At 41.5% G+C, this 115,343-nt stretch carries 118 protein-coding genes, 2 tRNA genes, 1 other RNA gene and 1 riboswitch (1 of these 122 running past the window's edge); of the genes, 73 read left to right on the top strand and 48 right to left on the bottom strand.

Translation table 11 applies throughout. The features are described from left to right. On the bottom strand, positions 1-916 hold the 5' portion of the coding sequence (gene bshA / locus DC487_RS11745; protein ID WP_116776166.1) for an N-acetyl-alpha-D-glucosaminyl L-malate synthase BshA. It extends 224 nt beyond the left edge of the window; 916 of the gene's 1,140 nt are visible here — the first part of the coding sequence; it begins with the start codon at positions 914-916; its stop codon lies beyond the left edge, outside the window. 164 nt (positions 917-1,080) lie between these two features. On the opposite strand from bshA, the gene arfB reads away from it, so the two are divergent. From arfB to DC487_RS11720, 5 genes are all read left to right on the top strand, one after another. Further along, on the top strand, positions 1,081-1,482 hold the full coding sequence (arfB, locus tag DC487_RS11740; protein WP_116776165.1) for an alternative ribosome rescue aminoacyl-tRNA hydrolase ArfB: 402 nt from the start codon (positions 1,081-1,083) through the stop codon (positions 1,480-1,482). Between the two features lie 168 nt (positions 1,483-1,650). Next, complete coding sequence (locus DC487_RS11735; RefSeq protein ID WP_116776164.1) at positions 1,651-2,394, top strand: hypothetical protein; 744 nt, start codon at positions 1,651-1,653, stop codon at positions 2,392-2,394. A gap of 78 nt (positions 2,395-2,472) precedes the next feature. Beyond that, positions 2,473-2,763 carry an antibiotic biosynthesis monooxygenase family protein gene (locus DC487_RS11730; RefSeq protein WP_116776163.1) on the top strand — a complete coding sequence of 97 codons (291 nt, stop codon included), beginning with the start codon at positions 2,473-2,475 and terminating at the stop codon, positions 2,761-2,763. Positions 2,764-2,867: 104 nt separating this feature from the next. Continuing rightward, positions 2,868-3,374, top strand: a complete 507-nt coding sequence (locus DC487_RS11725; RefSeq protein WP_116776162.1) for an S-ribosylhomocysteine lyase — start codon at positions 2,868-2,870, stop codon at positions 3,372-3,374. After that, positions 3,375-4,016, top strand: coding sequence for a 5'-methylthioadenosine/S-adenosylhomocysteine nucleosidase family protein (locus DC487_RS11720; RefSeq protein ID WP_116776161.1), 642 nt, complete (start codon positions 3,375-3,377; stop codon positions 4,014-4,016). Positions 4,017-4,118: 102 nt separating this feature from the next. Here DC487_RS11720 and DC487_RS11715 read toward each other — a convergent pair whose 3' ends face one another. After that, positions 4,119-6,278, bottom strand: a complete 2,160-nt coding sequence (locus DC487_RS11715) for a S9 family peptidase (RefSeq protein ID WP_116776160.1) — start codon at positions 6,276-6,278, stop codon at positions 4,119-4,121. Between the two features lie 214 nt (positions 6,279-6,492). Between DC487_RS11715 and DC487_RS11710 the strand changes: the two genes are divergently transcribed. The 5 genes from DC487_RS11710 (at position 6,493) to DC487_RS11690 (ending at position 12,533) form a co-directional block, all read left to right on the top strand. After that, positions 6,493-8,112, top strand: coding sequence for a S8 family peptidase (locus tag DC487_RS11710; RefSeq protein WP_116776159.1), 1,620 nt, complete (start codon positions 6,493-6,495; stop codon positions 8,110-8,112). Positions 8,113-8,188: 76 nt separating this feature from the next. Continuing rightward, the gene (locus DC487_RS11705) at positions 8,189-8,374 is read left to right on the top strand and encodes a hypothetical protein (protein ID WP_116776158.1); all 186 of its coding nucleotides are present in this window, start codon (positions 8,189-8,191) and stop codon (positions 8,372-8,374) included. Between the two features lie 78 nt (positions 8,375-8,452). Then, positions 8,453-9,100, top strand: a complete 648-nt coding sequence (locus DC487_RS11700) for a peptidylprolyl isomerase (protein ID WP_116776157.1) — start codon at positions 8,453-8,455, stop codon at positions 9,098-9,100. 2 nt (positions 9,101-9,102) lie between these two features. Next, the gene (locus DC487_RS11695; RefSeq protein WP_116776156.1) at positions 9,103-10,149 is read left to right on the top strand and encodes a DUF2157 domain-containing protein; all 1,047 of its coding nucleotides are present in this window, start codon (positions 9,103-9,105) and stop codon (positions 10,147-10,149) included. Between the two features lie 92 nt (positions 10,150-10,241). Then, on the top strand, positions 10,242-12,533 hold the full coding sequence (locus DC487_RS11690; protein ID WP_116776367.1) for a family 20 glycosylhydrolase: 2,292 nt from the start codon (positions 10,242-10,244) through the stop codon (positions 12,531-12,533). A 77-nt stretch (positions 12,534-12,610) separates the two neighbouring features. Here DC487_RS11690 and DC487_RS11685 read toward each other — a convergent pair whose 3' ends face one another. The 12 genes from DC487_RS11685 to nth all read right to left on the bottom strand — a co-directional run bounded on the left by DC487_RS11685 (position 12,611) and on the right by nth (position 23,030). Further along, positions 12,611-14,197, bottom strand: a complete 1,587-nt coding sequence (locus DC487_RS11685) for a M28 family peptidase (protein ID WP_116776155.1) — start codon at positions 14,195-14,197, stop codon at positions 12,611-12,613. A 45-nt stretch (positions 14,198-14,242) separates the two neighbouring features. Further along, the gene (rpiB, locus tag DC487_RS11680; protein WP_116776154.1) at positions 14,243-14,680 is read right to left on the bottom strand and encodes a ribose 5-phosphate isomerase B; all 438 of its coding nucleotides are present in this window, start codon (positions 14,678-14,680) and stop codon (positions 14,243-14,245) included. An 11-nt stretch (positions 14,681-14,691) separates the two neighbouring features. Further along, positions 14,692-15,567: a twin-arginine translocase subunit TatC gene (tatC, locus tag DC487_RS11675; protein WP_116776153.1), complete on the bottom strand. Its 876-nt coding sequence runs from the start codon at positions 15,565-15,567 to the stop codon at positions 14,692-14,694. Between the two features lie 87 nt (positions 15,568-15,654). Then, a complete protein-coding gene (accC, locus tag DC487_RS11670) occupies positions 15,655-17,016 on the bottom strand; it encodes an acetyl-CoA carboxylase biotin carboxylase subunit (RefSeq protein ID WP_116776152.1) in 1,362 nt (453 codons plus the stop codon). A 59-nt stretch (positions 17,017-17,075) separates the two neighbouring features. Then, positions 17,076-17,564 (bottom strand): acetyl-CoA carboxylase biotin carboxyl carrier protein, encoded by a 489-nt coding sequence (gene accB, locus DC487_RS11665; protein ID WP_116776151.1) that lies wholly within the window; start codon positions 17,562-17,564, stop codon positions 17,076-17,078. A 46-nt stretch (positions 17,565-17,610) separates the two neighbouring features. Beyond that, positions 17,611-18,609 (bottom strand): beta-ketoacyl-ACP synthase III, encoded by a 999-nt coding sequence (locus tag DC487_RS11660; RefSeq protein WP_116776150.1) that lies wholly within the window; start codon positions 18,607-18,609, stop codon positions 17,611-17,613. A 6-nt stretch (positions 18,610-18,615) separates the two neighbouring features. Then, the gene (gene plsX / locus DC487_RS11655) at positions 18,616-19,554 is read right to left on the bottom strand and encodes a phosphate acyltransferase PlsX (RefSeq protein ID WP_116776149.1); all 939 of its coding nucleotides are present in this window, start codon (positions 19,552-19,554) and stop codon (positions 18,616-18,618) included. A gap of 97 nt (positions 19,555-19,651) precedes the next feature. Continuing rightward, a complete protein-coding gene (gene rpmF / locus DC487_RS11650) occupies positions 19,652-19,843 on the bottom strand; it encodes a 50S ribosomal protein L32 (protein ID WP_066755120.1) in 192 nt (63 codons plus the stop codon). Between the two features lie 15 nt (positions 19,844-19,858). Further along, a complete protein-coding gene (locus DC487_RS11645; protein WP_116776148.1) occupies positions 19,859-20,395 on the bottom strand; it encodes a YceD family protein in 537 nt (178 codons plus the stop codon). Positions 20,396-20,461: 66 nt separating this feature from the next. Next, positions 20,462-21,124 (bottom strand): epoxyqueuosine reductase QueH, encoded by a 663-nt coding sequence (locus DC487_RS11640; protein ID WP_116776366.1) that lies wholly within the window; start codon positions 21,122-21,124, stop codon positions 20,462-20,464. A 132-nt stretch (positions 21,125-21,256) separates the two neighbouring features. Further along, positions 21,257-22,288 carry a recombinase RecA gene (gene recA, locus DC487_RS11635; protein WP_116776147.1) on the bottom strand — a complete coding sequence of 344 codons (1,032 nt, stop codon included), beginning with the start codon at positions 22,286-22,288 and terminating at the stop codon, positions 21,257-21,259. Between the two features lie 79 nt (positions 22,289-22,367). After that, a complete protein-coding gene (nth, locus tag DC487_RS11630; RefSeq protein WP_116776146.1) occupies positions 22,368-23,030 on the bottom strand; it encodes an endonuclease III in 663 nt (220 codons plus the stop codon). Positions 23,031-23,095: 65 nt separating this feature from the next. Here nth and mutS point away from each other — a divergent pair, with 65 nt between their 5' ends. Then, positions 23,096-25,705, top strand: a complete 2,610-nt coding sequence (mutS, locus tag DC487_RS11625) for a DNA mismatch repair protein MutS (protein WP_116776145.1) — start codon at positions 23,096-23,098, stop codon at positions 25,703-25,705. An 84-nt stretch (positions 25,706-25,789) separates the two neighbouring features. On the opposite strand, the gene DC487_RS11620 is transcribed toward mutS, so the two are convergent. Beyond that, positions 25,790-26,926: a hypothetical protein gene (locus DC487_RS11620; protein WP_133228544.1), complete on the bottom strand. Its 1,137-nt coding sequence runs from the start codon at positions 26,924-26,926 to the stop codon at positions 25,790-25,792. Positions 26,927-27,036: 110 nt separating this feature from the next. On the opposite strand from DC487_RS11620, the gene DC487_RS11615 reads away from it, so the two are divergent. Then, entirely contained in the window at positions 27,037-27,744 is a 708-nt protein-coding gene (locus DC487_RS11615) for a tRNA1(Val) (adenine(37)-N6)-methyltransferase (protein WP_116776143.1), read from the top strand. 58 nt (positions 27,745-27,802) lie between these two features. Beyond that, a complete protein-coding gene (locus tag DC487_RS11610) occupies positions 27,803-28,294 on the top strand; it encodes a metallophosphoesterase family protein (protein WP_116776142.1) in 492 nt (163 codons plus the stop codon). Between the two features lie 12 nt (positions 28,295-28,306). Here the strand turns inward: DC487_RS11610 and DC487_RS11605 are convergent, their stop codons facing one another. The 4 genes from DC487_RS11605 to dprA form a co-directional block, all read right to left on the bottom strand. After that, on the bottom strand, positions 28,307-28,642 hold the full coding sequence (locus DC487_RS11605; protein WP_116776141.1) for a MerR family transcriptional regulator: 336 nt from the start codon (positions 28,640-28,642) through the stop codon (positions 28,307-28,309). A gap of 131 nt (positions 28,643-28,773) precedes the next feature. Continuing rightward, positions 28,774-29,616: an acetyl-CoA carboxylase, carboxyltransferase subunit beta gene (accD, locus tag DC487_RS11600; protein WP_116776140.1), complete on the bottom strand. Its 843-nt coding sequence runs from the start codon at positions 29,614-29,616 to the stop codon at positions 28,774-28,776. A 150-nt stretch (positions 29,617-29,766) separates the two neighbouring features. After that, positions 29,767-29,864: signal recognition particle sRNA small type (gene ffs / locus DC487_RS11595), an RNA gene on the bottom strand. A gap of 102 nt (positions 29,865-29,966) precedes the next feature. After that, positions 29,967-31,070 (bottom strand): DNA-processing protein DprA, encoded by a 1,104-nt coding sequence (gene dprA / locus DC487_RS11590; RefSeq protein ID WP_116776139.1) that lies wholly within the window; start codon positions 31,068-31,070, stop codon positions 29,967-29,969. 140 nt (positions 31,071-31,210) lie between these two features. Between dprA and DC487_RS11585 the strand changes: the two genes are divergently transcribed. Together DC487_RS11585 and DC487_RS11580 are read left to right on the top strand one after the other, a co-directional pair. Next, entirely contained in the window at positions 31,211-31,441 is a 231-nt protein-coding gene (locus DC487_RS11585) for a hypothetical protein (RefSeq protein WP_116776365.1), read from the top strand. A gap of 48 nt (positions 31,442-31,489) precedes the next feature. After that, on the top strand, positions 31,490-32,098 hold the full coding sequence (locus DC487_RS11580; protein ID WP_116776138.1) for a hypothetical protein: 609 nt from the start codon (positions 31,490-31,492) through the stop codon (positions 32,096-32,098). Between the two features lie 27 nt (positions 32,099-32,125). Here DC487_RS11580 and rsmG read toward each other — a convergent pair whose 3' ends face one another. After that, a complete protein-coding gene (gene rsmG, locus DC487_RS11575) occupies positions 32,126-32,761 on the bottom strand; it encodes a 16S rRNA (guanine(527)-N(7))-methyltransferase RsmG (RefSeq protein ID WP_116776363.1) in 636 nt (211 codons plus the stop codon). 1 nt (position 32,762) lies between these two features. Continuing rightward, positions 32,763-33,908 carry a glycosyltransferase gene (locus DC487_RS11570; RefSeq protein ID WP_165799081.1) on the bottom strand — a complete coding sequence of 382 codons (1,146 nt, stop codon included), beginning with the start codon at positions 33,906-33,908 and terminating at the stop codon, positions 32,763-32,765. 151 nt (positions 33,909-34,059) lie between these two features. Here DC487_RS11570 and DC487_RS11565 point away from each other — a divergent pair, with 151 nt between their 5' ends. From DC487_RS11565 to ispF, 8 genes are all read left to right on the top strand, one after another. Further along, on the top strand, positions 34,060-34,671 hold the full coding sequence (locus DC487_RS11565; RefSeq protein WP_116776137.1) for a hypothetical protein: 612 nt from the start codon (positions 34,060-34,062) through the stop codon (positions 34,669-34,671). 117 nt (positions 34,672-34,788) lie between these two features. After that, positions 34,789-35,919 (top strand): tRNA guanosine(34) transglycosylase Tgt, encoded by a 1,131-nt coding sequence (tgt, locus tag DC487_RS11560; protein ID WP_116776136.1) that lies wholly within the window; start codon positions 34,789-34,791, stop codon positions 35,917-35,919. Positions 35,920-35,926: 7 nt separating this feature from the next. Next, positions 35,927-37,009 (top strand): LptF/LptG family permease, encoded by a 1,083-nt coding sequence (locus DC487_RS11555; protein ID WP_116776135.1) that lies wholly within the window; start codon positions 35,927-35,929, stop codon positions 37,007-37,009. Positions 37,010-37,037: 28 nt separating this feature from the next. Continuing rightward, a complete protein-coding gene (locus tag DC487_RS11550; RefSeq protein ID WP_116776134.1) occupies positions 37,038-37,934 on the top strand; it encodes a DMT family transporter in 897 nt (298 codons plus the stop codon). Between the two features lie 109 nt (positions 37,935-38,043). Next, positions 38,044-39,348, top strand: coding sequence for a ribosome biogenesis GTPase Der (gene der / locus DC487_RS11545; protein ID WP_066755156.1), 1,305 nt, complete (start codon positions 38,044-38,046; stop codon positions 39,346-39,348). 19 nt (positions 39,349-39,367) lie between these two features. Next, the gene (gene cysS, locus DC487_RS11540; RefSeq protein ID WP_116776133.1) at positions 39,368-40,840 is read left to right on the top strand and encodes a cysteine--tRNA ligase; all 1,473 of its coding nucleotides are present in this window, start codon (positions 39,368-39,370) and stop codon (positions 40,838-40,840) included. 28 nt (positions 40,841-40,868) lie between these two features. After that, a complete protein-coding gene (locus DC487_RS11535; RefSeq protein WP_116776132.1) occupies positions 40,869-41,729 on the top strand; it encodes a YybH family protein in 861 nt (286 codons plus the stop codon). A gap of 6 nt (positions 41,730-41,735) precedes the next feature. Further along, positions 41,736-42,218: a 2-C-methyl-D-erythritol 2,4-cyclodiphosphate synthase gene (ispF, locus tag DC487_RS11530; protein ID WP_116776131.1), complete on the top strand. Its 483-nt coding sequence runs from the start codon at positions 41,736-41,738 to the stop codon at positions 42,216-42,218. A 14-nt stretch (positions 42,219-42,232) separates the two neighbouring features. Here ispF and DC487_RS11525 read toward each other — a convergent pair whose 3' ends face one another. Then, entirely contained in the window at positions 42,233-43,459 is a 1,227-nt protein-coding gene (locus DC487_RS11525) for a TCR/Tet family MFS transporter (protein WP_116776130.1), read from the bottom strand. A gap of 272 nt (positions 43,460-43,731) precedes the next feature. Here DC487_RS11525 and DC487_RS11520 point away from each other — a divergent pair, with 272 nt between their 5' ends. Continuing rightward, positions 43,732-44,853 (top strand): acyltransferase family protein, encoded by a 1,122-nt coding sequence (locus DC487_RS11520; protein ID WP_116776129.1) that lies wholly within the window; start codon positions 43,732-43,734, stop codon positions 44,851-44,853. Between the two features lie 51 nt (positions 44,854-44,904). Here DC487_RS11520 and DC487_RS11515 read toward each other — a convergent pair whose 3' ends face one another. After that, positions 44,905-45,846 (bottom strand): hypothetical protein, encoded by a 942-nt coding sequence (locus tag DC487_RS11515; protein WP_116776128.1) that lies wholly within the window; start codon positions 45,844-45,846, stop codon positions 44,905-44,907. Between the two features lie 187 nt (positions 45,847-46,033). Between DC487_RS11515 and DC487_RS11510 the strand changes: the two genes are divergently transcribed. Next, the gene (locus DC487_RS11510) at positions 46,034-48,439 is read left to right on the top strand and encodes an alpha/beta hydrolase family protein (RefSeq protein ID WP_116776127.1); all 2,406 of its coding nucleotides are present in this window, start codon (positions 46,034-46,036) and stop codon (positions 48,437-48,439) included. Positions 48,440-48,478: 39 nt separating this feature from the next. Here the strand turns inward: DC487_RS11510 and pth are convergent, their stop codons facing one another. The 4 genes from pth to DC487_RS11490 all read right to left on the bottom strand — a co-directional run bounded on the left by pth (position 48,479) and on the right by DC487_RS11490 (position 51,069). Next, the gene (gene pth / locus DC487_RS11505; RefSeq protein ID WP_116776126.1) at positions 48,479-49,042 is read right to left on the bottom strand and encodes an aminoacyl-tRNA hydrolase; all 564 of its coding nucleotides are present in this window, start codon (positions 49,040-49,042) and stop codon (positions 48,479-48,481) included. 99 nt (positions 49,043-49,141) lie between these two features. Then, positions 49,142-49,738, bottom strand: coding sequence for a 50S ribosomal protein L25/general stress protein Ctc (locus DC487_RS11500; protein ID WP_116776125.1), 597 nt, complete (start codon positions 49,736-49,738; stop codon positions 49,142-49,144). Positions 49,739-49,890: 152 nt separating this feature from the next. Next, the gene (locus DC487_RS11495; RefSeq protein ID WP_116776124.1) at positions 49,891-50,844 is read right to left on the bottom strand and encodes a ribose-phosphate pyrophosphokinase; all 954 of its coding nucleotides are present in this window, start codon (positions 50,842-50,844) and stop codon (positions 49,891-49,893) included. A 154-nt stretch (positions 50,845-50,998) separates the two neighbouring features. Continuing rightward, a tRNA-Gln gene (locus DC487_RS11490) sits at positions 50,999-51,069 on the bottom strand. Positions 51,070-51,329: 260 nt separating this feature from the next. Between DC487_RS11490 and DC487_RS11485 the strand changes: the two genes are divergently transcribed. Next, a complete protein-coding gene (locus DC487_RS11485; RefSeq protein WP_116776123.1) occupies positions 51,330-54,350 on the top strand; it encodes a protein O-mannosyl-transferase family in 3,021 nt (1,006 codons plus the stop codon). A 172-nt stretch (positions 54,351-54,522) separates the two neighbouring features. Further along, positions 54,523-55,659, top strand: coding sequence for a sugar phosphate isomerase/epimerase family protein (locus DC487_RS11480; RefSeq protein ID WP_207774402.1), 1,137 nt, complete (start codon positions 54,523-54,525; stop codon positions 55,657-55,659). Here the strand turns inward: DC487_RS11480 and DC487_RS11475 are convergent, their stop codons facing one another. Beyond that, positions 55,660-56,298 (bottom strand): response regulator transcription factor, encoded by a 639-nt coding sequence (locus DC487_RS11475; protein WP_116776122.1) that lies wholly within the window; start codon positions 56,296-56,298, stop codon positions 55,660-55,662. A 202-nt stretch (positions 56,299-56,500) separates the two neighbouring features. On the opposite strand from DC487_RS11475, the gene mscL reads away from it, so the two are divergent. The 5 genes from mscL (at position 56,501) to tsaB (ending at position 58,641) form a co-directional block, all read left to right on the top strand. Then, on the top strand, positions 56,501-56,911 hold the full coding sequence (mscL, locus tag DC487_RS11470) for a large-conductance mechanosensitive channel protein MscL (RefSeq protein ID WP_116776121.1): 411 nt from the start codon (positions 56,501-56,503) through the stop codon (positions 56,909-56,911). Between the two features lie 149 nt (positions 56,912-57,060). Then, entirely contained in the window at positions 57,061-57,219 is a 159-nt protein-coding gene (gene rpmH / locus DC487_RS11465; RefSeq protein ID WP_082784996.1) for a 50S ribosomal protein L34, read from the top strand. A gap of 65 nt (positions 57,220-57,284) precedes the next feature. After that, entirely contained in the window at positions 57,285-57,689 is a 405-nt protein-coding gene (locus tag DC487_RS11460; RefSeq protein ID WP_239016374.1) for a ribonuclease P protein component, read from the top strand. Continuing rightward, positions 57,652-57,906: a membrane protein insertion efficiency factor YidD gene (yidD, locus tag DC487_RS11455; protein WP_116776119.1), complete on the top strand. Its 255-nt coding sequence runs from the start codon at positions 57,652-57,654 to the stop codon at positions 57,904-57,906. The genes DC487_RS11460 and yidD overlap by 38 nt, the downstream gene beginning before the upstream one ends. Positions 57,907-57,933: 27 nt before the next feature. Beyond that, complete coding sequence (gene tsaB / locus DC487_RS11450) at positions 57,934-58,641, top strand: tRNA (adenosine(37)-N6)-threonylcarbamoyltransferase complex dimerization subunit type 1 TsaB (protein WP_116776118.1); 708 nt, start codon at positions 57,934-57,936, stop codon at positions 58,639-58,641. Between the two features lie 25 nt (positions 58,642-58,666). On the opposite strand, the gene DC487_RS11445 is transcribed toward tsaB, so the two are convergent. Together DC487_RS11445 and DC487_RS11440 are read right to left on the bottom strand one after the other, a co-directional pair. Further along, a complete protein-coding gene (locus DC487_RS11445; protein ID WP_116776117.1) occupies positions 58,667-59,572 on the bottom strand; it encodes a CorA family divalent cation transporter in 906 nt (301 codons plus the stop codon). Between the two features lie 109 nt (positions 59,573-59,681). Beyond that, positions 59,682-60,293: an OmpH family outer membrane protein gene (locus tag DC487_RS11440; protein WP_116776361.1), complete on the bottom strand. Its 612-nt coding sequence runs from the start codon at positions 60,291-60,293 to the stop codon at positions 59,682-59,684. Positions 60,294-60,468: 175 nt separating this feature from the next. Between DC487_RS11440 and gyrB the strand changes: the two genes are divergently transcribed. Further along, positions 60,469-62,427 (top strand): DNA topoisomerase (ATP-hydrolyzing) subunit B, encoded by a 1,959-nt coding sequence (gene gyrB, locus DC487_RS11435; RefSeq protein ID WP_116776116.1) that lies wholly within the window; start codon positions 60,469-60,471, stop codon positions 62,425-62,427. Positions 62,428-62,543: 116 nt separating this feature from the next. After that, positions 62,544-63,632 carry a Gfo/Idh/MocA family protein gene (locus tag DC487_RS11430; protein WP_116776115.1) on the top strand — a complete coding sequence of 363 codons (1,089 nt, stop codon included), beginning with the start codon at positions 62,544-62,546 and terminating at the stop codon, positions 63,630-63,632. Positions 63,633-63,743: 111 nt separating this feature from the next. Here the strand turns inward: DC487_RS11430 and rplS are convergent, their stop codons facing one another. Then, complete coding sequence (gene rplS, locus DC487_RS11425) at positions 63,744-64,091, bottom strand: 50S ribosomal protein L19 (RefSeq protein ID WP_116776114.1); 348 nt, start codon at positions 64,089-64,091, stop codon at positions 63,744-63,746. Between the two features lie 278 nt (positions 64,092-64,369). Between rplS and DC487_RS11420 the strand changes: the two genes are divergently transcribed. From DC487_RS11420 to DC487_RS11360, 15 genes are all read left to right on the top strand, one after another. Then, a tRNA-Pro gene (locus DC487_RS11420) sits at positions 64,370-64,443 on the top strand. 292 nt (positions 64,444-64,735) lie between these two features. Then, on the top strand, positions 64,736-65,959 hold the full coding sequence (locus DC487_RS11415; RefSeq protein WP_116776113.1) for a site-specific integrase: 1,224 nt from the start codon (positions 64,736-64,738) through the stop codon (positions 65,957-65,959). A gap of 226 nt (positions 65,960-66,185) precedes the next feature. Continuing rightward, the gene (locus tag DC487_RS11410) at positions 66,186-66,998 is read left to right on the top strand and encodes a dCTP deaminase domain-containing protein (protein WP_116776112.1); all 813 of its coding nucleotides are present in this window, start codon (positions 66,186-66,188) and stop codon (positions 66,996-66,998) included. Next, positions 66,985-67,575, top strand: a complete 591-nt coding sequence (locus DC487_RS11405; RefSeq protein WP_116776111.1) for a nucleotide pyrophosphohydrolase — start codon at positions 66,985-66,987, stop codon at positions 67,573-67,575. The genes DC487_RS11410 and DC487_RS11405 overlap by 14 nt, the downstream gene beginning before the upstream one ends. Positions 67,576-67,629: 54 nt before the next feature. Continuing rightward, entirely contained in the window at positions 67,630-68,658 is a 1,029-nt protein-coding gene (locus DC487_RS11400; RefSeq protein WP_116776110.1) for a nucleotide kinase domain-containing protein, read from the top strand. Next, positions 68,612-68,923: a nuclear transport factor 2 family protein gene (locus DC487_RS11395; RefSeq protein WP_207774400.1), complete on the top strand. Its 312-nt coding sequence runs from the start codon at positions 68,612-68,614 to the stop codon at positions 68,921-68,923. Before DC487_RS11400 ends, DC487_RS11395 begins: the two co-directional genes overlap by 47 nt. A gap of 381 nt (positions 68,924-69,304) precedes the next feature. Beyond that, entirely contained in the window at positions 69,305-69,964 is a 660-nt protein-coding gene (locus DC487_RS11390; RefSeq protein ID WP_239016373.1) for a carboxymuconolactone decarboxylase family protein, read from the top strand. Between the two features lie 78 nt (positions 69,965-70,042). Further along, positions 70,043-71,074, top strand: a complete 1,032-nt coding sequence (locus DC487_RS11385; RefSeq protein ID WP_239016372.1) for an alpha/beta hydrolase — start codon at positions 70,043-70,045, stop codon at positions 71,072-71,074. A gap of 23 nt (positions 71,075-71,097) precedes the next feature. Continuing rightward, a complete protein-coding gene (locus DC487_RS11380; RefSeq protein ID WP_207774398.1) occupies positions 71,098-71,988 on the top strand; it encodes an alpha/beta hydrolase in 891 nt (296 codons plus the stop codon). Between the two features lie 15 nt (positions 71,989-72,003). Continuing rightward, complete coding sequence (locus DC487_RS17315; RefSeq protein ID WP_207774395.1) at positions 72,004-72,177, top strand: hypothetical protein; 174 nt, start codon at positions 72,004-72,006, stop codon at positions 72,175-72,177. A 66-nt stretch (positions 72,178-72,243) separates the two neighbouring features. After that, a complete protein-coding gene (locus DC487_RS17455) occupies positions 72,244-72,456 on the top strand; it encodes a hypothetical protein (RefSeq protein ID WP_449441375.1) in 213 nt (70 codons plus the stop codon). Between the two features lie 27 nt (positions 72,457-72,483). Next, a complete protein-coding gene (locus DC487_RS11375) occupies positions 72,484-72,987 on the top strand; it encodes a cupin domain-containing protein (RefSeq protein ID WP_116776360.1) in 504 nt (167 codons plus the stop codon). 680 nt (positions 72,988-73,667) lie between these two features. Further along, positions 73,668-73,961 carry a type II toxin-antitoxin system HigB family toxin gene (locus DC487_RS11370; protein WP_116776359.1) on the top strand — a complete coding sequence of 98 codons (294 nt, stop codon included), beginning with the start codon at positions 73,668-73,670 and terminating at the stop codon, positions 73,959-73,961. A 38-nt stretch (positions 73,962-73,999) separates the two neighbouring features. Beyond that, positions 74,000-74,404 carry a helix-turn-helix domain-containing protein gene (locus DC487_RS11365; RefSeq protein ID WP_116776108.1) on the top strand — a complete coding sequence of 135 codons (405 nt, stop codon included), beginning with the start codon at positions 74,000-74,002 and terminating at the stop codon, positions 74,402-74,404. 45 nt (positions 74,405-74,449) lie between these two features. Beyond that, on the top strand, positions 74,450-75,373 hold the full coding sequence (locus tag DC487_RS11360; RefSeq protein ID WP_116776107.1) for an AlbA family DNA-binding domain-containing protein: 924 nt from the start codon (positions 74,450-74,452) through the stop codon (positions 75,371-75,373). 224 nt (positions 75,374-75,597) lie between these two features. Here DC487_RS11360 and DC487_RS11355 read toward each other — a convergent pair whose 3' ends face one another. Further along, the gene (locus DC487_RS11355; protein ID WP_116776106.1) at positions 75,598-75,921 is read right to left on the bottom strand and encodes an MGMT family protein; all 324 of its coding nucleotides are present in this window, start codon (positions 75,919-75,921) and stop codon (positions 75,598-75,600) included. A 129-nt stretch (positions 75,922-76,050) separates the two neighbouring features. On the opposite strand from DC487_RS11355, the gene DC487_RS11350 reads away from it, so the two are divergent. The 19 genes from DC487_RS11350 to DC487_RS11255 all read left to right on the top strand — a co-directional run bounded on the left by DC487_RS11350 (position 76,051) and on the right by DC487_RS11255 (position 93,691). After that, complete coding sequence (locus tag DC487_RS11350; RefSeq protein WP_116776105.1) at positions 76,051-77,943, top strand: SIR2 family protein; 1,893 nt, start codon at positions 76,051-76,053, stop codon at positions 77,941-77,943. Between the two features lie 238 nt (positions 77,944-78,181). Continuing rightward, on the top strand, positions 78,182-79,321 hold the full coding sequence (locus DC487_RS11345) for a DUF4932 domain-containing protein (RefSeq protein WP_116776104.1): 1,140 nt from the start codon (positions 78,182-78,184) through the stop codon (positions 79,319-79,321). 384 nt (positions 79,322-79,705) lie between these two features. Then, positions 79,706-80,329, top strand: a complete 624-nt coding sequence (locus tag DC487_RS11340; protein WP_116776103.1) for a Crp/Fnr family transcriptional regulator — start codon at positions 79,706-79,708, stop codon at positions 80,327-80,329. A gap of 60 nt (positions 80,330-80,389) precedes the next feature. Then, on the top strand, positions 80,390-81,187 hold the full coding sequence (locus tag DC487_RS11335) for a sulfite exporter TauE/SafE family protein (protein WP_116776102.1): 798 nt from the start codon (positions 80,390-80,392) through the stop codon (positions 81,185-81,187). A 92-nt stretch (positions 81,188-81,279) separates the two neighbouring features. Further along, positions 81,280-82,698, top strand: coding sequence for an MBL fold metallo-hydrolase (locus DC487_RS11330; protein ID WP_116776101.1), 1,419 nt, complete (start codon positions 81,280-81,282; stop codon positions 82,696-82,698). Positions 82,699-82,709: 11 nt separating this feature from the next. Further along, complete coding sequence (locus DC487_RS11325; protein ID WP_116776100.1) at positions 82,710-83,039, top strand: rhodanese-like domain-containing protein; 330 nt, start codon at positions 82,710-82,712, stop codon at positions 83,037-83,039. A 202-nt stretch (positions 83,040-83,241) separates the two neighbouring features. Continuing rightward, positions 83,242-83,463 (top strand): hypothetical protein, encoded by a 222-nt coding sequence (locus DC487_RS11315; RefSeq protein WP_239016371.1) that lies wholly within the window; start codon positions 83,242-83,244, stop codon positions 83,461-83,463. Next, a complete protein-coding gene (locus DC487_RS11310) occupies positions 83,460-83,657 on the top strand; it encodes a DUF6132 family protein (protein ID WP_116776099.1) in 198 nt (65 codons plus the stop codon). The genes DC487_RS11315 and DC487_RS11310 overlap by 4 nt, the downstream gene beginning before the upstream one ends. A 1-nt stretch (position 83,658) precedes the next feature. Then, on the top strand, positions 83,659-83,952 hold the full coding sequence (gene trxA / locus DC487_RS11305; RefSeq protein ID WP_116776098.1) for a thioredoxin: 294 nt from the start codon (positions 83,659-83,661) through the stop codon (positions 83,950-83,952). 7 nt (positions 83,953-83,959) lie between these two features. Then, positions 83,960-84,523 carry a YeeE/YedE family protein gene (locus tag DC487_RS11300; RefSeq protein ID WP_116776097.1) on the top strand — a complete coding sequence of 188 codons (564 nt, stop codon included), beginning with the start codon at positions 83,960-83,962 and terminating at the stop codon, positions 84,521-84,523. 12 nt (positions 84,524-84,535) lie between these two features. Next, positions 84,536-85,036, top strand: a complete 501-nt coding sequence (locus DC487_RS11295; protein WP_116776096.1) for a DUF6691 family protein — start codon at positions 84,536-84,538, stop codon at positions 85,034-85,036. A gap of 241 nt (positions 85,037-85,277) precedes the next feature. Continuing rightward, positions 85,278-85,550 carry a hypothetical protein gene (locus tag DC487_RS11290; protein WP_239016370.1) on the top strand — a complete coding sequence of 91 codons (273 nt, stop codon included), beginning with the start codon at positions 85,278-85,280 and terminating at the stop codon, positions 85,548-85,550. Between the two features lie 124 nt (positions 85,551-85,674). Continuing rightward, positions 85,675-87,042 carry a TolC family protein gene (locus DC487_RS11285; RefSeq protein WP_239016369.1) on the top strand — a complete coding sequence of 456 codons (1,368 nt, stop codon included), beginning with the start codon at positions 85,675-85,677 and terminating at the stop codon, positions 87,040-87,042. Positions 87,043-87,052: 10 nt separating this feature from the next. Then, a complete protein-coding gene (locus tag DC487_RS11280) occupies positions 87,053-90,229 on the top strand; it encodes an efflux RND transporter permease subunit (RefSeq protein ID WP_116776093.1) in 3,177 nt (1,058 codons plus the stop codon). A gap of 23 nt (positions 90,230-90,252) precedes the next feature. Next, a complete protein-coding gene (locus DC487_RS11275) occupies positions 90,253-91,389 on the top strand; it encodes an efflux RND transporter periplasmic adaptor subunit (RefSeq protein WP_116776092.1) in 1,137 nt (378 codons plus the stop codon). A 4-nt stretch (positions 91,390-91,393) separates the two neighbouring features. Then, positions 91,394-91,957 (top strand): TlpA family protein disulfide reductase, encoded by a 564-nt coding sequence (locus DC487_RS11270; protein WP_116776091.1) that lies wholly within the window; start codon positions 91,394-91,396, stop codon positions 91,955-91,957. 38 nt (positions 91,958-91,995) lie between these two features. Next, positions 91,996-92,574, top strand: coding sequence for a TlpA family protein disulfide reductase (locus DC487_RS11265; protein WP_116776090.1), 579 nt, complete (start codon positions 91,996-91,998; stop codon positions 92,572-92,574). A 17-nt stretch (positions 92,575-92,591) separates the two neighbouring features. Further along, a complete protein-coding gene (locus DC487_RS11260; protein WP_116776089.1) occupies positions 92,592-93,221 on the top strand; it encodes a TlpA family protein disulfide reductase in 630 nt (209 codons plus the stop codon). Between the two features lie 14 nt (positions 93,222-93,235). After that, positions 93,236-93,691 carry a DsrE family protein gene (locus DC487_RS11255; protein WP_116776088.1) on the top strand — a complete coding sequence of 152 codons (456 nt, stop codon included), beginning with the start codon at positions 93,236-93,238 and terminating at the stop codon, positions 93,689-93,691. 224 nt (positions 93,692-93,915) lie between these two features. Here DC487_RS11255 and DC487_RS11250 read toward each other — a convergent pair whose 3' ends face one another. The 7 genes from DC487_RS11250 to nhaA all read right to left on the bottom strand — a co-directional run bounded on the left by DC487_RS11250 (position 93,916) and on the right by nhaA (position 98,944). Then, complete coding sequence (locus DC487_RS11250) at positions 93,916-94,653, bottom strand: metallophosphoesterase family protein (RefSeq protein ID WP_116776087.1); 738 nt, start codon at positions 94,651-94,653, stop codon at positions 93,916-93,918. Between the two features lie 15 nt (positions 94,654-94,668). Beyond that, positions 94,669-95,760, bottom strand: a complete 1,092-nt coding sequence (gene arsB, locus DC487_RS11245) for an ACR3 family arsenite efflux transporter (protein WP_116776086.1) — start codon at positions 95,758-95,760, stop codon at positions 94,669-94,671. A gap of 29 nt (positions 95,761-95,789) precedes the next feature. Further along, a complete protein-coding gene (locus DC487_RS11240) occupies positions 95,790-96,206 on the bottom strand; it encodes an arsenate reductase ArsC (protein WP_116776085.1) in 417 nt (138 codons plus the stop codon). A 10-nt stretch (positions 96,207-96,216) separates the two neighbouring features. Next, entirely contained in the window at positions 96,217-96,687 is a 471-nt protein-coding gene (locus tag DC487_RS11235; RefSeq protein WP_116776084.1) for a DUF6428 family protein, read from the bottom strand. Positions 96,688-96,735: 48 nt separating this feature from the next. Continuing rightward, positions 96,736-97,065 carry an ArsR/SmtB family transcription factor gene (locus tag DC487_RS11230; RefSeq protein ID WP_116776083.1) on the bottom strand — a complete coding sequence of 110 codons (330 nt, stop codon included), beginning with the start codon at positions 97,063-97,065 and terminating at the stop codon, positions 96,736-96,738. A gap of 229 nt (positions 97,066-97,294) precedes the next feature. Further along, positions 97,295-97,597, bottom strand: a complete 303-nt coding sequence (locus DC487_RS11225) for a hypothetical protein (protein WP_133228541.1) — start codon at positions 97,595-97,597, stop codon at positions 97,295-97,297. 120 nt (positions 97,598-97,717) lie between these two features. Beyond that, positions 97,718-98,944, bottom strand: a complete 1,227-nt coding sequence (gene nhaA / locus DC487_RS11220; protein ID WP_116776081.1) for a Na+/H+ antiporter NhaA — start codon at positions 98,942-98,944, stop codon at positions 97,718-97,720. A 153-nt stretch (positions 98,945-99,097) separates the two neighbouring features. Here nhaA and DC487_RS11215 point away from each other — a divergent pair, with 153 nt between their 5' ends. Beyond that, entirely contained in the window at positions 99,098-100,480 is a 1,383-nt protein-coding gene (locus DC487_RS11215) for a TrkH family potassium uptake protein (protein WP_116776080.1), read from the top strand. 11 nt (positions 100,481-100,491) lie between these two features. Then, entirely contained in the window at positions 100,492-101,169 is a 678-nt protein-coding gene (locus tag DC487_RS11210; protein ID WP_116776079.1) for a potassium channel family protein, read from the top strand. A 1-nt stretch (position 101,170) separates the two neighbouring features. Here the strand turns inward: DC487_RS11210 and DC487_RS11205 are convergent, their stop codons facing one another. Continuing rightward, positions 101,171-101,977, bottom strand: a complete 807-nt coding sequence (locus DC487_RS11205) for an undecaprenyl-diphosphate phosphatase (protein ID WP_116776078.1) — start codon at positions 101,975-101,977, stop codon at positions 101,171-101,173. A gap of 191 nt (positions 101,978-102,168) precedes the next feature. On the opposite strand from DC487_RS11205, the gene DC487_RS11200 reads away from it, so the two are divergent. Continuing rightward, on the top strand, positions 102,169-103,011 hold the full coding sequence (locus DC487_RS11200) for a universal stress protein (RefSeq protein WP_116776077.1): 843 nt from the start codon (positions 102,169-102,171) through the stop codon (positions 103,009-103,011). 1,140 nt (positions 103,012-104,151) lie between these two features. Beyond that, positions 104,152-106,596 (top strand): outer membrane beta-barrel family protein, encoded by a 2,445-nt coding sequence (locus DC487_RS11185; protein WP_116776074.1) that lies wholly within the window; start codon positions 104,152-104,154, stop codon positions 106,594-106,596. On the opposite strand, the gene DC487_RS11180 is transcribed toward DC487_RS11185, so the two are convergent. The 7 genes from DC487_RS11180 to DC487_RS11150 all read right to left on the bottom strand — a co-directional run bounded on the left by DC487_RS11180 (position 106,593) and on the right by DC487_RS11150 (position 111,226). After that, entirely contained in the window at positions 106,593-107,402 is an 810-nt protein-coding gene (locus DC487_RS11180; protein WP_116776073.1) for an AraC family transcriptional regulator, read from the bottom strand. The two genes, DC487_RS11185 and DC487_RS11180, sit on opposite strands and share 4 nt — an antisense overlap. Before the next feature lie 45 nt (positions 107,403-107,447). Beyond that, positions 107,448-107,873 carry a DoxX family protein gene (locus tag DC487_RS11175; RefSeq protein ID WP_239016368.1) on the bottom strand — a complete coding sequence of 142 codons (426 nt, stop codon included), beginning with the start codon at positions 107,871-107,873 and terminating at the stop codon, positions 107,448-107,450. A 204-nt stretch (positions 107,874-108,077) separates the two neighbouring features. Beyond that, positions 108,078-108,815: a metallophosphoesterase family protein gene (locus tag DC487_RS11170; RefSeq protein WP_116776072.1), complete on the bottom strand. Its 738-nt coding sequence runs from the start codon at positions 108,813-108,815 to the stop codon at positions 108,078-108,080. 15 nt (positions 108,816-108,830) lie between these two features. Continuing rightward, complete coding sequence (gene arsB, locus DC487_RS11165) at positions 108,831-109,922, bottom strand: ACR3 family arsenite efflux transporter (protein WP_116776071.1); 1,092 nt, start codon at positions 109,920-109,922, stop codon at positions 108,831-108,833. Positions 109,923-109,951: 29 nt separating this feature from the next. After that, entirely contained in the window at positions 109,952-110,368 is a 417-nt protein-coding gene (locus DC487_RS11160; RefSeq protein WP_116776070.1) for an arsenate reductase ArsC, read from the bottom strand. A 10-nt stretch (positions 110,369-110,378) separates the two neighbouring features. After that, a complete protein-coding gene (locus DC487_RS11155; RefSeq protein WP_116776357.1) occupies positions 110,379-110,849 on the bottom strand; it encodes a DUF6428 family protein in 471 nt (156 codons plus the stop codon). 47 nt (positions 110,850-110,896) lie between these two features. After that, positions 110,897-111,226, bottom strand: coding sequence for an ArsR/SmtB family transcription factor (locus DC487_RS11150; RefSeq protein ID WP_116776069.1), 330 nt, complete (start codon positions 111,224-111,226; stop codon positions 110,897-110,899). Between the two features lie 151 nt (positions 111,227-111,377). Further along, a riboswitch (Fluoride riboswitch) is annotated at positions 111,378-111,445 on the top strand. A 27-nt stretch (positions 111,446-111,472) separates the two neighbouring features. On the opposite strand from DC487_RS11150, the gene DC487_RS11145 reads away from it, so the two are divergent. Beyond that, on the top strand, positions 111,473-112,798 hold the full coding sequence (locus DC487_RS11145; protein ID WP_116776068.1) for a voltage-gated chloride channel family protein: 1,326 nt from the start codon (positions 111,473-111,475) through the stop codon (positions 112,796-112,798). Positions 112,799-114,186: 1,388 nt separating this feature from the next. Here the strand turns inward: DC487_RS11145 and DC487_RS11140 are convergent. After that, positions 114,187-115,292, bottom strand: a protein-coding gene (locus tag DC487_RS11140; protein WP_116776356.1) for an IS3 family transposase whose coding sequence is annotated in 2 segments (ribosomal slippage) — positions 114,187-115,031 and positions 115,031-115,292 — 1,107 coding nt in all. Because the reading frame shifts where the segments join, the coding sequence is not laid out codon by codon here. Positions 115,293-115,343 lie beyond the last annotated feature (51 nt).

Raw genomic sequence — 115,343 nt, 5'->3', positions numbered from 1 at the left:
AACCACCCGTGTTCGACGAAATAACGGGCACTTTGCAAGCCATTGCCTCCAAAGCTGCCAAGCCAAAGCTCTCGGATCCAGATGGCATCAGGAATAAATCGGCAATAGAAAGTATTTCCTCAATGGCGTCTTGTTTTCCTAAGAAGCGTACGTGTTCCCAAACATTGAGTTGGCGCGCCAATTCTTCCGAATTGCGTCTGTCTGGTCCATCACCTACCATGAGTAGTTTGCTTGGAATCTTCTGATTGATTTGTTCAAAAATCCGCACCACATCACCCGTATGCTTTACTTTGCGGAAGTTGGATGTATGAACGATGATGCGCTCATCGTTTGGCGCGATCGCTTTCTTGAAATGTTCGTGGTTCTTACTGTGAAATCTGTTAAGATCGATGAAGTTTGGAATCACTTCGATATGATTGGTCACGTCAAAATAATCCAAAGTCTGTTGCTTCAGATTTTCCGATACCGTGGTTACACCATCCGACTGGTTGATGGAAAAGGTGACTACCGGACTGAAACTTTTGTCTTTGCCGACCAAGGTAATATCTGTGCCATGTAAGGTCGTCACGACAGGAATCTTAATGCCGTAAGTCGCCAAAATTTGCTTCGCCATAAATGCGACAGAAGCATGTGGAATAGCATAATGTACGTGCAATAAATCCAACTTCTCGTAGCGCACCACGTCTACCAGTTTGCTGGCTAACGCGGTCTCATACGGCGCATAATCAAAAAGGGGATATTGCGACATTGCCACCTCGTGATAAAAAAGATTTTCTGAGAAAAAATCTAAACGTGCCGGTTGGCTATATGTGATAAAGTGTATCTCGTGTCCGCTGGAAGCTAAAGCTTTACCCAGTTCGGTAGCTACTACACCACTACCTCCGAAGGTAGGGTAACAAACTATTCCTATTTTCATCTGTTGTTTTCGTCTTCCTAAAATTAAACTTGGTCAGGTAGATGTACCAGTATGATTGTTCTCTTCATAGCTGGTGTATGGGTGCTTGCCTGATGAGGCAAAGATAAGGAGGGTTTTATAATTGTTTTGCAATAATTCTATGGCGGAATGTTATATTTACATCAATGGATAAGGAGGAATTGACAAAGGAAATTTGGTTTAAGACAGCCCGATCGGGTGGAGCTGGCGGCCAAAACGTCAACAAGGTGGAAAGCAAGGTGATGCTCTTTTGGGACGTCAATAATTCCGGTGCTTTCGACGAAATGCAGAAGAATAGGATCTTGTCCGGTTTGTCTAATCGTATTTCGAGTGAAGGCATTCTATTGTTGGAAGCTTCACAAAGCAGAAGTCAGCTAGAGAATAAAGAGGCGGTGATAGCACGCTTCTTTCAATTGCTGGCAGAAGCCCTAAAACCCATCAAAAAACGTGTGCCCACACGTATTCCCAAATCCAAAATACTTCAACGCTTGGATCGTAAAAAGAAACAGTCGGAGAAAAAACAACAACGAAAACGGTGCGATTTGTAAAATATTCTCGATAATGGGACGTTATAGTTTTAGTGTAGCTGATGTAGCTATCTATGAACTAACCTAAATCCTATCTAAATGCGTTTGTCCCTCGTTTTACTTTTGGCTATTCTTCCCGCAATAGTTTTTACTTCTTGCAGAAGTTATGAATTCTCTAAACATGGCTTCATGGTAGAGAATGACCCAAATTACCATAATGTGCGAAGTCATTTGAGTGTTGCTGCAGATGCGGAGAAAATAGATATGGATGAGCTGGATAAAGAAAATGTACAGGCACTGAGATCTTTTGGCATCAAGCCAAAGCAAGTCGAATTGCTTTTTGTCACGCATTTACCTACAGATAGCTTAGTAAAAGTGATTGGATGGCAATCCGAAGACAGTACGCGATCTTTTTCTAATTATTTAGCGCAAACATCGAAAAATCATCGGTATTGGTACAAGAAAAAACGCTCTAAAGGGCAGCATTTGGTGCATGCTGTTTACCAATCACCGAACGGGCCGCAGGTCGGCTTAGTGTTTAGCAGTCCGAATGCGTTAAATGAAGCAGACATTAATCAATTTTTAAATCGGGATGTGCGATTTAGTCGCGAGCTATTTCCAGACCTTACGGCTGTCGATTGTGTGCCGGAAAATCAGATTGGCTGGGGAATTGATATCCCAGCCGAATTGGTGCGCAATGAACATACTTTGCTGAAGATCTATAGAGTAGGAGATCAGGAAGAGCAATTGATCTTATATACCTTACGTAACCCGGGAGAATTCTACTACACGGCCTTTTCTGTGTGCAAAGATGCGACGTACAAAGTGGTTTACAGTGATCTGCAACACGGAGAAATCTGGTCTACACAGATGCACACCGACGACATCATCGAGCAGGATCGATTACTGATGGAAGAGATGGGGTATCAGTAGTATAATTTTTGTTCCGCGTCGTCAGAAACAGTGCAGCAAGTTTAATATCTTTACTAACAACAATAAGCAAATAGAATTATGATTTTAGAAGTAGCAGTACTAGAAATTATCGAGGGACAGCAAGCCAATTTTGAAAGAGATTACAAAACGGCTTGCCAATATATTAGTGCAAGTAAAGGATATATCACGCATTCACTGCGCAAATGTATCGAAAGAGGTAATCAGTACATTCTTTTGGTAGAATGGGAGACATTGGAAGATCATACCATTGGTTTTAAAGAATCTCCATTATTCAAAGAGTGGGAAAAACTATTGCACCATTACTACGATCCATTCCCTACGGTGGAGCATTACGAAGAGTTAAAATAATAGCTTTTTCTTCTTTCTGCGGATAATCTAGTATTTTTGTAGATATTTTAATCGACTTTTAACCGCTGTACGGCGAAAGGCTGTACAGCATTAAACGGCATCATATGTATACAAAAGAAAAAGCAACGGTCAATAGCTTCACGGTAGATCATACCAAATTGAAGCAAGGAATTTATGCGAAAGCTTCTCCTACCGATAGTAGCAAGCTAGAAACTTATACCACATACGACATTCGTATGATCAGACCTAATTCGCCGGAACGCATGTTGTCTCCAGAAGTGATGCACACGTTGGAACATTGCTTCGCGACAGAAATTAGGACGATTTTAGGTGATGAAGTCATCTATGTTGGCCCAATGGGCTGTTGCACCGGTTTTTATGTAGTATTGGCTGGCACAGCGCGCACGCCACAGCAAGTAGCTGAACTGATGCAAGAGGTATTAGAAATCGTATTGGAGGAAGGCTATGAAGTGCCGTTTCAAAATCCGATCAGCTGTGGCAACTATACCTTTATGGACTTCCCAGCATCGAAAGAAGCTGCCGCAAATTTTCTGAATTTGATCAAGGCAGGAGAACTAGAATTTGAGTACCCTTATATTGACGAGAATTAAATGATCCTTCATCAGGATATCGAAACCATTATCTTGGTAGCCAATAAGAGCGAGCTATCATTCACGACAACTGACAAATCCACTTTCATTTATGAAATCGGTGTAGGTAAAGTCAATGCGCTGCTGTCGCTCGCCACCTTGTACGAAGACATCAAGGAGTTGGGCATTGCGCCTTTACTATTAAATGTAGGCACGGTGGGCTCTACCAGACATCCAGTTGGTCATGTGCTTTATCCTGCTTATTATGCGCAAGGTGATGCCTATACGGATGGTTTTTTCTTAGAAAACACGTTGTTTCTGCGTGGACAAGGTCTGATTGAATCTATTCCGATGGATGAGTTCCCATACGAAGAAGCGCTATTGACATCCGATCGATTTATTAATGTCACAACGGCATTTTATCAAGATATTAAACATTTTGATCCTTTGGCATTTGATATGGAAGGCTATGCGCTGGCGAGCTTCTGTTATCAGAAAAATTTACCCTTTCACAGCATCAAGATTGTTTCCGACAATTGTGATGGTACGGTGAAAGATTGGGAAAGCATTCTGAGCGAGATTTCCGGCAGATTAGGCAACATTCTCGATCAGTTTATGCGATCATTGGATCAAGGGAAAATGGCAACATCCAGCGTTTTCTAGCTGCTGTCTGGCATTTATATCATCTTATTTTCAAACACAAAAAAAAAGGTTCATCCGACAGATGAACCTTTTACAATTATATATACCTCCCTTATTGGATGGTTATTCTTGGATACCTTCCAGCTTAAATAAGAAAGCATATTCTAAGGCCAAATCTTTTAGGTAATCGAATCGACCAGAAGCACCTCCGTGCCCATATTCCATATCCGTTTTTAGCAAGACAACATTACTGCCTTTTTTCGTAGCACGCAATTTCGCCACCCATTTTGCTGGTTCGAAGTATTGCACTTGGCTATCATGTAGTCCGGTCGTCACTAACAAGTTCGGGTATTCTTTGGCCTCAATATTCTCATAAGGTGAATACGATTTCATGTATTGATAAGCGGCTTGCTCGTTCGGATTTCCCCATTCATCGTACTCATTCGTGGTTAATGGAATAGTTTCATCCAACATCGTAGTCACCACATCGACAAAAGGCACTGCCGCGATAACGCCATTCCATAAGGTTGGCGCCATGTTGATGATCGCACCCATCAGCAATCCGCCGGCGCTACCACCACTAGCATAGAGATGTTCGGTCGAAGTGAATTTTTGATCGATCAAAAACTTTCCGCAATCGATGAAATCGGTGAAGGTATTTTTCTTCTTCATCATCTTTCCATCTTCATACCATTGGCGCCCCATTTCTTCGCCACCGCGGATATGCGCTATGGCAAAAACAAAACCGCGATTCAATAAGCTTAAGCGTGTAGAGCTAAAGGTAGGATCCATGGATGAACCGTACGAACCATAAGCATACAATAACAATGGCGCTTCACCATTTTGCTTAAATCCTTTTTTGTACACCATAGAGATTGGCACTTTAGTGCCATCCGTGGCGGTCGCAAAAATACGCTTGGTTTCATATTTTTCCGGATCATAGCCGCCCAATACTTCCTGTTGCTTTTTCAAGTCTTTCTCCTTGCTACGCATATTGTAGTCGTAGGTCGAGCTTGGTGTCACCATAGAAGTATATCCATAGCGTAAGATTTCGCTATTGTACTCGGCATTAATGCCCGAATAGACGGTATAAGCCTCTTCGCCAAAATCCAAGTAATGTTGTGTGCCTGCTTTTAAATCGTGCACCGCCAATTGCGTTAATCCGTTCTTTCTCTCAGATACGACCATGAAGTCTTTGAATTCTTCCACGCCTTCCACCAGCACATCTTTACGATGCGGAATGACGACCTTCCAGTTGGCTTTTTCGGTCTTATCTAATGGTGTTTCCATCACCTTGAAGTTTTGTGCATCTTCATTGGTGACTATGATAAATTTATCTTCCAACGGTGTGACACTATACAACACATTTTTCTGGCGCGGTTGGAAAACTTTAAAATTACCTTGCGGTTCGTTGGAAGGTAAGTAACGCATCTCCGAGCTCAAGGTACCGCCCGAGTAGATCATGATGTAAGCGCCGTTCTTCGATTTGGATACCCCAATATAATTGGTTTTGTCTTTCTCTTCGTATACAACCACATCTGCGGCCTCAGCAGTGCCTAAGGCATGTCTTTTAATCTTTTCAGAAAGCAAGGTTTTTGGATTCTGAGCAGTGTAGAAAATTGTCTTGTTGTCGGTTGCCCAAACGATACCGCCCGAGGTGCGATCAATACGATCTGCATAGACCTCACCTGTTTTTAGGTTTTTGATCTGCACGGTATATTCTCTACGAGACACAGTATCTACGGCATAAGCCAATAGGTTATTGTCTGGACTGATCGACGTAGCGCCCACGGCGTAGTAAGCATGGCCTTCGGCCATTTTATCCACATCCAGCAACACTTCTTCTTTGGCATCTAGCGATCCCTTCTTGCGGCACAATTTGTAATATTGCTTGCCTTCGTCCGTGCGACGGTAGTAATAGTAGCCATCTTTCAGGTAAGGCACGCTCTCGTCTGCTTCTTTGATTCGGCCTTTCAGCTCCTTAAACAATGATTCCTGAAACCCTTCCGTGTCTTTCATCATTGCTTGCGTATAGATGTTTTCTGCGTTCAAGTAAGCGACTACCTTGGCCGAATCTGGCCCTTCCTTGAAATAATCGTTCAGCCAGTAGTAATTGTCAATCACCGTGTCGCCGTGGATAGCGCGCGTATAGGGATTGATCTCCGCTACCGGTGCTTGTACATCGTTTGGCCACTGAGGCGCATTTTTCTTTTTGTCTGAGGTTCCGCAGGATCCTGCGATAATAGTAAGTGCAATCAAACTAAATGATGTTTTAAATTTCATGTTTATTTCAATTAGGATAACATTGTCTTGGTATGCCTGATGATTTTTCCACCTTCGGTGAATGAAATACAAATCGGCCACATAAATACCGTGATAGAGCTAACTGCTTGCCCTAAAATTAAGCGAAATATTTCATTTTTAAACTATTTAACAATGCGCGCTACAATATTGCATTATCTTTGTTAACATAGGTAGCATATACTAAAACACACACATGAACAGAATAAACAAAGCATTACTCTATCTTGCATTGGGAATATTTCCCTATGCCAGTATCGCACAGGATAAGGATACGCCACCACCGAATTGGTATAATCTCGATTTTCAGAAAGATGGCATTATGGGAATCAGCACCGAAAAGGCCTATGACTTTTTGAAAAATAAAACGGCTAAACCGGTCGTGGTTGCCGTGCTGGATGGTGGTGTTGATATTCAACACGAAGATCTTAAAGAAGTGCTGTGGAAGAATCCAAAAGAAACGGCTGGTAGCACCAAAGACAATGATGGCAATGGCTATGCGGGCGATGTATACGGTTGGAATTTCTTGGGCAATGCCAATGGAGAAAATGTAAATCAAGATAATCTAGAGGTAACTCGATTGATTCGTAAATACGAGCCCAAGTACATTTCTGTATTGCCTAGTACACGACTTTCAGAGACCGAGCGTCGTGAGTTTGTTGCTTATCAGCAGATGATCGGTGATTACACCTCCAAGATGGATGAAGCACAATTTGGCGCTACGAACTATTCACGGTTAAAAGAAGATATTGACGGCATCGTTGCGAGTACTGGTAAAGAGCCAAAAGACATTACGAAAGCAGACCTCGATAAGATCACGCCGAGCAACGACCGCCAAAAAATGGCCATTCGGATTATCAAAAAAGAATTGGATAAAGATCCGTTTGACAAATTTTACGACAGCCTTACCGAAGGGGTGAAATATTATGAAGAGCAAGTGAACTTTCACTTGAATAAGGACTTCAATCCAAGAAGCATCATTGGCGACAATTATGATGATGCGAGCGAGCGCTATTACGGCAATCCGGATGTAAAAGGTCCAGACGCTGGTCATGGTACACACGTAGCTGGTATTATCGGTGCCAAACGCGGCAATAATATTGGTATTGATGGCGTAGCCAATCATGTCGAGATTATGGCGGTTCGTACCGTGCCAAACGGTGATGAGCACGATAAAGATGTGGCTAATGCTATTCGCTACGCAGTAGACAATGGTGCAAAGATCATCAACATGAGTTTTGGAAAGTCGTACGTATACAATAAGCAAACGGTGGACGATGCGGTCAAATATGCCGAATCTAAAGATGTCTTGTTGGTACATGCTGCTGGAAATGACGGCGCGGATGTAGATGTGACGAAGAATTATCCGATGAAATATTATACGGATAGTTTAGGATCTGTGCAGGGCGAGGCGAAAAACTGGATCACAGTAGGTGCTACGGGTTGGAAGCAAGATGCCGACTTAGTCGCAACGTTCTCGAATTATGGATACCGCAGTGTAGACGTATTTGCGCCAGGTGTACGTATCAATTCTACCATGCCAGAATCGACTTATAAAGAACAGCAAGGTACAAGTATGGCTGCGCCAGTAGTGGCAGGTTTGGCGGCAATATTGCGTTCGTATTATCCAGATTTGACCGCTCCAGAAGTAAAAGACATCATCTTAAAATCGGTGACCAAAGTAGATCAAAAAGTAAAAGTACCGGGCGAAGGTCGTTCTAAAAAAGCATACTTGGATGAGATCAGCGTATCTGGAGGTATTGTAAATGCCTATGAAGCGGTGAAATTGGCCGACGAATTAGCCAGTAAAAGATAATTTCTAAAAAATAATCAGAGCGGATACTATAAATGTCTATCTTGCGTTTAGATAGTATATTTTAATTTAAACGCTTATGGTTAAAGTTTTTACAAAAGATGAATCATTAGCTTATCCCGTAGACCGGCAGCCGAAAAAGCTGACTGATGGTCAATTTGAATTGGGCTTGCAAGCAAGCATCAAAAAACTGACTAAAAGTCCAAGCGAAAAGACTATCGAAGCGATTCTGGATTATTCCAAATCCTTACGCAAGCAACAATGATCTAAAAGCCTCAGAAATTCGTTTCTGAGGCTTTTCTTTTTTATCTCGATCGTGCCAATTTTTTAGTAGATTGGCCGTATGCAAAAAATCATTTCGACCTTATTCATCAGCTTTTGTCTTGCTTTTGGAGTCTTTGGACAAACGACGCATGTCATCTTCGATACGACTCATGGAGCGGTTGAAGTTGAACTATTCGATGATACGCCACAGCACCGTGACCTGTTTTTACAAGCAGTGAAAGACAGCGTATATCATCAGGCGTTGTTTAATCGAGTGATTGCTGGTTTCGTGAATCAGGGCGGCGAACTGGATGAACCTATTCTACAAGAAGAAGCCGAAGGATTGCGCAAACGCGAACGTCTGCCGGCTGAAATCTTGCCACAGCACTACCACTATAAAGGCGCTTTAGGTGCTGGTCGAGATGATAACCCCGAGAAAGCATCGTATCTAGCACAAATCTATTTTGTAATAGGGAAGGTGATTACTAACGCTGAATTGGATGCGTTAGAAAAAGCCAAATCTATTAAAATTCCAGCAAAACATCGAGAAATCTACACCAGCATAGGCGGTATACCACGATTGGATGGCGATTATACGATCTTCGGCAGAATTGTTCGAGGCTTGGATGTGATGGAGCAAATTAATCAGGTGGACACCGACTCATCGGATGTGCCACTCACGCCTGTGGTATTTTCGGTACGTGTTTTGGGAGAAGCTAAGCACTAGCTATGAAAAAATTAGATGTAACGCGCCAAGATCACGATACACTGAGTGAGGCGATCGACTTTTGGGAAACGCGCGGATATTTAGATCCGCAAAAAAGCGCTGAGTTGCGCGACTCGCTTGATGTGAAGAGTTTTGATTGGGGGCGCTTAGCTCGCTATGCGTTCTGGGTAGCGTTAGGTTGCTTAGTGTTCGCGATCTTATCACTTTTTATCGACGAAGCTTTTGTACAATTTGTGCAAAGCCTATCTGATGCGCCAGATGTGATCTACTTCGGTTTCTTTGCCGCGTTGGCGGTGATATTTTACGCGTTGGGTTTTCGCTACAAGCTACGGCATCCTACGAAAACGCTATCCATTGAAACCATGATGCTGGTGGGCGTATTTGCTACGGCTGCATCCATTGGCTTCCTAGGCAAGATATTGGGAAAAGATACTAGTCATTATTCCTTATTCTTCCTATTATCAGTAGTCATTTATGGCGTGCTGGCCGTACGATTCAAGTCACAACTCATCTGGATCTTTATGCTCATCAGTTTGGGGATTTGGTTTGGCACAGAAACCGCGCACCACAGTAATTGGGGGTTCAAGTTTTGGGGAATGAATTATCCGCTGCGGTTCACCCTGTTCGGTCTGGTGATTACGCTGATTGCGATATTTGTCGTGCCACGTGTTAAGGCTTTGTTGGAGTTTCGAAAAACCAGTTACGTAGTTGGCCTCATGTATCTAATGATATCCTTATGGGCATTGTCCATTTTTGGAAATTATAGCGATTGGGATCGTTGGGCATCCATTCGTCAATACGAAATGTTTTATTGGGGATTGATCTCCACCGCTGTTGCTTTAGGTTTGGTGTTATATGGTTTGCGCTTCAAAGATAATACGACGCGAGAAATCGGTTTTGTATTCTTCATCATCAATATCTATACCCGCTACGTCGAATATTTGTGGGATAATATGAATCGTACGCTTTTCTTTTTATTCTTAGCGGTTTCATTTTGGTTAGTAGGTCGATGGGCAGAGAAAATTTGGAATAAGCGTAACCTAGATTAGGCATTCTTTGAGTGTCCACATGGATTTCGAAGAGCTCCAGATAAACAAAATTGTTTATCTTTCCGGTTCAGATAAATTCCATGTATCTAAATATGATTAAAACATCTTTATTATTAAGCTATTTCCTTTTAGCTGTGTTGCAATTCGGCCATGCACAGTCTACCAAAAGAGGACAAAATCTGCCATTAATACCTTACCCGCAGTCGGTCGTGACGCAAGCAGGTTCTTGGTCTCCGAAGACAGAATTACTGCAATACTACAGCGATAATCTCGCCTTTTTTGAGCAAGAGATTGATGTGCTGACGCAGCAGGTATTTGCCGGGAAAACGCTACAACTCGCGCGCAACGCGGGCTCTGCGAATATCCTATTGGTGAAGGATGCTCATATCAAAGCCGAACATTACCAATTAGAAATCAATGCACAGGGCGTTCGCCTTAGCGCTGGCACAGCTTCTGGTATGTTTTATGGCTTACAATCACTAAACCAACTACTCATAACTGGTAAATCAAAACAAGCGCTTGCATTGCCTTTCATGAAGATCGAAGATGGGCCAAGTTTTGGTTGGCGCGGTGCACACTTGGATGTGGCCAGACATTTCTTTTCCAAAAAATACATATTCAGATTCATCGATTTGCTGGCCATGTATAAGTTCAACAAGTTCCATTTTCACCTCACGGATGATCAAGGCTGGCGCTTGGAGATTAAGCAATATCCGAAGCTCGCTGAAATGGGCGGTTGGAGAACGTATAACAATCATGATACGGCATTATTAGAAAAGGCGAAAACTAACCCTGATTTTGACTTGCCAAAAGAACATTTGCGCGAGCGCAATGGCGTGGTGGAGTATGGCGGCTACTACACACAAGATGACATGCGCGAGATCTTGCAGTATGCAGCAGCTAGACATATTGAGGTCATTCCAGAGATTGATATGCCAGGGCATATGTATATGGCGACAAAAGCCTATCCGGAGTTGCTATTAGATGCGGACGAAGCGAGCTGGGGCAAAAACTTCTCTACGCCAATCTGTCCATGCAAGGAAGAAGCCTATACTTTCGTAGAGAATGTGCTTTCGGAAGTGATGGAATTATACCCAAGCAAATACATTCACATCGGCGCCGATGAGGTAGAGAAAGATAGCTGGGAGAAATCGCCATTATGCCAAGCGTTGATGAAAGAGTTAAACATTACCGATTTAGATAAGCTGCAAAGTTATTTTGTGAATCGCGTCAATACCTACATTACTAAAAATGGTAAACAAGCCATCGGCTGGGATGAAGTATTGGATGGAGGAGTAGATAAGTCCATGACCGTGATGTACTGGCGCGGCTGGGAGAAAGATGCGCCGCACAAAGCTGCTTCTCTTGGGCATGAAGTCATCATGACGCCGACAAATCCTTTGTATTTTGATTTTCTTCCAAATAGCAGTTCACTCAATAGTGTCTATCATTTTCGCCCGATCCCATCGGATCTGCCAGCGCAAGATCGTGTGCTTATTATTGGAGCACAGGCAAATACTTGGACAGAAATGATCCCCTCGGTAGCAAGACTAGAGTTTATGATTTTGCCGAGATTGACGGCCTTAGCCGAGCGCGTATGGACGAATCAAGAGTTGTTTGCTTCTTACCAAGATCGTATTGTAGATCATTACCAAGCATGGCAACAATTGGGTTACAGTTTTCGTATGCCCGACTTGCAGGGCTTCGCCGATAAGCAAGTCATTGTAGATGGCAAAGCGGTATTGAAAGTGCATAATCCATTGACATGGGCTCAGGTGTACTACACAACCGACGGCAGTCTGCCATTGCCCACAAGTCCTGTATTTAAAGATGAATTAGTCGTTCGTGAACCAAGCCAAATCCGTTTTGCGTCGATTACGGAAAGTGGTGCAAAAAGTGAATTGTACCAAGTTGATTTTGTAAAAGATACGTGGAAGAAACCGGTCAAAGCATCAGTAAAAGGTCGTAAAAATGGTTTGCAAACCAAGTTCTATGCAGGCAAATTCCCGAAAGTAGCGACTATAAAAGGAACTGTCGTGCGCGAGGAAGTACTAAACAACGTGCATATTGCTGATACGGTGAATATGCCAGCCTTTGCGGCTCAGCTTCGCGGCTACATCCGCGCACCAAAGGATGGCATTTACAGTTTCTACTTTACTTGCGATGATGGCGGTGTATTGCGGATCGCAGAGCAAATGGTTGTCGATAACGATGGCAATCATTCCCCTGTGATGAAGAGCGGACAGATTGCGTTGAAAAAAGGTTTGCACGACTTCGCTATTGACTTTATCGAAGCGGGCGGCGGTTTTACGTTAGAACTCAAATACAGCGTAGATGGGGGAGAAGTACAGCCAATTCCTGATGATTGGTTCTACCAACCTTAAGCGCCTAATAGCGATAAAAAGACGAAAGCCCTTGAAGTGATTCAAGGGCTTTCGTCTTTTATGAATTTTATATTGAATTAGCGGGTGCCGCCATCTTCTGGAATATCGACTACTAATCTATTGTCGCGATTCGCAATGTCCCATATGGTATGGAAGATCAAGTGTTCGCGTTTCACCATCATTGGGAAGTCAATCTTGTCTACCGTATCTTCTGGTGTGTGATAGTGCGGGTGTAAGCCCGAGAAGAAGAACAACGATGGAATACCTTTCTTCGCAAAGTTATAGTGATCTGAGCGATAATACAGGCGCATCGGATCTTTTGGATCATTGTACATGCCGTCTAGTTCCAGACCCGTATATTCTTCGTTTGCTTTCTCTACCAATGGATTCAATTCTGAACTTAGTTTGTTCGTGCCGATCACATGCACGTAGTTGTGGTTGCCTTCCAAGTGCTTATCATCAATCCGTCCGATCATATCGATGTTGATACAAGTAACCGTGTTTGCTAGCGGGAAAATCGGGTTTTCTACATAGAAATTAGATCCTAACAAACCTTTTTCTTCCGCCGCATAAGCGATGAACAAGATGCTGCGACGTGGACCTTTCCCGTCTTTTTTTGCTGCCGCAAAAGCGCGAGCCATATCGATTACCGCTACTGTGCCTGTTCCGTTATCATCAGCACCAGGGAAAATCGTTCCGTCTGGCAAGATGCCATCGTGATCCCAGTGACCACCAATAACCACGATTTCGTCTTTCAGATCAGATCCTTCTAACAAGCCCAAGACATTTGGATCGTCCAAATCTTCTTGGCTGTTACCCATTTCTGCGCTCAATTTTGATTTGATTACAAAAGAATTCGGTTTTTTGGTATCCGATATTTTCTTTTTTACCTGATCTAGATTGGTTTTTTTAGATTCCAAAATGCTGTTGATCATAGCCTCTGTGGTGATCACCATCGGCACACCATTATTTACCTCCGTATTCTCGGATTTCTTCAAAGCAACACGACCAGTAGATAGTCTTCCACTAATACGAGGAAGATTCTGCGCTATTTGAGATGTAGTTCCAATGATCATTTTTGGATTTTTCTTCATCAACTCCTGTAATCGCTTTAGGCGACTGCGCGTCCAGTCCGATTCTTTGTCTGTACCCGTGATCAATGAATTTCCAGCAGCATCTTTGGGCTCGCCTTCGTTCACAAATACAATCACTTTACCCGAAATATCCAAACCGTTGAGGTCATTGTACTTCTCATCTTCAATACCGTAGCCAATGAAGATCAATTCATCTGCGCTGTAGTTTTGCAAGGTGTTTTCGCCTTGTACGTAAAAGTCTTTGCCGTACGTATACGACTTGCCGCCAATGCTAAAGTTCTTCACGGCATACACCGATTTCACCAGACTCACTGGTTGAAAGTAGGAGCCATTGACCGGTTTTTTCAATCCAAAGGATTCGAATTGCTGCGCTACGTATTCTGCCGCTTTGCGACCACCAGCTTGGCCAGTTCCTCGGCCTTCGAACGCTGGGGAAGCTAGTATGGTTAAGTGTTTTTTAGCCAGTTCTTCGGTGATCTCGACAGCGTATTTCTTCTGTGCGGCATCTTGCGCAAATGTGCAGCTCCAAACCGCTGGCACGATAAATAATAAGGAAAGGTACTTTTTCATGTATGTGTTTCAGTTCGTGTGGTTAGTTACTCGTTATACATGTTTTTACATGCAGGCGATCTTATTCACGCGGTTAGCGTGTCTGCCGCCTTCAAAATCCGTCGTTAGGAAAGCTTGAACGATCTTCTTCGCCAATTCAATATCGATAAATCGTGCTGGAATACAAATCACATTCGCATTATTGTGCTGTCGTGCTAGTACCGCAATCTCTTCTAGCCAAGCAATCGCGGCGCGGATGCCTTGGTGCTTATTGGCGGTAATCGCCACACCATTGGCGCTGCCACAAATCAAAATTCCTAATTCGTTTTCCTCCTTTTCCACACTGCTCGATACGGGGTGCGCAAAGTCCGGGTAATCAACCGAATCGCCATTAGAAGGGCCGAAATCGGCTACCGTGTAGCCAGATTCATTCAACATGGTGATCAATAGTTGCTTATATTCAAATCCTGCGTGATCGCTGCCGATGGCTATTTTTTTAGACATATATCTTTAAATTACTTGGTTTTATAGAACTCTTTTTCACGTTGCAATTTACTACGCTTTACACTGGCCGATACGGAGATACTTAATTCATAAAGTATAAACATCGGTGCACTGACGGTAAGTAAGGTAATGACATCCGCCGTAGGCGTAATGATAGCCGCAATGATGAGAATGATCACGATCGCATAACGTCTGCTGGCGCGCATGAATTCTGGTGTCATGATACCCAACTTGGATAAGATGAAGATCAAGATCGGCAATAAAAAGATCACACCACAACCTAAAGTCAAGGTCGCAATGGTGGACAGGTAAGAGTCGATCGTAATCTGGTTGGTAATCTCTTCACTCAACGACACGTTGGCTAGGAAGTTAACCGATAGCGGTACTACGATGTAATAGCCAAATAAAGCTCCGATGATAAATAGAATGGTCGCGTAGAATACAAAGCCTTGTGCGCCTTTGCGCTCTACATCGGTCAGAGCAGGTTTTACAAACAACCAGACCTCAAATAATAGGTACGGGAATCCCAGTGCGACGGCCATCAATAAACAGGAGTTGATCTGCAACATAAATTGACCGGCCAACTCGGTGTTGATGATATTAAACGGGATGCGCTCTACACAAAACCCATCTAAGCTGAGTAAATCCCCAACTTTGCACATCATGCGATAAGTCCAAAAATCTAGATTTTTGGGTCCCATGATGATGTCGTTGAACACAAAATCGTAGAAGGTGAACGCTAGAATGGCAAATACGGCAATGGCAATGACCGAGCGGATAAGATGCCATCTTAGGACCTCTATATGTTCAAAAAAAGACATCTCTGCCTCTATGCTCTTTCCCTTATCTTTTAATGCCTGTAGAAGTTTTAAGTTTTTATTTGACATGTAGTTATGTTATTCAAAGACTAGTATAAACAAAAATACCATTCTTCGGTCGAAGAATGGTATTTTTTTTTGATTGTAACGTAGTCTTTAAGATTGCGATTCGTCTGCGTATTCTGTCAGATCGAATGTCTCCATAAACTTCGTGGTGAAGTTACCTGCACGGAAGTTAGGATCACGCATCAAACGAAGGTGTAATGGGATCGTAGTTTTGATACCTTCGATCACAAATTCACTCAACGCACGTTCCATTGTATTCAACGCTTCTTCACGGGTCTGTGCTGTACAGATCAGTTTGGCGATCATCGAATCGTAGTTCGGTGGAATAGTATATCCAGCATATACATGCGTGTCTACACGTACACCGTGACCACCTGGAGAGTGGAAATTCGTGATTTTACCAGGTGATGGACGGAAGTTATTGAATGGATCTTCCGCATTGATACGGCATTCGATCGCATGCATGTTCGGCTCGTAGTTTTTTCCTGAAATAGGAATACCTGCAGCCACTTTGATCTGCTCTTTGATCAAGTCAAAGCTGACCACCTCCTCTGTAACCGGATGTTCCACCTGAATTCGGGTGTTCATCTCCATAAAATAGAAGTTGCGGTGTTTATCAACCAAAAATTCGATCGTACCAGCTCCTTCATATTTCACCGCCATCGCACCTTTGATAGCTGCCTCGCCCATTTTGGCGCGCAAATCTGGTGTGATAAAAGGAGAAGGTGCTTCTTCTACTAGTTTTTGATGTCTACGTTGTATAGAACAGTCACGCTCAGAAAGGTGACATACTTTGCCATATTGATCTCCGATCACTTGGATTTCGATGTGACGTGGTTCTTCCACATATTTCTCTAGGTACATACCATCATTACCGAATGCAGCGGCAGATTCCTGACGGGCAGAATCCCAGTTAGGTTCAAACTCCTCATCTTTCCAGATGATGCGCATTCCACGACCACCACCACCGGCAGTTGCTTTGATAATAACTGGATAACCAATTTCATTAGCCAACTGAATACCTGTTTTTACATCAGGTAATAATCCTGCCGAACCGGGTACCGTAGGTACACCAGCGGCTTTCATGGTTGCTTTGGCAGATGCTTTGTCGCCCATTTTCTCAATCTGATCAGCCGTAGCACCAATGAACTTGATGCCGTATTCTGCACAGATGGCAGAAAACTTTGCGTTTTCAGATAAGAAGCCGTAGCCTGGATGAATGGCATCCGCATTAGTCAATTCAGCAGCCGAGATAATGTTAGGGATATTTAAATAGGAATCCTTACTGGCCGGCGGGCCGATACATACTGCTTCGTCCGCAAATCGTACATGTAAACTATCTCTATCGGCAGTAGAATATACTGCCACACTTTGAATGCCCATCTCACGACATGTGCGGATAATGCGAAGTGCTATTTCGCCCCGGTTGGCAATCAGTATTTTTTTAAACATAAATTCTTGATAAAGTAAACAATGGAACAGCTTGTTCTCTCTTCTTTTCGAAGAAAAAATTAGCTAGGATCTACCAAGAATAATGGTTGATCATATTCTACTGGTTGAGCATCCTCCACCAAAACTTTCACGATCTTACCTGAAACTTCAGATTCGATTTCGTTGAATAATTTCATAGCTTCTACGATGCAAAGTACTTTACCTGACGTAATCTCATCACCTACATTGGCAAAAGTTGGTTTGCCAGGTCCTGCTGAACGGTAGAATGTACCGATCATCGGAGATTTTATGGTGATATATTTTGAGCTATCATCTGCTGCAGCTGGTTTTGCCGCTGCTTGTGGGGCTACACTAGCTGATTCAGCAACTGGCGCTACACTTGGCGCAGCAGCTGGTGCTGCCTGAGGTACAGTAGCCGTTACATATGTAGGTTCTTGATTCGTTTTGATCGTAATCTTGAAATCCTTTTCTTCAATAGATACTTCGTTTACTCCAGACTTGGAAACGAACTTTATCAAATCTTGTACTTGTTTGATATCCATGCTCATAGTCTATTCTATTTTATAGTCTTGTTTGTAGTAGTTATATACGATATTATTTAGGATCGTATGCCCATTTCAAATAGGTAGCGCCCCAGGTGAATCCACCACCGAAAGCTGCCATAATAATATTGTCCCCTTTTTTTAATTTACTTTCCCATTCCCAAAGGCACATTGGGATCGTAGCGCTGGTTGTATTTCCAAACTTTTGGATGTTGACCATCACTTTTTCTTCTGGTAATCCAGCACGCTCTGCCGTGGCATCAATGATGCGTTTGTTAGCTTGGTGTGGCGCTAACCAACTAATATCTTCCGAAGTTAGTTCGTTTTTCTCCATGATCTCAGCCACTACATCTGCCATATTAGTAACGGCAAATTTGAATACGCTACGTCCTTCTTGGTGTGCAAAGTGCATTTTGGCATCTACCGTGGCATGAGAAGCTGGATGTAAAGAACCACCTCCTTTTAGATTCAAGAATTCGGCTCCTGCACCATCTGTTTTCAGAATAGAATCTTGCAAACCATATCCTTCGGTATCGGGCTCTAATAGTACGCAACCACAACCATCTCCAAATAAGATACAGGTATTGCGATCTTCGTAGTTCACGATAGACGACATTTTGTCGGCACCGACCACTAAAACTTTTGAGTGCTTTCCAGATTCGATGAACTGAGAAGCCGTCGTAAGTCCGAATAAGAAACCCGAGCAAGCCGCTTGCAAATCATATCCCCAAGCATTGGTTGCGCCAATCTTGTTTGCTACAATATTTGCGGTAGCCGGAAACATCATATCAGGCGTACTGGTACACACGATAATCAGCTCGATATCTTTTGCGGTGATACCGCGTTTTTTAAGTAAACCTTCGATGGCTGGTACCGCCAAGTCAGAAGTCGCTTTGCCTTCACCTTTAAGGATGCGTCTTTCTTGGATGCCGGTACGGCTTACAATCCATTCATCATTAGTGTCTACCATGGTCTCCAATTCCCGGTTCGTCAACACATAATCGGGAACGTATCCATTTACAGCTGTTATTGCAGCACGGATTTTTGACATGTTCTATTATTTAATTGCAGACTTGATTCGCTCGATGAATTTCGAGGAGATCATATCTCGTGATTGTAAAACCATATTTTTGATCGCCGTAGGCGTGGAGATACCATGCCCAATAACAACCGGTGCGTTGACACCCAACACTGGGCTACCACCAAATTGCTCGTAGTTGAAGCGATCAAAGAACTCATCTTTAAAACCTTTCTTTAACGTAACTACGTAGAAGGACTCTGCCAACTTCAAAATTACATTTCCAGTATACCCATCACACACGAATACATCGGCATGATCAGAGAATAAATCTCTGCCTTCGGCATTGCCGATAAAATTAATTTTTTCGTTGGCTTTGAGTAAAGGGTAGGTGCTGGTGGTTAATAAGTTTCCTTTCTCTGCTTCTTCCCCAATATTGATCAGACCTACTCTTGGCTTTTCAATACGCAATACGTGTTCTGCGTAGAAGCTACCAAGAATAGCAAAGTGATTCAACATTTCTGGTTTACAATCCGCGTTGGCTCCTACGTCAAGCATAACCGCTGTACCACCTTTCAACTGGGGCACATTAGTGGCAATTGCGGGGCGCAAAATTCCCGGAATAGTTTTAACGCTAAACATGGAACCAACCAGCATAGCACCCGTATTTCCAGCAGAAGCGAAAGAGTCAATCTTTCCGTCTTTTAGAAATTCAAATCCTTTGGATATAGAAGAGTTAGGTTTTTGCGTGATTGCTTTTGTGGGATGTTCGTGCATACCAATTTCTTCGGGAGCATGAACGTAGTCAAAAGCGGAAACATCACCGCCGGCGTTCGAGATCAGTTCTCGGGTTTTTTCTTCATCTCCAAATAGCACCAATCGTTGGTCATTTTGGAGGTTTTGCTGAGCTTCAATAGCTCCTTGTATCGTAGAGTTAGGGGCGTAATCTCCTCCTAGTACGTCTAAACCAATCTTCATTCGTTATTATTTAATGAGTCAATAATACGAAAAAACATCCCAATGTACAGGGAATAAATCGAATTAATCTCTGTCAATGGGATGTTTCGGAAGTTCCTTAGATTGCCGCTGTATTCTCGATAATCAATTTGCCGTTGTAGAACAAGTTACCATCAACGGTGTATGCGCGGTGTGGCAAATGCACTGCACCAGTTTCTTGACATACTGTCAAACTTGGTTTATCCGCTTTATAGTGCGTTCTTCTTTTGTCTCTTCTTGACTTAGACATTTTACGTTTTGGATGTGCCATCTCGTATGTGTATTTTTAGTTATTTTTAATATTCTTTAATGCTTCCCAGCGAGGATCCACCTGATCCTCTTTTAATTCATTCTTAACCGTCTCTTCGTCTGCCAACTGTTGTAGCATCTCTGGATCACAATCGATATTCTCGCCTTGTTCACTACATTTTGGATAGTGTGGTACGCATACATTGATGTATTCGTAAAGCAAGTTAGAAATGTCGAATTCGTAATCATTGTGTGATAATACAATGATCTCGTCCGAATCTTGATCCCACTCATCATGTGTGAACTTGACAATCACGCGCTCCTTCGTGCTCAGTGGAGCTTGAAATTCACGCAGACATACATCGCAGGTAAGTGTGATGTGGCCATTGATATCAAAGTTCGTGATCAGCATGTTCTCCTGCTTCTGTAATTGTACTTGAGCAATGAGTTTACCCTTTTTTACCAGGGAGTGATCAAAACATGCAAAGAACGCGTCATCGACGTCAAATTCGAAATTGTGCTTACCAGCCGAAAGGCCTGAAAATGGTATTTTATATTTTTTTAAATACTTCACAATCCAGTATTTGAGCCTGCAAAGATAATAGTAAAAACTATAGATTGCAACTCTTTTTTAAAACCTTTATTGTTCTTCGTCTCCGTAATATTTCTCGCCGAGCTTGATTTTTTCTCGTCCATTCTCCATGCGCCACTTATTGGTGTCGCGAAGCGAGTAGGCACAACCGCAGTATTCCTGCATATAGAAGCGTTCTCGCTTGCTAATATCTAGCATGCGTGCACCGCCACCTTTTTTGCGCCAGTTGAATGTCCAGTAGTCCATATTCTCGTGGCGAGATGCAGCGCGTACCCCACAATCATTGATCTGATCCATGTTTTTCCAACGCGATATGCCCAATGAGCTGGAAATTACATCGAAGCCATTTGCAGCCGCGTATTCTGCAGTTTTTTCAAAGCGCATATCAAAGCACATGGTGCAGCGAATGCCTTTTTCAGGTTCGTTTTCCATGCCTTTGGCCAACTCAAACCAATGATCTACATCATAATCTGCATCAATGAATGGAATATTGTGCTTTTCCGCAAAGCGAATGTTTTCCTCTTTACGCAAATCATATTCACTCCGTGGATGAATGTTTGGATTGTAGAAGTATATGGTAAAATCAATCTCTGATGAAATCAGCGCTTCCATCACTTCTCCTGAGCACGGTGCGCAACAGGAGTGCAGTAGCAGCTTCTTGCCTTCATTAGGTAGGTTGATTTTTTCCCGAACGAACGGTTTATTTTCCATAGCTCCAAAGTTACCTACTTCCACGCACATTCAAAAATTATCGTGCTGAATTGCGTGAAAGACAAACAGCCTGTAACTTCTTAGCGGTTACAGGCTGTTATCATATAAAATTATGATAGTGAAGTCGGCAGATTATTCTGCTTCGCCCTCTTTCAATGCGCTTTGATCTAGATCTACTCCAGTTACTTCTGCGCGGATCTTCGCTTCCAATTCGTCCATTAGATCCGGATTGTCTATCAAAAGATTTCGTACAGCATCGCGACCTTGACCCAATTTAGTGTCGCCATAGCTAAACCAAGAGCCCGATTTCTTTACAATACCATATTCTACACCCAAGTCGATGATTTCACCAGATTTGGAAATACCTTCACCAAACATGATGTCGAATTCAGCAATGCGGAATGGAGGTGCTACTTTGTTTTTCACGATCTTCACTTTTACGTGGTTACCCGCTACCTCATCGCCATCTTTGATCTGCGAAGTCCGGCGAATATCCAAACGCACGGAAGCGTAAAACTTCAAGGCATTACCACCTGTAGTCGTTTCTGGATTACCGAACATGACGCCGATTTTCTCGCGCAACTGGTTGATGAAAATACAACAACAGTTGGTTTTTGCGATCGTACCGGTCAATTTACGCAATGCTTGTGACATCAAACGTGCTTGCAATCCCATTTTGGAATCACCCATTTCGCCTTCGATTTCACCTTTTGGTACCAATGCCGCTACGGAGTCAATAACGATCACGTCGATCGCGCCGGAGCGAATCAAGTTATCGGCAATTTCCAAAGCTTGTTCCCCATTATCTGGCTGCGAGATCAATAGATTTTCAATATCTACGCCCAGCTTCTGTGCGTAATATTTATCGAATGCGTGCTCCGCATCAATGAAAGCGGCAATACCGCCTTTTTTCTGTGCTTCTGCTACGATATGAGTGGCTAAGGTAGTTTTACCAGAAGATTCCGGGCCATAGATCTCGATCACACGACCTTTTGGTACACCGCCAATACCTAAAGCAATATCCAGCCCCAAAGATCCTGTAGAAATAGATTCAATCGGCTCTACCGCAGAATCGCCTAATTTCATGATGGTTCCTTTACCGTAAGATTTCTCTAGTTTATCTAAGGTAAGCTGTAGTGCTTTTAATTTATCTGAATTACTCATTTTCGTAGTTTTAATAGGTCAAATATACACACAAAACTGATGTGTGCAAATAAAATGCTAAAATAATTAGTTTTATTTTTTAAACATTCAGTGTCGTTTGCTTACTAAAGTTTTTGCTGAAATACTGACAAAAATAGGTGATGGGGCAGATTTCGCATTTGGGCTTGCGTGCTAAACAGATATAGCGACCATGCAAGATCAGCCAATGATGGGCAACTTTGATCGTTTCTTCGGGCAAATGTTTGACCAACTGTTTTTCTACCGCCAATGGTGTAGTCGCTCTTTGTGTCAATCCTAATCTATTCGCTACGCGAAATACATGCGTATCGACGGCCATCGCAGGATTGTCGTACACCACCGAAGAAATGACATTTGCCGTTTTGCGACCAACGCCTGGAAGCTTCACCAAATCTTCGATCTTTTCGGGCACGACGCCGTCAAACTCAGCCAGTAGCTTTTGCGCCATGCCGACCAAATGTTTGGCTTTGTTGTTTGGGTAACTCACCGAACGGATGTAAGAAAACACTTCTTCTACGGAGCTGGCTGCCAGCGATTCCGGCTCTGGATAACGCGCAAACAAAGCTGGCGTGACCTGATTGATCCGCTTGTCGGTACACTGCGCAGACAAGATGACCGCGACCAGCAGTTCGTACGGATTGGAGTAATGTAACTCCGTTTCTGCATCGGGATTATGCGTGGAGAAATAGTCAACGAAGGCTTTATATCGATCTTTTTTCAGCATGAACAAAGATAATTAATAATATCCTTATTACTTTTACTCGGCTTAAAACCGAAAACTGATTACCATTGGCAAAGAAAGAAAAGAAGCAGACTCCCTTAATGCAACAGTATAATACGATCAAGGTCAAGTACCCCGGTGCCTTGCTGTTGTTTCGTGTGGGAGATTTTTATGAGACATTTGGAGAGGACGCGATTAAAGCAGCCGGAATACTCGGCATTGTGCTGACCAAACGTGGGAATGGCACAGAATCGGAAACGGCATTGGCCGGTTTTCCACATCACTCGCTCGAAACCTATTTGCCAAAACTGGTGCGCGCCGGTCAGCGCGTGGCCATTTGCGATCAGCTCGAAGATCCGAAGCAAACAAAAACCATTGTAAAACGTGGCGTAACCGAATTGGTAACGCCCGGTGTATCGTACAGCGACAACATCGTGCAGCAGAAAGCCAACAATTACTTAGCGTCGGTATTTGCAGACAAAAACACCTATGGCATTGCTTTCTTAGATATTTCTACGGGCGAGTTTTCGGTGGCGCAAGGGAATGCTTCCTACATCGATAAGTTGTTGCAAAGTTTTAAGCCGACGGAAGTGATTCTTCCCAAGAAACAGTTCAATGATTTTGTCGCTCAGTTTGGTACGACCTATTATACATATACGCTAGACGAGTGGCCTTATACAGGCGATTATGCTTCGGAAGCTTTATTGAAGCATTTTGAAGTTAATTCCCTCAAAGGATTTGGTATCGAACGGCTCACATCGGGCATTACAGCAGCCGGTGTAGCTTTGCATTACCTCAACGAAACGGAGCACCGCAACCTACAGCATATCTCGCATATTGCGCGCATCGAAGAAGATCGTTATATGTGGCTGGATCGCTTTACCATTCGCAATCTGGAGTTGATTGGCTCGGCCAATGATAATGCCATCACGCTATCGGATGTGCTGGATCATACGGCATCGCCGATGGGAGCACGCTTGCTCAAGCGCTGGATCATCATGCCGCTCAAAGATCAAAAGTCTATTCAAGAACGTTTGGACGTAGTGGATCATTTCGATCAGAACCGAGAATTACGCGATGAGCTGGTCAAAGAAATCAAGCAAGTCGGGGATTTGGAAAGATTGATTTCCAAGATCGGCTTGCAGAAAGCGAATCCACGCGAAGTGATCCAACTGAAAAGAGCGCTGTATGCCGTAGAAAAGTTGAAGGAGAGGACGGATTTGCCAGATTCCAATTCGTTGCGTGTGATCTCGGAACAGCTGAACAACTGTCTGATCATTCGTGACAAGATCGATCGCGAAGTACAACAAGAGCCACCGGTATTATTACAAAAGGGCAATGTGATCGCCGATGGCGTCGACGAAGAATTAGATAAACTCCGTAAGATTGCCTTTGGTGGTAAAGGTTACTTATTGGAAATTCAACGCCGCGAAGCGGAAGCGACAGGTATTCCTTCTCTTAAAATTGCCTTTAATAACGTATTTGGTTATTACCTCGAAGTGACCAATACACATAAGGATAAAGTGCCCGAAGGTTGGATTCGTAAGCAAACGCTGGTCAACGCGGAGCGCTACATCACTGAGGAACTCAAAACCTACGAGGAGCAAATATTAGGAGCAGAGGAAAAGATTCAAGCCATCGAAAATCGGATTTACCAAGCCCTTTTGGCAGATATTGCGGAGTATATTAAACCAATTCAGCTCAATGCGCAATTAATTGCCAAGTTGGATGTCTTGCTGAATTTCGCAGTCGTAGCAGAGAAGAATTTCTACGTAAAACCAAAGGTGAATGAAGGGAAATCTTTAGATATCAAAGGTGGTCGTCATCCAGTGATTGAAAAGAATTTGCCTGTCGGGGAAGATTATATTACCAATGACACTTTTCTAGATCAAGAATCCCAGCAGATCATCATTATCACAGGGCCAAATATGGCCGGTAAATCGGCGCTGTTGCGCCAGACGGGATTGATCGTGTTGATGGCGCAAATTGGATCTTTTGTACCAGCAAAAGAAGCACATATTGGTTTAGTCGATAAGATATTTACCCGCGTGGGCGCTTCGGATAATCTTTCTTCCGGCGAATCGACGTTTATGGTGGAAATGAACGAGACGGCCAGCATTATGAATAACCTGTCGGATCGTAGTTTAATCCTGTTAGACGAGATCGGCCGAGGAACAAGTACCTACGATGGGATTTCGATTGCATGGGCTATCGCCGAATATTTACACCATCATCCAACGGCTAGAGCTAAGACACTATTTGCTACGCATTATCATGAGCTCAACGAGTTGAGTACGTCCATGCCGCGCATCAAAAACTTTAATGTTTCGGTGAAGGAGTTGAATAATAAAATCATCTTTCTCCGGAAACTTGTGCCAGGCGGATCAGAGCATAGTTTTGGTATTCATGTGGCGAAGTTGGCGGGAATGCCGAGCAAACTTTTGACGCGTGCTAACGATATTTTACGAAGATTGGAGCAAGAGCGTACCGGCGGTGAAGACATCAAAGACAGTATGCGCAAAATTCAGAAACAAGCGTATCAGTTGCAGATGTTTGCCATTGATGATCCGATCCTCGAAAAGATCCGCGATATGCTGAACAATCTGGATGTAAATACATTGACTCCGGTGGAGGCGCTGATGAAATTGGATGAGATTCAACGTGTGCTAAAACATTAGGTTCACCACACTCTCGTATATAATAAAATAAGCGGACTACCTCAGGTAGCCCGCTTATTTTGCTTTAAATAGTATATTTTATGTCTAGAACTTAAAGAAAAGCTCGAAACTTACATAATCGGACGCGATAGGCGTAATCAATCGGCTATCAATACTGTAAGGTGAGTAATGATATTGAATTTGTGCACCAACGAAACTTGTACGACCAACATGCTGCATCGCAGAAACTCCTGTCGACAGGTTAAAGGTTTGTGGTCTGGTCACATATACCGGATAGCCATCACCATAGCGCATATTGAGCGATCTGTTGTACGACATTTCGTATGCTAATCCTGCTTTTCCAATCATGAGGAACTTGCCCGCATCCAAAAACTTATATCCAGCCGAACCACCAAACATATATGTAGTTAATGGCTCTACCAGATCAGGCTGATTACTGTTTGGTTCTGTTTGATATTCGAACACTCTGGAATTTCTGGCTGGACGATACTTGAAGAAACCATCGAAAACCCAATCATTGGCCAATGGACTGATAAAAGAGAATCCATAAATCGCCAAATCGTTGTAAACCGGATTAACAGCATTTAATGGACGGTATAGACCGATACTGGCTGCAAAACCCCAACCCATTTTGTACAACTCCACCTCTTGTAGTTGTTCCGTACGAGTTGTAGGCTTTTCTTTCTGCATGCGAATTAAATACGTGCTAATGTGATCGGAGAAAAGGTAAGCAATAGCTTCTTCCATTTCTGTGAGACTGTACAAATCTGATCCGATTAGCGCCGCCGCTTTAACTTGCGTTAGGGAGTCGACCGTATGACGTAAAGGAACAAAGTGATAAGCTGCTTTGTCTTTGTTATAAATGTTTTGATAATTGTTTTCAGAGGCATTATCCCAGCGAATCATCAATTCATTATCTTTTCCTTGTTGGATATAACTTTGAATGGCTGGTTTGGTAGGTTGCTTTCTGATAAGCAGACCAATAATGCGAAGTCTTTGTGTTACTTCATTAGGCCCACAACTGCTTTCGATGGTTTGTAGCACTTGTTCCATTGCGGCGAAATCGTTTTTGTTCAGTAGCTCCACGATTTTTGGAAGGGCGGCTTCCGTTACTCGTTCGCAGGATGGGTCTTGTGTGGCGCTCTGTTGTCCTGAAGCAGGCACAGCCAGTGCTAAAAGGGAAAAACAGAAAACGCTGTAAAGCGTATATAGTCGGTGCATATAATTTGATATTGTTTGTTGATGGAAAACCTTTAGACCTATAAACTTCGAAAAAGTTTAAGCAAATATACAAATGTCTACACTGGGAGTAAAAATGTATTTTTGCAACAATGAGTGTTTTTCGTTTCAAGCGCTTTGCGATAGACCAGACGGGATGTGCTATGCGCATTAATACCGATGGTGTGCTGCTAGGCGCTCTAGCGAATGGTGAAGATGCGCAAACGATTTTAGATATCGGGACAGGTACTGGGGTGATAGCATTAATGCTGGCGCAACGATTTCCAAACGCGGATATTAGTGGTTTGGAAATCGACGCATCTTCTGCGACTGCTGCCGCAAATAATGCTTTGCAATCACCATTTTCTGATCGAGTGCAGGTATCGTATACTGCTTTTCAGGATTTCCAGCCGCCACATCCGGTTGATCTGATGGTGAGTAATCCACCATTTTACGTAAATACGCTGCATAATCCTGATGCGCGGAAGAAGCAAGCGCGGCATACCGATATGACTTTCTTTGATGATCTACTCGGCTACGCAAAGGTGCACCTTTCCACGAGAGGAGCAATGGAACTGATTCTACCGCCTGAATTATCTGATGCCGTTGTTGCTGAGGCGTCTGACTTAGGTTTTGTGCTGGATCGAAAAATAGCGGTTTCTTCTTTTGATGATTCGCCCTGTATCCGTTGTATTATTCGATTGAGTAGGCGGCAAGGTGATGTTCAAACCGAACATTCCAATTTTGTGATTTACGAATCTAAAGGCGTATACAGCGATGCTTACAGAACCTTACTCAAAGATTTTTTTCTCGCTTTTTAAGCGGTAAAAATTGCCGCTTGGCTTGTTATCTTGCCAAGGGCAAACTACCTTTATATTTATGAAAATTGGTTTGCTTTCAGATACCCATAGTTTTTTAGATGATGCCGTTTTTCATCACTTTGATGCTTGTGACGAAGTATGGCATGCGGGTGATTTTGGGAATGGGGAAGTAGCGGAGAAATTAGCTGCCTTTAAACCATTGCGCGGTGTGTATGGCAATATTGATGGACAAGATATTCGTGCAACGTATCCCGAGCATCTGCGCTTCACCTGCGAGGAGATGGATGTCTGGATGACGCACATTGGCGGTTATCCCGGCAGGTATGCAGCAACCATAAAATCCGAGATTCAACGAAATCCGCCCAAATTATTTATTAGCGGACATTCTCATATTCTTAAAGTGCAGTACGATCCTAAGTTGCAATTATTGCATCTGAATCCGGGTGCCGCTGGCAAGCAAGGCTGGCATAAGGTGCGCACGTTGATGCGGTTCGACATCATCGGTGATCGGGCAGAGAATATGGAGGTGATTGAATTAAATGGCCGCTAGCTAAGCGCGAATTTACAAGCTGTCGCGTACTTCGAGCAAAAAGTGCTTCAGTTTTTCGAGCGATTCCACCACCCGTTGGTTTTCTTTGGCTTCATTTTTATTCTGCCGTAAAAACTCTCGAGCACCTTGCAACGTGTAACCCTTATCTTTTACCAGATTGAAGATGATCTTCAAATTTGAAATGTCCTCTTGGGTGAATAACCGATTGCCTTTTTTGTTCTTTTTGGGTTGAATGATATCAAACTCACGCTCATAAAAACGAATCTGGGAAGCGTTGACATCAAACATGCTAGTCACTTCACCCATGGTGTAATACAATTTGTTTATTTCGCGCTCTTTGTATGGCATTGCCGGTGTTTCTATTGATAACAAACTTACTGAAAGTTGTCTATATATTCAAGTGGCAGAATGGCGTGTAGATATTACAGAACAAAGGGCACTCCGTGAAGTGCCCTTTGTTCTGTAATATACATTATACCTTAGTTTACGTGACGTAGAAAAGTAGCCAATTTAGATTTTAGCTGTCTACGATCTACAATGAAATCCAAAAATCCGTGTTCTAATACAAACTCAGAAGTTTGGAATCCTTTTGGCAAATCTTTTTTAATGGTTTCTTTAATCACGCGCGGGCCAGCAAAGCCGATTAATGCTCCTGGTTCTGCGATATTGATATCGCCCAGCATCGCATAAGAAGCAGTAACACCACCTGTCGTGGGATCAGTCAATAAACAGATATAGGGCAATTTAGCTTTGCTTAATAAAGCCAATTTGGCGGACGTCTTTGCCATCTGCATCAGCGAGAAAGCAGCCTCCATCATACGGGCACCACCAGATTTAGAGATCAACATAAATGGAATCTTGTGCTCCAATGCGTAATCAATAGAACGAGCGATCTTTTCACCGACAACAGAACCCATCGATCCACCAATGAAGTTGAAATCCATACATGCAATGACGATGTCTTGTCCTTCCACCTTTCCATGTCCGCAACGAATGGCATCCTTTAAGCCTGTTTTAGCTTGGCTTTCTAGTAATCTTTCTTTGTATGGTTTGCTGTCTACAAAATCCAATGGATCCCCTGCTTGCATATTCGCAAATAACTCTTGGAAATCGTTATTGTCAAAAAGTACTGAGAAATAAGCCGCAGAACCAATCCGAATATGATAATCACAGTAGTGACAAACATAGCTGTTTTCGACCTGCTCGACATTCAAAAGCGCTTTTTTGCAGTTCGGACATTTGTTCCACATGCCATCTGGCGCTTCTTTTTTATTTTCGGTAGCAGTGACGATTCCCACCGTATTTCTTTTAAACCAACTCATAGCAAATTTTTAAACGAACTACAAAGAAACGAAAAATATTGCTTACCGCATGAAGCATCAGCCAAAAAATGGGAATTAAGAAGTGATCAAAAAAAATGTCTGGAAATGGAAGCGTAGCTAGAACGTAACGCTTTAAAAAAGGAAATAAAAAATGGGTAAGCTACCTTTATCGCACCGCTCAACCATTTACCCTTGCTTTGTTCCCAACCTGGGGGAGTCAACAGGAGCTGGTCGTAAAGGACTTACCCACGGCAAAAGTAGGAAAAAAATGATAGCAATGAAATTAAAATTGCGCTTTGTCGCTAGCGCCTTGATTTACAGTTAGAAAATTGTCTACCTTGTTTTGTGCTTTAGCTGATCATGCTCCGATATATCTTTCCGGGCAATGAAAGGATCACTTCATTCATCTCCATTTCTAGTAATACAATAGCCAATTTGCTCTGTGGCCAATCTAAATGCATCGCGATTTCGTCTACAGTAGCTTGTTCAATCTGTTGTATGTACAGGAATACTTTTTGCTCGTCCTTACTGAGTGTAGGCGGTATTAGCGATAGCTGTTTTGCTTCATGTTGTGGACTGAATTTTTCCCAATTCATCAAATATCGAAGATCCTCTGCGTGCCGAATCAGGTGCGCGCGGTGCGTTTTTATAAGATAATTGCAGCCTTCCGAGTAGGTTTTGTCCACGCCGCCCGGAAATGCGCATACATCGCGATTGTAGCTATTGGCCATTTCGGCAGTGATTAAGGCGCCACCTTTTATCCCCGCTTCGATCACAATAGTCACGTCAGCTAATCCTGCAATCAGGCGATTTCTCATTGGGAAATGTGCTCTTTCGGGTTTGGTCTGAGAAGGAAATTCCGTCAACAAACCACCACTTTCTATCATGCTGCTTGCTACTTCGCGATGTACCGCAGGATAGATGCGATCTAGTCCGTGTCCCAGCAATCCGATAGTTGGTAAATCGTTTGCTACTGCAGCACGATGCGCCGTCACATCAATACCATAAGCTAGACCGCTAACGATGAGCGGTTGCAAATCTGCCAACTCTTTGATCAGATCTTCACAAAGTTTTTTTCCATACGCCGTCGCATTGCGAGTGCCTACGATACTAATGATATAGCGGTTGTTGAGATCAGCATTTCCCTTGTAATACAAGAGCGGCGGAGCATCATCACAGGTTTGCAATCGGTGCGGATAGGTGCGATCTTCGATCCACAGCGGTTGGATATCGTGACGTTCGATAAAATCACATTCCAATTCTGCTTGCTGCATGAAATCTCTTTGCAAAATGGTTTTGGCCAATGCGGGACCTATGCCAGCTACTGCCATCAACTCTTGTGCTGACGCGCTAAAGACATCTTCTGCACTTCCGAAATATTGTAGGAGATTTTTAGCCAAGCGAGGGCCAACTCCTGCTATTAGCCCTAAAGCGATTTTGTGTAATAAACCCATTTATTTTCTTTAAAAGATAAATATAGTTTATTTATGGAAATATTGAAGTTTTCGATTGAATAGGTTGATCATTTGAATTGTCTTATCTTTGATAATCTAATAAAAGAATGCCGCGTTAATTAAATACAAATACCATGGAAATGAATACACCAGAACCTTTTGATATTGAGATTAATGGAGTGGATTACTCCGTTTTTCCAGACGAGAAAGACACTTATACCGTTTTTAAAGATGGAAAAGAATATGTTCAAATCATTCGAGATACCGAAACCGCTTGGCTTAAGCTCCATCCTGAAACTGGTTTGCCCTTATTTGGGATGGATGAAGAAGTGTTGTTAATCGGACGCGAAATCACTGCATTAGAAGGGTAATACGTGAAAAAAACCGCCAGCGGATAATAGGCTTAAATATATATTGCTATGTTGCGATCGCTATTCCTGCTGATTTTTCCCGCCGCATTCTGGTTAAATACCAATTCCCCAGCAATCAAAAATACAGATAGCTGGCAGGAAGTGAGGGATACCATTGCGCCGCGTCGCGATACGATTGGTATTGAAGAGGTGCTAATACAACGCGAAGTGCTTAGTCCCGAAGAACAATTTAGGCGTGATAGTAGTGAATATAGAATTATTTACCTGCATGGCGACAACAAAAAGATGATTGAGGCCATCAATATTTTTCCGCCAGTCATTGTCATTAATATCAATAAAATCTACAATCATTTTTCGACTTCAGGTAAACGTGCTCGAAGCATGCAGAAGGTGTTGAAAGATAGATTTGAAAATGATAAGATTAACCAAACTTGGTATCCACTCACCCAACAGCTTGCAAAGTTAGAAGGACAACAACTGGAAGATTTTAGGCGCTATTATCAACCAAATTATGATTGGTGGGTAGTTGCGGAAGAGTATGAGCAACTTGACTACTTGTTTAAACGGTTGCGTAACTACGGTGATTCTGCTAGTTATATTCGCGAATATTTGGCTTTGCCCAACAAAGAAACGCCATCATTTTACGATAGAAAATGATGGCGTTTTATGTGAATAGCCTTGCTGCTACATCGGAATATATAGCACGTATTTCGTATCAAAGAAATCCTCTTTAAAATAATCTGTTAGCGGAATAAGATCCGAAGTTACTTTCGCCTCTTTGATCTCTTCGCGCAGATCACCACCCTTCAAGTATAATATTCCGTTAGGAATACCATTTTTATCTTGCGCTTGGATCTTGTTTCTCACCCAAGGAAGGAAATCCTTGAGACGTGTAACCGCTCTAGACACAACAAAATCATATTTATGATCTAGTTGCTCTGCTCGGATATGATCCGCTTCTACGTTGGTCAAACCAAGCGCTTCAGCCACTTCACGAACCACTTTTATTTTCTTTCCGATGGAATCCACCAAATGAAATTGAACTTCAGGAAACAAAATCGCTAATGGAATCCCCGGAAAACCGCCTCCTGTGCCTACATCCAAAATGCGTGTGCCCGCAGCAAACTGACGTACATAGGCCGCAATACCTAAAGAATGTAGCACATGTTTCAGATAAAGTGAATCCATATCTTTTCTGGAGATCACGTTGATCTGATCATTCCAAAATGGATAGAGCTCCGCTAGTTGGGCGAATTGCTTTTTTTGCGTCTCACTTAATTGCGGGAAATAAGTGAAGATAATGTCTACAGATGGATTCATATTATTTCCAAGAGGTTTGTTTTCTGTTTCTGTTGAATAAGCCATTCAGGCATATGAAAAAGTAAAAGAATAGATCGAGTAGGGGCAACCAAAGTAACAAATCGCGAACAGCCAGCTTCCGGAAGGCATAGCTATATATGCTGTATTGCGCGATCAAGCGCAAGAAATAAATCGTGACAGGAATATACCAAAGCGTGGGTAATAAAGCAATGGAGACTCCCAACGAGATATAAAATAGTATGGCAGATAGTAGCTGTACGGCCAACATCCACTTGTGTCTTGATTTGTACATTACAGAAGCGCCAGCGTGTCTCGCTTTTTGTTTGTAATAAGTTTTCCAAGTAAGCTTCGGTACGGAGTACATATGCGCATCAGGAGCAAGGACGATGGCTGTATTATTTCGATTGCTGTTTTGATTCACAAAAAGATCGTCATCACCCGACTTGATGTGCATGTGCGCATTGAAGCCTTTGCCTTTGTAGAAAAGCGATTTGGTATAGGCCAAATTGCGGCCCACGCCCATATAAGCATCCCCTTTTAATGCATAAGACAGATACGACATAGCGGTATGTGTCGTTTCAAAACGGATCAGTTTATTGAGTAGACCACGGTGTTTGAAATAAGGAGAATAGCCCAATACAATTTCTTTGCCTTCGGCAAACGGTGCGACCATGGCACGTAACCAATGCGGAGTAGCAGGTTCACAGTCGGCATCGGTGAATACCAAATGCTCGTACTTTGCGGCTTTTATCCCGATTGTTAAGGTGAATTTTTTGGTGTGCTTAAGTCGGATGTGCTCGCCAATATCCACCACTTTAAGATGTGTGTACTTCGAAGCCATTTCTCTTAATAACCATTGCGTTTCGTCGTCCGAGCAATCATTCACCACGACGACCTCAAACGTGGGGTAATCTTGCTCGAGAATTAATGGTAAGAATCTCGTGAGGTTATCCTGTTCATTATAAGCACTGATAATGACGGAGACAGGAGGCAGATGTTGATCCGTCGAAGGCTCTACAATACGATGAGCCGCCAGCTTGCCGTATACAAACAAGATATAATATGCCTGAATACAAAAAAATATCCCAAGAGATAGATATGCAGCATAGGGCCAATAGGAATAGATCGCTTCGGTTGAAAAAAACATAAGTTGCAAAGATAATGCTATTTATTGCCGGATGAGCGCTATATACAAGAAAAGTTTGTAGTATAGGCGATGATCAAGGTAAACCAAGTTGCCGAAACCTTGTCTAAACTTAAAATTGCTATATTAGACGGCTTAAAAACACACACCAGTCATGACACAAAAACATACGCCACTACTTTTGGTATTATTAACCATCTCAATCTTAATTTCTGCCTGTGGATCTATAAATCCCGCCAAGCAGGTCGATATGCTCAAAAGTTATAACTATGATGTAGAATCAATCAGCGGATTGACGATTGCTGGCCGCTCGGCGCAAGGCTTATTAGAAGGCAATGGTACCTCATTAAATATGAATGCTTTGCCTGGATTGGCTTTGGGTATTTTGCGCAAAGATCTCCCTTTAGCGGCGGTTGTTAATATGAAAGTGAGCAATCCAACTACGAATGTGACCGGCATTAATGCCTTTAAATACTTAATCGAAATTAAAGGCAAACCATTCTTCGAAGGAACCGTAGATCGTGTGGTGCGCTTGAACCAAGGCGAAAGTGCTGTAGTGCCGCTTTCTTTTAATGCGAACTTGTTTGGCGTGGTCGATGAGAACCGCGGTATTGAAGGCTTGTTGTCTGATCTATTAACGAAAGAAGGGCAGGGAGCAGTCGTATTAAAAATCAAACCTTCTATGGCGCTTGGCGGTACCAATATATTCTATCCGGGTTACATCACGATCGATAATGATTTGCTGAAAAGCCTGACCAAGCGATAGTTCAAAATAGGAGCATCGGGCTTACTTTTCTCGCTGTTAATAATTCTTAAGATTACAGTGGTCATCCGGTTTTCTGCCGAAAATAATCGTACTTTTGCACTCGTTTAGAGGGAATAGATGAAATTTACGCTTCAAGCACAAGACAAACTTTCGAAGGCTCGCGCTGGAGAAATGGAGACCGCACACGGTACGATACAGACACCTATTTTTATGCCTGTGGGCACTGCTGCCACGGTGAAAGCCGTGCACATGCACGAATTGGTGAATGATATACAGGCTCAAATCATTTTAGGAAATACCTATCATTTATACTTACGTCCAGGTTTGGATGTATTACACAAAGCTGGTGGATTGCACAAATTCAATAACTGGAGCGGTCCAATCTTGACCGATTCGGGTGGTTATCAGGTATACTCACTGACTGAAGTGCGCAAAATCAAAGAAGAAGGCGTTACTTTTCGCTCGCATGTCGATGGTTCTAAGCATTTGTTTACGCCAGAAAATGTGATGGATACGCAGCGCATCATCGGTGCGGATATCATCATGGCTTTTGATGAATGTACGCCATATCCATGTGATTATAACTATGCGCGCAGATCGCTAGATATGACGCATCGCTGGTTGAAACGCTGTTGCGACCGCTTTGATTCTACGACACCTCTTTATGGTTATGATCAGACCTTGTTTCCGATTGTGCAAGGATCTGTGTATAAAGATTTGCGTGCCAAATCGGCGGAAGTGATCGCGTCATTCGAAAGAGAAGGAAATGCCATCGGTGGCTTATCTGTCGGGGAGCCGGCGCATGAAATGTACGCGATGACAGAAGTAGTCACGCAAATATTGCCCGAGCACAAACCACGCTATTTGATGGGCGTAGGTACACCGGTTAATATTTTGGAGAATATCGCGCTGGGCATTGATATGTTCGACTGTGTGATGCCAACCCGCAACGCGCGTAATGGTATGCTCTTTACCAAAGAAGGTATTATCAATATCAAGAATAAGAAATGGGCGGACGATTTTAGTCCGATCGAAGCGAATAGCGATTTGCTGGTCGATCAGATTCATAGCAAAGCCTATTTGCGCCACTTGATTCGTTCACAAGAAATCTTGGGTGCACAGATCGCATCCTTGCACAACCTGCATTTCTATCTTTGGTTAGTGACGCAAGCTCGCGAGAAAATTATCGACGGCACGTTCTATGCTTGGAAAGAAAAAATGGTGAAAGTTTTAGATCAACGTTTGTAAGTTCGAGATGAAAATTATTGATCGCTATATCATTGGGAAGTACCTAACCACATTTGTGTTTACGGTATGTATCTTCTGTTTGGTGATTGTTATTTTCGATTTTTCGGAGAAGGTAGACGATTTTAATAAGAACCGGGCTACGATGGCGCAGGTTTTTACGCTTTATTACGCGGTCGGTAGTTTGCCTTTTTTCATTAACATGCTTACGCCGCTGCTCAACTTTATTGCAGTGATTTTCTTTACCTCCAAAATGGCCGATCAGACCGAGATTGTCCCTATTCTAAATGGAGGAATGAGTTTTTATCGCATGCTCCGTCCGTACATGTTTTGCGCAGGCCTTATTTGTGGGATGATATTGCTGTCCAATCTCTACGTGATCCCATATACCAATAAGGTAAAAGTGGATTTTGAGAATGTGTATGTAAAACCACAGAAAGTAAGCACCACATCTACCTCTACGCATATGCAACTGGATTCGAATACCTATGTGTATATGGGTACATTCGAAACCAAAACGGCAGTAGGTTATAATTTTGCTATTGAAAAATTTGACGGCGATGTTCTGACCGAAAAGCTGATGGCAGATCGTATTACGTGGGATTCGGTGGCCAACAAATGGTCCATACATAATTATACCGTGCGACATATTGATGGACTTCGGGAGCGTATGGAAGCTGGCGAACAGCGCGATACCACATTAGATATGCGGCCGAAGGATTTCGAGATTTATGAGAACGTATTTACGACCATGAGTCAGGCGGATCTCAATGAGCGTATCTTAAAAGAAGAAACCCGCGGTACGGGTATGATGAATGAATTGTTGCTCGAAAAATATAAGCGCTTTATCAATCCGTTTTCCGCTTTTATCCTCACATTGATTGGTGTATCACTATCCTCTAAAAAGGTACGTGGTGGTATTGGGGTGAGTCTCGGTGTGGGTATTGGCTTGAGCTGTATTTATGTGGTGTTAGAAAGATTCTCGACCATGTTTTCCGTAAAGGGAGGATTAGATCCTTTGATCTCTGTCCTCATTCCCAATGTGCTATTCCTTGTCTTGAGTATTTATTTGATGATCAAGGCTCCTAAGTAATTTTATTCTCTTTTCTGTTTTTGTGATAATGACTAAATCTGGCGCTAGTCGCAATGTGCTGATTCTACACTTTACCGTGTTGATCTGGGGGTTTACAGGAGTTTTGGGCGAATTGATCTCGGTGTCTGCCTTACATCTGGTATGGTATCGCGTGCTGATTGCAGCGATCTCCCTATTTATTTATTTGCTTTGGTGCAAGCAACCATTGAAAGTATCAAGAAGCCAATTACTTCAGTTTTTGGGAGTAGGTTTTATTGTGGGGTTGCACTGGGTGCTTTTCTTTCATTCTATCAAAATCTCTACCGTATCCGTTACGCTGGTGAGCCTTTCTTCCGTCACCTTGTTTACGGCAGTACTAGAGCCGCTCATTAATCGCAAGCGAATGGAAGTATCGGATGTCTTGATTGGGCTGCTGATCATTTTTGGTATTTATCTGATCTTCAAGTTTGAGTTTCAATATTTCTGGGGTATTGTTTTTGGTCTATTAGCAGCCATCTGTGCTAGCTTCTTCGGCATCTTCAATGCACGTATGGTGAAAACAGCCGACGCGAAGATCATCAGCTTTTATGAAATGGTTGGCGCCGTGATCGGTGTAAGTATTTTGCTGGGAGTATCAGGCGGTTTTGATGCACAAATGCTGCTGCATCAGTCGGATGTGATTTACCTACTCGTACTTGGTATCGTGTGTACTGCAGTGGCGTATGTTTTAGCTGTTTCGGTCATGCGCGAAGTGTCTGCTTTTACAGTTGCGTTGGCTACCAACCTAGAACCTGTTTATGGAATCATGCTCGCATTGTTGCTTTTTGGTCAAAAAGAGGCCATGAGTACCGGCTTTTATGCTGGCGCGGTTCTCGTGCTGATGGCGGTATTTATGTATCCTTACCTCAAAAACCGTTGGATTGGCCGGCGGTTATCGGTGAGATAGCTTAGTATACCCGATAATCTGTTAATTATCCGTAGCTTTGCCCTCCTTAAAAATATGTATATCTTTAGTGGGTATTGTGAGGAGCGATCCCCTAATAAAATAAAATAGTATGGCAAATATTGTTGCAATCGTTGGAAGGCCGAATGTCGGTAAATCTACTCTGTTTAATCGTCTGACGGAAAGTCGGAAAGCGATTGTGGATGATTTTAGTGGTGTTACGAGAGATCGTCACTACGAAGTAGCCGAATGGATCGGTAAAAAGTTTACCGCCATTGATACCGGCGGTTTTGTCCACGGATCGGATGATATCTTCGAAGAAGCCATCCGCGATCAAGTGCATATCGCCATCGAAGAAGCTACGGTGATTATCTTCATGGTCGACGTGACTACGGGAATTACCGATTTGGATGATGAGATTGCAGACCTGTTGAGAAGAAGTTCAAAACCAGTCTACGTGGTAGCTAATAAAGTCGATCACGCGAAATTGCATCACGATTCGGCCGAATTTTACGCGTTTGGATTGGGCGAAATATATAACGTTTCTGCAGCAACAGGCTCTGGTACTGGAGAATTGTTGGATGCGGTCGTATCCCATTTCCCCGAAGAAGAGGAAGTAGAAGAAGATGAATTACCCAAGTTCACGATCGTAGGTCGTCCAAACGTGGGGAAATCTTCGTTGACGAACGCCTTATTAGGTGTTGATCGTAATATTGTAACGCCAATTGCAGGTACTACGCGTGATTCGATTCGCATTCACTACAACCAATTTGGTCACGAGTTTTTGATGATTGATACCGCTGGATTACGCCGTAAATCTAAGGTGAACGAAGACATCGAGTTTTACTCGGTCATGCGTACGATCAAAGCATTGGAAGATTCGGATGTTGTGATCTTGATGTTGGATGCCAATGATGGTATTGAAGCACAGGATATCAATATCTTTCACCTTGCTGAAAAGAATAAAAAAGGTGTCTTGATCTTGGTCAACAAATGGGATACCATTGAGAAAGATCATAAGACAGCCGTAGAATTCAAGCAACGTATCTTAGATAAATTGGCGCCATTCAATGATGTGCCGGTATTGTTCACCTCTGTAACAGAGAAGCAACGTATCTTCAAGACGGTCGAAACCGCCATGGAAGTGTATCAAAATAAGATCAGAAGAATTCCTACTTCAAAGTTGAATGAAGTGATGTTGGAGATTATTGCGCATTATCCGCCTCCGGCAACCAAAGGGAAGCATATCAAGATCAAATACATTACGCAGTTGCCTGGTAGATCACCTATGTTTGCCTTCTTCTGTAATTTGCCACAGTACATCAAAGATCCGTACAAGCGTTTTATCGAGAACAAACTGCGTGAGAACTTTGATTTCGCAGGTGTGCCTATTCAAATTTTCTTCAGACAAAAATAATAACGACTATCCCCGTTTTATGTTACAGCATAATCTATCGCTCTACAATACGCTTACCCGTAAAAAAGAAAAATTTGAACCCATTCATCCGACCTCTGTCGGTATGTATGTCTGTGGACCGACCGTGTATAGCGATGTGCACTTAGGTAACTGTCGTACGTTTGTGTCTTTCGATTTGATTTTTCGGTACTTAAGCCATTTGGGGTACAAAGTGCGTTATGTGCGTAACATTACCGATGCCGGCCATTTGGAAGGTGATAACGATGAGGGAGATGATAAATTCGCGAAAAAAGCGAAGTTGGAGCAATTGGAACCGATGGAGATTGTACAAAAGTACACGATCGGATTTCACGATGTCCTACGCTTATTTAATACCATTCCACCAAGTATCGAACCGACTGCTACAGGCCACATCTCGGAGCAGATTGAAATGGTGCAGCAGATCATGGATAATGGCTATGCTTACGAGGTGAATGGTACGGTATATTTCGATGTAGATCGCTATACAAAAGAGCACAATTACACGATCTTGACCAATCGTAATCTCGATGATCTGTTGAACAATACGCGTGAATTGGGTGGACAAGATGAGAAGCGCAATCGTCTGGATTTTGCGCTTTGGATCAAAGCCAAGCCAGAGCATATTATGCAATGGCCAGCACCATGGAGCGTTGGTTTCCCAGGTTGGCATATTGAGTGTTCGGCGATGAGTCGCAAATATTTAGGCGATCAATTTGATATCCACGGTGGTGGAATGGATTTGGCCGCCACACATCATACCAACGAGATTGCACAATCGCAAGCGTGTAATCATACCACGCCATCCAAATACTGGATGCATACGAATATGCTGACGGTTAATGGCGCGCGGATGTCCAAATCTTCGGGCAACGGATTTTTGCCCGGCCAGCTTTTCACCGGAGATCATCCGCTGTTAGATCGTGGTTATTCTCCTATGTCGGTGCGTTTCTTTATGCTGCAAGCGCACTACCGTAGCACGTTGGACTTTTCTAACGAAGCGCTGGATGCGGCCGACAAAGGTTTTAAGAGATTGTTGGCAGCCATCAATCTTTTGGATAAGATTGCGCCAAGCAAAAAATCTACGATTCCTAATCTCGATGAAATCGAAGCCCGAAGCTATGCAGCGATGGACGATGATTTCAATAGTCCGGTATTGATTGCCGAATTATTTGAAGTGGTTCGGATGATTAATTCGGTGTACGACGGTAAAATGACGATCACGGCGGAAGATCTTAGCAAGCTGAAGTCCTATATTCAAGCATTCGTCTTCGATGTATTAGGACTCAAAGATGACCAGTCTGGTACAGACGATGGCAGTGCCGAAGGACTAATGCAATTGATTATTAAGATTCGTAACGAGGCGAAGACAAACAAAGATTTTGCGACGTCAGATCGTATACGCGATGAGCTCAATGCATTGGGTATCCAATTGAAAGACAGTAAAGACGGGACTCTTTGGAATAAGATTTGATATTAAGCAGCTGTTAATTAAATAGTATATGAGAATTTTAAGCGCGCTAGCGTTCATCATTAATGTATTGATTTCGGGTGTCGTATACGGACAATTGCCTAGTAAGGTAGGTAGTCTGATTACGGTAGACCGCAATGCTGCAAACTTATCAAAGAGAGAAAATCCGCATGCGGGATTAGTTTCTATGGTCGACAAGGAATCCTCTTTCTTTGTGCCTTCATCCGTAAATGCGTTGAATTATTTGAATAATCGCCCAAACCTTCCTGACGTATTGACTTGGGAGCCAAACTTTGCTTTAGTTTCTCGAAGTATGGATTGGGGCGTCACCTCTGGTCCATTGCAATACCAGCGTACAGGAGCGATCAAACGATATGGTCAGTATGTGACGGTATGGCGCAGAGATAAAAAAGGAAAATGGCGTGTACACATTCGCGCAGAGGTAGAGAACTATGGCAAGCAGAAAGCAGCGGACCTAGAATACTTTGAGCCAGATGATAAGGATTACCTGAAACATCGCTCTATGGTACGGTTGAACCAACGCGAGGAAGTGGTATTTCAGACCGATAAGCTATTTTCCAACATATTGAAAGCGGATACGCGTACCGGATACGAAGAGTTTCTAGCGGACGACGTACGGTATTACTTCCCTTGGCAACCAGAAATCATCGGCCGGAAGAATGTGATTGCGATGTTTACCAAAGAACGCATCGAGATCGATACAGAGCCTGATGATGTAGGTCGTGCATACAGCGGCGAGTTTGCATATACCTCCGGTACAGCTACCGTTGGCTTGAAAGACAAAGTGGTCAAATTCAATTACGTGCGAGTTTGGCAATTAAAAAATGATTACCAATGGAAAGTCATCCTCGAGATGATGTTCGAAAGATAAGATAACATGGCGAAGACAAGAGTAGGATTTGGGTTTGATGTACATCAGATGAAAGATCAGCATCCTTTTTGGGTGGGTGGTGTACAATTGGATCATCATGCCGGCGCATTTGGTCATTCTGATGCCGATGTATTACTTCATGCGATTTGCGATGCTTTGCTGGGTGCAGCCAATCTCGAAGATATTGGTTATCATTTCCCCAATACAGATGATCAGTGGAAAGGAATTTCTAGCTTGGTATTGTTAGAGAAGTCGGTCGGTCTTATTGCAGAGAAAGGTTGGCGGATTGAGAATATCGATGCCATGTTGTGCCTAGAAGCACCGAAGATAAAACCTTATATCCCGCAGATGAAGGCAGCGATCTCACAATATAGTGGTTTGCCGGTAGAAGATATCTCCATCAAAGCGACCACCAACGAGAAGTTAGGATTTATTGGTCGCGAAGAAGGTGTGGTGGCCTACGCGGTTTGCCTCATTCAAAAAGACTAAAATCGAAATAATAATTAACCGGCGACCTTTGCCGGTTTTTTTTGGAAGTATATCAAAGCAATTACTGCCGCAATAAGTATCAATACGGTAGCCAAATAAAAAGGTGCTTCTGGCAAGTAAATCGCTGCATTCTTCTTCGTATAATGCGAAAACAAGGAAGTCATCACGGGTGGGCCAATAATTGCTGTAAGGCTAATAATACACGCTAATCCACCTTGAATTTGTCCTTGTTCATTGTCGGGCACTTCGTTGGATACCGCACTTTGTAATGCAGGCCCGCTTATTCCTCCAAATACATAAATCACGGAAATCGCAAATAACATCCACGAAGCATTTGCGAGTCCGAATAAGGGCAATGAAATACAGTATAAAATAATACCTCCCATAATACTGCCCGCAACACCGATGCGAGGAATAATGACCCGCAACAGGCCAGCTTGTATGATGGTCAATAAAATCCCGATAAATCCCAAAGAATAACCCACCATGCGTTCTGTCCAACCGAACTTTTCCATCGTAAAGTATGACCAAGTGCTTTGCACTGCATGCGCAGCGACATTGATTAGGAAAATGCAGATGCTTAGCGGTATGATGCGTGGATAACGAGCAATGTGTTTAAACGTGCCTACAGGATTGGCATTTCGCCAAAGGAAGGGGCGACGGAGCTCGGGTTTTAAAGATTCGGGTACGACAAAATAACCGTAAATCAAATTGATAAAGGTGAGTCCAGCTGCAGCGAAAAAGGGTACGCGCGCGCCATAATGTCCCAGTATGCCACCTAAAACGGGACCAATAACAAAACCCAAGCCGAATGCTGCACCTACTAAACCGAAGTTTTGGGCTTTCTTATCAGCTGGCGATACATCGGCAATATAAGCCGCTGCCACGGTGTGGCTGGCACCCGTAATGCCGGCTACAATACGCCCCATAAATAGCCAGAAGATACTTGGAGCGAAACCAATCAATATATAATTAATTGCAAAGCCTAATAAGGAGAATAGCAAAACTGGTCTTCGTCCGTAGCGATCGCTCAAATTTCCCAATACCGCAGCAAATAGAAATTGCATGCAGGCGTAACAAAATGTCAGCCAGCCGCCATAGCTGGAAGCTTGGCTAATATCGCCATGAATTAGCTCTCGAATCAAAGCTGGCATGACGGGTATAATGATGCCCAATCCGGTAGAGTCTAGTACTACGGTGATGAAAATGAAGATCAGCGCAGCATTGCCATTTTTATGCATGGTGACGAAAATAAGAAATTGATAGCAAAGTATATTCAAAGAATTGTCTGATGTTTTAGTTTCATTGAACAAGCAGTTTATCAGTTGTTTAAACTATTTGCGACGTATATAAGTGGTTTACGCTTTGTAAGTGTAGTTGTGGTACTACAGATTAATATTTCTCAAAGACGAAGTCAATCGTACAGTCGCTAGTTTTGAATAGTTCTCACGTATCCAGACCACATGAGGAATTAGCTTATTTAATTATCTGCCAAATTATTAGTGCTATAGTTATGAATGATGTCAGATTTTCTCGAGTGATTGATGGTATGCGATTTCCGCTAATTTATCTTGTTGTTGTAGCACATTTAATTCCGTTTACAGTTCAGGAAGTAACATTTCCAGCTACCGGTAATGAGCTTTATGTGTTGATTTCTGAACTATTTTCTCATCACATTTCAAAAATTTCAGTTCGATGTTTCTTTTTTGTTTCCGGCTATTTCTTCTTTCAGAAATGTACAAGCAATTTGTTCCAATTCGCTGTTTTGCAGTGGAGAAGCAGGTTTTCCATGCTGTTGATTCCCTTTTTTGTGTGGAACATTATCACGATCTTGGTTATAGCGGTGAAGAATGTTCTCTTTGAGTTCGTAGGATTGGCTAGGGATGTAGAATACGTGCACGTGTCCAAATCAACGATTTTGCAATTATTATGGACGAACCCCATTAACTTTCCTTTATGGTATGTGCGGGATCTGTTGTGTATGATTGCTTTATTTCCATTCCTATTTTACTACATCAAAATCAGCAGACATTTTGGGATTTTAGCATTAGGGGCAATATATCTCATGAACTTTGAATCTACTATACCGGGACTCAGCACAACCGCCATTTTCTTTTTTAGTGCTGGTGCTTACTTTTCGATTCACAAAAAAGACCTGCTGCACGTTTTTCATGGAGTGAAAGTCATTGCTTTACTTTTGGCGATTGCTTTTCTGGTACTAGCGGTTTTGGCTAATGGAGAACCAAATCATGAATATTTTCTGCGCGTGTTTTTAATAACTGGCGTTGTTTCATCTATCAACTTATTTGCCTACCTGGAAGAAAGGAATATGTTACCTAGTAACATGCTGGGTTTGAGTTCGCTCACATTCTTTATCTATGTAGCACATGAGATTTATATCATCAATTTTCTAAAAGGTTTTTTTTATGATCTGGAGATCTACGAAAATGGATGGATAAAGATTGTCTGTTATATCATCATTCCTTTGCTCTGTATCGGCATATGCATGGTGTTTTTTTATGTGTTCCAAAAGTGTGTTCCGCGTATAGTAGATGTAATCTTAGGGCGTAGACCCAAAAAGCAATCCCATATTCCAGAGCAGGTTGACGAAAAACTTGCTACCAACGTGGCATGAAAGAATCTGAAAGCGACCGTATTTTTGTCGCGAAACTACGGATATGTGCTTTTACAAAGATGAGGCTTCAAACGGTATCACAACTCCTTTCTTATACACCGTGCCCTCATCTAAAATATCCATCGTGATGCTACCTTGGTGAATTTTGTCCTCTTTTGCACCAGCATATTTTTGAAATATGTCTATCGTTCCCTCTGTTTGATAATATTTCCAATATTCTTGTATTGATGAGTAGCTATTGCTGCCAAAGATCATTGGCCCATAATACTCGGCATAGATTACTCGATAGTATTCATCATCAGATTTGAAATCAATTTTCTCACCTTGTAGTTCGGAAATATCTTTTGCCATTTGAAGACTTAAATATTGACCACTAGTCGAGAAACTGTGGTGCCTGAAAAGTTCGTAGTCTGGTGGGCTTGTTGGCCCAGAATTAAACCGTGTGGCATTAGAGGATAGTGTAGAAAATTCGAAATCTTCGCTAATACTGCGCGCCTCGAAAATAACACTGGTACAATCCGTTTGCTTCACTGAAGCTACATTTACTTTCCCACGGATTTGCTTTGAATTTGTACTGTCGGTATATACTGTTCCTTCAAAATCAAAGTACAAGTTTTTGGTTGATTGATCATAGTTAAAATTCTGTACCGTAAAATACCTTCCAACTTCCATGTTAGGCGCTTCATAGCGTTCGGATTCTGAGGATCGGATCGTTTTATATGTCACGTTTGCTATAGCACCATTGGTTAATACAGTAATAGCAAGTTCAGCAGAACTATTTTCGTTTTCCTGTATTGCCGTGACAATGCGCAACTGTCCACAATGATCTTGATTGTAGTTTGACTTCACCATGCCTCGGACGGGAATGTCATCTTCAAAAAATACAATGTTCATTTTACTTTCGGCATCTTCCAGCTCTTGCTCTTTCTGACAACTGGATAATACAATGCATGCAAAAAGCAGCGTCAATAGTAAATTAAAAGTATCTTTCATATGATGACGTTCCCCAATAGGTGTTATTAATGTGATGTGAAACCGTAAATATACCTTTAATTTACTAAATAAGGGAAAAATAAACTAAAGACCTCTGCGATGAGGTCAAGTAAAGAATTGGTTGCAAAGGGGCATATCAATATATTTTTGATAGATTGCAGTAACTAACAACACAATCAGAGTGATTATGCATAAAATTTCTTTACTGCCCCTATTTCTTGTGGTTTCAGGCGTGTTCCAAAGCCAGGCGCAAGAAAACCTTACTTATCAAAAGCCGCCAGCCGAAATCTTAGAATTGCTGGAAGCAAAAAATACACCAGCAGTACAATTCAATCGGCAAGGCGACAAAATGCTTTTACTGGAGCGTCCAGATTTTATCACGATTGAGGATGCCGCGCAGCCGATCATTGGTCTGGCAGGTTTACGTATCAATCCCAGTAATTCTACCTCTATTGGTGGAGTCAGCTACGCTGGCATTCAATTGCAAGATTTAAAATCCAACGAGGTGCATGATATTACCGGACTTCCCACCAATCCGCGCATCAGTAATCTGCAATTTAATGCCGATGAAACCAAACTAGCATTTCTGAATGCCGCAACGGACGGCGTGAGCCTTTGGGTGATCGATCTGGCGACCTATCAAGCACAGCGTGTCGGCGATTTCTTCGTCAATGATATTATGGGCGCTAGCGCGTTTTGGAAAGATAATTCTTCGCTATATGTGCTTCGCATTCCAGAGCGTGGAGCAGCACCTACGGCAAGTCTGACGCCAACAGGTCCAGTAGTACAAGAGAATTTAGGCAAAGCAGCGCCATCGCGTACATATCAAAACTTGTTACGCAATGAGTCTGATGTTCGCCTTTTCGATTATTATCTCCAAGCACAACTTGCTGAAGTGCAACTGGATGGCCAAGTGAAAGATATTGCGGCTCCCGCTATTTATAGAAATGTGTCTAAATCTCCAGACGGAAAATACCTGATGGCCACGACGATCAAGAAACCCTATTCTTACTTGGTATCCGTTGGTTCATTCCCATATCAAATCGATATTCTTGATCAATCCGGCGCTGTGGTGAAAGCATTATACACTGCGCCACTAGCCGAAAGCGTCCCATTGGGATTTGATTCAACCGTTCCCGGTTATCGTAGTTTTGCGTGGCGAGCAGATCAGCCTGCCACAGTGTATTGGGCAAACGCGCTGGACGAAGGGAATAGCCGCACTGAAGTGCCTTTTCGTGACGAAGTGTTGCAATTGGCTGCGCCGTTCACGGCTGCGCCGGTTCAATTTGCTAAAACAACATTGCGTTACGGTGGAATCACGTGGTTTGCTAACGATTATGCCGTACTTTCTGAGCGCTGGCGCGCGAATAGACGCGTGAAAAACAGTTTGATCTCTAGTAAAGATGGCCAAGAGATTAAAGTCATTGAAGAACGCTCCTCGGAAGATGCTTATGCGGATCCGGGTCGTTTTGTCCTAACGGACAATGATTTTCATCGTTCCGTTATTCTTACAGATAAAGGAAAGACGCCAATCGTTTTCACGACTTCCGATGGAGCATCTCCCGAAGGCGATCGTCCATTCTTGTTGAAATGGAATTTGATGAGCGGACAAAAAGATACCTTGTTCCGTTCGCGTGGTGAATGGTACGAAAGTCCGGTTTCTTTCAAGAATGATGGTACGTTGATTATCTCTCGCGAATCGCAAACGGAAGTCCCTAACTATCAGCGTGTGGCGTTGAAGTCCCGCAAGATGACACCAATTACGCACTTTACCAATCCTTATCCTTCTTTTGAAGGCGTGCAGAAGCAACAGCTTTCGTATCCGCGTAAAGATGGTTTGAATCTGACTGGTACATTATATTTACCAAAAGGCTATCAAAAATCTGATGGGCCATTGCCGTTGTTGATGTGGGCTTATCCTCGCGAATTTAAAACGGCGGATGCTGCCAGCCAAGTAAAAGGTTCGCCATATCGTTTTACACGTATTTCTTGGGGATCGCCGATTTATTGGGTCAATAGAGGTTACGCTATTTTGGATAATGCCGATATGCCGATCGTAGGCGAGGGGACGGCAGAGCCGAATGATACTTTCGTGCCGCAATTACAGGCGAATGCCGAAGCAGCGATCAATTACCTTTCTGACGCAGGATATGTAGATCGCAAACGCGTTGGCGTAGGTGGTCACTCGTATGGCGCATTTATGACGGCCAATTTATTAGCGCATACAGATTTGTTTGCCGCAGGCTTAGCACGTAGTGGTGCGTACAATCGTACCTTTACGCCATTTGGATTTCAAGCCGAAGAGCGCACCTATTGGCAAGCGCCAGAGGTTTACAAAACCATGTCGCCATTTAGCTATGCAGACAAAATCAAAACACCTATCTTATTTATTCATGGGATGGATGATGAAAACTCGGGAACTTTCCCTATTCAGTCGGAGCGTTTCTACAATGCGATTAAAGGACACGGAGGTACCACACGTTTGGTGTTCCTACCGAAAGAGTTTCACGGTTATCGCGCCAAAGAATCTATTATGCACACCTTGTGGGAGATGGATCAATGGTTAGAAAAATACGTTAAGAATAAGAAATAGCATCACATAAAAAAATCCGCTCTAGCAGCGGATTTTTTATTATTTGGTATTGAGGTTGGTCATCGTGAGCTCAATGCCGATATTGACAAAACTGTGTACCATCTTGACGCTATGCTCGATCAGCGCAGGTAATGTTTTGGATTCATCGGCATCAAATGGGCCGAGTACATAATCTACTTGTCTGCCTTTTGGATAATTATCACTAATCCCAAACTTCAAGCGTGGATAATCTTGTCCGCCACAAAGCTGTTCAATTGATTTCAAGCCATTGTGTCCAGCGGCACTACCTTTTGGTTTGATGCGAAGTGATCCGAATGGAATCGCCAAATCATCTACAATCACCAAAATATTCTGTTTCGGAACTTTCAGGGCGTGCATCCAGTAATTGACGGCTTTGCCACTGAGATTCATGTAGGTAGTCGGCTTGATCACGTATACATTGTGTCCGCGTTGTCTGAATTCTGTGTAATAAGCGTATTTTAAGGTCGACCACGTGGTACCAGCTTGATTAGCCAGTTCATCGGCTACCATAAATCCAATATTGTGTCTTGTGTCAGCATATTCGCGTCCGATATTTCCCAGACCAACGATAAGATAGTTCATGCGGTAAAAATATAAATTAACTCAGATTGTACCAAGGCTCTCTTAAAAGACAAAAGGCATCGATAATCGATGCCTTTTGAAGCTTAGTGTGTGCTTAGCTTATTTTTTTCCGCCTTTAGCTTGTTTAGCAGCTTCTTGCTCTGCTTGACGCAATGCACGAGACATGATTACAGATACAATCGTATCATCAGAATTGTTCAATACTTTCGCATCTTTCAATTCTACTTGTCTTACACGGTAAGATTTACCAACTTCTAAGCCATCCATAGGAACTTCGATAGACTGAGGAAGGTTGTTAGGTAATGCTTTTACGCGTAGTTTACGTAATTTTTGAACTAATTTACCACCCATTTTCACACCTGGAGAAGTACCAGTCAATGTTACAGGGATGCTTACAGTTACTTCTTTGTCGTCAAACAATTCCAAGAAGTCTACGTGAGTAACTTGGTCTGTCAACGGGTGGAATTGTGCTTCTTGAACGATCGCTCTTGTTTTCTTACCATCGATATCTAATTCGATGAATACTACGTCAGCAGTATAAAGAGCAGATTTCAAATCAGCTGCGGATACAGAAAGGTGAGTTTGCTCTTTACCTCCATAAAGAACTGCAGGGATATTTCCCTCGTAACGCAATTCCTTTGCATCTCTTTTCCCTACGTTCTGTCTTACAGAACCGCTAATAGCAATTGATTTCATGTTTAATTTGTTAAAATTTGAGGTGCAAAGATATTTAATTATTTTATAATCTGCAATATGCTGGCGCAAATGGGAAGTGTGAAACCATTATAAAGACAAAGGCGATGCAAAGATATTCTTTGCATCGCCTTTGTATATGTTCAAATTAAGTTTTAAATATCAAATAATCCGGAGATAGACCCGTGCTCATTCACATTTCTAATAGCTCCAGCAAATAGTTTATCTGTAGAAAGGACTTTGATTTTGCTGCACAAGTGTTTTTTTTCAGGGTGCAATTGGATGGTATCACTGACGATCATTTCTGTCAAAACAGAGTTTTCAATCGTTTCGTAAGCCTTACCAGAAAGTACGGCATGCGTACATACTGCGCGTACAGAATTTGCACCGTTTTCCATGATCAAGGCTGCGGCTTTCGATAACGTACCTGCGGTGTCACAGATATCATCAATTAGTACCACATCTTGTCCGGTCACATCACCGATGATCGACATGGATTCGATCTCATTGGCACGCTTACGGCGTTTGTCACAGATGATGACCTCTGCATTGAAATATTTTGCAAAAGTACGTGCTCGGTACGAGCCACCCATATCTGGTGACGCAATCGTTAGATTTGGTAGGTCAAGCGATTTGATGTACGGCACAAAGATGATGGCGCCATCTAAGTGATCTACTGGAATGTCGAAAAAGCCTTGAATCTGGGCGGCATGCAAATCCATGGTCATGATGCGGTGTGCACCAGCCGCTGTTACCAGATTTGCCATTAATTTGGCGCCGATCGCTACACGTGGCTTGTCTTTACGATCCTGTCTGGCGTAGCCAAAATAGGGCACAACAGCAGTAATGTAATGAGCAGAGGCACGTTTTGCGGCATCGATCATCAAAAGAAGCTCTATCAGATTGTCATTGGGCTGATTGGTGGATTGTACGATAAAGACGTCGCTACCACGTACAGATTCATTGTAAAAGGGCTGAATTTCGCCATCAGAGAATTCGGATACGGTAACGTCTCCGAGAGGTTTACCGTAGCTTTTAGAAATTTTGTCGGCGAGTTCGAGAGATCCCGAACCGGCGAATAATTTTACGGTATTGAATTGCAAAGGCATGGTATAGTATGTTTTATCTGTCTTGCGCTTGAAAGTTATCGGGAGTCAAAGTTAGATAAATGTTTTTTAATAGTCACAAAAAACTCGAAGGAAATGGAAGGATAAAATGGCTATAAAAAACAAAAAGTTGAGTTCTTACAAACTCAACTTTTTGTTGCCCGACCTGGATTCGAACCAAGACAAACAGTACCAAAAACTGTCGTACTACCCTTATACTATCGGGCAAGCTATCAAGGTTAAGGAGGTGTTCCTTTGTTTTGATGATGCAAATATAGAGCGTTTTTTCATTTGTCCAAAATTATTCTTTCTATTTTTTTGTATCTACCTTGATTACCAAATGAATAAATTTTCATGCCGCGAGTGGGGTAGTGCTGGTAAGCCCTCATCAGGGGCCAAACAGTTAAAAAATGCTATATAAATTCTTTTATAGAGGACTAATCCTTATTTTCGAAGCGAAAACGCAAAAAATAATCTCATCATAGGATATGAACTATAGTAAAATTAATAATTGGTTGGGTTGGTTATGTGCAGTCATAGCGACGCTTACCTATGTATTGACTGCCGAGCGCACAACGAGCTGGTGGGATACAGGCGAGTTTATAGCATCTGCTTACAAAATGCAGATTGTACACCAGCCCGGAGCACCATTATTTTTGATGATCCAAAACCTATTCTCCAATCTAGCCATGGGCGATACTACGCGCATCGCATTCTGGATGAACATCGGTTCGGCCGTATGTAGCGGATTGACCATTCTATTCCTTTTCTGGAGCATCACCGCTTTAGCGCGCAAAATCTACACGCGTTCGTATCAAGATCAAGAAATTTCCGCTATCGCTTTAGTGCGTATTATGGGTGCAGGTGTTGTTGGTGCGTTGGCCTACACCTTCTCAGATACATTCTGGTTTTCGGCCGTAGAATCAGAGGTTTATGCCATGTCTTCTTTATGTACTGCGGTCGTATTCTGGGCTATCTTGAAATGGGAAGCCGTTGCAGACGAACCGGGAGCAGATCGTTGGTTGATCCTGATTGCCTACATCATGGGCCTTTCGATTGCCGTGCATTTGCTGAATTTATTGGTGATTCCAGCTATCGCATTGGTGATCTATTTTAGACGTACACAGCAAGTCACCACCAAAGGTGTCGTTAAAGCATTATCCATCGGAGTCTTGATATTAGCGTTCGTATTGTGGGGCGTTATTCAGTTTTCGATCAAATTTGCCGCTTATTTCGATTTGTTCTTTGTGAACAGCTTAGGTATGGGTTTTGGTACGGGAGCAGCATTTTTTGCCATCGTAGTCATCGGAGCATTAATCTACGGTATCTGGTATTCTGCGAAAGCTGCCAAGCCTATCTTAAATATTGCCTTAGTATCTTTAGGATTTATCCTATTCGGATACAGCTCTTTCGCGATGATCGTGATTCGTGCAAAGGCCAATCCATCCCTCAACAATAGTGATCCAGATAACGCATTTACATTCTTAAGCTATTTAAACCGCGAACAATACGGCGATGAACCTTTGTTGAAAGGCAAGTATTTTGATGCCAAACCAACCGACGTATTCGAAGCAGGAAAAGTATACCGCAAAGATGGCGATCGCTATGTCGTGGCGCGTACCAAGATGAAGTACAGCTATGACAGAGAAACGATTTTTCCACGTATCTATTCTGAGCGAGGTCCACACGTACAAGTGTACAGAGACTTTTTGGGCTTAGGTCCTGATGAGCAGCCAACGATGGCTGATAACTTGAAATTTTTCTTCGGCTATCAGATCGGTCACATGTACAGCCGTTATTTCATGTGGAACTTTGTCGGTCGCCAAAATGATATTCAAGGACATACCTCATTTACTGAAGGGAATTGGATTTCCGGAATCAAGCCCATCGACAATATGCGTTTAGGTGGTCAGTACGATTTGCCAACTTCCGAATTAGAAAATTCAGCGCGCAATACCTATTTCTTTTTGCCGTTGATACTAGGCTTGATCGGTGCGATCTGGCACTTTAAGTATAAGCAGCGCGATGCTGGTGTCGTAGGTTTGTTGTTTTTCTTCACCGGATTAGCCATCGTGCTTTATCTGAATCAAACGCCTTTGCAACCGCGTGAACGTGATTATGCCTATGCAGGCTCGTTTTATGCCTTCTGTATCTGGATTGGTTTTGGGGTAATCGGTATTGCTGAGTTCCTCTCTAAAAAGGTCAATCCAAAAACCGCAGGTTATATCGCGGTAGGTGTTGCGCTATTGGGAGCGCCCGTTTTATTAGCGAGCCAAAACTGGGACGATCACGATCGTTCGGAAAAATACTTAGCGCGCGACATGGCCAAAAATTATTTGGAGTCCTGTGCGCCGAACGCGATCCTATTCACTTACGGGGATAATGATACGTATCCGCTCTGGTACGTGCAAGAGGTAGAGGGTTTCCGAACCGATGTGCGCGTGGTCAACTTAAGTTTACTTAGCTCAGATTGGTATATGAAGCAGATGATGCAACCAGTCAACGATGCTGCTGCATTGCCAATCAAGATAGATCCTAACAAAGTGAAAGACGGCGTGCGTGATGTCATCTATTATCAGGATCATCAAATTCCAGAACATATCGATATTCAAAACCTGCTCGCTATCATGCTGTCGGATAACCAGCAAAATATGGTGCAGTTGCAAAGTGGCGAATACGTAAATCTGTTGCCAACCAAAAAAATGCAATTGCAGGTAAACCGTGATGCGGTGTTGGCCAATAATGCCGTGCCTAAGCAATGGCAAGATGCTATTGTAGATACCATGCAGTGGGATTATAGCATGGAATACGTGAGCCGTGCCGAGTTATCGATTCTATCGATCTTGGAGAATAACAATTGGGAACGTCCGATTTACTTCACCACGACTACGCCATCTGACAATTATATTGGTCTCGATCGCTTTTTGGTTTCCGAAGGTTTTGCCTTACGGCTAATGCCTGTTGCTTTGTCTCAATCGGAAGAAATGGGCGGGCCAGTTGCCAATGCGGAACAGGTGTATGATAACATCATGAACAAATACACTTGGGGGAATATCGCGGGATCATCTTACTTAGATCCAGATTCGTACCGCTACATTAGTATGTATGCCGGTAGTATTTTTGGTGAGACTGCGCAAGATTTGTTGCTGATGGGTGAGCAAAAGAAAGCAAAAGATGTGGTGAACAATGCATACACGAACCTGCCGAATCGTGTGTATACCATGGGCGAAGTATTGAGTTATGTGCCTTTGGTAGATGTGATGTATAAGGTCGGAGAATCTACCAAAGCCAATGAAATTGTAAAACGCAATCTGCAGTATATTCGGGAGAATCTACAATATTATATGGCCGTAGCGGAAACCAAGCCAAATCTTGAATACCGCAATATGCGATTCGGATTGGCATCGATTCAACGCTATCAAAATCTATTGAAGACCACCAATCAAAAAGAATTAATTGCGGAAGCAGATAAGCTTTTCGAAACCTACAAATACTTGTACGGAGAATAGCATCTAGATTCTTCAAGACAGAAAGCCTGCTGATAATTTTCAGCAGGCTTTCTTGCTTTTGTAAGCTAAAACTGGTATCTATATGGATGTAAACTATTCGCGGCAGCAAAGCTAATAGCGGAGAAAATAGTACTGGATAGATTAAGATTTTCAAGATTAGTAATAACTACATATGAAGCAAGAAAATGCGATTTGGCTGATGAGTTCAGCGTATGATAAATTAGACCAACAACAACTGGTAGAGAAGGCCGTAACCTTAGGCGTGCAAGGAATTGATCTCTGTGTATTTCGTACCGATAGCGATCGTGCAGACCACACGGCAACACATTTGGCCTACGAGTCCTTTGAGGCCGATGATGCCGCAAAGCTGATCGAGCTATTTAATAAAAACGAGTTGCGTTTGTCGCTCGGAGCTTTTGACAATATGATTGGAGGCGATGAAAGCGAACGCGTCAAAAACCAGAATCACTTACTGCGTTTGATTCGTATTGCCCATCTGCTTGGAGGTGATGCAAATGATGTCATCGTCGGTACTTTTGTAGGATACAACCATGAGTTGGGTAATATGGAAGATGGATTTCAGCGAAACTTAGACGAATACAAGCGCATCTTTGCACCGATCGTGCGCTACGCAGAAGATCTAGGTGTTACGATTGCGTACGAGAATTGCCCGATGGAAGGTTGGCGCTCCGCGAGATATACCACGACCTACAATAACTTGCCCGGTGTGCTGGCTGCTCGCCAATTGATGTATGCGATGGTCGATAGCAAAGCGCATGGAGAGATTTATGATCCTTCGCATGATATCTGGCAAAATACCGATCCGGTGGCTGTTATCCAGCAAACCGATATTTCGCGTTTAAAGCGCATACATGTTAAGACCACAAGAAACTTGCAAAATTCGGCACGCATTCAGTGGGGTGGGATGTACCCGATGCAACAGGTGGACGCTGCTTTAGCAGAAAAAGCAGGCGTGTCGATTCCGAAAAATGATTGGGATCGTCATCATTATGAAGCCATGTTGCCAGGATTTGGTGGTACGGACCATATGGATTGGAATGCATTCACCACGACTTTGCGCGAGCGCGGCTATGTTGGTGCGTTTGAGATTGAAAACGAAGCTAAAAATTCGAAAGATACCGGCGTACCATCAGCTATCGATCAAGGGATTAAATCCTGTGTGAATTATCTGTCTCCCCTGTTATGGCCGCTAAGTGAAGCAGGTTATGTGCGGCCAAAGCATCAGCCGCTAGCGCAGGTAACTTCACAACAGCATGTGCCGATCGTACAAATGAAAGACTTATTGTAGTTATTCCTCGTTTAATTTAAAGAGTTCAATAAGCTCTGGTATATTGTTCACGTTCAGCTTTTCGAAAACTCTGCTTTTGTAAGTGGATACCGTCGAAGAGCTGAGCTGCAATATATTGGATACCTCTAATATTCCCAAGCCGTCAATCAAATGCTTGGCCACATCCATCTCGCGGTTGGATAGTTTGAGCAATGGGTTGACCTTTTGCACCTCATTTTTGTTGGAGATGAGTTTCTGAATGTACAAGTCCCGAACGGTGTCAGACATGTATTTACCCAACTCTTGTACGCTTTGAATGGCTACTTTGAGCTCTTCCATTGCCGTGTTCTTATTTAAATAACCGCAGGCTCCTTCCTGAATATAACGTAGTGCATAAAGATGTTCGTCATAAGATGAAAACACCAATATTTTGATTGCAGGCTGAATTTGTAAAATTTCTTTAATGACCCTAATATTATTCCCGCCAGGCATATTGATGTCTAATAGAAGTAAATCAAAGCTTTGATCTTTAAGTTTCTGATATACCTCATCATAAGTTTCTGCCTGTACGATGATAGCATTTTTTATCAAACTTGAAATAATGACGGAGGCTCCTAGCCTAACAATACTGTGGTCGTCTGCAATTAAAATATTTTTCATTCAGCGTCTAATACAAGGAAGCAGTTAAATCACTGCAATTTAATGAAATCTTTACAAGATGCTGTGGCTATTTGCAAAATACTCGTCATGTGGGTAAAAAATATGATAGTACGATGTTTTTCGTTGAAGGGGCTTTGTATTGTCGAAATAATGTACAACTTTGTGGTAATAAAATTTATTTATAATCTAAATCAATCTACTCATGGGGATTTTAAAAGAATTTAAGGAATTCGCCTTACGAGGCAACGTGATCGACTTAGCAGTCGGTGTGGTCATCGGCGGTGCTTTTGGAAAGATTGTGACTTCGCTGGTTAATGATATTATCATGCCGCCGATAGGTTTTTTAACTGGAGGAGTTGATTTTTCGCAATTACAATACGTGCTACGTGAAGCGAATGCCACAGAAGGTGTGGAGCAGGTAGCGATTATGTATGGTAACTTTGTTAATGTGGTTATTCAGTTCTTAATTATTGCTTTCTGTATCTTTATGGTTATTAAGGGTATTAATTCTCTGAAAAAGAAAGAGGAGATCAAAGAAGATAATGCGTTACCAGTACCTACGAAGGAAGAAACGCTTCTTACAGAGATTCGTGATATCTTGAAAAATAAATAGTACGTATCTTTGAAAAGGGATAAACCATATATTACAGAAAAAAGTATAGGATTAATTTGTATTATTTCGATTTAAGCTTTACTTTTGCATTCCTGTTTTAGAGGAACATAGAGTTTTAAATCGAAATAATTAAGCATATATAAAGCGTCATGAAAAGAACATTTCAGCCATCGCAGCGGAAAAGAAGAAACAAACATGGTTTCAAAGAGCGTATGAGTACAGCCAATGGCAAAAGAGTATTGGCATCTCGTAGAGCTAAAGGAAGAAAACGCCTTACTGTATCTGACGAGTACCGTCACAAAGGATAAGGGCTCTTCTGTAGCCGGTTTGTGTCCGTGCTTGGTGATCTAACAGATAGATTGTTCGGATGCAAATGAATACTTTTAAAAAAGAAGAACGATTGTGTAGCGTCAGACTTATTCAAAGTCTGTTTCACAGTGGTTCTTCTTTTGTTGTATATCCTTTTCGGGTAGTATATCGTTTTGAAAAGCGAGATGTCGGCGCCGCACAAGTGCTCATCTCCGTGTCCAAGCGGCGTTTCAAACTCGCAGTTACTCGAAATAGCATCAAGCGAAGATTGCGCGAAGCGTACCGACTGGAAAAAGGAGCAAAGCTACTTCCTTTTTTGGACGAGCGTAAATGGTATCTCGCATTTGCTATCCAGTATATTGGCAAGCAAGAAGAAGCTGTCTTGTCTACGCTACGCGAAAAGATGATCACAGTATTTAAAAAACTCCAACATGAGAGCGATCGCATGGATCAGCACCTATCTGATTAAGATTCCGTTGCAGTTTATCTTCATCGGCATCATTCGCTTTTACCAAATTTTCATTTCTCCATTTCTAGGCGCCAACTGTAGGTACACACCAACCTGTTCACAATATGGCAAAGAAGCCATCTTGAAATACGGGCCTTTTAAGGGTGGATGGCTAGCGGTTAAAAGAATTGGACGCTGTCATCCTTGGGGAGGTCATGGCCCAGATCCGGTGCCATAATCTGTTTTTTGATAAAATAATTCTAGTATGTCAGATCAACATTATATCCTTTGTATAGAAACTGCTACATCTACCTGTTCCGTGGCGTTGAGTAACGGACAAGAGCTGTTGGGAATGCGAGAATCGCGCGAGCCTAATATGCATGCTTCGGCCGTGACCGTTTTTATTCAGGAATTAGTGGCAGATTGCGGTATTACATTCGAATCACTTTCTGCCATAGCGGTAAGCAAAGGTCCAGGATCCTACACCGGTTTGCGGATTGGTGTTTCTGTTGCGAAAGGATTGTGTTACGCTTTGGATATTCCATTGATATCGGTCAATTCGCTGCTCGCGATGGCGCAAGGTTACTTGACGGACAATATTGAGTTGTCGAAAAAAGCAGTGCTTTGCCCCATGATTGATGCGCGACGCATGGAAGTGTATGTAACCACGTTTGATACGCACCTGAAAGAGCTAGAAGAAACCAAAGCCTTGATTGTTGATGCGGAATCTTTCGATCAATGGATAGACAAAAATCAGCAAGTTGTGTTATTTGGTACGGGAGCGGATAAGTTGCAACAATTATTTGAGGGGAATGATAAGGTTGACGTGGTGCTTGGTTTCCAAAATTCTGCTGCCCATATGATTCCTTTGGCACGGCAGAAATTCAAAGATCAAAGCTTTGAAGATGTGGCTTATTTCGAACCTTTTTACCTGAAGGATTTCGTGGCAACCACGCCCAAAAAAATGTTTTAATAATCTGTTTCCTGGGCAGAAGGGCTTATAGCCAACGTTTCTTTTTAAACCAAAAGTAAATCGCCAACGATAGCAAGAGCATAAACAGCAACACCGCCGGATAACCATATTTCGATTCCAACTCCGGCATATCGACGAAGTTCATCCCATAGACACCGACTACGAACGTAAGCGGCATGAAGAATACCGAGATAATTGTAAGCGTACGCATGATTTCATTGGTGTGATTCGACTCGATGTTGAAGTACATAGAGAGCAGTTGTGACGTGTTTTCGGCTAGATTGCGATACAAAGTATCCGTCCTTTTATATAAGTCATGTAGATTACGATGGAATGTGCTTACACGTTCTGGAATGTGGAAATATTCTACCAGATCTTGATACAGGGTCAATATAATCCGGATTAGATCGATCTGCCGCTTGAGGTAATAGAGCTTTTTCATGAATGGTTTGCGCCGGCTATGCAAGAATACAAACTCTTCGTACTGATCGATTTTGTCAGCAAATGTGTAAATCACCTCATGCTCAAATGTCTTCAACGCTTGCGATACCAACAAGTTGACCACGTGTTTTGTGCCCTTAAGTTTTGCGTTGTCTGCTGGCGTTTGTTTGATCTTATCCAGCCACTCGATCTGTGCGCGATGCACGGTGATGATAAATTTGTCGCCATAGAAAATGGAGATTCTTTCGGTAAGTTCTATGAGCACATCGGAGTGTTCTGGGTATTTCGCCGCGATCGAGCGGAGAATCAGAAATTGATAATCAGGATATACCTCGATCTTGGGTAGATGACCGACCTCGAAGCAGTTTCTGATCGTAGATTCGTGCAAGTTGTAGCGCGTAGCCAATTCGTTGAAATCGCCTTCACTGGGATGAGTGATATCGTACCAATCAAATCCATTCACTTCACTAGATAGAACATGTTGTATCATCGGGCAAACGTTTTATGGAAGGTACGCAGTTCTTGGCAGGTATACAACAACAAAAAAAACCGGCAAGGGGTTGCCTTGCCGGTTCTAGTATCGCGAAGGGTTAATTCGCTTATTTCTTATCAGCGTTTTTCTTTTTGTAGTCCGCATTTAGTCCATCCACCACTTGTTTGGTAATGTCCAATTTCGAATCTGCATACAATACACTTGGATTTTTCTGTGAATAGGTCAATACCAAAGTATAGCCGTGATCAGATGCATGTTTTTTCAAGTATTCGGTGATAGCTGTGTACACATTTCCAAACTCAGTCGCCTCATCTTGCGCTAATGAAGAAGATGCATTTTGATCTAGTCTACCTAGTTCATCTTGCTTACGTGCTAAGCGCTCTTCTGTTGCTTGACGCTCAGAAGCACTCATGGTATTCATCTTTTGTTGGTAATCGGCTACCTCACGTTGGAATGCTTGTCCTTTAGATTGCAAATCAGTTTGTGCTTTCTTAACTTTTGCTTCTAGCTTTGTTCTGATCTCTTTGTAGTATTCGTATTTCTCGGCCAATGTGTCGGAGTTTACGTATACAATTTTCTCTGTCGTAGCGCTGGTTGAGCTAGCTACTGCCGTAGAGTCATTCGTAGAAGTAGTGGCCTTTTTATCTCCATTTTGGTTACAAGAGGCAAGTAATGCGGCAGCGACAACAGTCGTAGCCAATTTTGTCCATGTGTTCATGCTAAGTTCAATTTTCAAATCAACAAGCAAACCTAACATAAAAAATGATAAATCACTAATCCATCTCCTACTTTACACGCGAAATCATCCTTATGAGTCCTATTTTTGCCTTGCCAATACGGGTGATTTTTCGTATTTTTGATATATAATTTCAAGAAATCTTTAAGCATATTTCATGAGCGAAGAAAATAAAAATGTGTCTACGTATTCCGCGGACAATATCCAGGTGCTGGAAGGGTTGGAAGCGGTTCGTAAGCGTCCATCCATGTATATTGGTGATACCGGAGTAAAAGGTTTACACCACTTGGTTTATGAGGTCGTGGATAACTCTATCGATGAGGCCGTAGCCGGATATTGTACTGATATTTTGGTTACCATTCATGAAAGCAATTCCATATCTGTACGCGACAACGGTCGGGGTATCCCAACTGGTATAAATAAAAAAGAAAACCGATCGGCATTAGAGTTGGTAATGACTGTATTGCACGCCGGGGGTAAATTTGATAAAGATACTTACAAGGTTTCCGGTGGTTTGCACGGTGTGGGTGTTTCCTGTGTGAATGCCTTATCAACCGATTTGCGTGCAGAAGTACACCGCGAAGGCAAAGTCTTTGTGCAAGAATATAAGCAAGGTAAGCCACAGTTTGATGTGAAAGAAATCGGAGAAAGTGATCGTACCGGTACGACTGTTACGTTTCAGCCAGATCCTGAGATCTTCACCATGACCACCATATACAATTACGATACATTGGCCAATCGCTTGCGCGAATTATCGTTTTTGAACAAAGGCATCACGTTGACCTTAGTCGATGAGCGCGAAACGGTAGAAGGTGGCGAATTCCGTCAAGATGTATTCCTTTCAGAAGGTGGCTTGAGTGAATTTGTGAAATATTTGGATGGCACACGCCAACCCTTGATTCCAGAACCGATTCACGTAGAAGGAATTAAACAAGGGATTCCGGTGGAGCTGGCTTTGCAGTACAACGATACGTTTTCGGAGAATGTGCATTCTTACGTAAATAATATCAATACCGTAGAAGGTGGTTCGCACGTGGCGGGATTCCGTCGTGGATTGACGCGGACATTGAAAAAATATGCTGACGAATCTGGCTTGCTGAAGAACTTGAAAGTAGAAATTACTGGAGATGACTTCCGCGAAGGTTTATCTGCGGTGATTTCGGTAAAAGTAGCTGAGCCTCAATTTGAGGGACAAACTAAAACTAAATTAGGAAACTCCGAGGTAATGGGTGCGGTGGATATGGCCGTGGGCGAAATCCTAAATACGTACCTAGAGGAGAATCCTAAAGAAGCTAGAACGATCGTACAAAAAGTCGTAATCGCAGCACAAGCACGTGCAGCAGCACGCAAAGCGCGTGAGTTGGTGCAACGCAAGACCGTGATGAGTGGTTCTGGTCTGCCAGGTAAATTGGCTGATTGTTCGAGCAACGATCCTGCATTATGTGAGATCTTCTTTGTCGAGGGAGATTCGGCGGGTGGAACTGCTAAACAAGGTCGTGATCGTAAATTTCAAGCCATCATGCCATTGCGTGGTAAGATCTTGAACGTCGAGAAAGCGATGGAGCATAAGATCTACGAAAACGAAGAGATCAAGAATATGTTTACCGCTTTGGGTGTCAGCATCGGTACAGAGGATGATCCAAAAGCATTGAACACAGCGAAACTACGTTACCACAAGATTATCATCATGACGGATGCGGACGTCGATGGTAGCCACATTGCTACCTTGATCTTGACGTTCTATTTCCGTTACATGCGCGAGCTGGTGGAGCAAGGTTATATTTACATCGCAACGCCACCATTGTACTTAGTGAAAAAAGGAAAAGAAGGCGAATATGCGTGGAATGAAGAGCAACGTATCGCCGCTATCCAACGTTTGAAAGGTGCAGGCCGGGAAGATAGCGTGCACGTACAACGCTACAAAGGTCTTGGTGAGATGAATGCGGAGCAGCTTTGGGAAACAACCATGAATCCAGATTTGAGAACATTACGCCAAGTAACGATTGAGAATGCGGCAGAGTGTGATCGTGTATTTTCTATGCTGATGGGTGATGAGGTAGCACCAAGACGTGAATTTATTGAGAAAAATGCGCGCTACGCGCGAATAGATATCTAAGCATCTTGCTTAAGGAAAATATCGGAGCTACTTTGTTAGACAGCCTGACAGGGCTAGGACTAGCAAAGTAGCTTTTTTTATGTCCAATTGGTCGAATTTTTGAACAAACATATACTATGAAATCTAAATTGAGAGTGTTAGTGGTAGGCTGCGGCAATATGGGAGCTTCTCATGCGCATGCGTATCATCACATGGACGACTTTGAGATTGTCGGGTTAGTATCCAAAGGTCAGAGTAAAGAAGCATTGAATGCGAGCTTGGGAGCAGATTATCCCTTATTTGGTGATTATTATTGGGCATTGGCTGAAACGAAGCCCGATGCGGTATGTATCTCCACCTATCCTGATACGCACGAAGCATTTGCCATTGCGGCCTTTGAAGCAGGTGCACACGTGTTTTTAGAGAAGCCTATGGCAGATACGATTGATGGTGCGCAACGTGTGATGGATGCTGCTATTAAAGCAGATAAAAAGCTCGTGATTGGTTATATATTACGTTATCATCCTTCATGGATTCAATTCATTGCGCAAGCGCGCGGAATGGGTACACCTTTGGTGATGCGGATGAATTTGAATCAGCAAAGTCAAGGTTATATGTGGGATGTGCATCGCAATTTGATGAAAACCATCAGCCCAATTGTGGATTGTGGTGTGCATTACATCGATGTGATGTGCCAGATGACCGATGCCAAACCGGTGCAAGTTTCTGCTATTGGAGCACGGTTGACGGATGATGTAGCATCAGATAATTATAACTACGGACAATTGCAGATCCGTTTTGATGATGGTAGCGTGGGTTGGTATGAGGCGGGCTGGGGCCCAATGATTAGTGAAACGGCATTTTTCGTAAAAGACGTTTTTGGACCTAAAGGCAGTGTATCTATTGTAGCTAAAGAAGCATCAGCTACAGGTAAATCACATTCTATCGATGCGCATACCAAAACGGAATCGATTCGTGTACATCATGCGGCAATCGATTCCGAGAATAAATTTGTTCGGGAAGACGAATACATTGATCTACAAGATGAGCCCGGTCATCAAGAGTTGTGTAACCGTGAGCAGCAATACTTTTTGCGTGCTATACAAGAGAACTTGGATTTGACTAGAGAGATGCAAGATGCCTTCAATAGCTTGCGCATAGCGATGGCATGTGATGAATCGGTCAAGACGGGCGAGATTGTCCGCCTAAGCGACATAGAAAAATAACGAATACTAAGTACAATGAGCAAAAGGCTGATTCCGGTAGAAATCAGCCTTTTGAATATATTCGCATAGTGTAACCATCCTGTCAGATGACAGGCAAAAGATACAATCTAATTATACACGTCTTGATTTGATACGAGCCGCTTTACCAGTAAGTCCACGTAGGTAGAACAATTTCGCTCTACGCACTTTACCGTAGCTGTTCACTACAATTTTATCAATGTTAGGCGAGTTTACAGGGAAAATACGCTCTACACCAATACTGTTAGATATCTTACGTACTGTGAATGTTGCGTTAGCACCTTCGCTGTTCAATTGAATAACTACGCCTTGGTACACCTGTACACGCTCTTTATTTCCTTCGCGGATTTTATAATGAACGCTAATGGTATCTCCGGCTTTGAAAGCGGGGATGTCATTTTTCGCTACCGCTTGTTCTTCTACAAATTTTACTAAATCCATGATTTCGAGTAATTATATTACGATTTTGTCCTGTGAAAATCGGAATGCAATATTACGGACAATTTCTTACATTTTGAAATTAATTTTGAAAATGTCTAAGGTTGCACTTTAATCTATAAATGTGCACCTCTGTTTACCGATCAAATAGGGCTGTTTTATTTCTGTGAAAAAATAATATGCAATAAATCAATGAATTAGTAGATTCTTTTGCACAGGGTATTGACAAGAATGAAAATGGTTGTATCTTTGTGCCACACAAACGAAGAAAGATTCGTTTTCGGGGTGTAGCGTAGCCCGGTATCGCGCCACATTTGGGATGTGGAGGTCGTAGGTTCGAATCCTGCCACCCCGACTAGAGTTACACTAAGTAACTACAAAAAGCCGCAAATTCAACGAATTTGCGGCTTTTTTGTTTTTATTCGTATCAAAATACCCCTATCAATATCAAGGAAAATGTGAACAATAAGGTGAGTCTTTTTATTTTTTAAATTTACTCACCAGTAAGCTTGTAATGAACTGTAAATCAGCATTATATCAAGTTTTCTATTTGCTCTTATTTGCAATCATTTGACACCTTTTATCGCCACTTAGTGAGTGTAGTGTATGAAGATGAAATAATATGGTTTTAAATAATACCAATTGATATGAGAAGTAAAAGCACATTTGGGATTCATTTTGTTGTTAGATCCCTAAAAACAGAAGTAGACAGCAAAGCTACAGTCTACGTCCGCATTGTGGTAAATGGTCAAAGAACGGAGATATCTTTAAAATCTAAAGTGTCTATTAGGGATTGGGATCACGTTCGAGGTAGAGCCAAAGGTAGGCGTGAGGAGATTGTCAGTCTTAACCAACACATCGAGCGAGTTCGATCCTTAATTACCGATGCTTATCACCAGCTCGTCCAAGAGCAATCTGAAGTTTCCATTGATACGGTTAAGGCTCGTTTTTTAGGCGAGGAGGTTGAGGTCTTTACAATCGATAAATTGATTGCTTATCATTCCTCCACCATGTCTTTAAGGCTTGCACCAGGTACTATTAAAAATTATACAACTACCGAAAGATATCTAAGAGAGTTTATTTTGCAATACTATGGCAAGAAGGATTATAAGCTGATAGATCTCTCTTATCGTTTCATTGTAGACTTTGAAACCTTCTTAAGGAATTATAAGCCTAAAGATCATCACCAGCCATTAAATAATAACGGGGTGATGAAACACATCGAAAGGCTTCGCAAATTGGCCAATCTAGCAGTAAGCTTGGAATGGATACCGCGTGATCCCTTTGCACAGTTTAAAAAGCATTTTGAAAGAGTAGAAAGAAAGTCCCTTTCGGCATATGAGCTACAGTTGCTTTCCGACAAGACCTTCAGCATTAAACGGCTTCAGCAGGTTCTTGATATGTTTCTCTTCAGCTGCTATACTGGATTATCCTTTATTGATTTATCTGGATTATCTAGTAGTCATATCGTGCAAAAGGATAATCGAAAAAAATGGATCTTTATAAACAGGACCAAAACCAATGAGCCCGTGCGAATACCCTTGCTGCCTCAAGCATTATTACTCATCGAAAAATACAAAGATGATGTGCGTGCACTGGAGAATAATACGGTTTTTCCTTGTATCTCAAATCAGCGGATGAATGGATACTTAAAAGAAGTTGCGGAAATATGCGGCATTGAGAAAACTCTCACTTTTCATATCGCTAGACATACTTTTGCCACCACAGTAACATTAAGTAATGGTGTGCCCATAGAGAGTGTTTCAAAGATGCTGGGGCACACTAGTATTCGAACAACACAGATTTATGCTAAAGTAATAGAACAGAAAATAGAGTCGGACATGGAAAAATTGGAATGTAGTCTTACTTAAATCAATTTGATGATGCATGATTTTTAATTAAATCATTTTAGAAGATTTTGGTATGGTCTGAATAAGTTTAGATAGAAAGTAGGATGTGCGAATTTGTGTACTATTAAAGTGACTATCTATCCGTCAATATATTTCTAATGTTTGACTTACGCGATACAAAATATCAATCTTGAGTTGTAAATTAGAATCACAATGTTATTAACCAATTATATAAAAATTACAAATTATGGCATTTTTAGGAGGAAGAGATCTAAGATTGTTTTTGAACAACAAAATTATTTCCGATTATCAAGAAACAAGAATAAAGCAGGCTGCTTATGAGCTCTCTTTGGGAGAGGAGGTTTACAGAACTGATGCTATAGATGGAAAAGTGGAGGTTCTCAATGACAAAAATAGGACTGTTACAATAAACCCTGGTCAATTTACACTTCTTATGACTAAGGAGACGGTTACAATTCCATCCGATAAGCTCGCATTTATATCTATCAAGGCAAAACCAAAGTTGAAAGGTTTAGTGAATGTATCTGGATTTCACGTGGATCCTGGTTTTTCAGGGAAATTACTTTTCTCTGTCTACAATGCCGGACCTTCGACTATAACTCTAAGACACGACGAACCTTATTTTTTGATATGGTTTGCAGAGCTCAAACAAAATCTTTTGTCAAACGATTTGTACAATAACAGTGGTAATAATCACCAAGATCAAAAAGGGATTCCCTCTGAGTATATTGATGCTTTAAAGAGTGGTGAGCTTGCGTCGCCCAGCGCATTACTAAAAAAAATAAAGGACGTCGAGAAAATAAAGATAAATAATGAGTATTTGCTTAAACTTTTCATAGGAATAGCAGTCACTATTGGACTAAAGATTATGTGGGACTCAAATGCTGAGCAAAAAGGGTATGAAATGAGGGTGTTGGAAGAACGTACTTTGAAAAATTTATACGAGCAGATTGATTCTATTAAATCTAATTCGATATCTTTGGGTAATATTGACAGTATAATAAGGGAATCAAAACAAACTCCCAATGGAATCAAATAATAAAGCATTTACTTATTTTGATGAAAGCTTCGACACAAAAGAACAGTTGCCTAGAGCTTTCTCCGTCTCTTTTGAAGAGATTGCGGGTGCTGATGTTCCACAAGTAAGAGTTGTGCTCGATGACAACCAACTAGGCGATATTATCAACGATAACTCTATCGAAAACGATTTTTATCGTTATCATGACATCTTCCACTATTCCTTTGCGACATTATTGGGATGGTCTCCTTGCGCGCGTGCTATGATGAAAAAAAAGCGTAAAAGTGACAGGATTATCGATGAAGTTCAAGATGGTGCACGCGCTGCTATTACTGAAGAAGCAATATCTTTAATAGTTTTCAATGAGGCTAAACGAAAAGATTACTTTGCTAATTCAAGAAGTGTTAGTAAAACTACTCTTAGGATTATTAAAGAAATGACAGAAAACTTTGAAGTGCACGTTAGATCTGAAAAGGACTGGGAATTAGCAATATTGGAAAGCTATAGGATTTTTAGATTATTAATTTGCAACAATGGTGGTAAGGTTTTGTTTGATATGAACAACAAGGAAATCAGTTACCAATCTGCTATTAATTAAGGGTCACAATATTTAAGATTCGCCGGCTATTGTCGGCTTTTTTTATATCTAATAATGAAAGATATATATATCAAAAAACAGTTACCTACTGCTAGTAAAGTTCTAGATACATATTGGAAATTTGCATGCGAGCGACAGAATATATTTTTTAAGAGAATATCCCGCAAATCCGTGCTTACTAACGATGAGATTTTAATAAAGCACAAATTTACAAATGCATATCGAGCTTCTGATCGAGTTAGTCAATATCTCATAAAGAATGTCATTAGATACCATAACCAAAATCACGAGGATACATTATTCAGAATTTTGTTATTCAAGCTATTTAATAAAATTAGCACTTGGGAGTTGCTAGAATCCGAATTAGGCGACCTAACATGGCGAGAGTATTCCTTCGATAAGTATAATAATATTCTATTGGAGGCCATGAAAGCAAAGGAGGCTATATATTCTGGTGCATATATTATGGCTTCTGGCAAGAGCTATTTTGGCTATCAAAAGAAACATGAAAATCATTTAAGACTTCTTGAACACATAGTTAAGTCTGGTTTCCTGACTAAATTACAAGGGGCTAAATCTATGGAAGATGTATTTCACCTACTGTTATCTTTCCCTACTATAGGAACCTTTCTGGCTTACCAATATACTATAGACTTGAATTACAGCGAACTCATTAACTTTTCTGAGATGGATTTTGTCTATCCTGGGCCGGGTGCTAAAGATGGTATCAAGAAATGTTTCACAAACTTTGGAGATTATACTGAAAGCGATATTATTAGGTATGTTACTGATATACAATATGAAGAGTTCGATCGTCTTGGTGTTACATTTTGTGATCTTTGGGGAAGGTCTTTGCAATTAATCGATTGTCAAAATCTATTTTGCGAAACAGATAAGTATGCAAGAGTTGCACATCCGGAAATCACTGGAATTTCCAACAGGATGAGAATAAAGCAGATATATTCCAAAAATTATTCCGATATTGAATATTATTATCCTCCTAAATGGGGTATAAACCACAAAATTCCTTTATCGGATGGAAAAACCAATAAAAATAATCTTATCACATCAAGATCAATGTGATAGTCAGGAAATTGATGTTATTAAAAGTGGAAATATATGGTACAAAAAAACGGAAAACTATTCCACAACTGTAAATTTTATCGATAACACAGCTATTGTATTAAACGATATCGATTTGGAAGCCGTAGTCGGGGATAATACGGTTATCAACCCCTTCATGGTAACCGAGGTATATATTAAAGAAGATGGCCAGTGGAAGATGGGATCGCTTACGTTCTCTCGTTTGCTGCGCCCGGTTAAAATGAGTAGCACTAGCAATAAATAGCCAGTGGCTGAACTTTTGGTCTAATAAGTGCAAACGGACACTCATCGTATTCATAAGTAGTCAATTAATGGTAAAATGGCAGACCTTAAGGGTCTGCCATTTTGCTTGGGAATGATAATAAACAGTATTTCAAACACCGCATGCTATTCCAATAAAATCCTACCAGCAATCGGTGCAAGAAAACGAGATTACTTCATATATAAATATCTGTATTGCTGAAAAGGTAATATTGGTTAGAATATCCGTAATACATATACTTAATCCTCCGTTTGTATCAGGAACTTTGTATAAGTAGCTTGTAATAAGCGAAAATAACACATCAAAAGTTTAATAAAAATGGATATGAACACTTCAAGAAAAATAAAATCAACACTGGTTGCTATGACGATAATTCTTGCAACAGCTGTAAATGCACAAACTACAGTCGGCCAAAATCTGGATAGCAAGCAAAAGGCTATTGTCGGCATCGCGGGTTTAACCGGTAAGGGAGATCTTTCAAAACTCCCGGATGAGTTAAATAGAGGTTTAGATGCCGGATTAACCATCAACCAAATTAAGGAAACGCTTATGCATGTTTATGCTTATGCCGGTTTCCCACGTAGTCTTCGGGGTTTACAGACATTTATGGCTGTCGTGGACGAAAGAAAGGCCAAAGGAATTAAAGATGTATTGGGAGCTGATGCGTCGCCCATTAGCGATAACCGAAGTAAGTATGAGCGTGGTAAGGCGATTTTGGAAGAGCTGAGCGGTGTTGCTGAGATTGGTCCCAAAACAGGATATGCGGCATTTGCTCCTACAATGGAGGTCTTTCTGAAAGAGCATCTATTTGCCGATATTTTTGAACGTGATGTACTGACTTATCAGCAAAGAGAATTGGTTACCATTTCGGTGTTGAGCGGTATTGGTGGCGTGGAGCCTATGTTACGCTCACATTTTAATCTTTCGCTAAATGTTGGTTTAACGCCAGTTCAGCTTCAGGAATTCGTAGCTGTAAACAAGCCATCGGCGAAAAGGAAGGCGATGCTACCCAAAAAGTGTTAGACGAGGTTTTGGCAAATAAGAAGTAAAATTTTAAAAAGAAAAATTATGAAAAAGTTAACAACAATAGCTGCATTATCAATGCTAATAACAACGACAGAAATGGCAAATGCGCAATCGACTGAAAAACGGTACGAAACCAATCCCTATACATTGGTTTACGAAGGTGCTTTAACAAACAATGAAAAAGGAAAAGTAAATATCCATCCGGTAAAATATAAATTAAATGGTATAGAAATAGTAGCAAATGTTTATACGCCCGCAGGATATGATGCTTCTAAGAAATACCCAGCAATTACTGTAGCCCATCCAAACGGTGGCATAAAAGAGCAGACCGCGGGATTATATGCACAGCATCTGGCAGAAGCAGGCTACATTACCATTGCGGCTGATGCCTCTTATCAGGGGGCAAGCGGCGGAGAACCCCGCCATACAGATAAACCGCAATTCCGGACAGAAGATATACACGGGATGGCTGATTTTATCTCACAATATCCGGGGGTTGATGCGAACCGGCTAGGAGCCTTTGGTATCTGTGGTGGTGGTGGCTATACCTTGAAAGCAGCCCAGTCCGACAAGCGCTTTAAAGCGGTAGCTACTTTAAGCATGTTCAATTCAGGTGAGGTAAGACGTAATGGCTTTAAGAACTCACAGCTGAACACCATTGAGGAACGTTTGAAACAGGCGACTGACGCGCGTGCACAAGAAATAGCTGGTGGCGAGATTCTTTTTTCAGGTGTAGCTAGCGTCACAGATGAAGAAATCGCTAAAACTCCGGCGGGCCTTTACCGCGATGGGTATGCGTACTATTACAGATCACATGCACATCCCAATTCTACATTCTTATACACAACGAGCAGTCTGCTTGACCTAATGGCTTGGGATGCTACCGATCAGATCGAATTGATTGATCAACCGTTGCTTATGATGGCTGGAGGGAATTCGGATACAAAATATATGACAGACGAGGCATTCCCGAAAGCGGTCAATGCTAAGAGTAAGGAATTGTTTGTTATTGAAGGAGCAGCCCATATCGAAACCTATTGGAAACCCGAGTATGTATCACAAGCGGTCGATAAGTTAGAAGGTTTTTTTAAAGAAAATCTAAAGTAGAAATGAATTGCAAATTTGTCAAAATGAATAAACCATCTCTTTTATTCGGATTTATGCTATCACTATCAATTAGTGGTAGCATTTCTGCACAGACAGTACAAAAGAAAAATCCCATAATCTTGGAAGATCAGGGAAGCTTTGCAGCGGGTGGCAGTGTGATCACAAACCCCGGTAAGTACGATCCTGTGAAACGGACGTCAGATGGACAGACCTACCACGGTGATCACGCTTACGTTTTTTATCAAAAGCCTGTGGATGCCAAAAAGTTGCCATTGGTGTTCTGGCATGGTATAGGTCAGTTTTCCAAAACATGGGAGACCACGCCAGATGGTCGAGATGGATTTCAGAACATTTTTCTAAGAAGAGGCTTTGGTGTGTACGTAATCGACCAGCCAAGACGTGGAAATGCCAGCCGAAGTATGGTAAAAGCAACCATATCACCAACACCCGATGAGCAGGACTGGTTCGGTACATTTCGCGTAGGGGTTTGGCCGGATTACTTTCCCGGTGTTCAGTTCTCCAAAGACCCTGAAACGCTTAATCAATATTTCCGATCCATGGCTCCGAGCATCGGACCTATTGATCCGGAAATTGTCACAGATGCTACTGCCGCTCTTGCTCAAAAGGTAGGGCCTTTGATTTTGGTAACCCATTCCCATTCTGGAGGATTTGGATGGATATCCGCCATTAAGAGTCCAAACGTAAAGGCTATTGTATCCTATGAACCCGGATCGGGCTTCTTGTTCCCTGAGGGAGAATTGCCAGCACCTATTGAAAGTTCAGCAGGGCCACTACAGGCTACAGCAATTTCACAGGAAGAATTTAAAAAATTAACAAAAATCCCTATCGTCATCTACTATGGAGATTTTATACCAGAAAAATACGATGCCAGCAATCCTGGTGCCGATGGATGAAGGGCAAGATTGGAAATGGCAAGGAAGTGGCGCGATACGGTCAATAAATATGGCGGTGATGTGACGGTTGTTCATCTACCGGAAATCGGACTTAAAGGTAATACCCACTTTCCTTTTTCGGATCTGAACAATATAGATGTGGCTGATGTCATGTCGAAATGGTTGTCCGAGAAAGGATTAGATAAATAGATTGCTGATGAAGATAATGAACGAATTGCTAAAAAAAGGAGCAACTGCTAACAAGAATTGAAATGAATAGACCACTTTTTTATAGAAGAAGCTTTTACACGTGCATGGCGGGCATTTGATAAAAAAACGGGCAAGATGGTTTGGGAAACATCCTTACCGGCCGCTAATAATGCCAATGTCTGCTCATTCTCTATTGGCGGCAAGCAATTTATTACCCTTGGAGTGGGTGGCATAAAAGAAAACCTATCGGGCTCTGTTATGGCGTTTGCACTTAAATAATTGTTTAATCTTAAAATCTATAGCGAAATGAAAAATCTTAAAAAACTCGCACCATTGGCTATTGCCATGATAGTCGCAGCTTGTGACAATACGACACAGTCAAATAATGCCGATGCACAGAAATCAGGAAATATGCCTGCGGAGAACGAATTGGTATTTGAAAGAGGGGAAAAAGTAAACAGCTCCAATTTTACCGGAGGGACAGTCTGGTTAAAGAATCTAGTGGACGCGGACAGTATAAATCAGACTGCTGTGGGTAGTGTGACTTTTGAAGCCGGAGCAAGAACTAAGTGGCATTCACATCCAGCTGGACAGATTATTCTTGCCATTGATGGACAGGGGTATTATCAGGAAGAAGGCAAAGAAAAAGTAATCGTGAAAAAAGGCGAAGTCATGAAATGTCCGTCAGACGTGCCGCACTGGCATGGTGCAAGCGATCATAGCCACTTTGTACAGGTAGCAATCACTAGTCGCGAGAATGGTGAAACACTATGGCTTGAAGAGGTAAGTGATGAAGAGTACAATAAATAGTGCTTGTGCAGATTACGAGTTGAATTCATATATTGTCTGATCAAACCAATGCTTCGAATTCAGACTGTATAAACATAACAACGCCTGATGTTCCTCACATCAGGCGTTGTTATATAAGTAACCAATAATTGACCTATCAGAATGGTCGTAATGCTGGTGACGATAAATTCGGCTATAGTTCACGAAGCAGGTCAACACTTAGCTGTCTCATAAAACGAACTAATAGATAAACTAATAAGTGCTCATTAAAAGTAGGTGGTTATCGATCATTCATCGGTTTACAATAACGACCGTTTAAGTAAACGGTATAATTAGCAAAAAGAATGAATTGATTTTTTTAAAAAAAAGTTGGTATTATGCCAACTTGGCCTTAAATTTGTTCTGTAAAAAATATCATAGTTTCACAAATAACAAAAACTAATAAAATCCAGATATACAAAAAAAGAAGCCATACAAAGAAGAAGCCATATAAAGAAGAAGTCATATAGAGAAGAAGCCACGCAAAATAGACAGGCATACAAGACACAAAGGCATATAAGACATAAAGGCATACAAGATAAACAGGCATACAGACATACATATATACATTAAATCAAAAGGAACTATGTGGTATAAAAAGAAGAATGTTAAACCCGATGCAACAAGTCGCAAGGCGGGTGTTGTGTCTACAAGCCGTAAACATGAAAATAGTTTATCTGAAAAAAATTGCGGATTACGCGAGGAAACATGCAGCAACTAAAAAACATCTAGCTGCATGGAAAATAACTGTTGAAGCAACAACATGGAAAAAAAGCGCTGATATACTTAAAGATTATCCAACAGCAAAGATTATCGATGGCGACAGGGCTAGATTTAAAATCGTTGGAAATAATTATCGCTTGATCGTCGAAGTAGATTATATAGACGAAATAGTAGAAATCAGGTTTATAGGTACTCATGATGAGTACGACAAAATAGATGCTAGAAATATTTAAACTGGTTTCTATCAATTCATATCATAAAATAAATAGGGATGAATAGTAGAACACATTGGTATTTAATTGACAGCGACCAAGATTATGAAGTCGCTGTCGATAGATATGAAGAAATCAAACGTAGTAAGATTGGCTCAGAAGAGCATAAAGAAAAACTGCTTTTGGTTCACCTTATATCCGAGTACGAGAAAGATACGTTAGATTTTCCAGATGTTGATCCTATAGAATTGATCAAGATCAGGATGGAAGATTTGAATTTAAGAGCTTCTGATCTTGCAAAAGAGTATGGCGATAAGGGAACAGTAAGCAAAGTACTGAACTATAAACAGTCTCTTTCAATAACTATGATTAGACTATTTAGCAATTTATTAAGTGTTCCAATAGAGTATTTGGCTAAGGAATACGAATTAAGGGGAAAAAGTGAGAGACTAAATATCATTTGATATTTAGCTATTGAAAAACAAAATTTCGACACTTAAAAATACAATATGCCTAATCTGCCGAATTTTTTTGAGAAAGATGACTATAATATTGACGACATAAAGTTACTTATACAGCAGGAGGCGGAAGAGTCAATTAATATTGACTTCAAATCCTCTGGCAGCCTTGATAAATCTGACAATAAGAAAAAGGAGATCGGTAAAGATATATCATCTTTTGCGAACTCTGATGGCGGAATAATAGTTTACGGCCTTAGTGAGAAAGATCATAAGGCTTCGGAAATAGATTTTGTAGAAGGAAATGTATATACAAAGGAGTGGTTAGAACAGGTCATCTCATCCAAGATTTCACCAAGAATAAATAACCTTAAAATATACCCTATCAGATTTGAGGGGGATATCTCGAAGTCAGTCTATATCGTTAAAATACCTAAGAGCAATAGTGTTCATATGAACACGGATAAAAAATATTACCGACGATACAATTTCGAAAGCGTTGCAATGGAGGAGTATGAAGTTTCAAATTTATATTCCCGTGTTAACGCTACGGAATTAGATCTTGAAGAGCTGGAAGTCAGAACAAAAAATAGTGTAAAAACTGCTCAAAAATTAACTTCAACTCGAGTTGTCTTGAGAATAGCCATTAGGAATACGAGTCGATCTCTCGAAAAAGATTATAAACTTGAGGTTCAAGTGCCAAAAACCTTTTTCAGAAATGTCATTGGAATGACTCAAGGTGATCAGCATAAGGTAAATAGCGAAAATGGAATGGATATATATAGCATTCCTAATAAATCGACTCTATTCCCTGGTGAAAAAGATTATTTGTTTACGATTGAATTTCCTGTGAATAGAATCGATGAAGGCATCTTTAATGAAAGTCTAACGGCAATATTGTATTACACCAATGGAACGAAAGTAAAAGAATTTAATCTAAGATCGACTTTTGACACTTTAGGCTGGAATACTTAGCATACGGTAATACGAGGTTAAATTATCGACGTGAGTCGGAAACGTAGTACATATCCAGTAAGCATTTTGGTTAAGCTTTATTTGCAGATGGGATCGGACTGAAAAGCATATGCCTGATCGACTTATAGGCAATGAACTTAGATGTGACTTGACGATAAATTGTTTTGATCTATTTATTACTAATTTGACTAATTTCGATGGAGTGATCTGAGTGACGCTAAAGGTTAACCATCAACTAATGGGTCCCAGAACAACCGCTTAAAATCGACAATTTGGTTGTCTAAAACTCGAATACCTTCAAACGATAGTAACTCTTCCATAGTATGATCGTATATAAAATGGTGCCTACCTGTAAGCAATCCGTTTCGATTAACGACTCTGTGAGCAGGTATATTCGGAGCAATTTGGTGAGAATAATTCATCGCAATACCAACTAATCTGGATGATTTGCCAGCACCTAAAGCATTTGCAATAGCTCCGTAAGATGTTACCCGGCCATAAGGTATTTGATCAACTATCTCGTAAACTCTAATATAAAAATCTCTCATGTACTATATAAATGTATTAAATAGAGAAGATGAGTAAATAGTGGCACATGATCCTCGAATCCATATTACTTATTATGTTATTTAAAACCCAAAACTGTTTAGTATTTTAGTGTTAAAATGAAAATATAAATGGAGCTAAATGAACTATATGAATTAATAAGACATCAACAAGTTTGTTTATTTGTCGGCTCCGGATTATCACTGTACGCTGGAATGCCATCGTCAAAAGGTTTGATTGAACAACTAAAAGATGATTTGTCGGAAGAAAACAAGAGCTTCTCTAAATCTACAGACCTTAGAATATATACAGATGAATATGCAACCACCTTTGGTAGAAAACAGCTTAATACAAATTTAAAAAGAATCTTCAAGAGTACCCCTTCTAACACTCATTTACACGATCTTCTATCAAGGATATCGCATGTAAAGACTATAATTACTACCAATTACGATCATTTAATTGAGAATAGTTATGGTAGAAAAGCGTTGGTAATAATTGAAGACACTGACATATTTGTTGCCCATCAACCAAGTTGTAGAATTTTTAAAATACATGGCGATGCAGACAAACCAGAAGATATAATTATTACTAGAGGTGATTATGGCAAATTGTATAGAAGAGATTTAAGTAGTCCGTTTTGGTCGTCTTTCATTGCTGAATTGTCTTCAAAGCACATTGTGTTTCTAGGATATGGGTACGAGGATGAAAATATATGGTCAGATTTAGAGTTCATAGAGGATAGGATAAAAAACCCGAATAAGAAACGAATTCTAATAACACGAGGTTCGTTGGATCAAATAAAATCTAAGAAACTAAAGAATATTAATATAGACACAGTCCAATCTGATGCTGAAACTTTTATCGTTGGCCTGGTTCAAAATATTAAAAAAAATATAATCCAAGACATGCGGTCGAAAAAGATAGATCTGCAGACTGCTCAGGATTTTATGCAAGCATTCGACATGCAGATATCAGTAACGGCATCAGAAGGATCAATTGATGTCACAAACATAAAAAAGGTTAATGGAGTTTCTAATCAGCATATAAATTTCACTACGCTTGATAAGGGGTTAATCACTAAATGCAAACAATTTATGAGTGGGTATGAAACTTCCAAGTTGACTATACCTGTAGAAAAGCTAGAAAGTTTTGAGCATGTGATTGAAGGATTTAATTTTCTTGACAGAAATGATCTAGGACAAATAATCATCGCTCACATTCCAAAATACAGTGGCGTGTGTACGTTGAACTTCAAAGAAGATGATTTTAGAATACAAAAAGTTCTTGTCAAAGTTTTTGCAAATGCACCTGGCACGTTGAGAATAGAGGGTAGTGTTGACGGCTTTAGTTTTGATCTAAGTTGCAAACACATTAAGGAAGGGATTCAAGTCCAGTTCAATGCCAAAGAACCAGATTTACCTACCTCAATATCATCTATATATAAAGTTATTAGATTATTCTATTTGTTTTTTTCCGGTAAACAATTTACAATCTATACCAGTGGAAATAAACCCATCACTTTCCAAATAGGATCTCTGAATTATGCAGAAGAATTCAGACCAACGATGGAGTTACTACATACTTTAAAAAGATTGGAGCTTCTATATAAGATTAGATTTCCAAAAACAAAGCTGGGAAGTATAGTCGAGGAAGAAAAACTAAAGATTGAGAAATTGAAGAGTATTTTTGATTATGGATATTTTGCGATTAAAGACACTGAAGGTTTAATCATTCAACAGAAATCTGATGTTAAAAGTATTCTAAAGGCTTTCAAAGATCCAATTCCTAAGGGGCACTGCGTTAGTATATTTACAGACACGAAACAACATTTAACTATTTTGGGTAAAAAACTTGAATTAGGTACAGAACAAATTACTTTGAATGAACCCTCAATCCAGAATTTAGACACAGAATTTAATAAAATGGTACTACAACCTGTAGATCAAGTTTTAGTATATCATTATGAAAAATTTGGATTTTGGGAATTTGAGCATAAACAACAATTCTTTCCGTTCAAATGAAAAAACTAAATAGGAAAATTCTATTAGCTAATAAATAGCTCTCTTTCGAGGGGAGTGTAAATGCTGCCAAAAATTCTACAGACATAAGGTATAGTAAAATACTTAAAAATAAATAAGGTCATCTGTCTCACAAAACGAATGTATTTTTTCGAAGTGGTGATGTATTTCAAAAGTTTATACTATGTTATTTTTTACTATCTTAACTAGATCATAAGTTTAAAGGTGCCAAACATTAAATATGAATACTTCTATTAAAGTATCTACGATTATTATATTTCTTGTAATTTCGAATTGCTTATTTTCTCAAGAAAAGGAGGTAGTTTTCAATAGACAGTATATTGAAGAGAACGATGGAAAAACAACGGTAGAAATCAACGAAATCCAAGAGCTTATATATATCATATTATCAATAACGGATTTTGCGAAAGAAAATCCCAATATGGTAAACCGTGAGACGAGTTATTATAGCCGAGTTCAAAACCACTTTTTACCATTTGCACAAATGTCTGTAGTGCAAGAGTTCGACAAGTCGCTTCGAGAAAGTCTTGTAAACTATTTTCTGCTGTCAGCAAATGCCTATGGCTTTAGATTTAATAACAATAGGCTAATTCCAACAACTGTCTATAATTTTCCAGGGAAAGGGATAGGGAATTATGAAATAAGCGTTAATCCCATAATAACGCACCAGGCAGATTTAGAAGACTTCGTAAAGAAGACAAATTTTCGTAAATTTTACATCGATAACCAAACGTATTACAACTCTTTAAAATCAGAGTATGAACTCTACGCTGCCGTTCAAGAACAAAAAGATTGGCTAGAAACTCGCTTCGACTACGAGATTCATAGTTATCGTATACTTACATCGCCATTGATTGCAGGAATGAATGCTACGCATACCTTTACGGACGAAAACTTCCGAGAAATGTTACTCTTTCTACCAACTATCAAAAAGAACAAAGAATGGTCTGACAGGTATAAAAAGCTTATGAATATAAGGGTAATCTTTACCGAAATTGACCATAACTATGTGGGTCCTGTAAGTGATCAGTACTTGGATCGTTTGAATTTAATATTTAACGACCGGGCAAAGTGGGTAGATGTAAATAATAAGACTGTCGAACATTACCCGAATGCATTGAAAGTTTTCGATGAATACTTAACATGGGGATTATTTATTCTCTATTCATATGACCAGATACAGGATGATCAAGAACTATTTCAACAAATGATTGATCACGTGAATGATAAAATGAATGTAAAAGGATTCCCAAAATCCTCTGAATTTAATATGACTTTACTTGGATTGTACAAAAGTGGCAAATATCCAAAAATCGAAAATTTATATACACCACTATTGGACTGGTGCGAAACTCAATGACAATGGTTTACGATTTATTTGAACTTACACCAAAAACGTCACTACAACGAATAAGATTATCCTTTTATCCCCTGATTATAGATCTGGGGCAATAATCACAACGATTAAGATCGTCACAAATCTTATAACTTACATTTTTGAAAATTAGATCTGTCTCATAAAACGAAGGGTATAGAACAACTTACTCAAGTTTTAAAATTTCATGGCTTTGCGTGAGATAGGCATAATTATTGAACTTATTGTGATATATGTTTTCTCATTAATGAAATTCCCAATCTTTATTATGCGGAGAAATAGTTTGCTCTATATTTTTTTGAGATATAGATTGTTGTGTCAAATATTAAATTGCAAATGAATATTATTTATATGCATTGAAAATTTCGGATGGAATCATTGGAACAGATCACAGAATTTAAATCCTCTCCTGAATTGGTGGAGAAACTATATGCAAACGGTATAAGGAAAGAGTATGAATCTGGTAGTGTAATCGTAAACGAAAATGCCTCTATCCGTTCTATCCCGATCGTAACCAAGGGAACGCTTAAAGTTTTTCGGACAGAAGAAGATGGCAGGGAAATTCTGCTGTATTACATCAAAGCTGGGGAAAGCTGTATTATGTCGTTCCTCGGTGGTATGCACAATGATACAAGCAAGGTCAAAGCAGAAGTGGAAGAGGATGCAGAAATCCTTTTTCTTCCGATGGATAAAGTAGCTCTGTTCATCAAGGAATATCCACAATGGCTGGATTATATTTTTCGTTTATACCACAAACGTTTTGAAGAACTGCTGGAGATTGTCAATGCCATTACTTTTAAAAAGATAGATGAACGTCTATTGGCTCTGCTACACAAGAAGCAGGAACTTACCGAAAATAATATCCTGAACATTACCCATGAACAACTGGCCAATGAATTGGGTACTGCCCGTGTCGTCGTATCGAGGCTGCTGAAACAGTTGGAAGAGATGGGAACGGTTCGATTGGGCAGAAACAAAATCACACTTATGTAACAAATGTAACTGTACAGTTTCTTGGATTGGTGCAAATTTGCAGTATCAATTCAGAAGTCTATGGATATCGCGGGCTATTCAGCATCAATTTTTATTGGTATTTCTTTGGGGCTAATTGGTGGCGGGGGCAGCATTCTTACCGTTCCGGTACTCGTTTACTTGTTCAGCCTTGATGCCATATTGGCAACTGCTTATTCCCTTTTTATCGTTGGCTCAACGAGCGTTGTCGGTTCTTTTTCCTATTTCAAGAAAGGATTGGTCAATATCAAAACCGCCATTGTTTTCGGTATTCCTTCCATTGCCGCCATTTTTCTGACACGGGAGTACCTGCTTCCCGCTATCCCGGAGGACGTCTTCACTATCGGGAGCTACACCGTAACGAATAATACGCTGTTGATGTTGCTTTTTGCCGTACTGATGATTGCGGCATCGTACAGTATGATAAGGAAGGACCGGCAGGCAGATATTGAAGCAGTTCAAAAACAGCAATTCTATTATTTTCAAATTCTCTTACAGGGAATTTTTATCGGTGTGGTTACGGGTCTGATTGGCGCAGGCGGCGGCTTCCTGATAATCCCCGCTTTGGTACACCTTCTGAAATTGCCGATGAAAACAGCCGTAGGCACATCGTTGGTCATTATCTCCATCAACTCTTTGATGGGCTTCCTGTTTTCTCTGCCTCACACTTCCGTACAATGGGGCTTTCTACTGAGCATCGCTTCCATAGCCATCGTCGGCATACTGATAGGCAGCTACCTTTCCACAAAGATAAGGTCTACAAAATTAAAGCCCTCTTTCGGCTGGTTTGTGCTGGTTATGGGCATCTATATAGTTCTCAAAGAAACCCTATTAAAATAAACTGTTCTTATGTAACTAAAGTAGCTGTACAGAAAAAATAAGTATCGGATATTTGTAGTAATAAAATGAATAATAACTTAAAATAAGTCAATATGTTTTTTCAACACGTTTATGATAAGAGTTTAGCACAGGGAAGTTATGTGATAGGCTGCCAAAAAACTGGAGAAGCGATCGTAATAGATGCCCAGAGGGATATTGATGTATATCTCGAGATTGCCAAGCAGAACAACCTGCGCATCACGCATATTGCCGAAACCCACATACACGCAGACTTTCTTTGCGGTTCAAGGGAACTGGCGGCAGTAACGGGGACAGCAATGTACCTTTCGGACGAGGGTGGAGAAGACTGGCAATACCAGTTCCCGCACAAAGGGCTGAAAGACGGCGACAATATCCGGGTTGGCAACCTCACATTGGAGGTTATGCACACACCTGGTCACACACCCGAAAGCATCAGCTTTTTACTGACCGACCATCCTGCGACAGATAAACCCGTTATGGTGTTCACAGGCGATTTCGTGTTTGTAGGCGATATAGGCCGCCCTGATTTACTCGAAAAAGCTGCGGGGATTACAGGAACAAAAGAAGATGGAGCCAAACAAATGTTTGCATCGTTAAAAAAGTTTGCAGCATTGCCAGGATATGTTCAGGTATGGTCAGGCCATGGTGCAGGTTCGGCTTGTGGAAAAGCTTTAGGAGCCGTAGCAAGTTCTACCGTTGGCTATGAGAAAATAAGAAACTGGGCGCTTCAATACAGCGAAAATGAAAAAGGGTTCATCGACTACCTGTTAGCCGACCAGCCCGAACCACCGAAATACTTTGCGATGATGAAGCACCTGAACAAAGTTGACCGTCCACTACTGATCGAAGTTCCGAACCACCCGAAGCTATCCAAAGAGCAGTTTATTTCTGCGTATGAAGAAGGCATGAAGGTAATAGATACGCGCAATAAGGTAGATTTCGCAGGTGGCTTTATTCCCGGTAGCCTGAACATTCCGGGTAATAACTCTTTTTCTACGTGGTGCGGTTGGTTATTGAATTATCAAGAGCAGTTTATATTGGTCGCCGAAGACAATCAGATGGAAGAGTTGACCCGTAAGCTGATGCGTATTGGTTTAGACAATATATACGGTTATATTTCAGAGGTAGGCGATATCGGCATAGCCCTGCAGAGCGCAGAGGTAATTGATTTGAACGAATTTAAGACCTACATCGGACAGGACAATGTGCAGATAGTAGATGTTCGGGGTGCGACCGAATATGAGGCAGGGCACATAGCCGGTGCGGACAATGTCTTTGTCGGAACCCTGCCGGACAACCTCGATAAAATCAGTAAGGACAAACAGGTGGTCATTCACTGCCAGGCGGGCGACCGTTCGGCAGTTGCTTATTCCATCCTTGCCAAGAACAGTTTTGAGAACGTCAAGAACTTTTCCGGCGGGATGAAAGAATGGTTAGCGGCTACGGGTACAACAACCGCGTGCAAAGAGGCATCGTGCAGGAACGCTTAAAATTTAAAACTATGGGATTTTTTTCAGCCGTATTCGGTAACACAGATAACAACCAGCTTACGGAAGTGGTAAAAAACGGAGCTTTCCTTGTCGATGTGCGCAAACCCGCCGAGTTTGCCGAAGGAAGCGTAAAGGGAGCGGTCAACATTCCGTTGGATAACATGCATGAACAACTCTCGAAGTTCATCGCCAAGCAGAACATCATTGTCTTCTGCCGGAGCGGGAACAGGAGCAGGCAGGCGAAAAACATCTTAGAGCAGAACGGCTTTCAGGATGTTATCAACGGTGGAACGTGGCAAAACGTAAATCAGATGGTCCTCCAAGAAAACCAACAGGTATAAAAAAGAATATGGGAACGGCAGATAAGGCAGTCCGCATACTCATTGCAGTGGCATGGGTGTTTTGTACTTCACAAATACCATTTCGGAAACATTAGCCATCCAATTGGGCACAGTGGCGGTAGCTTTTGTATTTTACCTCATTCATCAGCCTTTGCCCGTTGTACCCGCCCTTTGGCATCAGCACCTTTAAAAAGAAACGAAAATGAAAAACTACCGTAAGAACTGGAAAATAATGCGGGTGCTGCGAGTAGCATTGGGCATTTTTATCATAGTGCAGGGCATTGTGGCAAAAGAATGGATACTTGCAGGCTTGGGTAGTCTGTTTGCACTGATGCCACTGATGAACATCGGTTGCTGCGGCGTATCAGGTTGCAGTACCCCTGTTCCAAGAACGCCTAAAAAAATTGGAAGATATATCGTATGAAGAAGTTCGCTAAAAAACATCTGTTAACCATAATCGGCATAGCTATCGGAGCAGTCGCAGGCTTTTTCTATTGGATATTTATCGGTTGCAACACGGGTAGTTGCGCCATTACCTCCGATCCTTTCAATAGTGCCCTGTACGGCGCAGCTATGGGCGGTCTGCTATTATTAACATTCAAAAAAGACAAAAAATAGTATGACGTTTCAGGAGATCATAAATGGCGATAAGCCCGTATTGGTGGATTTCTTTGCCGAATGGTGCGGGCCATGTAAAATGATGTCGCCCATCATGGAAGAATTAAAACAGCGGATAGGCGATAATGCAAGCATTATCAAAATTGATGTGGACAAGAATCCGCAGGCGGCGACAGCTTATCAAGTGCAGGGCGTACCTACGCTCATTATATTCAAAAAGGGAGAAGTATGCTGGCGGCAGTCCGGGATCTTCCCGGCGGATGAACTGGAAAAATTAATTAACGAAAACAAATAGCATATATATGTTAGAATTTTTAAAACAACCGTGGGCTTGGTACGTTGCTGGTCCATTGATAGGATTAACCGTACCGGCACTTTTAATAATCGGCAACAAATCATTTGGCATTAGTTCCTCACTGCGGCACATCTGCGCATCCTGTATGCCTGCGGGTATCCCTTTCTTTAAGTACAATTGGAAAAAAGAAGCGTGGAACCTGATATTTGTTTTGGGTATACTTCTGGGTGGAGCCATTGCCATTACCATTTTATCCAATCCAGCACCAATTGAGATCAATCCAAAGCTAGCGACGGAATTAGCGGGCTACGGCATTACCGATTACTCCAACTTAGTGCCCGCAGAGATTATGAACTGGAAATCTTTGTTTACGCTAAAAGGCTTTTTGCTGATGGTACTAGGTGGTTTTTTAGTAGGCTTCGGCACGCGCTATGCGGGTGGTTGTACAAGCGGACACGCGATTATGGGTTTATCCAATTTACAGTTGCCCTCACTAATTGCCACCATTTGTTTTATGATCGGCGGCTTTATTATGGCAAACCTGATTTTACCTTATATACTTTCATTATAATCCTGACAAGCAATGCAACAGAATAGAGATACAGAAAAAGATTTACAGCTTGGTGAGCTGGATGTGATGTGTGTAAATGAAAGCGGTTTGGAACACAAATGGCAGCATAATATCAAATACCTGATAATCGGCATACTGTTCGGTATCGTATTCGTGAAATCGGAAGTCATCAGCTGGTTCCGCATACAGGAAATGTTTCGCCTGCAATCTTTTCATATGTACGGTATCATCGGGAGTGCAGTCATAACGGGTATGATTTCCATTTTCCTGATAAAGAAATTCAACATCAAGACTATTTACGGTGAACCCATCAAGATTGCTCCCAAAACATTCAATAAGGGACAAATCTATGGCGGACTGATTTTCGGCTTTGGATGGGCAATAACTGGAGCCTGTCCGGGTCCTCTCTTTGCGCAAATTGGAACGGGAGCTACTGTTATCACGGTTACCCTGCTGAGTGCCATTGCAGGAACCTGGGTGTATGGCGCACTTAGGGAAAAGTTGCCGCATTGAAAATTGAAAAATTAGTGTATCATTCTCGTGGGAAACACGCAAAAATCATGTTGTGTTTGTTAGCTAATTGAAATAAAGCTAGTTTTGTAAACATTTGGAAAGCACGATATCAAATATTATAGTGAATTGCAAGCGGTACTTTTTAGTATGCGCAGCAATGCTATTGATATTGCTTACGTCCTGTGCTGTCAAGACAAGCATTAAAAATCTGGTCGGAATTCCCGTGAAAACAGAGCGAAGCATGCCCAAAGCCATTCATAACCTTTCGACCATTACGCTTGCAAATTGTTCTCAATTGAATGTTGAAGATACCCAAATCGTTCAAAAAAATGCTTTCAAGGCGAACGATTTATTGCCTGCCGTTATCTTAACTGCTGCATTTCTTTTTCTGCTTGGGGTTCCTCCGGTAAGCAACGAAAACAAACATCCTCTTTACAACAGCAACGGTAAAATCCGAAGCGCTATTCCTATCTTTCTGGAATACCGGAAACTCATCATCCATTACGCCTGCTAATTCCCTTTTTCCCTTATTGACCGCACAAGTTTAATGGGAATTTCTGTTGTTTTCAATTTAAAATAATGTTGGGTCGCCTTTGCGACCTCTCCAAAATTTGTAGAGTAATATGATAAAGCATATTATGGCGACCGCACTATTGTGGTTAGCCGTTGTTGCTGCATTTCCATTATATGCGCAGCAGCAAAAGGAACATACTTTAGGCAGCCTGTGGTCTAAGGTCGAAGAAAGTTATCCTGGAGTTGGAGCCAAAATGTCGGCGATTGATGCCGCAAAATATAACCAACGGACGGTAAAGGGCAATATGCTCCCGCAGGTGAACGCACAGGTACAGAATACCTACGGAACCTATGAGGGAAGCGCAGGCGGGTTTTTCCCGCAGCCGGGCTTTTTCAGCGTAAATGGTTCAGTGCCGTTGGACGGCAGTACCACCGTTGCCAATACCTTTGGCTCGGCCATTGTCAATTGGGAACTGTTCTCTTTCGGCAAGCTCCGCAAGCAGAACGAGGCTGCGGGTGCTTTATATGACAAATCGGTCAGCGATAAGGATGCTTACCTGCTGGGTCTGAAAAAGACATTATCGGAAAGGTATATCATTCTTCTGTACAACGATGCCAAGTTGCAATGGACCGGGAAGAATGCCGACCGCCTTGACGACATCCGCAAAATAACTTCGGGCTTGTCCGCATCGGGTCTAAGACCTGCGGCAGACAGCCTGCTCGCCTCATCATCCTACGTACATGCAATGGGCGAACACGATAAATGGAATGGGTTAAAAAACGCTTCCTTTATCCAGCTACTGGAACTGTACGGCAATGATAGCGTCGATTATACGGCATCGACCGGACGGTTTGCCAATCCCGCAGCAATTGGTCTGAACAAAGTCAACACCATCAATCCTTCGCACCCTATTTTAGGTGCTTTGGATAAGCAGTCAGCGTATTACACGTTGAGCGGCGAGGCACAAAAAAGGTCTTCCTTGCCCTCCATCAACCTATTGGGCGGTTATGCCTACAGGGGGACGGGCATCAGTCCGGGCGGTATGGTATCGGGAGCGTGGAAAGACGGGTTCAGCAATACCACCAATAATTTTTTGGCGGGTATCGGTATCACTTGGAATTTGACCAGCCTGCATTCCAATCGGGCGAAAGTCGAGCAGCTTTTCAAAGAAGCAGAAACTACCAAATTATTGCAATCACAGTACCAGCAGGCGATGCAGGCGGATTTATCCGCTTCGCAGGCAAAAATCGTCCAGCAGTACCAGCAGCTTCAGAAAACGAAACTTGCCGTACAGCAGTCGCAGGAGGCCTACAATATGTACCTGGCAAGGTATAAGAGCGGTCTGATTACACTCAGCGAACTGTTGCAGATACGCATCTTGCTGGAACAGGCGGAGAATGCCCATATCGAGGCTTCTCGTGATTATTGGGTTTTGCTGGCTTACGAAGCGGAGCTTACTGCCGATTTCGACTTTTTGTTTAACAACCTTTAATTAATCGTATATGAACATGATAAGATTTGCGTTAAGAAGGCCCATTGCGATTATGGTTGTCGTACTGGCTATAGCTTTCTTTTCCTACAATACAGTAAAAAAAATAAACGTAGATATATTTCCCGAAGTGGAACTGCCTGCGATGTACGTCGCTATGCCCTACGGTGGATTGTCCCCCGCATATATGGACGGGTTTATGGCAAACGAGTTCCAAAAGGTGCTGCTGTTCGTGAGCGGTGTAAAAAATATTGATTTCAAAAGTGTACAGGGGCTAACCCTGATGAAGCTGACGTTTTATCCCGGAACGGATATGGCACAGGCTGCCGGGGAAGTATCTACGTCCGTATCCAGGGCAATGGGCTTCCTGCCGCCCGGAGCCGTCCCCCCGATGGTGGTACGGTTCGATGGCAGTTCGCTTCCGATAGGTAACCTCGTTTTTGAAAGCGACCAGCGTTCCGTTAACGAGATACAAACATTGGCACTGACCAAAATAAGACCGATGTTCGTACAAATTCCGGGCATTACATCCCCTGCGCCTTTCGGCGGTAACATCCGTTCCATCGTCATCAATATTGACCCCGAAGCGATGCAGGCGAACGGGTTAAGTCCCGAAGATATAACGGTAGCTATTACGAAGAACAGTCTTCCGTCGCCTGCGGGAAATATCCGCATTGGCGATAAAAACCTGATGGCTCCGATTAACTCTATTGCCAAAGGACCCGAAGAATTATTGAAAACCCCTGTGCGAACAAGCGACAACCGTACCGTATATGTGGGCGATGTCGCCCGTGTGGAGGATGGTGCAGACCAGACCGTAGGTTATGCTTTGATTAACAGCAAACGTTCGGTTTACCTGCCCATTATCAAAAAATCGGATGCTTCCACATTGGATGCCGTGGAGAACCTAAAGGCTGCCATTCCGATGCTGAAAGACCAGTTGCCCGAAGATGTAAAGGTCAGCTATGAATTTGACCAATCCAGCTATATCGAACGCTCGCTATCCAACCTTATCCACGAGGGATTGTTGGGTGCGGTCTTTACAGGAGTGATGATACTGCTGTTCCTCGGCGATACCCGTGGAGCCATCATTGTGGTACTGACCATTCCTATTGCCATCCTGTCGGCAGTGACGGTCTTGCACCTTTTTGGGCAGACCATCAATATTATGACGTTGAGCGGTCTTGCGCTGTCCATCGGTATTCTCGTCGATGAAGCCACGGTAACCATAGAGAACATACACCAGCATATGGAAATGGGCAAGCCCAAACAGCGGGCGATTGTGGATGCCCTGCTCGAAATCTCCATCCCCAAATTGCTGATATTGCTCTGTATCCTTGCGGTGCTGACCCCTGCCTTTATTATGACGGGCATCCCGAAAGATATGTTTATGCCTTTGTCAATGGCGGTTGCCTTTGCGATGATAGCTTCCTTTCTGGCTTCGCAGACCTTTGTGCCGATACTGGCAAACTGGATGATGAAGAACAAGCATAACACGGAAGTCACCACACCGAGAAAGCGGGCTTTCTTCGATAAGTTCCGTGTAAAGTATTCATTCAAGATGCGTAAATGGTCAACTAAAGCCGCACCGCTTTTTGTCGTATATGTGCTGGTCGCTGGTGCTATTGCAGGTATTCTGTTGACCGTTGTGGGTACGGACGTAATGCCCGTTTCCAATAACGGCGATTTTCAAGTGCGCATAGACGCCCCGCCGGGTAGCCGGCTTGAAAAAACAGAGCAGATTGTCAAAGAGATTACCGAGAATATAAAAGCGGAACTGCCTGAAGATGGCTTGAACATTACCTCCGCATTTGTGGGGATGCACCCCGCAGGTTCGCCTATCAACCCAATATTCCTTTTCAGTAACGCTTCCCACGAAGCCGTATTGCAAATATCTGTCAATCAGGACGTGTACGGCGGTTCAATGGAAGATTTCAAAGAGAAAGTCCGCAATAAGATTATCAGAAACCACCCCGAAGTCGCTTTCAATTTTGAACCGATGGAACTGACCGAAAAGATTATGGGTCAGGGAGCGATGACCCCTATTGAGGTAAAGGTCGGCGCAGGTCAGGTAAAGAGTGCTTTTGCACACGCGTCAAAGATTGAAGCCAACCTGAAAAAAGTGCCGTACCTGCGGGATGTCCGCATTGCGGAACCCATTGCCTATCCAAGTATGGAAGTCGAGGTCAACCGTGACCTTGCCGGGCAGTTCGGGCTGACGATGCAGGATATTACCCGAAGCCTTGTTACGGCTACCTCATCTACCCGTTTTACCGACAAGAACCTTTGGATAGACCCACGATCGGGATTGGTATTCCAGACACAGGTACAGATACCGGAGGGCATTATGTCGGAGGAAAGATTACGTTCGCTTCCGCTGAAATCCGGAAGTCTTCGCCCGGTACTGGAGGATGTGGCAACCATACGCAGGGTCACGGCTCCGGCGCAGGTAAACCGCAAGGGACCGAACCGCTATGTAACCATCGTTGCCAATGTTTACGGCAAGGATTTGGGTACGGCCTCACGGGCGGTAAAACAATCCATCAATGATGCGGGAGAACCGCCCCGTGGGACTATCGTATGGACAGAGGGAACATTACAGTTGCTGGATGATACGTTGGGCAACCTTTTGGCAGGTTTGGGCGTAGCCATTATCGCCATATTTCTGATGCTTTCCGCTTATTACCAATCGTTCAAAGTACCGCTCATCATCCTTTCGGTAGTGCCTGCCGTGATTGCGGGCAGCCTTATCATTCTATTCCTCACGGGCAGTACGCTCAACCTGCAATCCTATATGGGTATCATTATGTCGCTTGGGGTATCGGTATCCAATGCAGTGCTATTGGTCAATCAGGCTGAATTTTACCGGAATAAGATGGCATTGAAACCGCTCAACGCCGCAAGGCTTGCGGCTTCGTCAAGATTAAGACCTGTACTGATGACGGCGGCGGCGATGCTTGCCGGGATGTTGCCAATGGCGATGGGATTGGGCGACGGAGCGGAACAGGTAGCCCCTTTGGGCAGGGCGGTAATCGGCGGGCTGATTGCCTCTACCGTAACCATCCTGTTATTGGTTCCGCACTTCTTTTCTTCCCTGATGTCGAGGAGTTCCACTGTCAGCCCGTCGTTAGACCCTGATGATGCAGACAGCAGGTATTATGCAGAAAAATCCGGTAAACAAACGATATAACAAACTTTTAAAAATAGAAAACAATGTATCACAGCATTTCAATCAATAGAAAATCAAAAACCGTACTGGCACTGATCGCATCGCTGGTATTGTTGCTTTTGGCTTGCTCACAAAAGGAGCAGGAAAAAGGACAGGCACAAAAGGAGCAGCCTAAACCCGTGAATTATAAAACGGCTCCCGTACAGGTCATCAATCCCGAATACGAAATATCCGTTCCGGCAGAACTTAAACCTTTCGAGCAGGTATCAGTGTATGGAAAGATCACGGGGTTTGTAAAACAACTATACGTTGACCGTGGCGACCGGGTGCGCAAAGGGCAGCTTCTGGCGGTGCTGGAAGCCCCCGAAATGCAGCAGCAGTACCTTTCCGATAAATCCACAGAGCAAAAGGTTTACAGCGATTACCTCTATGCAAAACAGGCTTATGAGCGATTGGTAACGGCTTCCAAAACAACGGGAGCTGTAGCGGACATTGAACTCGACAGGGCTAAAAGTGCGATGGAGAGTGCGAAGTCCGCTTATGATGCTTCCAAAGCGGGTACGGCGTATTCTTCGCAGTTGTCGCAGTATCTACGCATTACAGCACCGTTTGACGGCGTGATTACCCAAAGGAATGTTTCGGTCGGCGCATTGGCAGGAACCGGGAGCAATACGCCATTATTTATGATGGCGCAGAGCAATAAGCTCCGCCTTACCTTATCCCTGCCCGAAAAACACACATCATCCGTTCAGCAGGATATGCCCGCAACATTTACCGTAAGCTCACAGCCAGGTAAGACCTTTGATGCCAAACTTTCCCGTACATCGGGCTTGCTTGACCAACAAGACCGTTCGCTTACATTGGAGTTTGATGTGAGCAACCCGTCAGGCGAATTGCATGGCGGCGATTATGCGCAGGTCAAGCTGAAGTTAAAGCGTAAAAGCCCGTCCAATTGGGTACAGACCAAGAGCGTATTGAACACGCAGTCGGGAACGTATGTGCTGACGTTGAAGGGCGATGAAGTAAAACGGATTGCCGTAAGCGAGGGCGTTCGTTTAGATACGCTGACAGAGGTTTTCGGTAACCTTTCTCAAGCCGATAAAATCATTATCAAACCCTCCGAGGAAATCAAAGAGGGTAAAACCGAGCCTGCGAGCTCATCGAAGATAATAAACAAATAGGATTATGAACGCATACATCAAAAGAATAGCCCTGCTCCCGCTAATGGTCATTACGGGATGGGCATACGCATCGATGAACGGAAATGGCATTGACGGCAATATGACCGCAAATCAAGGCACTAATGGGCAGCGGCCATTAGTGCCCGGTGCGCAGCAAACACCTGATTTGAAGTTCAAGGACGAAGACGGCAAAATCATTTCGTTACACTCGTTAAAAGGAAAGGTGGTCTTCATCAATCTTTGGGCGACTTGGTGTTCGCCTTGTGTCCACGAAATGCCCTCCATCATTGAATTGCGGAAGACCTTTAAGGACAATAAGGATTTGGTGTTCTTGATGGTCGATGTGGACGGGAATATGGAAAGGTCAAAAAAGTGGATGAAGAACAAAAAAAATGACCTGCCCGTACACGTTCTCGATGGCGAAATACCCCGTGAGCTTTTTACAGGTTCTATCCCGACTACGATTATAGTAGATAAGCATAACAATATCATAGGCTGGCAGGTCGGCGGTGCAGACTATTCTTCAAAGGAAGTGGTTGACCTGATGAAGAAGCTATTGAGTGAATAGAAAAATGAGATTAATAAAAAACCATAAAAGAATTTGTTATGAAAATACAATTTAAAAATCTGGCGGTTCGTTCCGGGATGTTCATCATCACAGCCATTGCGCTGGCAGCCTGCGGAAATACGGATAGGAACAAAGAGGACAAGGAAGAGAACCGGAATACCCCTACGGCAGAAGTCACGGGAGCACAAGCTCCGGCTTCGACAGCTTCGGATATTTCCTTTACGGACAAGGATGGCAAAACCGTTTCTTTAAGCGCATTAAAAGGAAAGGTCGTATTCATCAATTTTTGGGCGACGTGGTGTCCGCCCTGCATTCACGAAATGCCCTCCATCAGCAGGCTAAGACAGTCATTCAAGGACAATGACGACGTCGTGTTCCTGATGGTGGATGTGGACAACAAGATGGAAAAATCCACCGCCTTTATGAAGAAGAACAAATATGATTTACCCGTCTATGTTCCTGCCGGGGATATTCCGCCGGATTATTTGGCAGGCTCCATTCCCACAACGGTCATACTGGACAAAAGCGGGGATATGATAGCCCGAATAGAGGGCGCCAGAGATTATACAAGCCCCGAAATGGTGCGAGCCATCAATGAATTGGTCGAAAGTAACTAACAGGTAAAACGGAAATTATGTTGAACAATAAAGAGCTTAAAAAAAAGAAACCTCCTGCAAATAAACTCTGGCAGCACCTGAAGAAAAACACCTTTACTATCCTGATGGTATCCGCCATTGGGATATTGCTGATAAGCCCCGATGCAAAATCGTTCCTGCTTCGGCAGTTAATGGCAACAGGGCTTTTTAATCCGAGTATGGATAAACCGGAAATGGATACAGCGAACCAGGCCAATGCAGATTTTAATTTTACGGACGGAAAGGGAAGCGTTCAAAGTACCTCGTCCTTAAGGGGCAAGGTCGTGTTCATCAACTTTTGGGCATCGTGGTGTCCGCCCTGCCGGGCTGAATTTCCCTCCATTGAAACGCTTTATACGAAGTTCAAGGACAATCCCGATATGTACTTCCTGACCATCAACGAGGACAACGACCCCGCAACGGGTAAGGCATATCTGGACAAGGAAAAGTTTTCAGTGCCAATGTATCAGTCCAACGGTACTGTTCCGGCAGAAGTGTACTCCGGTTCATTGCCCACTACGGTCGTACTGGATAAGAATGGAAAAGTCAGGTTTCATCACACGGGATTTGCCAATTACGCATCCGACAAATTCGTGAAACAGATAGAGGAATTGATTAATGAACAATAAAACGAAGAAATAAAATGAAAAAACTACAAGCCCTGCTGATAGGCGTGTTGTGCCTTACGTCAATCGGCGTTTTTGCACAACAAAAAACAGATACCGTTTTTGAGCCTGCAAAAGCATACAAAAAGCATTACAACGCACTCTATATCCTGAACGAAGCGGACGACAAAAATGTGAGGGGCATACTTCGCAATATCAATAACGTTCTGACCGACCCAAGACTGAAAGGCAAACTGCATATTGAGGTCATCGCATTTTCTGACGGCGTGGAAATGTACAAGAAAACAAATAGCTATCAGGAATTATTGCTTGCGCTGAAAAGCAAGGGTGTTGTATTCGTCCAATGCGAAAAAACGATGGCGGAGCGAAAGATTGGAAAGAACGAATTGTTTGATTTCGTGAACTACGTTCCGAGCGGTAACGGAGAGATTATATTAAGGCAATATGAGGGTTGGGCAATCGTCCACCCTTAATTACACTTGATTTATACAGACCTAGGTTCACATTGTACATATATCTAATTTGGAATCTTTCTCACAAATTGAAGGATTGCGACAAAAAGAATAGATTCGATAAATGATAAATTAGTGAAGCCCTCGTGTAAGTGCTACCAAAAATTCTAAAGACATAAACTAGGTAAAATACTCATACGTAAATAAGGTCATCTGTCTCACAAAACGAAGAATAACTAGACTGACTATCGTCCCGATCTTAGAGCTACTGCAAATTCTGCAGGTAAAGGACTTTCTTCTATAGCTTTGGAGGATGCTTCCATATCATAATCAATCCTTCTAAATTCAACGTTGATACTGTCGCGAAGTAATAGGGAACTGTTATTATCTATGGTAAGCAATGCATAACACCCTCTGAGATCGCCATCCTTATGTTTTCCTACGGAGCCTAAATTTATAACATGTTTAAATACAACGCTCTTTGTTTCTATAATCCGGTGGTAAGGCTTATGGGAATGTCCAACAATAAGGATATCTGCATCTGCTTCATCCAAAATTTCTAGCACATAGTTTTCATCAGTATCAATCAGGATATATTCATCGATACGTCTTGTACTTCCGTGAGCCAAAGCAATTTTGAAAGTTGCTTCCCCGAATGTAAACCCAATATTTATGAGTGTTGGAAGTTTTTTTAGATAGTCTCTGTTATCTTGGCTTATTAGGTGGTATGCATAGTTCTCATCAGTCTCATTCAAAGATTCCGGTGTAGTGGTAATGCTATCTACTTTTTCATCATGGTTTCCCTTTAGAGTAGCAATGCCCCGTCTGCGTATTTCCTCAATTACCTCATTGGGATAGATGTGATATCCTACTAGATCGCCCAGACAATAAGCAGTATCTGGTCTCTGGCTGTCCAAATCTTCTAGCATAGCCTTGAAAGCATATAGGTTTGCATGGATATCAGAAAAGAAAGCGATTTTCATATGAGTCGTTTTTTATCAATCATTAGATTCCTCAGATAAGGTCGATGCACCGTAATATCTCTTTCTAAACCAGAATGCCAGATTAACAAGGGCAATCAGTGCAGGAACTTCTACCAAAGGACCTATAACACCTGCAAATGCTTGGCCGGAATTTATTCCAAATACGCCGATAGCTACAGCAATAGCTAGTTCGAAATTATTTCCAGTAGCAGTAAAAGCGATGGAAGTACTCTTAGAGTAATCTGCTCCAAAATAACGCCCAGCAAAAAAGCTGATAACAAACATGATGCAGAAATATAGGATCAGCGGAACAGCGATACGCAACACATCCATCGGGATCTGAACGATCAGTTCACCTTTTATGCTAAACATGACGACGATCGTAAAGAGCAGTGCTATTAAGGTCAGGGGAGATACAGCAGGTATAAACTTCTCTGCAAACCACTTTTCTCCCTTTAATTTAATTAGAGCATATCTACTTAGTATCCCCATAGCGAAAGGAATACCCAGATATATTCCAACACTAGTAGCAATTTCAGCTACGGTAATGTCAATCTCTAATCCTTGCACGCCGAAATATGGAGGAAGTAGCGAAATAAAAATATAGGCAAAGACTCCGTACAAGAGTACTTGGAAAAGGCTATTAAGCGCGATTAATCCGGCAGCATATTCCCTGTTTCCTTCGGCGAGCTCATTCCACACGACAACCATTGCAATACATCTTGCCAGACCGATAAGGATAAGGCCTACCATATATTCTGGGTAGTCATGCAAAAAGGTGATCGCAAGAAAGAACATCAGTAGCGGCCCTACTATCCAGTTGAGCGCCAATGATACGCTGAGTATACGCACATCTTTAAAGACTTTACCTATGTTCTCATACTTAACCTTGGCAAGGGGAGGATACATCATCAGGATTAAACCTATGGCCAGCGGAATGTTAGTTGCACCGCTGGAAAACGATCCTATAAAAGATGACGACGAGGGAACAAAGATGCCTATGGACACACCTATGGCCATAGCAATGAAGATCCATATAGTAAGGTAACTGTCCAAAAATCCTAATTTCTTCCTTTTCGCTACAGGAGCGCAATTTGTTGCTGACATGTGCTTATCTGTAAAGGTCTTGTAAACTACTAAGCCAAGTTTTTATTGACAAAATCTGAGCAGTAATCTCTGATTAACTGGCGAACTGCTCTGAATTGGTGCATTATTTCTTCCTCCGAACCATGTGCTTTGGCGGGATCAGGAAAGTTATAATGGAATTTTAGTGCATTTGTTGGGATGTAGGGACAACTTTCCTTGGCATGATCACACACCGTGATAACATAATCAAAATCAACATCCTTGTACTCATCAATGTGATTGGAGGTATGACCAGAGAGATCTATCCCTTCTTCCTTCATAACTTGGGCGGCTTTGGGATTGACACCATGGGTTTCAATTCCCGCACTATAAATAAGCGCTTTACCGTTAGCAAAATACCTCAGGTAACCTTCTGCAATCTGACTACGGCAACTGTTACCGGTACAGAGAACCAACACTTTTTTCATGATATAAATCTTAACAACAGCCACCGCCAGGAGTACATGATGAACTACCTGTAGCAAGGTTTGACAATTTAACTTTTTGTTTCTCAGAAGGAACACCACATTTATCGAGCGCCAAACAGGCTGTCTTTTTAGATATCAAAAGAAAATCTTTGCCATCAAATCCCAGATCATATTTACCGATCGTCTCTGATTGGTATTCAACCTCTACATCCAGATCATCCATACCCAAGACCTTTTCTGAAAGAGATATAATATCCATTAACTTCCCTGCTTTTAAACGATGCTCATAATCGTCCGCATCCCAAAGCTGAAAATTCGCTACTCTTTCGTGACGAACGGTTCCGCCACAATCAATAAAGTCCTTGGTTATGACACCTACCTCAGTGACATGAAAGTGTTCAGGTACAAATTGTCCGCTTTCTAATTTAAAATTGACACCCTCCGCATTGGAAAGGATTTGCTTTACTTCTGATATCTTCATATTATATAGTATTATTGCAATTTTACGATTAATGAGAGCAAAAAAAGGTTAACAACACTCAGTTGTACCTTTATACGAACCCAGAAATTCTCCAAGTCTATTTTCCAGAAGTTTCCATATTTTGGGATTGATACAATAGCAAACACTTACTCCTTCGATAGTTCCCTGTATTAGTCCAGCTGATTTAAGTTCTTTTAGGTGCTGGGAAATAGTTGCTTGTGCTAAACCAAGTTCACCTACCAGATCGCCGCAAATACAGGTATTTGATAGGATTATCCTTTGTAGGATCGCAATTCTCGCCGGATGAGCCATCGCTTTAAATAAGCTAGCAAGCAAGTTCTGCTCCTCAGTAAATATTTCAGATCGTGTAAGTCCCATAAGTATATCGCAATATTACGATAGTTATTTTATAGATGCAAATTAGATTATCAATATGATATAAGAAATCAAGATCTGTCTCACAAAACGAACTATATGCTTATAACTATCTCATATTAAAATGCGTCGAATTATTTCTATGCTATAAAATATACGTGTATTTAATTATAGAAAGGAATCATACAATACCTACATCTTAGTCGAAATGATCGTTTTATGCAGCTTAGAATTACTGATTGAATAATTCCACATTCTCGAAATCATCAAATTGGGTTTTAGGGAATTTTGCTTTGCAGTATGCCGCAAAATTTTCAAGTGCTGCTTGCAGATTGGCGCCTGAAACCGATTTATTGATATATAATTTGCCACGCGAATCATCGATTTCGCACCAGCAGGCAACATCCCCATCATCATTCATATACATTCCGTAACCATCTAGATCACTCTGGTCAGAATGTATGGGATAATATCTGTATACTACCTCACCAATTTGGCCACCATCGATGTTCATTTCACTTGTTTTACGTATCATCTCTTACCAATTTATTTCTAAAAGCATCTAAAATCGGATTTTGTTTTACATCAATGAGGTCTTAAAAAGGTCTTTAAGCAAGTGATGCATACCTATGTTCCTAAGCCTTTACGGCATTTTCTATTCGTCAAGGGATTTTCCAATGGTAATGGTCTCGTTATCGAGCTTCTTATTGTCGGAAATAGTTTTCTTGGGACTGAAATACAGAAGTAGATAGCCTATAATTCCTGCTAATAGTGAGGTTAGCAGAATAGATAGCTTCGCCTCGGATACATGTAGAGGATCTGAAAAAGAAAGCAGCGCAATAAAAATGGACATCGTAAAGCCAATTCCGGCCAGCAATCCTACACCTATAATATGTATCCAATTACTTCCTTTTGGCAATAATCCAATTTTGGTCTTAACGCAGAGCAATGTGGTGAGAAATATTCCGATGGGTTTTCCCAATAGCAGTCCCAAAGTGATTCCTAGGCCAAGTGGCGCGGCTAATCCATCGATCATCTCGCTTTGCAGGGTAATATTCGTATTAGCGAAAGCAAAAAGTGGGATAATCAAAAAATTTACAGGACGAACTAATGCATGTTCTAGTCGCTCTAAGGGAGATTCTATTTCCGTATCATTTGTAGGAATAGTCATGGCAACAAGAACACCAGCTATGGTAGCATGGATGCCAGAATGATGCACAAAATACCAAACGAACACACCGGGAATAAGATATAAATAGGGGTTGAGTATATTGAGACGATTCATGATGATTAACAACACTAAACCGATCCCCGCGTACATAAGATAGCTCAGCTCTATACCAGAAGAATAAAAAAATGCGATGACCAATATGGCAATCAGATCATCTACTATAGCAAGTGCTGCCAGAAATATTTTTAAACTCGCCGGAATACTCTTACCTAAAATGTTGATCACGGCCAGTGCAAAAGCGATGTCAGTAGCCATTGGGATACCCCAGCCACCCTCAGTTGTAGTACCACTATTGAAGCTTAAATAAATTAGTGCAGGTACAATAGCTCCACCTATAGCACATAATATGGGCAGCGATGCTTTCTTTGGTGATGACAACTCGCCTTCCACTACCTCGCGCTTTATTTCCAGACCGACCAAAAGAAAAAATATGGCCATTAGACCATCATTTATCCACAGCAGAATAGGATATCGAAGATGAACAGAACCGAAGTCTTTACCTAAAGGGTAATCTAAAAAAGCATGGAGATTATCTTTGAAAGGACTATTGGCTATTGCCAGAGAGAGTAAAACACATATCAATAGCAGGATACCTCCGGCATTTGCAGATTGGAAAAAGTTCTTGAATACTGTTAAGTTTATTCTTTGCATCAGATAATTATTTATTGATCTTTTTAATTGACTAAAACTAGGCTGCGTTTTCTATAATAACAAATAGTTAGCTACTAAGTAGTCCCATCGCAAATTTAAAGGTTCTGGGTGGCAGTTCCGCGAATTTTCCTACTTTTATGCCCAATAATAAACATGGTAAGTAGACAGAAGTTATATAACCCAGCGCAGCTTTTTGTATTGAGCTTCATGCTTCTGATATTGGCAGGTTGTATTTTATTAAAAATGCCATTTGCCCTTCAGGCTGAACTCTCCTGGGTTGATGCGCTGTTCACCTCCACCAGCGCTGTATGTGTTACAGGACTCGCAGTGGTTGACACAGCAACCTATTTTACCCGAATGGGCCAATTCATAATCATGCTGCTAATTCAAGCTGGAGGTATCGGTATTTTGTCTTTCGCAGGTCTGTTCAGTTACTTTTTAAAAGGGGGCAGTACGTATGAAAACCAACTTGCTATTGGCAACTTTTCCAACACGGATCGGATGTCGGAAGTTTTTGTTCTGCTCCGGCGTACAGTTTACATCACATTTAGTATAGAGCTGATTAGCGGCATTTTCATTTTCTTTAGCATCTCAGACCAAGATCTGCATTTTGCTGATCAGCTCTTTATAGCCATATTTCATTCGGTGTCCGCATTTTGTAATGCAGGGTTTTCTATTCTGCCATCTGGAGCTGCTACTGCGGGCTACGTGAATAATTATACTTTCCAGCTTTTATTGGCTGCCACGTACATTCTTGGCGGATTGGGCTTTCCAATTGTGGTTAATATCCTGAAGTATTTACGCCACGTGGCACGCCGGATACTTGGGAAGTTGGGCAAACGTGAATATTTCTTTCAGCCGTGGGTAATTAATATAAACAGTAAGATCAATCTGATCACCACCCTGCTGGCATCGGTTTTTGCCACAATCTTTATTTATGCCAATGAATACCGTAATGTATTGTCCTCCCACGATGGTTTTGGTAAATGGGTAATTGCATTTGCTACAGCTACCACGCCTCGGACTGCTGGCTTTAATAGTGTCGATTTTGCTGCATTGGAGTTTTCCAGTATTATATTTATAATCTTTCTGATGTGGATCGGTGCTTCACCAAACAGTACCGGTGGCGGGATCAAGACAAGTACACTCGCCGTAGCGGTTTTAAACGTATTTAGTCTGGCCAGGGGTAAGGATCGTACGGAAGTTTTCCGCCGGGAAATTAGCCCGGTCACTATCCAGCGCGCTTTCGCCACCATGTTTCTTTCCTTGATCACAATTGGCGTGGCTATTATACTTATCTCATTTTTTGAACCTAGTAAGCCACTCATGGATATTGCTTTTGAATGCTTTTCGGCCTACAGTACGGTAGGGCTGTCACTCAACGTAACCAGCAGCTTCACTATTGGGAGTAAGATCATTCTTATCATTACCATGTTTATCGGCCGGGTAACGATGCTATCCATGTTGATTGCAGTAATCAAAAAGGTTAAACATCTGCAGTACCGATATGCATCGGAAGAACTCACAATCTATTAGCATTTTATAATATGAAATTTATCATCATAGGCCTTGGAAATTTTGGCGCTTCGCTATCTCAAAAACTGACCCGACAAGGTCACGAGGTGATCGGGGTAGACCAGCGTATAGAGCGAGTAACTGCATTAAAGGAAAAAATTACGCATACCATCTGTCTGGATGCTGCCGATGAGGCTGCTTTTTTAACACTGCCATTGCGCAATACGGATATTGTGGTTGTAGGGATAGGAGAAAACGAGGGAGCTAATATCATGGTGACTGCGCTCTGCAAGGAAGCAGGCGTAAAACGTCTGATCAGCCGTGCCGTGAACCATCTGCACGAAAAGGTGCTACAGGCTATTGGCGTAGATGAGATTGCCCATCCCGAGGAAGAATCGGCTGAGCGTTGGTCCAAAAGGTTGAGCATGACTGATCTAATAGACTCTTTCGAGCTTAATAGCCAGTATTCAATTGTGGAGGTACTGGTTCCAAGCCGACAGGTTGGAAAAACGATCATGGATGTGGGCTTTAGGGAAAAATATGAACTGCTCGTGCTTACCATATTAAAAAACACCCGGAAAGAATCCTCGTTCGGGAAAAGCATCGTCACGACCATACTGCACGGCATACCCCGACCAGATACTGTTCTGGAGCAGGATGATATTTTAGTGCTTTATGGCCACAACGACAACATTAAGTCTTTTTTATAACCTACGCGCCAATAAAGGTATACACGAGCACACCAAACCCCACAAGCGCGCAGTAATAGGAAAAGTAAGCAAGCTTAGCCTGTTTAACCAGAGCAATCATCCACTTGCAGGCGATCAGGCCACATATGAAGGCCGCTAAAAAACCGAGCGCCAAAGCGGCAACAGATACTGTCTGGGTGGAAGGGGACGCGCTGCCTGAACTATCGAAGATCTTTTTAAGTGTAGCGCCCAATATTAGCGGGAGCACCATTAAAAAGGAAAAACGTGCTGCGACTGTCCGATCGATCTTTAAAATGACCGCTGTAGCAATCGTGCTTCCTGAGCGCGAGAGTCCCGGAAGGATAGCCGCCATCATCTGCGCGAGTCCGATAAAAAAAGATTTTGTGGCAGAAAGTTGACCGGTATTGTCAGTTTGCCGATCGGCAAAATATAGCAGCAGCGCTGTTATTAAGAGTGAGAATCCTACTACGCGCAGGTTAGAAAAAAGGGTTTCGAGTTGCTCAAGAAAAAACAGTCCGGCCACTGCGGCAGGGATCATAGACACCACAACATAAAGGGCGAAACCCATCGCATTTTTGTCCTTAAAGGCTACCAGTCCTTTTATAATATTCCATATATCATGGCGGAATACTACGATCGTGCTCAGCGCTGTCGCACAGTGCAGTATAATGGCGAATGTGAGATTCTCTTCACCAAAGTCCAGTCCTAAAAGTTCCTGTGCGATAACGATGTGGCCGCTTGAGGAGACCGGCAAAAATTCTGTAAATCCCTGTACAATTCCTACAATCAGTGCTTTTAATTCTTCCATAGATTATTATTTTGCTATTATTTGACAGGTGGCTCGAGTTTCCTTCCTGCTTGTGTGATCGTGCAAACTTATAAGTTTTTTTTAAAAACGTTACGGATATTCAAGGTAAACCCGGCAGACTGGCTGCCTGTAATCAGTGATTTTTTTTAACTTAGCATGATCCAGAACACATAGACCACACATTCCGTCTTATGGCAAATACAATACTAGTACCTGTAGATTATTCTGAAAACGCACTCTCGGCAGCTCACTATGCCTGTTCACTGGCAAAGTTGCTAAATTGCAATATAGAATTATTGCACGCTTATCAACCATTCACATCGTCATTCCAGAGCCCCTTGGCCAATCAAACCGATAAGCAACGCGCGGCCATTGGCGCTGAAAAAGGAATGTCAGAATTCCTTGGTAAACTTAAGCTGGACAAAGGTAATAATCTTGAGATCCAAAGTACATTGTTTGAGGGTCCGCTATTGGAGTCCGTGGAACACGCTTGCAAGACCGATCAAATATCGCTCATCGTCATGGGCACGCATGGTGCATCGGGAATTCGGGCAGACTTGATAGGAAGCAATACCTACCATGTAGCAAAATCGGTGGTTAAACCGCTGATCGTTGTACCCCATAACTATATTATGAACGGTAGCTTGAATGCTGTGTTTTTTAGCGATTTCCATAAAGATGATAAGTATACTGGTAATGTATTCGCTAAAATATTCAAAGAATACTTCTCTAAAATATCTCTCATTCATATTTTATCCAAGGAACAGATAGCGGATCAAACTGCTGCAAAACTTGAATCTTGGCACAGCGTGTTGAAGCCGATATTACAAATGCAGTTAGAAAATGCAATTGTTGACCAGCCCGAAACGATTGAAACAGTTAATCGAATACTGGAGCAGTCAAGTGCAGACATGTGTTTGCTTACACTAGCTCACGATCGAAACTTTTTTGAAAACCTTTTCCAGAAAAGTTTGGCCAAGGCAATTATATTGAATCCTCGCTGTCCGGTCTTTCTAGCTGGGAAAATGGTATAAGTAGATACCAGACAGTCCCTAAATACAATTGGTTAGAACTATGGGGTAACATCGTTGTTTATACATTAAGCAATCGCTTACATTTATGGGATTTAATGCAAAGAGTACAAGAACACAGCTTTGGGATTGGGTAACCGATAAGATTGGCAAATTTAGCGCATGGTGCAAACCTGATCCTGAAGATTCAAGGTGGGTTCAGGTTGGGAAATCCATACTTAAAATTCCAATTATACTGTTTGTTCTGGCATGTTCTCCCGTCATGCTTATCATTGGTGGTCTAATATTCTTTTTATTACTTTGAAAAAAAGTATTGCACACTTTCTGGATCCGTGGTTTATATGCTTTTCTTTGCTATTTATCTCACATCAAATCTTACAATGGATACTGGGTATACAATTGACATGGATAGACTCCTATCTGGATCCCATCTTGATGATGCCTATTACACTACATATTGTTCTCTGGGAGCGGAGATATATTGTTGGAAGATCAAGTCAATATACTTTGTCAAAAATTACCTTGTTTCACTATTTCCTGCTGGTAAGTATAATTGCAGAAGTTATATTTCCACTCTTGCAGCCTTTATTTGTAGCTGATTGGGCAGACGTTTTGTGTTATGCTATTGGTACGGTCTTTTACTATATCTTCATGAATCAACAAGGTGTTGATTAGCTGAAAATTAAAGCGAAAAAAGAACAGATCTTAACTTCTTATCCAGCTAAAAGTGTAGCTAAAAATATATACCAACTGATTAAAAGTTTTCGGCTTCACAACTTACTGGTAAAAGAGTACATTCATTTTCGCCGTAGCTGGTGTAAGATTCGCAACAACCTGCCTCAAACAGCTGAAGTTTAAATCCAAATTGAATAAAGAAGAAAACGCCTGGAGTGGAACCGTTCTCTTCTATTGATCTACTTATATTTACCTCATTATACCCCTTAGACCCAAATCCATATTGCGATATTATCATATTTATTAATATTCAAGGAGAAATATCTCTCTCGAATTTGTTATAAATACTATTTACATGTGTCCTGAGATAAATATGCAACGAGGTTTATTTGAATAAAAAAGAGTACAATTTAAAATACACATTGGCTCTCTAGTATTCTTTCCTAATTTTAAAAAAAACTAGACTTAATGACCAGATTTCTAACTCTGATCAGCTTTTTATTTGCGTTTCAGATAGCTTATGCACAAAGTTCCAAACTTACAGGAGTCGTTAAAGACTCTATTCATAATATTGCGGTAGCCTATGCCAGTGTTAATTTAATCGATAGTAATGACAAGGTTGTTAATGGGATGACAACAGATTCATTTGGTGTTTTTAATTTTTCCGCTCTACATAACGGGAAATACCGCTTACTTGTCAAGTTTATTGGCTATAATAAAAAAGAAATAACTGTCGAAATAAAAGATCATACAGTAACCGATATCGGATCTGTCCTGATTTCCAGTGCCACAAATAGTGTAGAAAAGGTAAGAATAACAGCTAGTCAGTCAGGACAAAAACACAGTAGTGATAGACAGACCTACCAAGCTAGCCTATTTAAGAACGCAGTAGGAGGAACGGCATTAGATATCGTTAAGAACCTACCTTCTGCATCCATAGATGCTAACGGGAATATCAGTATGCGGGGCAATACTGGGATGATCGTGTTAGTCAATGGGAAACCATCCCTGCTCGATCCTGAGACTATCTTAAATCAAATAGCAGCAAATGATGTTCTAGAAGTAGAATATATAACTAGTCCTACCGCGCAATTTGATCCTGATGGCAAAGGTGGTATTATCAATCTAAAGACAAGAAAATCTACCACTAACGGATTTGCATGGATACTCAATCTTCAGGGTGGGCTACCAAGTATTAATGATTACAATAACCGCGAAAGCCAAAAGCGTTTCGGGAGTGACATTGCTTTCCAGTATAGGCATGACAGGTTGGAACTTACTGGTTCGGTAAACTACTTAAGAAATGACAATGCGGGGTTTCGTGAGGGGGACGTCAATACGATCATTGGAGACCGACAAACTTTCTTTCCTTCGGAGGGTGAACGCAGCTTTGACAAATATAATTTTGGAATTAGATTGAGCGGCTCCTATGAATTATCCGACAAGCATTCTTTCAATGTGGGCGTATTGGCCAGTCGAAAGTTTCAAGATCGCGTTGCTGATATTTATTATACCAATAGAACGATTCAACCTTCTTCGGGTCAAGAATTATCCAGCATAAACTATTTCAATCCTAACCTACAAAATAAGCAAGGAGAATTTTATTTATTGGATATCTCCTATCAATATAAGATTAATGCCGCTCATTCTCTGCAATTAGGCGCAATCAACGAATATGCTAACATCTATGGTTCAACTAGAAATGGTAATATAGAAAGTAGAACAGACACGGTACAATGGACGAATAACGCCTATACTAATCCATTGCGAGGGCTAAGACTCATGTTACAACATAACTGGAAGTTGAAAAATGCCGATGTATTATCGGGATACCAGTTAAGGAACGATATCCAGCGGGGTAACTTCGAGTACCTTGCATCAGAAAATGGAACAAATGATTTGGAATTGATACCAGAGTTCACAGGTAGATTACATGCTACCAATAAGGTTCATGCGCTCTTTACGCAGTACGACCGTCAATTCACGAATATACAACTTTCGCTAGGTCTACGATATGAATACTATCAGCGAGATCTGCTGCTGGTAAATAGGAATCAACAATATCCATATGCTATTCATCAACTATATCCTACCTTTAATTTAATGCATGACATTGGCTCGGGATGGTCATGGAAGTTAGCAGCTGCAAGAAGGGTTCAGCGAAACAACAACTTTGAACTTAACCCTATTCCTGAACGGGAACATTCCGAAACACTTGAACAAGGTGATCCTGAGTTGGTGCCGGAATTTACCACCAACGCAGAAACAGGATTGGTAAAGAAAATTAAAAAAGGCAGCATCTTTCTGAATGCTTATTACCAACATACTAAGAATCCTATTCAACGGGTAAATTCAGTCTATGCAGATACTATTCTTCGCCGTATTTTCACCAATGCAGATCAAGGATCTCGTTATGGCGTGGAATTTGGCGGAGAAGACAAGGTAGTGCCTTGGTTGAAAGTCAACGCTGGTGTAAATTTATATCACTACAGAATTTCAGGACAAGTACTGGATTACCAAGAACCGAGAACAAATCAAGATTGGGTGTATTCCTTTAATGCAGGTGTTCAGGCAGATTTTACAGGGAATTGGAGCACTGGTTTGCAGATAAACTACCTGTCAGAAAGACCTACTGTACAAGGTATGGATTCGCGATTCGTGACGCCACATTTTAATGTAAGCAAAACATTCCTAAAAGGAGCAATGACTGCGCAGTTGCAGTGGCAATTTATAGAACTTGGTAATTGGGAGGTGAATGAACAAAGGATCACCACGTTCTCCCAAGATTTTCACACGACCACAAATTATTTTTATGAAAAGAATGTATTTCTAGTCAATTTGAATTTCAATCTTCATAGGTTAAATCAGATGCTAAAATTACCGAAGAGTGAATTTGGCGAAAAAGAATTTTAAGGTTTTTGCTTCCGATAGTTTGCTGGTGAAAGTCCGGTATATCGTTTAAAATATTTTGAAAAGTTTGATTTATCTGTAAAACCTACCTGATATGCCACTTCTGATACGGATTTGGTTGTATAAAAAAGTAATCTTTTAGCTTCTTTAATAATGTGTCCTGCCAAAACTTCCGAAGCTGTTAGGTTGATGTTTTTTTTACATGCGGCATTGAGATTTTGTGGACTAGTGTTCAGGATCGACGCATAATAAGCGACGTGGTTTTCAACTATCTGCGTTTCATTAAGCAGAGCGCAGAACTTATAGTAGATATGTTTCTGAACAGAAAAACTCTTTGTTGAATCCGTTGTATACTCAAGGGCTTTTGCCAGTATCACTTTGAACAAACCTTCCTGACAGATCCTATTTTCCTCAACAGCTAAGAGTTCGAAAAGCTTTTCAATTACCTTATCCTGATTAAAATATATCGTATCAAACTGTCCAATTCTATCCACCAATCTATTGACCTCCAAGTCTAGGCTTCTCTCTACAAATTGACTCTTTACTAAAAGAACAAATCCTTTAACTGGATTGGTTAATTCCCAATGGTGCACATTATCTTTTTTAATCACTAACAAGCAGGGGCTTTTTATTTTTGTTTCTCTTCCGTCTATAAAACTTCTACCTGTAGTGCATGAAAGAAAGACTAGCTCTAGGTAACCATTGTGCTTATGGGGTGTAGTAAGATTTTTGGAAAGATCAAAGGGCACAACCTTTATCAAACGTTGATATTCCAGTTTGTCTTTTATTTGAATTTCTTTTCTATCCATTATCTTTTAGCATTTATAAATATTCGGCAGCAATGTTATAGGGCGTCATTTTCGGGAATTCATCATCATTTTGTCCAGAGATCCATAGCCACCACCTTTTATTAGCAAAAAGGTAATGCCTAATAACATTGCCCAATCGGTTCGGCTTCCGTGCATCATTTCCCAGAACCCCTGATTGACAAATAAATCAGCTTTTGTAGTTGCTAGAGAGACTACCATAATAATCATTAACGGAATATTTGCGAACCGTGTAAACAGGCCAACTAAGATCATCACGCCACAAATAATTTCAAGTGTGCCAACAAAACTTCCGAGAATATCTGGGTGTGGCAGGCCTATTTTTTCGAAACGTCCAGCTCCACGAACAGCAGGAAATAGAAGTTTCTGAATGCCTTCTGAAACAAAGACTACACCTATCATAAAACGAATCAGAATAGTTGTTTTAGCATTATCTGTATTTAAGAAATTCATGAACATAAATTTTACTTATTTCCTTTTGACTTTTTGTCTACGATTGCATTCTTCAATTTGCTTGCTTCAACAACAATGGTTTCAAATTAAAATAGAAATTGAAGTCAATTCAACGTGTAATGTGATACACATAGTATAGCCATATTCTGGTGAAATAAATATAAAACATAGATCCACTTCCCAACACGAATGAGTAATTAGACGTCATTTACCAGATCTTATAGCTACTGCAAATTCTGCAGGTAATGGACTTTCTTCTATATCTTTGGCAGATGCTTCCACATCATAAACAATTCTTCTAAAATTAATGTTGATACTGTTGCGACGCAATAGGGAATTGTTATTATCTATGGTAAGCAGTGCATAACACCCTCTAAGATCGCCATCCTTGGGTTTTCCTACGGAGCCTAAATTTATAACATGTTTAAATACGCCACTCTTTGTTTCTATAGTCCGATGGTAAGGCTTGTGGGAATGTCCTACAATAAGTATGTCTGCATCTGCTTCATCCAAAAGTTCTAGCACATAATTTTCATCAGTATCAATTAGAATATACTCATCAATACGCCTCGTGCTTCCATGAGCCAAAGCAATTTTGAAAGTCGCTTCCCCGAATGTAAATGCTAAGTTTATTAAGGTCGGAAGCTCTTTAAGATAATTTCGGTTATCTTCGGTTATAAGGTGATATGCGTAGTTAGAACCCTTCTCTTTCAAAGATTCAGGTGTCGTAGTAATGCTTTCGACTTTTTTATCATGGTTTCCCTTTAGTGTAGCAATACTCCGTCTGCGTATTTCCTCAATAACCTCATTGGGATAGATGTGATATCCTACTAGATCGCCCAGACAATAAGCAGCATCTGGTCTCTGGCCATCCAAATCTTTTAGCATAGCCTCAAATGCGAGCAAATTTGCATGGATATCAGAAAAGAATGCAATTTTCATATATGTCGTTTTTTGTCAATCCTTAGATTCCTCAGAAATGTTCTTTACACCGTAATATCTCTTTCTAAACCAGAACGCCAAATTAACAAGTGCGATCAGCGCAGGAACTTCTACCAATGGACCTATAACACCGGCAAATGCTTGGCCGGAGTTTATTCCAAATACGCCGATAGCTACCGCAATGGCCAGTTCAAAATTATTTCCAGTAGCAGTAAAAGCGATGGAAGTACTCTTAGAGTAATCTGCTCCAAAATAACGCCCAGCAAAAAAGCTGATAACAAACATGATGCAGAAATATAGGATCAGCGGAACAGCGATACGCAACACATCCATCGGGATCTGAACGATCAGTTCACCTTTTATGCTAAACATGACGACGATCGTAAAGAGCAGTGCTATTAAGGTCAGGGGAGATACAGCAGGTATAAACTTCTCTGCAAACCACTTTTCTCCCTTTAATTTAATTAGAGCATATCTACTTAGTATCCCCATAGCGAAAGGAATACCCAGATATATTCCAACACTAGTAGCAATTTCAGCTACGGTAATATCAATCTTTAATCCTTGGAGACCGAAATATGGAGGGAGTACCGTAATGAAAATATAGGCAAAAACACTATATAATAGCACTTGAAATATGCTATTTAGCGCAATTAGGCCGGTAGCATATTCCCTGTTTCCTTCGGCGAGCTCATTCCACACGACAACCATGGCGATACATCTTGCCAAACCTATAAGTATAAGACCAACCATATATTCGGGGTAATCACGTAAAAAGGTCATCGCAAGAAAGAACATCAGTAGCGGACCTACTATCCAGTTGAGCAACAATGATACGCTAAGTACTCGTACATCTTTAAAGACCTTACCCATATTTTCATACTTAACCTTGGCAAGGGGAGGATACATCATCAGGATTAAACCAATGGCCAGTGGGATGTTAGTAGTACCACTGGAAAACGAGTTGATAAAAAATGAAGACGAAGGCACAAAAAAGCCTATGGACACACCAATGGCCATAGCTAGGAATATCCATAAGGTAAGGTACCTATCCAAAAAACCCAATTTCTTCCTTTTCGCGACAGGAGCGCAATTCGTTATTGACATATGCTTATCTATAAAGACCTTGTAAACTACTAAGCCAAGTTTTTACTGACAAAATCTGAGCAGTAATCTCTGATCATCTGGCGAACGGTTCTGAATTGGTGCATTATTTCTTCCTCAGAACCTTGCGCTTTAGCGGGATCTGGAAAATTATAGTGGAATTTCTGTGCACTCGTCGGGAAGTACGGACAGCTCTCCTTGGCGTTATCACACACCGTGATAACATAATCAAAATCAACATCCTTGTATTCGTCAATATTATTGGAGGTGTGACTCGAGAGATCTATCCCATCCTCCTTCATAACTCGGACGGCTCTGGGGTTTACACCATGGGTTTCAATTCCCGCACTATAAATAAGTGTTTTATCGCTAGTAAAATACCTCAGGTAACCTTCTGCAATCTGACTGCGGCAACTGTTACCGGTACAGAGAACCAATACTTTTTTCATCATATAATACTTAACAACATCCCCCGTCAGGAGTACATGCTGAACTGCCTGTAGCGGGGTTTATCAATTTAACTTTTTGTTTTTCAGTTGGAGCACCACATTTATCCAGCGCCAAACAGGCTGTCTTTTTAGATAGCAAAAGAAAATCTTTGCCATCAAATCCTAAATCATATTTGCCGATCGTCTCTGATTGGTATTCAACCTCTACATCCAGATCATCCATACCCAAGACTTTTTCTGATAGTGAGATAATATCCATGAGTTTTCTAGGTTTTAAACGATGTTCATAATCATCTGCATCCCAAAGCTGAAAGTTAGCTATCCTTTCATGACGAACGGTTCCGCCACAATCAATAAAATCCCTAGTTATAACGCCAACTTCCGTCACATGAAAGTGATCGGGAACGGATTGCCCACCTTCTAATTTAAAATCTACACCTTCCGCAGTGGATAGGATTTTCTTTACTTCCGATATTTTCATATTAAATAGTATTATTGCAATTTTACGATTAATGAGGTCAAAAAAAGTTAGCAACATTCCGTTGCACCCTTGTAGGAACCCAGAAATTCTCCAAGCCTATTTTCCAGAAGTTTCCATACTTTGGGATTGATGCAGTAACATACACTTACTCCTTCAATAGTTCCCTGTATAAGTCCAGCTGATTTAAGCTCTTTTAGGTGCTGGGAAATAGTTGCTTGTGCTAAACCGAGTTCACCTACCAAATCGCCGCAAATACAGGTATTTGATAGGATTATCCTTTGTAGGATAGCAATTCTTGCCGGATGAGCCACTGCTTTAAGCAAACTCGCAAGCAAATTCTGCTCTTCAGTAAATATTTCAGATCGTGTAAGTCCCATAATTATATCGCAATATTACGATTGTTATTTTACAGATGCAAATTTTATATTAAGATACTATTCTTGTATGTTGCTTTTCCAAAGCAAATATGCGATAAGCTATTTCTAGTGTTTCATTTGCATCCATTTCTTAAAACATGTATCTTTGATCAGATAAAAAGGAAATGGTGCTCTTCCTTAACCAACCGCATTATAAATGCTGATGACGCCTGATTAATTAAGCTGTATAACTTAATCAGGTTGGATATGTCATTTTTAAAATCTTTCAATATTTTAAAGCAAACTATTGCGTTCGCAAAATCATTTAATAATAAATACCCTTCCTATTTTTTTCTACTGAAGTGGTTACTGTTGACTTTGATAATTGCTGTATTCATTGGAACTGCTTCTGCATTATTTTTAAAATCCCTTTTCTGGGCTACAAATTTTAGAGAAAATCACGTATGGTTGATAGGACTTTTGCCTATTGCGGGACTACTGGTCGGAATAGTGTACTATAAACTGGGTCAAAACGTAGAAGCGGGCAATAATCTTATCATTGATACTATCAATGAACCAAAAGATATCATGCCTCTTAAGATGGGCATATTAGTTTATTTAGGAACTATTGTAACACATCTATTCGGAGGATCTGCTGGGCGAGAAGGAACTGCGCTGCAAATGGCAGGGTCAATCGCAGACCAATTTACTAAGCCATTCAAACTTTCACCAAGTGATAGGAGTATTCTAATAGTCGCAGCAGTTGCCGGGGGCTTTGGATCTGTTTTCGGTACACCCTTGGCTGGTTCACTATTTGCAATTGAATTTTATGCAATTGGCAAGCTTAAATACAACGCTTTACTACCTGCGTTTCTTACAGCAATATTTGCAGATCTTGTGGCCAAATATTGGAACGTTCCTCATGCACACTATACTATCGACTTTGTCCCAGAAATTTCATTTATAAACATAGGTTGGGCAATAGTTGCAGGAATTTTGTTTGGCATATGCGCAGCAACATTTAGTAAATCTATGTACTGGATTACTAAATTATTTAAGACTAAAATTTCATATGCACCACTACGACCGCTTATTGGAGGAATAATCGTTTGTTTAGTGGTTTTGCTTCTTGGCACAACCAAATATATAGGTTTGGGAATAGATTCTATTGTTTCAGCATTTTACGTCCCGTCATCTTTGTATGACTTTGCTATTAAATTAATTTTGACCGTGATTACGCTCTCAGCAGGCTTTAAAGGTGGAGAGGTGACTCCTCTTTTTTTTATTGGCGCAACTTTAGGTAGTGCTATTTCTCTATTTGTACCGATTCCAACCGGACTACTCGCGGGGATGGGTTTTGTTGCCGTGTTTGCAGGAGCCACAAATACGCCGCTGGCTTGCATCCTGATGGCAATTGAATTATTCGGCTCCGAAGGTGCTCTTTATGTAGCTCTAGCTTGCATTACCGCATATTTTGCATCAGGTCACAGCAGTATATATAATAGTCAACGAATAGGTGAAGCTAAACATCCTGCGTTTCTGGGGCAAAGAAATAAGAGGATGGGTGAGCTACTTAAGAATATTAGAAAATGACAGTCTTATAGAGTTGGATTTACTCTATGTCGGTTTAGGATTGGCTAGATGTATTATGTTATGAATTGGAGTTAGTTATATTTTTATGTCTAGATGAATTAATAATATATAGATTGACTATTGGAGATTTTTCCAAACACTTTGTCGTAAATTGTATCAAAGGAATAAGAATATTTTGATTATTGGTATCCAATCTAAAGTTCTTTTTAATAAAAATTTTTTTAAAATGTGATGCTGTTTTAAATTTTCAATTCTAATCAATCAATTTTTTGCAATACTTAGAAGCGTGCCAATATTAGGAGCAAACTAGGATTATCTAAAATTGTCAGTAGTCTCAATTAGATTTTGAATATTTGATTTCGTGATGGAAATTTCAAATGATATATTTTTTCGAGAATTTAATCCATAGTCGCTATGAAGCAAGTAGCGAAAATGCATATTGAGTCACATGCTACCTTGGTACGGAGATGTCTTTGCGCGAATATCACTTAATAAATAGATGATAATGAATAGTGTATTAAAGTTAATTTCTTAATCCGAGCGGATATGTAAATTTTCGAATATTAGGTCAAAAAGATTATTCATAATTTTTATCATTTAAAATGAATGAACTTCATGGGTAAAATTATTGTGTTTAATTACGATTGTTTGTCTTATAATTTATTCTGTTGGGGATAAAACGTCCAAAGCGTCACGGTAGCATTAATGGCATATTTTTGCTATTTTAAAATAAATATAAAATTATTATAAATAAAATTATTGATATTGTGAAAATAAAATTATGAGTATAGTTCATTATTTTATTTAATTCATTTAATATCAATAAATTATATATTTAATGTTTTGATGTATTAACGGGAGTATAATGTGTATATTCGTGTTCAATAGGTCAAATAATATTGGCTATATACTAAATAAACTTCCAATAGGTTAGTAAAATTGGCCTTCTTTTTTTAGTTAAAATATTGAGTGTGTAGGTTTTTTACTTAAACATTACACTTGTAATTAATAATTTTACCTAGAAGAAATGAAAAAAAAATATAGTACACCGACCATTGAAGCAGAATATATCTTTTCTGAAAATACGTTTGCTGTTTGTTCGACAGCACGACGATCAAAGGCATATAGATTTCCACCTTTAAGTAATCATATCCACAGGTTTAGCATCAGAGACTTGGGTAGCACTTTACTGAGTAGTTTAAGACTCGATTTAAGTAAGTACAAGAAATTCTAATTCCTAACAGTTCATATCCTTTACCTCATCGCTCCTCTTGTTTTATTAAGTTAGAGAGGCTGATGTGATTCAGGTGTTTATTTGTTGCAACAATGTGTTCATTAAAATTGTAAGTACCCCGTTTTTCAGACAGCAAAATCTGCTATTTTCTAATTTATTTTAGTACTTCTTCAGCTTCTTTTTTGGATATTTTTCTTGCTGCTTCAATCGGCGTACGATTACCCAGCCCTTCGTGTGGCCTATGATTGTTATACTCCTGAATCCATTCATCGGTAAGATCTCTTACATCAGACAAGTTAAAGAACAGGTGTGCATCCAATATTTCTCTACGGTAGCTCCGGTTGAATCGCTCAATGTATCCATTTTGAGTTGGTTTCCCTGGTTGAGTATATTGAATAGTGATACCTTGTTTCTTGCACCACAAGTCGAAATGATGACTTGTGAATTCAGGGCCATTATCCACTCTGATGCTACAAGGTTTGCCTCTCCAATCCATTATCCGCTCTAAAGTGCGGGTTACTCTTTGGGAACAAATAGAAGTACCAATTTCAATAGCAAGAGCTTCACGCGAACAATCGTCCATAACATTGAACGTTCTAAATCTGTTGCCAGAAGCTAAACTGTCACTCATAAAGTCCATACTCCATTTTTTATTGATGCTGATTTGCTGTTCTAAAGGGATTCGTTCTCGTGTAGGCAATCTGCGTTTACCACGTCGCTTTATATTCATCTTAAGCAGCTTATATACCCTATAAACCTTCTTATGATTCCAAGGCTTCCCATCTCGTCGAAGATAGGCGTACAGCTTACGAAAGCCGTAAACTGGATGTTTTGAAGACAAAGTTTCCAAAGCAGCGATAACAGCGCTATCGTCTCTCTTGCTGACATAATAATATTGCGAACGACACATGCCTGTCATAGCGCAGGCTCCGGTAACGCTTAAACTATAATCCAAGATTAGTTCCTGGGTTAACTGTTTTTGTTCCCGGAGCCCCAGCCTTTTTTTGTGATGACCTCCTTTAAAATCTCATGATTAACGCTCAAATCAGCAAACATCTTTTTAAGACGAGAATTCTCTTCCTCCAGTTCTTTTAAACGCTGCACATCCGATACTTCCATGCCTCCGTAGCGGCTTTTCCAGTTGTAAAAAGTGCCCTTGCTAATGCCTAGTTCCCGACAGATATCTTCTGCTCTACGTCCTTCTTCACCCTCTTTAAGGGCACGGACAATCTGGGTTTCTGTAAAACGTGTCTTCTTCATTTTCAACTTAAATTTAAACATTGTAGTTCAGTTTTAAGCTGTCTGTTTTTT

The organism is Sphingobacterium corticibacter (genome assembly GCF_003076635.1).
GTDB classification, from domain to species: Bacteria; Bacteroidota; Bacteroidia; order Sphingobacteriales; family Sphingobacteriaceae; genus Sphingobacterium; species Sphingobacterium corticibacter.
Note: the sequence above shows the minus strand (reverse complement) of the source record. Positions and strands in the feature narration are given on the sequence as shown.

Coding starts and splice junctions, on each gene's coding strand:
- DC487_RS11180 (WP_116776073.1), bottom strand. CDS start 107,402: ATGGATAGAAAAGAAATTCAAATAAAAGACAAACTGGAATATCAACGT.
- DC487_RS11325 (WP_116776100.1), top strand. CDS start 82,710: ATGGGATTTTTTTCAGCCGTATTCGGTAACACAGATAACAACCAGCTT.
- DC487_RS11380 (WP_207774398.1), top strand. CDS start 71,098: ATGAATAAACCATCTCTTTTATTCGGATTTATGCTATCACTATCAATT.
- DC487_RS11700 (WP_116776157.1), top strand. CDS start 8,453: ATGCAAAAAATCATTTCGACCTTATTCATCAGCTTTTGTCTTGCTTTT.
- ispF (WP_116776131.1), top strand. CDS start 41,736: ATGGCGAAGACAAGAGTAGGATTTGGGTTTGATGTACATCAGATGAAA.
- yidD (WP_116776119.1), top strand. CDS start 57,652: ATGAGAGCGATCGCATGGATCAGCACCTATCTGATTAAGATTCCGTTG.
- DC487_RS11730 (WP_116776163.1), top strand. CDS start 2,473: ATGATTTTAGAAGTAGCAGTACTAGAAATTATCGAGGGACAGCAAGCC.
- trxA (WP_116776098.1), top strand. CDS start 83,659: ATGACGTTTCAGGAGATCATAAATGGCGATAAGCCCGTATTGGTGGAT.
- mscL (WP_116776121.1), top strand. CDS start 56,501: ATGGGGATTTTAAAAGAATTTAAGGAATTCGCCTTACGAGGCAACGTG.
- cysS (WP_116776133.1), top strand. CDS start 39,368: ATGTTACAGCATAATCTATCGCTCTACAATACGCTTACCCGTAAAAAA.
- DC487_RS11175 (WP_239016368.1), bottom strand. CDS start 107,873: ATGAATTTCTTAAATACAGATAATGCTAAAACAACTATTCTGATTCGT.
- DC487_RS11160 (WP_116776070.1), bottom strand. CDS start 110,368: ATGAAAAAAGTATTGGTTCTCTGTACCGGTAACAGTTGCCGCAGTCAG.
- arsB (WP_116776071.1), bottom strand. CDS start 109,922: ATGTCAATAACGAATTGCGCTCCTGTCGCGAAAAGGAAGAAATTGGGT.
- plsX (WP_116776149.1), bottom strand. CDS start 19,554: ATGAAGATTGGTTTAGACGTACTAGGAGGAGATTACGCCCCTAACTCT.
- DC487_RS11170 (WP_116776072.1), bottom strand. CDS start 108,815: ATGAAAATTGCATTCTTTTCTGATATCCATGCAAATTTGCTCGCATTT.
- DC487_RS11720 (WP_116776161.1), top strand. CDS start 3,375: ATGATCCTTCATCAGGATATCGAAACCATTATCTTGGTAGCCAATAAG.
- DC487_RS11150 (WP_116776069.1), bottom strand. CDS start 111,226: ATGGGACTTACACGATCTGAAATATTTACTGAAGAGCAGAATTTGCTT.
- DC487_RS11210 (WP_116776079.1), top strand. CDS start 100,492: ATGAAATTTATCATCATAGGCCTTGGAAATTTTGGCGCTTCGCTATCT.
- DC487_RS11330 (WP_116776101.1), top strand. CDS start 81,280: ATGTTTTTTCAACACGTTTATGATAAGAGTTTAGCACAGGGAAGTTAT.
- DC487_RS11410 (WP_116776112.1), top strand. CDS start 66,186: ATGGCATTTTTAGGAGGAAGAGATCTAAGATTGTTTTTGAACAACAAA.
- DC487_RS11550 (WP_116776134.1), top strand. CDS start 37,038: ATGACTAAATCTGGCGCTAGTCGCAATGTGCTGATTCTACACTTTACC.
- arsB (WP_116776086.1), bottom strand. CDS start 95,760: ATGTCAGCAACAAATTGCGCTCCTGTAGCGAAAAGGAAGAAATTAGGA.
- DC487_RS11615 (WP_116776143.1), top strand. CDS start 27,037: ATGAGTGTTTTTCGTTTCAAGCGCTTTGCGATAGACCAGACGGGATGT.
- DC487_RS11260 (WP_116776089.1), top strand. CDS start 92,592: ATGTTGAACAATAAAGAGCTTAAAAAAAAGAAACCTCCTGCAAATAAA.
- DC487_RS11360 (WP_116776107.1), top strand. CDS start 74,450: ATGCCTAATCTGCCGAATTTTTTTGAGAAAGATGACTATAATATTGAC.
- DC487_RS11585 (WP_116776365.1), top strand. CDS start 31,211: ATGAATACACCAGAACCTTTTGATATTGAGATTAATGGAGTGGATTAC.
- DC487_RS11275 (WP_116776092.1), top strand. CDS start 90,253: ATGTATCACAGCATTTCAATCAATAGAAAATCAAAAACCGTACTGGCA.
- DC487_RS11695 (WP_116776156.1), top strand. CDS start 9,103: ATGAAAAAATTAGATGTAACGCGCCAAGATCACGATACACTGAGTGAG.
- DC487_RS11185 (WP_116776074.1), top strand. CDS start 104,152: ATGACCAGATTTCTAACTCTGATCAGCTTTTTATTTGCGTTTCAGATA.
- DC487_RS11735 (WP_116776164.1), top strand. CDS start 1,651: ATGGTAGAGAATGACCCAAATTACCATAATGTGCGAAGTCATTTGAGT.
- DC487_RS11475 (WP_116776122.1), bottom strand. CDS start 56,298: ATGAAAAATATTTTAATTGCAGACGACCACAGTATTGTTAGGCTAGGA.
- DC487_RS11535 (WP_116776132.1), top strand. CDS start 40,869: ATGAGAATTTTAAGCGCGCTAGCGTTCATCATTAATGTATTGATTTCG.
- DC487_RS11485 (WP_116776123.1), top strand. CDS start 51,330: ATGAACTATAGTAAAATTAATAATTGGTTGGGTTGGTTATGTGCAGTC.
- DC487_RS11640 (WP_116776366.1), bottom strand. CDS start 21,124: ATGGAAAATAAACCGTTCGTTCGGGAAAAAATCAACCTACCTAATGAA.
- tatC (WP_116776153.1), bottom strand. CDS start 15,567: ATGTCAAATAAAAACTTAAAACTTCTACAGGCATTAAAAGATAAGGGA.
- DC487_RS11240 (WP_116776085.1), bottom strand. CDS start 96,206: ATGAAAAAAGTGTTGGTTCTCTGTACCGGTAACAGTTGCCGTAGTCAG.
- DC487_RS11315 (WP_239016371.1), top strand. CDS start 83,242: ATGAAAAACTACCGTAAGAACTGGAAAATAATGCGGGTGCTGCGAGTA.
- DC487_RS11295 (WP_116776096.1), top strand. CDS start 84,536: ATGCAACAGAATAGAGATACAGAAAAAGATTTACAGCTTGGTGAGCTG.
- DC487_RS11605 (WP_116776141.1), bottom strand. CDS start 28,642: ATGCCATACAAAGAGCGCGAAATAAACAAATTGTATTACACCATGGGT.
- DC487_RS11685 (WP_116776155.1), bottom strand. CDS start 14,197: ATGAAAAAGTACCTTTCCTTATTATTTATCGTGCCAGCGGTTTGGAGC.
- nth (WP_116776146.1), bottom strand. CDS start 23,030: ATGCTGAAAAAAGATCGATATAAAGCCTTCGTTGACTATTTCTCCACG.
- DC487_RS11250 (WP_116776087.1), bottom strand. CDS start 94,653: ATGAAAATCGCTTTCTTTTCTGATATCCATGCAAACCTATATGCTTTC.
- accB (WP_116776151.1), bottom strand. CDS start 17,564: ATGAGCATGGATATCAAACAAGTACAAGATTTGATAAAGTTCGTTTCC.
- DC487_RS11370 (WP_116776359.1), top strand. CDS start 73,668: ATGAAAATAGTTTATCTGAAAAAAATTGCGGATTACGCGAGGAAACAT.
- DC487_RS11280 (WP_116776093.1), top strand. CDS start 87,053: ATGAACATGATAAGATTTGCGTTAAGAAGGCCCATTGCGATTATGGTT.
- DC487_RS11345 (WP_116776104.1), top strand. CDS start 78,182: ATGAATACTTCTATTAAAGTATCTACGATTATTATATTTCTTGTAATT.
- DC487_RS11580 (WP_116776138.1), top strand. CDS start 31,490: ATGTTGCGATCGCTATTCCTGCTGATTTTTCCCGCCGCATTCTGGTTA.
- accD (WP_116776140.1), bottom strand. CDS start 29,616: ATGAGTTGGTTTAAAAGAAATACGGTGGGAATCGTCACTGCTACCGAA.
- DC487_RS11390 (WP_239016373.1), top strand. CDS start 69,305: ATGACGATAATTCTTGCAACAGCTGTAAATGCACAAACTACAGTCGGC.
- DC487_RS11495 (WP_116776124.1), bottom strand. CDS start 50,844: ATGCCTTTGCAATTCAATACCGTAAAATTATTCGCCGGTTCGGGATCT.
- DC487_RS11725 (WP_116776162.1), top strand. CDS start 2,868: ATGTATACAAAAGAAAAAGCAACGGTCAATAGCTTCACGGTAGATCAT.
- DC487_RS11300 (WP_116776097.1), top strand. CDS start 83,960: ATGTTAGAATTTTTAAAACAACCGTGGGCTTGGTACGTTGCTGGTCCA.
- tgt (WP_116776136.1), top strand. CDS start 34,789: ATGAAATTTACGCTTCAAGCACAAGACAAACTTTCGAAGGCTCGCGCT.
- DC487_RS11395 (WP_207774400.1), top strand. CDS start 68,612: ATGGAAAAACCAATAAAAATAATCTTATCACATCAAGATCAATGTGAT.
- DC487_RS11400 (WP_116776110.1), top strand. CDS start 67,630: ATGAAAGATATATATATCAAAAAACAGTTACCTACTGCTAGTAAAGTT.
- DC487_RS11565 (WP_116776137.1), top strand. CDS start 34,060: ATGACACAAAAACATACGCCACTACTTTTGGTATTATTAACCATCTCA.
- DC487_RS11460 (WP_239016374.1), top strand. CDS start 57,285: ATGAATACTTTTAAAAAAGAAGAACGATTGTGTAGCGTCAGACTTATT.
- DC487_RS11335 (WP_116776102.1), top strand. CDS start 80,390: ATGGATATCGCGGGCTATTCAGCATCAATTTTTATTGGTATTTCTTTG.
- pth (WP_116776126.1), bottom strand. CDS start 49,042: ATGAACTATCTTATCGTTGGTCTGGGAAATATCGGACGCGAATATGCT.
- DC487_RS11155 (WP_116776357.1), bottom strand. CDS start 110,849: ATGAAAATATCGGAAGTAAAGAAAATCCTATCCACTGCGGAAGGTGTA.
- rpmH (WP_082784996.1), top strand. CDS start 57,061: ATGAAAAGAACATTTCAGCCATCGCAGCGGAAAAGAAGAAACAAACAT.
- gyrB (WP_116776116.1), top strand. CDS start 60,469: ATGAGCGAAGAAAATAAAAATGTGTCTACGTATTCCGCGGACAATATC.
- dprA (WP_116776139.1), bottom strand. CDS start 31,070: ATGGGTTTATTACACAAAATCGCTTTAGGGCTAATAGCAGGAGTTGGC.
- DC487_RS11285 (WP_239016369.1), top strand. CDS start 85,675: ATGGCGACCGCACTATTGTGGTTAGCCGTTGTTGCTGCATTTCCATTA.
- DC487_RS11310 (WP_116776099.1), top strand. CDS start 83,460: ATGAAGAAGTTCGCTAAAAAACATCTGTTAACCATAATCGGCATAGCT.
- DC487_RS11430 (WP_116776115.1), top strand. CDS start 62,544: ATGAAATCTAAATTGAGAGTGTTAGTGGTAGGCTGCGGCAATATGGGA.
- DC487_RS11270 (WP_116776091.1), top strand. CDS start 91,394: ATGAACGCATACATCAAAAGAATAGCCCTGCTCCCGCTAATGGTCATT.
- DC487_RS11555 (WP_116776135.1), top strand. CDS start 35,927: ATGAAAATTATTGATCGCTATATCATTGGGAAGTACCTAACCACATTT.
- DC487_RS11355 (WP_116776106.1), bottom strand. CDS start 75,921: ATGAGAGATTTTTATATTAGAGTTTACGAGATAGTTGATCAAATACCT.
- DC487_RS11660 (WP_116776150.1), bottom strand. CDS start 18,609: ATGTCAAAAATCCGTGCTGCAATAACAGCTGTAAATGGATACGTTCCC.
- DC487_RS11365 (WP_116776108.1), top strand. CDS start 74,000: ATGAATAGTAGAACACATTGGTATTTAATTGACAGCGACCAAGATTAT.
- DC487_RS11690 (WP_116776367.1), top strand. CDS start 10,242: ATGATTAAAACATCTTTATTATTAAGCTATTTCCTTTTAGCTGTGTTG.
- DC487_RS11405 (WP_116776111.1), top strand. CDS start 66,985: ATGGAATCAAATAATAAAGCATTTACTTATTTTGATGAAAGCTTCGAC.
- rplS (WP_116776114.1), bottom strand. CDS start 64,091: ATGGATTTAGTAAAATTTGTAGAAGAACAAGCGGTAGCGAAAAATGAC.
- DC487_RS11145 (WP_116776068.1), top strand. CDS start 111,473: ATGTCATTTTTAAAATCTTTCAATATTTTAAAGCAAACTATTGCGTTC.
- DC487_RS11375 (WP_116776360.1), top strand. CDS start 72,484: ATGAAAAATCTTAAAAAACTCGCACCATTGGCTATTGCCATGATAGTC.
- nhaA (WP_116776081.1), bottom strand. CDS start 98,944: ATGCAAAGAATAAACTTAACAGTATTCAAGAACTTTTTCCAATCTGCA.
- DC487_RS11500 (WP_116776125.1), bottom strand. CDS start 49,738: ATGAAATCAATTGCTATTAGCGGTTCTGTAAGACAGAACGTAGGGAAA.
- rsmG (WP_116776363.1), bottom strand. CDS start 32,761: ATGAATCCATCTGTAGACATTATCTTCACTTATTTCCCGCAATTAAGT.
- accC (WP_116776152.1), bottom strand. CDS start 17,016: ATGTTTAAAAAAATACTGATTGCCAACCGGGGCGAAATAGCACTTCGC.
- DC487_RS11200 (WP_116776077.1), top strand. CDS start 102,169: ATGGCAAATACAATACTAGTACCTGTAGATTATTCTGAAAACGCACTC.
- DC487_RS11480 (WP_207774402.1), top strand. CDS start 54,523: ATGAAGCAAGAAAATGCGATTTGGCTGATGAGTTCAGCGTATGATAAA.
- DC487_RS11385 (WP_239016372.1), top strand. CDS start 70,043: ATGCTAATAACAACGACAGAAATGGCAAATGCGCAATCGACTGAAAAA.
- DC487_RS11520 (WP_116776129.1), top strand. CDS start 43,732: ATGAATGATGTCAGATTTTCTCGAGTGATTGATGGTATGCGATTTCCG.
- DC487_RS11415 (WP_116776113.1), top strand. CDS start 64,736: ATGAGAAGTAAAAGCACATTTGGGATTCATTTTGTTGTTAGATCCCTA.
- DC487_RS11620 (WP_133228544.1), bottom strand. CDS start 26,926: ATGCACCGACTATATACGCTTTACAGCGTTTTCTGTTTTTCCCTTTTA.
- DC487_RS11440 (WP_116776361.1), bottom strand. CDS start 60,293: ATGAACACATGGACAAAATTGGCTACGACTGTTGTCGCTGCCGCATTA.
- DC487_RS11255 (WP_116776088.1), top strand. CDS start 93,236: ATGAAAAAACTACAAGCCCTGCTGATAGGCGTGTTGTGCCTTACGTCA.
- DC487_RS11715 (WP_116776160.1), bottom strand. CDS start 6,278: ATGAAATTTAAAACATCATTTAGTTTGATTGCACTTACTATTATCGCA.
- DC487_RS11515 (WP_116776128.1), bottom strand. CDS start 45,846: ATGAAAGATACTTTTAATTTACTATTGACGCTGCTTTTTGCATGCATT.
- DC487_RS11705 (WP_116776158.1), top strand. CDS start 8,189: ATGGTTAAAGTTTTTACAAAAGATGAATCATTAGCTTATCCCGTAGAC.
- DC487_RS11510 (WP_116776127.1), top strand. CDS start 46,034: ATGCATAAAATTTCTTTACTGCCCCTATTTCTTGTGGTTTCAGGCGTG.
- DC487_RS11570 (WP_165799081.1), bottom strand. CDS start 33,908: ATGTTTTTTTCAACCGAAGCGATCTATTCCTATTGGCCCTATGCTGCA.
- DC487_RS11340 (WP_116776103.1), top strand. CDS start 79,706: ATGGAATCATTGGAACAGATCACAGAATTTAAATCCTCTCCTGAATTG.
- DC487_RS11205 (WP_116776078.1), bottom strand. CDS start 101,977: ATGGAAGAATTAAAAGCACTGATTGTAGGAATTGTACAGGGATTTACA.
- rpiB (WP_116776154.1), bottom strand. CDS start 14,680: ATGTCTAAAAAAATAGCCATCGGCAGCGATCACGCAGGATTTGAATAT.
- arfB (WP_116776165.1), top strand. CDS start 1,081: ATGGATAAGGAGGAATTGACAAAGGAAATTTGGTTTAAGACAGCCCGA.
- DC487_RS17315 (WP_207774395.1), top strand. CDS start 72,004: ATGGCAAGGAAGTGGCGCGATACGGTCAATAAATATGGCGGTGATGTG.
- DC487_RS11290 (WP_239016370.1), top strand. CDS start 85,278: ATGCCCAAAGCCATTCATAACCTTTCGACCATTACGCTTGCAAATTGT.
- rpmF (WP_066755120.1), bottom strand. CDS start 19,843: ATGGCACATCCAAAACGTAAAATGTCTAAGTCAAGAAGAGACAAAAGA.
- DC487_RS11225 (WP_133228541.1), bottom strand. CDS start 97,597: ATGATACGTAAAACAAGTGAAATGAACATCGATGGTGGCCAAATTGGT.
- DC487_RS11610 (WP_116776142.1), top strand. CDS start 27,803: ATGAAAATTGGTTTGCTTTCAGATACCCATAGTTTTTTAGATGATGCC.
- der (WP_066755156.1), top strand. CDS start 38,044: ATGGCAAATATTGTTGCAATCGTTGGAAGGCCGAATGTCGGTAAATCT.
- DC487_RS11710 (WP_116776159.1), top strand. CDS start 6,493: ATGAACAGAATAAACAAAGCATTACTCTATCTTGCATTGGGAATATTT.
- DC487_RS11445 (WP_116776117.1), bottom strand. CDS start 59,572: ATGATACAACATGTTCTATCTAGTGAAGTGAATGGATTTGATTGGTAC.
- DC487_RS11265 (WP_116776090.1), top strand. CDS start 91,996: ATGAAAATACAATTTAAAAATCTGGCGGTTCGTTCCGGGATGTTCATC.
- tsaB (WP_116776118.1), top strand. CDS start 57,934: ATGTCAGATCAACATTATATCCTTTGTATAGAAACTGCTACATCTACC.
- DC487_RS11525 (WP_116776130.1), bottom strand. CDS start 43,459: ATGCATAAAAATGGCAATGCTGCGCTGATCTTCATTTTCATCACCGTA.
- DC487_RS11230 (WP_116776083.1), bottom strand. CDS start 97,065: ATGGGACTTACACGATCTGAAATATTTACTGAGGAGCAGAACTTGCTT.
- DC487_RS11350 (WP_116776105.1), top strand. CDS start 76,051: ATGGAGCTAAATGAACTATATGAATTAATAAGACATCAACAAGTTTGT.
- DC487_RS11235 (WP_116776084.1), bottom strand. CDS start 96,687: ATGAAGATATCAGAAGTAAAGCAAATCCTTTCCAATGCGGAGGGTGTC.
- recA (WP_116776147.1), bottom strand. CDS start 22,288: ATGAGTAATTCAGATAAATTAAAAGCACTACAGCTTACCTTAGATAAA.
- DC487_RS11215 (WP_116776080.1), top strand. CDS start 99,098: ATGGTAAGTAGACAGAAGTTATATAACCCAGCGCAGCTTTTTGTATTG.